We start from the raw sequence: 115,343 nt of genomic DNA, 5'->3' as shown, positions 1-115,343 counted from the left end.
TGGTTAAACCATGACTAACAAAATTTGTTTGCTATTGCTTATGAGCACAACCTTAGTTTCCTGTGCGCCCAAGTCTGGGCGTACCCCTTATAAATGGCCTTCAGTTGACGCGCCGACAGCGGCGGTGATGCCGCACATCAGAACCCTGCATGGTGACACGGTCATTGATAATTATTTCTGGCTGAATGACTATTTCAAAAAAGGACCCGATTCAGCTGCCGTGATTGCCTACCTGGAAGCGGAAAACCAATATACAGCTGCGATGATGAAGGATACTGAATCATTGCAGACCAAGCTTTTCGACGAGATGAAGAGCCGCATAAAAGAACAGGACGAGTCGGTGCCATATTTCAAAAATGGGTACTATTACTATACCCGTACGGAAGAAGGAAAGCAGTATTTTAAATATTGCCGAAAGAAGGGCAGTTTGGAAGCACCCGAAGAAATACTCCTTGATGTGGATGCGATGGCACAGGGTTTCTCTTACTACGCGGTTGGCGGTTTCAATGTGAGCACGGACAACAGGCTGCTCGCTTACGGTGTTGATACCGTGTCGCGACGGCAATACACTATTCACGTCAAGAATCTGGAGACCGGCGAAACATTGGCAGATGCCATACCGGGTACCTCAGGCGGTTCGGTCTGGGCTAATGACAACCGCACGCTTTTTTACACACAGAATAATCCCGTTACACTGCTCACCGAACGGATCATGCGCCACACCCTTGGTGCGGACAGCCGGAGCGATGCGGTAGTCTACCACGAAGAGGATAACACCAATTATATCGGAGTGGGCAAGGCTAAATCGGGTAAATTCATTTACATCTATTCGGGCGGTACGCTGTCTTCCGAAACCCGTTACTTGGAGGCGGATAACCCAATGGGTACATTTAAGGTGTTCCAGCCCCGGATGAAGGACGTGCTCTATGACGTCACGGCCTTGGAAGACCGCTTCTTGATCTTGACCAATCAAAATGCAAAGAACTTTAAGTTGATGGAGTGCCCCTTTGGGCAGACCGGCGTAGCTCACTGGGCGGAGGTGATCCCCCATCGTGAAGATGTGTTGCTGGAAGATGTGGACGAGTTCAAAAATTTTCTGGTGGTGTCTGAACGCAAGAATGGCCTTATCCAATTGGCGGTCCGTAACCTTTCTGACGGTGCGGCGCACTACCTTGATTTTGGTGAAGAGGCGTACACAGCCTACCCTTCCACCAATCCGGAGTACGGCACGTCAACCCTCCGTTACGCGTACACATCGCTTACGACGCCTTTCTCCACTTACGAATATGATATGAATACCCACGAAAAGACGCTGTTGAAGCAGCAGGAAGTGGTCGGCGGATACAACGTAGGCGATTATGTGACCGAACGATTATATGCGCAAGCCGAGGATGGCACCGAGGTGCCGATCTCATTGGTGTATAAGAAAGGATTTAAAAAAGATGGTAGCGCACCGTTATTGTTATATGGATATGGTTCTTATGGCGCTACGATGGACCCATCATTTAGCGCTGCGCGGCTAAGCCTGTTGGACCGCGGATTCGTCTATGCTATCGCGCACATCCGGGGTGGACAGGAGATGGGCAGGCAGTGGTATGAAGACGGCAAAATGATGAAAAAGAAAAACACATTCACGGATTTTATCGATTGCGGACGGTTTTTGGTGCGACAGGGGTATACTTCACCCGCGCACCTGTATGCGCAAGGCGGCAGTGCCGGCGGGCTGCTGGTGGGTGCTGTGGCCAATATGGCTCCCGAACTCTGGCATGGTCTCGTTGCCCAAGTGCCGTTCGTAGATGTGGTCAATACCATGCTTGACGAGACCATCCCGCTTACGACCAACGAATATGATGAATGGGGAAATCCGAACAACGAGGATGCCTATCGGTATATGAAAAGCTATTCGCCCTATGAGAACATCGAAGCAAAGGATTATCCAAATATCCTGGTGACCACCGGCCTGCATGACAGTCAGGTACAGTATTTTGAGCCGGCAAAATGGGTAGCCAAGCTCCGCTCAACTAAGACAGACAACAATGTACTGCTGATGAAAACAGAAATGGACTACGGACATGGCGGGGCGTCCGGCCGTTTTGATTATCTCAAGGATGTTGCGCTGGTATACGCTTTCCTTTGTGCCTTAGAAGGAATCACGGAGTAAGGGAAGAGGTGCTTTTTTCCTGTGCCTCTTCTTTACGTAACTCAAAATTCTCGATGGCGTTCCGGCTGGCCCGGGAGGAAGCGAATATGGCTCCGATGACCAGTATAATGACGATAATAATTCCCCATATACCTTTACGCCGATCCTGTTTCATCAACCAGATGAGGAAGGCTACAAGCGGAATTGCGAAAATGAAAATAAAAAACCAACTGGTTCCTGTCATGCTGCAAAGATCGAAAAAAATGTGCTGTTTGGGTGTGGTTCATTTGCAAATAAACTTTTTGCAAACAAAAATAATTTCACTATATTTGGCACCTTAATTGCAGCAAAGCTGTAATAGTTTTAGGATGAACACAAAAAATATCATAGCAGTATTTACCACATCGGGCTTTCAGCAGCGCGCGATGTGCTTTTTGTGTGAAAATTCGATTGCCGAAAGACCGGTTCTCCGGCTCCGACGACCCATATTGCCCCGGGCTTAATAAGGGGCATCCCATTAGAAACGGTACAGTATGGAGTCCTAGCTGTACTTCATCAGTAGTTTTTTTAAGGTTTTAATCGGTTAAACATACAACTTCGGTTGCTTGTTTTCAATTTTGGGGTTGTCAATTCCAATGGTACTTTCAGATTTTTCGGTAACACCAGCTAACGAGGAGCATATAGGCTATGCACAGGAGATCTGTGACGAAATGGCCGAATCAGCCAAAGCGCGCGGTACGGGTATTGCCCGCCGTAGCCCGGATTACGTAGCCAAAAAAATACGCGAAGGGAAGGCTGTTATCGCCTTGCGCAAGTCAGACAGGGCATGGGCTGGCTTTTGTTATATTGAGACATGGAGCCACGGTGATTTTGTGGCCAACTCGGGCTTGGTGGTCAGCCCATGTTTTCGGAACGTCGGGTTGGCCAAAGCCATAAAAAAGCGTATCTTCGAACTTTCCCGGGAAAAATACCCCAAGGCTAAGATTTTTGGCCTTACTACGGGTCTGGCTGTTATGAAAATTAACTCGGACTTGGGGTATGAACCAGTTACCTATTCGGAGCTGACACAGGACGAAGAGTTCTGGAAAGGATGCCAAAGCTGTGTAAACTATGACATCCTGACGATGAAGCAGCGGAAAAACTGCATGTGCACTGCGATGCTTTGGGATCCGGTAGAAAAGGAAAGAGAATTGAGGGAGCGGCTAGAGATGAAAGCTAAAGCCAAGGAGCGCTTGAAGCAGATGGCCAAGAAGTCGTCGCTATTGAAACGTATAGAGGCCAGGCTTTGGAAGTCAACCAAAAAAATGATAACGGCATTTATCGCACGCCATCCAAAGACGGTATAGTTATAACATTCATAAGTCATCAAATGAAGAAAGTCGTATTAGCGTTTAGCGGAGGGTTGGATACCTCGTTTTGCTGTATTTATTTATCCAAGGATCTCGGACTGGAAGTGCATTCTGTCATTGTTAATACCGGTGGGTTTTCGGAGGAAGAGCTGACCCAGATCGGGGAACGGGCCTATTCGCTTGGGGTGAAATCGCATGCGGTGGTAGATGAAACGCAAAACTATTACGACAGCAGTATTAAATACCTCATTTATGGTAATGTGTTGAAAAACGCCACCTATCCGCTTTCAGTGAGCGCTGAGCGGGTGAGTCAAGCAACGGCCATTGCAAACTACGCCAAGCAAATCGGTGCGGAGTATGTAGCGCATGGTAGTACCGGGGCCGGTAACGATCAAGTGCGGTTCGACATGATATTTAATACGCTTATTCCGGAAGTGGGAATCATCACGCCAATCCGGGACCTCAAGTTGAGCCGGGAAGAGGAGATTGAATACCTGCATAAGCATGGTGTGGAGTTTAACGCCGGAAAGGCAGCGTATTCTATCAACAAGGGCATATGGGGCACTTCAGTTGGCGGTAAGGAGACACTGACATCGCACGGTACACTCCCCGAGGAGGCATGGCCTACTCCGGCGACATCCACTGAATCGCGACGCATTACGCTCAAATTCGAAAATGGTGAACCGGTGGCGTTGGATGGCAACCGCGTCGGGCCTGTGCGGGTGATCCAGGAGTTGCAGGCTATCGCCCAACCTTACGGTATCGGGCGCGACATCCATGTAGGCGACACCATTATCGGCATCAAAGGCCGGGTGGGTTTCGAAGCTGCGGCGCCGCTGATCATCATTAAGGCACATCATACCTTAGAAAAGCATGTGCTGACCAAGTGGCAGCTGAGCTGGAAAGATCAGTTGGCGGCCTTTTACGGCAACTGGATGCACGAAGGGCAGATGCATGATCCGGTGATGCGCGATATCGAGGCATTCCTGCAGAATTCCCAGCAAACCGTGAGCGGGGAAGTTTTTGTAGAACTGAATCCTTTCCGTTTCCAGGTCATCGGCATCGACTCTCCGCACGACCTGATGTCCAACGCTTTTGGCAGCTATGGTGAGATGAACAATACGTGGACCGGCGATGATGTGAAAGGTTTCTCCAAGATTTTTGGCAACCAGACCATGATCTGGCATAAGGTTAATGCACTGTAATGGCGGCTATAGCGTCCGAAAACAATAGAAACATGACGAAAGTTAAGGTAGGCATCGTCGGTTCAGCGGGTTATACAGGAGGTGAATTACTACGGATACTGATCCATCATCCACAGGTTGAAATCGTATTTGCCAACAGCGCGAGCAATGCAGGTAATAAAGTGTCTGACGTGCATACAGATTTGCTAGGCGATACGGATCTGATATTCACCAATGGCGTATCCAATGAAATTGACGTACTATTCCTATGCGTGGGACATGGTGATGCACGTAAATTTCTGGATTCTGCAACCATCGCTTCACATGTTAAAATCATCGACTTATCGCAGGATTACCGGTTGAGCGCGAATACCGAGTATCAAGACGGGAAGTTCGTCTACGGTTTGCCAGAATTGCAGCGCGACGTGATTCAATCCGCACAGTACATTGCCAATCCGGGTTGTTTTGCCACGAGTATCCAGTTGGCACTGCTGCCATTGGCTGATAAGGGATTGCTTCAAGGTCAAATCCATATCAACGCGACCACGGGTTCTACCGGAGCCGGGCAGAAGCCTTCCGCGACTTCGCATTTCAGCTGGCGGAGCAGCAACTTGTCCGTTTATAAGGCATTTGAACATCAGCACCTCCAGGAAATCAGCGAATCATTGAATCAATTACAGCCTGGATTTCTTCCGGTAGGGGAAGAACCTTTGTTACAGCGTGCCATGGAGCGTATCAACATCATCCCGCAGCGGGGAAACTTCGCGAGAGGTATTCTTTCGGCTATTTACTTAGACTGCATATTGCGCGAAGACGAGGCGTATGCACTGTACGAGTCGTTCTATGCGACGCATCCATTTACGCACGTCAGTAAGGCTAACGTCGATCTGAAACAGGTAGTTAATACAAATAAGTGTATCCTGCATCTGGAGAAGCACGGGAATAAACTGTTTGTCGTGAGTGTCATCGACAACTTGCTGAAAGGAGCCAGCGGACAAGCGGTGCAAAACATGAACCTGTTGTTCGGTCTGGAAGAAGCAAGCGGGTTGAAGCTGAAGAGTGTGGGGTTTTAAGCTTCAACATACGTCGCATTGTGCGTTTATTTATGTCTAAATACCTCATCCAAACTCTCAAAAACCGCGCGCTTGGCCTTTTCCAATTCGGTTTTGTTGTGTGCTGCTGACACGAAGCCGACTTCGTAACCTGAAGGGCCCAGATACACGCCGCGGTTGAGCAGTTCGCGATGGAACACTTTGTAGTATTCCATGCTGTTGTGGTCGATATCGCCTGCCGTCCGGATAGCTTCTTTGTCAGTAAATGCGAACCAAAAGATGGATCCGATGTTGAATATCCAAACTTTGTAGTTTTTCGCGGTAGCATACCGCTGGATGGCTTCCACGAATTGGAAGGTTTTTTGGTTTAAGTTCTTGTAAAACCCGCTTCCTTTAAGTTCGGTCAATTGGGCGATTCCTGCAGCCATGGCTACCGGATTGCCAGATAGTGTACCTGCCTGGTACACGCCCCCATCAGGAGAAATGTGGCTCATCAACTCGGCCGAAGCCCCATATGCGCCTACGGGCATGCCGCCACCGATGATCTTTCCATATGTAATTATATCCGGGTGTACATCATAGTATGCAGCAGCACCTTCAAAGCCTAAGCGGAAACCGGTGATGACCTCATCGAAAATCAGCAAGCTGCCGTTTTCTTTTGTGATACTCCGAAGGAAATGGATGTAGTCGTGATCTTGGATAAGCAAGCCGTTATTAGCCGGTACCCCTTCGATGATAATCGCTGCGATTTTGCCTTGAAACTGGGAAAAAGCTGCGTGGACCGCTTGCTTGTCATTGAGCGGAATGACAATGGTTTCATCCGCAAAGGCTTTTGGGACGCCCGCAGATGAGGTTTCGCCGAACGTTACAAGTCCTGAGCCGGCTTTGACGAGCAATGAATCGGAATGCCCGTGGTAGCAACCCTCGAACTTAATGATTTTGTCGCGGCCGGTATATCCCCTTGCCAGCCTGATAGCTGACATGACCGCCTCGGTTCCCGAACTGACGAAGCGCAGCTTGTCAATATATTTATTATGCTTGAGAATAAGTTCGGCAAGCTCATTTTCCAGTGCGGTCGGTGCCCCGAAGCTTAGTCCTTTTTCCAGCGCTTTGGTAACCTTCTCCCGTATTTTTGGATGATTATGGCCCAAGATAAGTGGCCCCCAGGAACAGCAGAAGTCGATAAACTGATTTCCGTCGGCGTCCCAAAGGAAGCACCCATCGCCCCGTTCAATAAACAGCGGTGTGCCATGCACCGATTTAAAGGCGCGTACCGGCGAATTTACGCCGCCGGGGAAATACTGCCGGGCTTTTTCATAAAGTTCTGCCGATTTCTCCCGAGAGATGTCTCCCTTTTTGCCGGATGGCGAATGGGTTTCATCACTTCCTCCGAAGGCCTTTTTTAGCGCATCTAACATGCTGTGTAAGTTGGTAAAATTGTTAAAAACTAAAAATCTAAAACGTCAACTTGAAAATAAAAAAAACGCATTTCATAGCCATTTTTGTTCCAGTACCGCCTTGGCGTGGTAAGAGAGGATAGCCGTAGCGCCTGCCCGTCGGATCCCCATCAACACCTCCATGGTGGCCCGTTGCTCGTTGAGCCAGCCGTTGCGTGCCGATGCTTTGATCATGGCATATTCGCCGCTCACGTTGTAAGCCGCAATGGGTAAATCAAAATTGTCTTTGAGCAGCTTAATGACGTCCAAATAAGCGAGCGCCGGCTTTACCATCAGGAAATCTGCGCCTTCTTGCGTGTCGAGCTCCGCTTCGATCAAAGCCTCCCGTTGGTTTGCCGGATTCATCTGATAGGTCTTCTTGTCGCCATGCTTGGGAGCCGAGTTGAGCGCATCCCGGAAAGGGCCATAGAACGCACTGGCATATTTGGCTGTGTATGACATCAATGAGACGTCGGTAAAGCCGTTTTCATCCAGTACCCTGCGGATGTACCCGACACGCCCGTCCATCATGTCCGAAGGGGCCACGATGTCAGCCCCGGCTTGTGCGTGGGCTAGGGCCATATTTCCTAAGATTTCCAGCGTCTCGTCGTTGAGTATTTCACCGTTTTCCACAATACCGTCGTGTCCATCGCTGCTGTATGGATCCATAGCCACATCGGTGATGACACATGCTTCGGGGAAGTGGCGTTTCACTTCTGCAATGGCTTGTAGATACAAGCTTCCCTCTCTTATGCTTTCCGAGGCGGTTTTGTCTTTAAGTGCTTCGTTGATGTTGGGAAACAGGTCAAATGCATGGAGGCCAAGATTCATACAGCTTTCCACCTCACGGAGCAGGTTATCTACCGAATAACGATAGATGCCCGGCATCGAGCTAACTTCAGATTTAATATTGTTTCCCTCAACAATAAACAGCGGGAATATCAGGTTAGAAGCTGTGATGTAAGTTTCTTCCACCATATTCCGGATCACCGCAGATTTACGGTTCCGTCTGGGTCTTTTTACTATGTCGTTGATCATTCTCTTCATCCTGTCCACATTCCGTTTAATAGTCCAAGCCGAACACCGCTTCTGCCAAGCCGATTTCATCGGGAGAGTAGGGAAGGATATATGGCAGCCCCAATTCCTCGATTTTTTTGCCGGTTGAACGGCCTATGCAGATAATTTTCTGGCCTGGATCTATCAGGTTATCCACAAAATATGCTTCCACATTGCTTGGGCTGGTAAAGATCAGTACGTCTGCATTAGACTTGTCGACATTGGTATCGATACGGGTTTGATAAACGGGTAGGTTGATAATTTTTGTGTCTGCGGTCAATGACTTCTGAATGGTCTCAAGCGATTCTTTGGCTCTGGGGATCAATACAGTTGTACCGGACGCTACCTTAGCGAACTCCGCTGCAATTTCATTCATGTTAATGCCCAGCCGTTCGCCGGAAAAATTGGGGGTATGGCCAAATTGCCTGAGCATTTCTTCCGACCCACGGCCGATAACAGCAAATTTGGTCCGCTTGCTGAGACGTGGTTCGAGCCTGAAAAAATTCTCGATACCGTTTTTGCTTCCGAAAAAAATCCAGTCTACGTATTTGAGGATATACGGGTCGAGCTTGTTGATGATGGGGAAAATCTTGATCAGCGAGCGACCGTCCACGGCGATACCGTGTTTTGCCATTGCGCGGTAAAAATAACTTGCCTCCGATAGGTCGCGTGTGATGAATACATGGTTTGGCAGCTTTCTGTTCTTGTCGAATTTTGCTGCGATTCGGTCGGCCAATCCGTCCGGATGATCAGCCGACAGATACAAGCGGTCAGGGAATTCGCCGTCTTGGTCTGCCTTGGACGTCCATACTTCATATTTGCCGTTTTGTTTGCGGCAATAGCACCCCAGCGGAGCGTGGCAGCCCGCATCGAAGAGGCGCAGCACGCTGCGCTCAACAGCGATGGTATCCGCCACGCCTGTATCATTAAGGGCCTGTAGTATTCTATGGAGCTGTTTGTCGTTTTCCCGTATCTGGACAGCCAGTACGCCCTGCGCAGGCGCCGGGATTATTTCAACGGGTGGTAATTCTTCCACATAGAAGTCAGTCAAATCTGCACCGATGCGGGTAATGCCTGCTTTGGCCAGCATGATGGCATCATAGTTTTCATCACGTAGCTTTTCGATGCGGGTGAGCACATTACCCCTCAGGTCGTCAAACTCGAGGTCCGGACGCACGGCCAGCAACTGGGCCTTTCTCCGGTTGGATGATGTGCCTACGATGGCATTGTGTTTCAGGGCCAGCCGTTTTTTATGATCTACGCAGTCTTTATGGATAATAAGCAATTCGGAGGGGTCTTCCCGTGTCGTGACAGCGGCTATGGTTAGCCCTTCGGGATGCTGGGTAGGTAGGTCTTTATGCGAATGTACGGCAAGATCAATGCTGCCGTTCAAAAGTTCTTCCTCCAATTCCTTTGTGAAAAACCCTTTCCCTTCAAGTTTATCCAGCCGCAGGTGCTGTACAATATCACCCTGAGTTTTTATAATTTTTAGCTCGGCCTCAATACCGATGTCCATCAACTTGCTTTTGACGTAATTTGCCTGCCATAAGGCCAATTCACTGCCCCGGGTGCCGATAATAAGCCTACGGTCGACCTTTTGGGTGGTCGTCGTAACGGCTTTAGTCAAGGGTTCTTCTATTAGCATAAGCAAACTTAGATAAATTCGCTTTTATATGCAATTTAACTTGATTTTGCATTTTAAAAGCAACTATTCGTTCGTGTCTTTTTACATCGGTAGTCATGAAAGCTCCACTGTTTGTCGATTTCCGCTGCCACTGAAAGCTTCTGATGATTAGCGGAATTTAATTTGACGAATAAGTCCATTATCCGAGCGGATATATCCGGGATGACACGCTCAGTTGAGGTCGGAATGGCTAGTCTTGACCAGGATATCTTTCGCCATTACCATGGGTACCTTGATGTATTTTTTCTCCATGTAATCGATCACTTTCTCAAGCACTTGCCGTGAATTGGCATCCAACGCACTCACTTCGGTCGCAAAGACTTCATTAAGGGCAAAAGACCGTATTTCTTTTACTTTTTCCGGCACTTCACGCATGGCCAGTTCCACACGCCGTTGCTTAAGCACAGGGAGGAACTCACGGATGTTGTTGGCAATGATCCGCTCGGCATGTTCCAATTCGCCGTAGCGTTCCTGCAAATTTTTTGATGCTATGGCCTGAAGGCCACTTACCTCAATATAATGTATCGGGAATTGGCCAAGTACATCGGCGTGTATGTCGTTTGGTATGGCAAGGTCTACAACGACCTTTTTGTCGGTCTCCCCGCTGAGCAGCGACTGATAAAGGGCTGCATCTACAATAGCATCCGGAGATCCTGTACAGGTGATCATAATGTCAAAACCACCTTTATAATAAGGAAGCTCACTCAACGGATAGGCCGTTGCCTTAAGTTCGGCGCTAAGTGCGTGCGCATTTTCCAATGTACGGTTAAATACCGCAAAATTTGAAAACCGGTGCTTTTGCAGGTACTTAGCGATATGCTGATTGGTTTCGCCTGCTCCGATAATCAGGATGCGCGGATTTTCGTGCAATTTGATTTCGCGCAATTTGCGATAGGCCAATGAAACGACAGAGACCGGATTGCGGGAAATGCGCGTATGAGTGTATACTTCTTTGGCTGTTTTTACTAGGCGGTCCATTACCAGCCTCAAGAAGTCTCCGGTGAATCCGCAGCGACGGCAGCGGTCATAAGCCCTGCGCACTTGGGCGAGGATTTCTTTTTCACCCACCACGAGGCTTTCCAATGAACAGGACATCCGTAGCAGGTGGTTAAGGGCATCAATGCCTTCGTAGGTGGTTACCTGCCCCAAAAAACATTCCAGCCGTTCAGACGGAACACAAAAATTAAGTTTATGCATAAATTCCTTGATAAACTCGGAATGCAGCTCGTGTGCTCCGTAAAAGACGAACTCTACGCGGTTACACGTGCCAATGTAAAACATCTCAGGAATGTCAAAGCTGTTTTTCAGATTGATGAGCCGGCTTTCCAGCTCCTCATTGCAAATCACAAGATTGCCCAGATCCTTCAGTTCCACATGCTTGTGGGTGAACGCTATGACTTTGAGATTTTTCAAGATTATACGATGCTCACTTAATTTCCGGTAACAAAAGTACAACATCTACTACCTCTCCTCTGTCAAAAACGTGTAAAAGGCAGATATTTAGAACGGTTTTAAATAGCATGACCAAGGTTTGTTATAAAATAAAAAAAAACCTACCTTTGGCGCCATCATTTAGGGGTGCCTTGTTTGCGGCAACAAACACAAATAAAGGCTGAGATTATACCCATTGGCGCTTTTGTGCCAAGCACCTGATCCGGATAATGCCGGCGTAGGGAAGGTAAGTTAACTCATTGTGCTGTCATGAACCCCTTATGGCAGTGGTGTTTAACTAAATTCAAAATTAGAAAATGATCGGAAAATCAATCGCAGCGATTGCAGTGATCCTACACATGGGCATTGCCATGGCACAACACAGTATGACAGTGGTGGTATTGAATGAAGACGGAAGGCCAATGATGGGAGCTTCGGTACATCTCAAGGGTACCGCCTACCGAGGCCAGACGGATGCAGGAGGGCGGGCGGTCATAAATAACCTGAAAGCAGGCACGTACGCCGTCTCGGTGAGCCACATCGGGTACGAGCCTCTTACCAAAGAGGTCCTGCTCGCTGGTGAGCAGCAGGTCAGTTTTTCACTAGCAAGAGCCATGTTACTTACCGACGAAGTGATTGTACAGGCAACGCGGGCCACAGAGAATACTGCTACCACCTACAAAAACCTAAGTAAGGCCGACATTGCGAAAAATAACCTTGGGCAGGATATCCCCTATCTGCTTGACCAGACGCCCGGTGTGGTGATCTCCTCTGATGCCGGCGCGGGGATCGGATATACCAGCATGCGCATCCGGGGGAGCGATGCTCAACGGACGAACGTGACCGTCAATGGCATACCGCTTAATGACGCAGAGAGTCTCGGCTCGTTTTTCATCAACTTGCCTGATTTTGCATCCTCTATTGACAACATCCAGATCCAACGGGGAGTGGGCACTTCCACCAATGGTGCCGGTGCGTTTGGTGCGAGCCTCAATATTCAGACCAATACGCTCAACGAAATGCCATACGCCGAAATGGACAACTCGTTTGGTTCGTACAATACGTGGAAAAACACCCTGCGTATCGGCACCGGCTTGATCGATGGCAACTTTAGTTTCGATGGGCGGCTTTCCCGGATTGAAAGTGACGGCTATATCGACCGGGCCACATCCGATCTGCAGTCGTTCTTCCTATCCGGTGCATGGCATGGTCGAAACAGCTTGTTGCGCGCCAACGTGTTCGGCGGAAAAGAGAAGACTTATCAGGCGTGGTACGGCACACCGGAATCAAGGCTTACGGGCGACAAGGAAGCGATGGAAGCGTATGCAGGCGATGATGGGTTAACGGGCTATGAACTTGAAAACCTGCTCCGGTCTGACCGGAGGTATAATAAATATCTATATGATAACGAGACGGATAACTACCAGCAAACCCATTACCAGTTGCTGTTTTCATCGGCCCTGACCGGCCAATTGACGCTAAACACCGCATTGCATTATACCCGGGGTAAGGGCTATTATGAACAATTCCGTGATAGCGACGCGTATGCCGAATATGGTCTATCTCCCATAACAGTAAATGGCTATGATATTAACACACTGGATTTGGTACGCCAGCGTTGGCTGGACAACCATTTTTATGGGGGCACTTACTCGCTTGTCTATAAAAATGGAAGCGGCATTGAATTCACATGGGGAGGTGGCTACCACGAATATAAAGGCGGGCATTATGGTGACATCGTCTGGGCGCAACATCCCCTGTTTACGGACGGCAGTTATTCCCAAAACCTAGACGGCAGCTTCGGGACGTCCTACCGCTATTATGACGGAAATGCGACCAAGAAAGATTTCAATACCTATTTAAAAGCCGCTTACCAATTAGATAAGTTGTTTTTGTTTGCGGATTTACAATACAGGCATATCGATTATGCGATTTTCGGCATAGATAATGACTTGCGCGACATTACACAAGATGCTACGTTTGACTTCTTCAATCCCAAGGTCGGCGTAACCTACCAGTTGTCGTCGGCAAGTAATGTGTACGCTTCTTATGCGCTGGCCAACAAGGAGCCGGTGCGCAGCGACTTCACTGATTGGCCGGTCGAGCAGACGCCGAAAGCCGAGCAATTGCATAATATCGAAGCCGGTTACCGCACCCGGTCGCAGCGTTTCGACATCGGCGTGAACGGCTACGCGATGCTATACAAAAATCAGTTGGTACTCACCGGCCAACTTAACGATGTGGGCAGCACGTTGCGGACGAATGTAGACGACAGTTACCGCATCGGGCTGGAATTTGATGGCCGATGGACACCCATTGGCTGGTTTACGTGGGGAGGGACATTGGCCTTCAGCCGGAACAAAATCAAAAACTTTACCGAAGTGGTCGGTGACGTCCAACACTTCTACGAAACCACTGATATTTCGTTTTCCCCGGATTGGGTGGCTTCAAACGAGCTTAGCGTCAGACCATGGAAACCCGTCGAACTGGCGTTGCTGAGTAAATATGTATCGCGGCAGTACTTAGACAATACCGGCAATGAAAGCCGGAGCATAAATGGCTTTTTCGTGAATAACGTTCGTATTGCATACCATACCTCCTTTTGGCAACTGAAAAACGTGGGGGTGACATTGCTCGTAAACAACGTGTTCAACGAGAAGTACTCGGCCAGCGGATACACATGGGGGTATTACCTGTCCGAGACAAATCGGGTGGACTACAACTTTTATTATCCGCAGGCCACTACTAATTTTCTTCTGGGGCTGAACGTCAAATTTTAAGGTGGCATTGATTTTGTCGGTAAAATGTATTTACCTTTAAGCAAATATTTCGCCATGCAATATACATTGAAATCAATAGGGGCGCTTGCCGGACTGTCATTGATGGTCTCCTCATGTGATTCGTCGGCACCTAAGGAAGCAGAAAATACCCGGACGGATTCCACCTACGCGCCGGTGGAAACGAGGGCACCGAATACGGATTACAAGCCTGCATTTGAAGGACAGACTCGCGCGCCGGGGGTAAAGACAACAACCTCGTATGATGTGAAGGTATTGACTGAAGGGCTCAACAGGCCCTGGGGTATTGCCGTCCTTCCGGATGGCAGGCTGCTGATTACAGAAAAAGGCGGTACCTTGCGCATCGCCTCGCAGGATGGGAATGTGAGTGCTGCGATAACCGGACTTCCCCCTGTCAATGATGCTGGCCAAGGGGGGCTGCTGGGAATCACCATTGACCCCGACTTTGGCACAAACCGGATGGTTTATTGGGCATTTTCTGAAGATACCTCGCAGGGTACCTTGACTGCAGTAGCCAAGGGCAAGTTGGCCGATGACGAAGAGACCGTTGAAAATGCCACGGTGATCTACCGCGCGACACCGGCTCATAAGGGTAACCTGCACTACGGCTCACGCCTGCTATTCGATACAACCGGTAACCTATTTGTCAGCACCGGAGAGCGTTCAGACATCGTTACGAGGCCGCAGTCCCAGGACCTGAACTCAGCCTTAGGAAAGATCCTCCGCATTACGCCGGACGGTAAGCCGGCCCCTGGCAATCCGTTTGAAGGAAGGGACGACGCTCGTCCGGAAATTTACTCTTACGGGCACCGAAATGTACAGGGACTTGCCTTCCATCCAGCCACCGGCGATCTATGGGAAAATGAATTCGGGCCCCGAGGGGGCGATGAATTAAACCTTATCCAGCCGGGGAAAAACTATGGATGGCCGATCATTACCTACGGATTGGAATATAACGGCAACAAAATCGGCGATGCTATCCAACAGCAGGAAGGCATGGAACAGCCCGTTTATTATTGGGATCCGGTGCTTTCAGCGAGCGGGATGACTTTTTTTTCGGGCAACTCCATTCCGGAATGGGAGAACAACCTGTTCCTTGCTGGGTTGAACAGCATACATATCGCCCGGTTGGTGATCGAAGATAATAGGGTGGTAGGAGAAGAACGACTGTTAGCCGATGAAGCGCAGCGTGTCAGGGATGTGCAGCAGGGCAAAGACGGCGCCTTATACGCTGTGACGGATGCGGGCCGCTTGTATCGAATAGGGAAATAACGATGCGGGCCGTCATCCAACGAGTATCAGAGGCTTCCTGCTTGGTGGACCAGCAAGTTGTCGGCGCCGTGGGACCAGGTTTTTTAGTGTTACTGGGTATTGAGGAGGCAGATGGGATCGACGACCTCCGGTGGCTGGCGCAGAAAATAGCCAGCTTGCGCGTGTTCAGCGATGAAAATGGACTGATGAACAAATCCATTCACGACGTCGGCGGCAATATTTTGCTAATTTCTCAATTTACCTTGTTCGCCCAGACCAAAAAGGGCAATCGCCCCTCTTTCATCCGTGCCGCTAAACCGGACAAAGCCATCCCGTTGTACCATGACATGACAGCTGAGCTATCGGCTCAGCTTGGCCGTAATGTGGCGACGGGAGTATTTGGCGCCGACATGAAGATCTCGCTGGTAAACGACGGCCCTGTAACCATCATCATGGACACTAAAGACAAGGACAATCACTAACTGCCACCACCACTTTTCGCCAAATGACTATTCCAAATGACTATTAAAGAAGCACAGAAGCAAGTAGACTCATGGATAAACACCACTGGTGTCCGTTATTTCAATGAACTGACCAATACCGCTATTTTAATGGAGGAAGTGGGGGAAGTAGCCCGCATCATGGCCCGGAAATATGGAGAACAGTCCTTTAAAAAGTCGGATGAACAGGTTGATCTTGCCGATGAGATGGCCGATGTACTGTTTGTATTAATTTGTCTGGCCAACCAAACCGGTATCGACCTGACAGAAGCGCTGGAAAAAAGCCTCGAAAAGAAGAACATTCGCGATGCCGATCGGCACCGCAACAACGAAAAGCTTCGCTAGTCAAAAACGTTATAAAAAAACGGTACATCTTTTGGATGTACCGTTTTGCGTATATGATGGTCCCGCATGGCGGGCAATTGTTACATCATTCCGCCCATGCCTCCGCCCATCGGTGGAGCACCAGCGCCGGCAGCCTTTTCTTCTTCAGGCTCGTCTGCAAGCACCACCTCAGTGGTAAGTAGCATAGCAGCAATCGAAGCGGCATTTTCCAGCGCGATACGGGTTACCTTAGTCGGATCAATTACGCCTGCACCGATCAGGTTTTCATAGGCACCTGTGCGGGCGTTGTAACCGAAGTCAGCAGTGCCCTCTCTCACTTTCTGTACCACAACGGCACCTTCTACGGCAGCGTTGTTACAGATTTGGCGCAACGGCTCTTCGATAGCGCGCTTGATGATTTCGATACCGATGTTTTCGTCTTCATTGGCGCCTTTGAGGTCTTTCAACGCCTCGCTTGCACGGATGAACGCTACACCACCGCCAGCTACGATGCCTTCTTCCACCGCAGCCCGTGTTGCATGCAACGCATCATCCACGCGGTCTTTCTTCTCCTTCATTTCAACTTCGGTCGCTGCACCTACGTACAACACTGCTACACCGCCGGCCAGCTTAGCCAAACGCTCTTGCAGTTTTTCGCGATCGTAATCAGAAGTAGTGGTTTCGATTTGCGCTTTGATTTGATTTACGCGGCCCTTGATATCTTCAGGGTTGCCAGAGCCGTTGATGATGGTGGTATTATCTTTGTCTACAACCACTTTCTCAGCTTGACCTAGGTAAGAAAGGTCGGCGTTTTCCAGTTTAAATCCTCTTTCTTCAGAGATAACCGTACCGCCGGTTAGGATAGCGATGTCTTCAAGCATTGCTTTGCGGCGATCGCCAAAGCCGGGAGCTTTAACAGCGGCAACTTTCAACGACCCACGGATTTTGTTGACAACTAGCGTAGCCAATGCCTCGCCGTCAAGGTCTTCAGCGATAATCAGCAACGGCTTGCCTGTCTGAACCTGTTTTTCAAGAATCGGAAGCAGTTCCTTCATATTGCTGATTTTCTTGTCGTAAATCAGGATGTAAGGGCTTTCCAGGTCGGCTTCCATCTTGTCAGTATTGGTGACGAAGTATGGTGACAGGTAACCGCGGTCGAACTGCATACCTTCTACGGTTTTCACCTCGGTTTCAGTGCCTTTGGCTTCTTCTACCGTGATGACACCATCTTTGCCAACTTTTTCCATGGCTTCTGCGATCAATGCACCGATTACTTCATCGTTATTGGCAGAGATGCTGGCCACTTGCATGATTTTGTTGTTGTCTTCGCCGACGGTTTTTGATTGCCCTTGGAGGCTTTCAACTACGGAAGCTACAGCTTTGTCTATACCGCGTTTCAAGTCCATGGGATTTGCGCCTGCGGCCACGCTTTTCAAACCTGGTGCAATGATAGCCTGAGCCAACACGGTAGCAGTGGTGGTTCCGTCACCGGCTTGATCAGCGGTTTTGGAAGCGACTTCCTTCACCATCTGTGCGCCCATATTCTCAAGCGCATCTTTTAATTCAATTTCTTTTGCAACGGTAACGCCGTCTTTTGTGATCGAAGGCGAGCCGAATTTTTTCTCGATGATCACATTACGTCCACGCGGACCCAGGGTTACCTTTACCGCATTCGCCAGCGTGTCTACGCCTCTCTTGAGGGCGTCACGGGCTTCCACATTATACTTTACTTGTTTCGACATTTTTAATTGATTTGAGATGTTAAACATGCGATCCGAGATTCTCTAAGAGTCAATCGCTGTATCCCGCATCGTAACTTTTTTAGTTAACCATTAAACTTTTAAACGCTCACGGAAATAAACCGATTTCGCATCCGCGGATACCTACACGATTGCGTAGATATCAGATTCCTTCATGATCAAGTACTCTTTTCCATCGTAAGTGATTTCCGTGCCGGCATACTTGCCGTACAGCACTTGGTCCCCTACCTTCACGGTCAACGGCTCGTCCGTTTTTCCTGCACCGACTGCCACTACTGTTCCGCGTTGTGGTTTTTCCTTGGCAGTATCCGGGATGTAGATGCCAGATGCGGTCTTTTCCTCTGCAGGGGCGGCTTCTACCACCACTCTGTCTCCGATAGGTTTAATACTTAACGCCATAACTGATTTTATTTTAATAAATTAAATTGTTTTAATTTTTCCTGTTCGCCTACTCCATCAACTATGCCAAGTCCTGTTTTACGTAAGATAGTTTGCCATTTTTTCATTTTTTTGAAGATGGGTAACGAATGTTCAGTTGTCCGCGTGTCAGGATGTCAGGGGATGTCAGTTTGATAAAAAAGCAAAAGGCCTCACGGTTTATTGAGAGGCCTTCTGCTTAGTTAATAGTTACCTTTACTGCGTGGTGTCTGCGTCCGTTGCCGTTCCAGGTGTTTCGGCCGGGGGCACCGGGGAAGTAGTGGCGGGTGCTGCCGGCTGGATCTGTTCGGTCAACCCGCTGCCGCCTGAACCGGTGGAGGGGCCCATGACATTAATTACCAGCGAAAAGACCATGATGGCAATCACCAGCCCCCAAGTTCCCTTTTCCAGAATATCACCTGTTCGTTTCACCCCCATGAGGTTGGTGCCACCGGCAAATCCCGCCGCCAACCCACCGCCCTTGGGGTTTTGGATCAATACAAGGAAAGCCAAGAGAATACAGGCCAAAATGATCAATATGATTAATAACGTTTGCATTTGATATACGTTAATGTAACTTGTTCTCTAATTCAGTTATTTGAGCGGCAAAGTAAGCACTTTTTTCGGGAAATTTCAAACTTAATTTTTTATAGACCGCTATTGCTTTGGGATATAGTCCCTGTTCCACATATATTTTTGCCAATGTCTCCGTGACCAGTGTCAGCTGGTCTTCTGCGCTCTTGCGTGCTTTGTTCTCCGAATCAATTTTATCTGCCGGAGGCGGCTTGATCTGCGGTTCTTCGCGGATAAAGCGCTCGATGCGGGGGTCTGTCTTTTTTGGTACCTGAAAGGTGATGGTTCTTCGCTGGTTCTCTGTGCTTAATTTTGCTTCCGGTGGTTGGAGGTGAAAGATGTTTTCCCTGATTTGTTGGTCAAGCATCTGCACATCATTGAGTGTGTCGGTCCCGTCTGCAGCATTGGGGCTTTTTTTGTTGAACGGTGCATAGGGCTGATAAGAATGCGCATATTCCATCCGTGTTTTATTGAGCCACCAAAGGAAACTATAGGGCATATGGTTGTCGTGGTAAAGGCTTACCTGCTCATCCGGTTCCTCCTCGGGGTCGGATATATCCGCAGCTGCCCCTTTATCATCAACTTTTTCGGTATACACAAAGTAGTCGATGCCCGCAGGATGTTCGGGCAACGCTGTTTCCGGTCCATTGTTCTGTTCATTTCCTGTTTCGACCGGTTTTTTGGGTAAAACTGCAGCCTCGTCAGAAGGCATCGGATCCGTTTCCGGCACTACAGCCTCCTTCGTCTGTACATCTGCACGCTGGTTTTCAGCCCCGATCGCGGGCTCCCCGGGCAATGGGCGTTCATGGAGCGGTTCGTCCGCGGCCACATATCCGTACAGCCAGTTGGGAAGAGCCGTATAGAGCAGCCCTGCTCCAGCGGCATCGCGGTCATTTTGCTGAACTTGCCATCGGGACCACAAAAGCCGTAAGGGCTGCGAATAGGGGTACCTGTCCATGAGCGTTGACAAGATTTCCGAGTCGACGGTTTGTGGGGCAGCTAGTGCTTTATTATATAATTCTTTATAGTTCATTAAACGTTACCAGTTCGCAAACGCTCGATTAAAAATGTCTTCGGTGAGCATCTCGTTAATATCCCGTATGAGTGCCTCTTCTTGCGCGGGTATGGAACCGCCCGCCGAGGAGAAGTCTTTGAAGCGGGTGAATGCCTGATCAAAGTTGTCTTCTGGTTTTTGATTGTTGGTGTATTTGACTTGAACGGTAATGGACAGGCGGTTGAGCGCAGCCCGGTCAGTGCCGGCCTCCACCGCTGCGGGCGCGATGCTATACCCGGTAATGCGCCCTTCAAAAATGGCATCGCCATTGGCGTCCACCTGGCTGAGTCCCGATTGGTTCCGTATGCGCTCTTTGAGTGCTTCGGTGAATGTCTGGCTGAGCGTGGGGTTGACAATGGGCGCCGTGTTTTCAAAAAATTCGACCACATATGTCTTTGTCCCTTCCGGGATTGACCCACCTGTGAAGCCATATTTTACGCCGCAGGCGTTGGCCAATAAAATCGCCATTAGCATCAGTGAGTAGCGACTCATTTTCGATGTTATCTTGCGGATTTGCATTAATTGAGGTTCAAATCTTTTATCTTTCTATACAACGTTCTTTCGGATATTCCCAGTTCCTGTGCCGCGGATTTGCGTTTCCCTTTATGTTTTTTCAGCGCTTTCCGGATTAAGTCGGATTCCTTTTCCACGAGGGAAAGCGACTCTTCTTCCACTTCCTCTGCTTCCTGGGGTTGGAAGCGGTAATCGTCTCCTTGTCCTGCCGATTGGGGGTGGTGTATGGTAAGCGTGGACGGTGCCCCTAATTGTTCCGCGGCGGGGTTGTCCACTTCACGGTATAATTTATTGATGTAAGGCGAATTGTTTTCCACAATCCTGGAGTTGATCCCGTTCTGGATGATTTCGACCACCAATTTTTTCAGCTCGACCATATCCTTTTTCATATCGAAAAGCACCTTGTATAGCAGGTCGCGCTCCGAAAAATCATCTTTGCTTCCAGATGTCACATGGACGGGAAGCGTGCTCCTGTGGTCCATTGGCAGGTATTGCTGAAGTATTTTAGCGTCGATCAGCCGCTCTTTTTCCAGCACGGCGATTTGCTCGGCGATATTCTTTAACTGCCTGACATTGCCGGGCCACGGATAATTGCTGAGCAGCTGCTGTGCGTCTTCCGTCAATTGAACATTAGGGCTGCGGTACTTATCGGTGAAATCGGCCACGAACTTGCGGAAAAGCAAGTGGATGTCTTCTTTGCGGTCGCGTAATGGCGGAATGCGCAAGGGTACGGTATTCAGCCGGTAATATAGATCCTCCCTGAATTTAGCTTTTTGCACCGCATCGTATATATCCACGTTCGTCGCGGCCACCACCCGCACATTGGTTTTTTGCACTTTTGAAGAGCCCACACGGATGTATTCGCCGGTCTCCAGTATGCGCAGCAGGCGTGCCTGCGTATTCAAGGGTAATTCGCCTACCTCATCCAAGAAGATAGTGCCGCCATTGACTTCTTCAAAATAACCTTTTCGCGCTTCGTGGGCGCCGGTAAAGGAGCCTTTTTCGTGCCCGAAAAGTTCGGAATCTATCGTCCCTTCGGGAATAGCACCACAGTTAACAGCAATGAACGGGCCATGCTTGCGTGCACTCATCTGGTGGATGATGTGTGAAAACACCTCCTTACCGCTTCCACTTTCCCCCGTAATCAGCACCGAAATATCTGTTGGCGCTACCTGCCGTGCCACATCGATGGCGCGGTTAAGGAGGGGTGAATTGCCGATAATTCCAAACCTATTTTTTATGTCTTGAATGTCCATTTTTCTAGGTATGCTAACCAACAATCTTTCCTATCAACGTTGCCGATGTACAATGTTCGGCAAAGACATGTACGTAGTCGCCAACCTTGTAGCGTTTATCCACGGGAAACACGACCATGGTGTTTTGGTCGTTGCGGCCGCAGTAGTCACGGTCCGATCGTTTGGAAAACCCTTCGATGAGTACTTTGTGGGTTTTCCCTACGTAGGTTTGCAGCCGTGCCAAGCTGTGGTTGCGCTGCCTGTCTACCACTTCAGTCAACCGCCTTTTTTTTACCGCTTCGGGCACATCGTCGGCATAGCGTTTGGCGGCCAACGTGCCGGGGCGCTCCGAATAGGCAAACATGTAAGCAAAATCGAATTTGACATAATCCATTATGGATAGTGTGTCTTGATGCTCCGCTTCGGTTTCGCTGCAGAATCCTGTGATGACATCCGTCGAAAGTCCGCAGTTTGGGATGATCCTGCGGATTGCATCCACCCGCTCCACATACCACTCGCGGTCATAGGTGCGATTCATCAGTTTGAGTACGCGCGAGTTGCCTGATTGTACGGGCAGGTGGATATATTTACAAATGTTTTCGTGCTGGGCCATCGTGTGCAGCACCTCATCGGTAATATCCTTGGGGTGTGAAGTAGAAAAGCGTACGCGCAGCAAGGGGTCTACCTGGGCAACCATTTCCAACAGACGGGCGAAAGTTATCGCCTCGTATTTGTACGAGTCGACATTTTGTCCCAACAGGGTTACCTCCCGGTATCCGGCATTGAAGAGGTCGCGGGCCTCCTTTACGATGGATTGCGGATCGCGGCTCCGTTCGCGTCCACGGGTGAACGGCACCACGCAAAACGAGCACATATTGTCGCACCCGCGCATGATAGAGATAAAGGCTGTTACCCCGTTTGTATTGAGGCGCACGGGGCTGATGTCTGCATAGGTTTCCTCCCGGGAAAGTAGTACGTTCACCGCCCGAGACCCATCATCTACCTTTTCGATAAGGTTTGGCAGGTCACGGTAAGCATCTGGCCCCACGACCACGTCCACCAATTTTTCTTCTTCAAGAAATTTTGATTTCAGCCGCTCGGCCATGCAACCTAATACGCCCACTACCATTCCGGGATTTTTTGCTTTGGCAGACTCGAATTCCTTCAACCGGTTTCGTACGCGTTGCTCCGCATTTTCCCGTATAGAACAGGTGTTGATAAATATTACATCGGCCTCTTTATAGTCACGTGTCGTTTCAAAACCTTTGTCGAGCAGAATGGATGCAACAATTTCACTGTCAGAGAAATTCATTTGGCAACCATAACTTTCAATATATAGCTTGCGGCCGTTGCTTCTTTGCGAATTGTTCTCCAGCAGCAATGCCTCTCCCTGCCGCGACTCGTCGTGCTGTTTCGTACTTGTCGGTATCTCAAACATCGTTATTGATTAAGCCTGCAAAGTTAGTAATATTTTTTGAATAGATGACAGTTTGGCAGAGTGTGGGATGGCTTCGAAAAAAAATAAGATTTTTGCATTATGGCGTTTTCCAACGAAATCATGGCGTGGTATAGCCGGCATAAGCGGGATCTCCCGTGGCGCCGTACCACAAATCCTTATATCATCTGGCTTTCTGAAGTTATCCTTCAGCAAACCCGGGTGGAGCAAGGGTTGCCTTATTTTCATCGTTTTGTATCGCAATATCCCGATGTTGTATCATTTGCGAGCGCTGACGAAGATGAAATATTGCTCCACTGGCAGGGACTGGGCTACTATTCTAGGGCACGCAACATGCATCGAGCGGCCAAGGCAGTGGTGCAGGAATATGGCGGCGCTTTTCCTACGAACTACGAAGAGCTCATTAAACTAAAGGGAATAGGAGAATATACAGCCGCCGCTATCGCCTCGTTTTCAGCTAATGAAGCGAGGGCGGTGGTGGATGGAAATGTATTCCGCGTGCTGTCCAGATATTTCGGTATTGATGACCCAATCAATTCAACCAAAGGGAAAAAACGCTTTCTAAGTTTGGCGCAAGACCTGCTCGACCATCAAAACCCCGGATGGTACAACCAGTCGGTGATGGAGTTCGGTGCGCTGCAATGCAGGCCTAAGAATCCGGCTTGCGCAACCTGTGTGCTCAGGCTGGACTGCCGGGCTGTCAATGAAGGGCGTGTGGGCAACCTGCCTGTCAAAATAAAAGGCAAGGCCAGCCGAAACCGCTATTTCAACTATTTTGTGGTGAAGGCAGACGACCGCCTGTTGATGAGCAAACGTGGGAAGGGGGATATCTGGGAAAACCTGTATGAACTGCCGTTAATTGAAACGTCAAGTCAAGCAGCACCGCACGAACTGGCCGCCATGGATGAGGTGAAGGCCTGTTTCGGCACCAACGCAGGTATGAAGCTGGTGTCCGGCCCGGTAAAACATGTGCTGAGCCATCAAAACCTGTTTGCCCAGTTTTTCGAGGTCACACCCAGCAGGGCCCCCGATATCAAAAAAATGCAGTGGAATTATGTTTTTATAAAAGATTTGGGTACATTAGCTAAACCGAAACTAATTTATTCTTTTTTAAAGAATTATATGGTTGGATATTATACCTAAATTATATGTCAGGTGTTAACAAAGTTATCTTAGTAGGCCATTTGGGCAAAGACCCGGAAGTCCGCCATTTGGACGGAAATGTTACTGTCGCAAGCTTTCCGCTAGCTACGTCGGAGATTTACCACAAGGACGGGCGTAAGGTTGAGCAAACCGAATGGCACAACATTGTCATGTGGCGCGGGCTGGCCGAAGTAGCTGCGAAGTACCTGTTCAAAGGCAAATTGGTGTATGTAGAAGGTAAGTTGCGTACGCGGACATACGAAGACAGGGAGGGAATCAGGCGCTACACCACCGAAGTGGTCGCAGAAACTTTCACCCTGTTGGGACGAAAAAGCGATTTTGATCCCCCAAGTGCCACGGGTAATGCTGCCGAACAACCTGCAAAAAAAACAGGCGATACGCAATCCAACGTCGATTTTAAGGAAAACGACGGCGAAGAAGATACGCATTTTTGAACTGATAGTCGGTAGTTGCCCGTGCTGCAGAGAAATTCCTATCTTTGGCGTCATGTTGCAAGAAAAGATACAACGTTGTACGGAAGAAATAGAACGGTTTTCGCCGCAATCCGGTGATGATGTGGAGGCATTCCGGCTAAAGTTCCTGGTTGCCAAGGGCGTGGTGCGTAGCCTGTTTGAGGAATTTAAGTCTGTGCCAGCTGAGCAGAAGCGCATGCTTGGCCAAACATTAAATGAGTTAAAGCAGGCAGCCGAACAAAAATATAAGATATTGCAGACGCAGTTCGCTTCTGCTGCACAGTCTTCAACGGGTGAGCAGGAAGACCTTACCCTTCCCGGTGCAGGGTTTGTATTCGGCTCACGGCACCCGTTATCTCTGGTGAGAAAGGAAATCGTGGAGATATTCAAGAAATTGGGATTCACAGTGGCCGAGGGGCCGGAAATTGAGGATGACTGGCACAATTTCTCGGCACTTAATTTTCCACCTGAACATCCTGCGCGGGATATGCAAGACACATTTTTCGTCAGAAAGCAGGAAGGAAATGATATTGCCTTGCGCACACACACCTCGTCTGTACAGGTGCGTATGATGGAAAGCGGTACTCCTCCGTTCCGCGCCATCATGCCGGGAAGGGTATATCGCAACGAAGCCATTTCCGCACGCGCACACTGCTTTTTCCATCAGGTGGAAGGCTTATATGTGGATGAGGGGGTATCATTTGCCGACCTGAAACAGACCTTGTATCACTTCGTGCAGGAACTGTTTGGTGAAGATACCAAAGTGCGTTTCCGCCCTTCATATTTCCCGTTTACCGAGCCTTCCGCAGAGATGGATATCAGCTGCACGATATGCAAGGGTGCGGGATGTACCATGTGCAAGGGTTCGGGATGGGTGGAAATCCTCGGTTGCGGTATGGTTGACCCCAACGTGTTAAAAAATTGCGGAATTGATAGCGAGCGGTATAGCGGCTTTGCATTTGGTATGGGGGTTGAACGGATCACCAACCTCAAGTATGAGATTAAGGACCTGCGGTTATTTTCAGAGAACGATCTACGCTTTCTTAGCCAGTTTGAAACGGAACTCATTTAGATGGTCAGGGCTGTCTGTTATATTGTACTCATTATCACTGTGTCGATTCCCATAGGCTGCAAGAAGGGGGGGTGCAACGTGGTGCAAAACGTACCGGTAATAGAACAGATTTCCATGGTTCAGCATTCTCAACTCTACACCCCGGGGGGGTATGCAATAACGGGACGTGGCGGTGTAGCTGGCCTGATTGTGGTCAATACTGGCAGCGGATACATTGCATATGACCGCTGTAGCACGGTAAACCCCGAAAAGCGGTGCGCAGTTGAAGTTGAAGAAGGTGGTATCGTAGCCAAAGATCCATGTTCTGGCGCTCGCTACTTGTTGGTCAACGGTTCTCCGGCGGAAATCGCCGAGTGTCCCCTTAAACCGTACCATGCACGTCGGGACGGCGAGACCATAATCGTGTCAAATTAATGGAAGCCGACAAAGTAAAAGAATCGATCAAGAAAGCGGCGCGCGAACTTTTCAGGCGATATGGTTATAAAAAGACCAGTGTCAATGAAATCGCCAGAAAGGCTAAAATCGCCAAAGCGACGATTTACAAGTATTTTGATAGTAAGGAGTTGGTGCTGCACGCCATTCTAATGGACTATATCCGCGAGAGTGTAGATGACCTGCTTGGCAAATACAATAAACAGGAAGACCTCGAGACCTATCTAAGCAATACCATCCTGCGTGTTAGCAGACTTACCTATACGATATGCAACGAGTTTCTCGGCTGGGATTTTATCCGGGAATCCACCAACACCCAGGAGTACCTCCGTACCCTATCCGATGACCTGGAGTTTCTGCTTATCAGTTCTTTTATCAATAATACCGCAATTGGCGAAGCTGTTGAGCCAGAAAAGCTGACCTTCCTCATAAAGGCGAGTAAAAACATCGTATTTTCTTTTGCCTTTACCTCAGTCAGCGAGGCTGATGTCCGCAAAAATTTCGTTTCCTTCCAGAAAGAAATCCTGCCTTATCTGGTCAAAGCCACGGTTTCGCTATAAAAGAGCGGTAAAAAACCCGTACCTTTACACCCTTATGAGCAGAAGAAGGATTCCACCGGAACAGCGCATATTGTCCAACATTCCGATCGTTGACATCGCCGAAGAAGGTAAGGGTGTAGGAAAGGCGGACGAACTTGTCCTTTTTGTGGATAAAGCCATCCCGGGCGATGTGGTGGATGTAGAATTGATACGTAAAAAGAAGAACTTTGTTGAAGCAAAAATATCCCGGTTGACCACGGCATCTCCGCACCGTGTGTCTCCTCTTTGCCAGCACTTCGGTATATGCGGTGGTTGCAAGTGGCAGCACATGGAGTATGCAGCGCAGTTGACCTATAAACAACAAGGTGTGGCCAATGCCCTTCTCCGTTTAGGAAAGATAGACACATCGCAGATGGAGGAAATATTGCCGGCTCCCCAGACGCAGTACTATCGCAACAAACTGGAATATACTTTTTCCAATAAACGGTGGCTCACCGATTTCGACGATGCGCAGGAAAGCATGCAGATGGATGCGTTGGGTTTTCACGTGCCGTCACGGTTCGATAAGATTTTAAACATTGAACACTGCTATTTGCAGCAGGCACCGTCAAATGATATCCGTAACAAATTGCGAGATTTTGCCCTACAACAGCAGATATCGTTTTACGACCTCCGCCAACACGAAGGAGCACTGCGTAACCTCATCATCCGTATAGCATCCACCGGTGAGCTGATGGTTATCGTCGTATTCGCCTACGCCGATGCGGAAACCGTCGAAAAGACCATGGCTTTCCTCGAAAGCGAGTTTCCCGAAATCACATCGTTGCTGTACGTGGTTAATCAGAAGAAAAATGATACCATATTTGACCAGGACGTCCATCGGTATGCAGGGCGCGACTATATCGTTGAAGAAATGGATGGACTGCGGTTTAAGATTGGTCCCAAGTCGTTTTACCAGACCAATTCTGCACAGGCTCATGAACTTTACAAAATAGCGCGTGATTTTGCGGCGTTCGAGGGCCACGAGCGGGTATATGACCTATACACCGGTGCGGGCACGATTGCTAATTTTGTTGCCCGGCAGGTGCGTCAGGTAATTGGTGTGGAATACGTGCCTTCGGCCATCGAGGACGCCCGCATCAATTCGGCGGTAAATGGCATCGGTAATACTCAATTTTTTGCAGGAGATATGAAAGATGTGCTTACCGCGCAATTTATCTCCGAACATGGGAGACCTGACGTGGTTATTACCGATCCGCCCCGCGCTGGTATGCATGCGGATGTGGTGGCACGTTTATTGGAAATAGAAGCACCGAAAATCGTATATGTAAGCTGCAATGCAGCTACCCAAGCGAGGGATGTTGCGTTGCTTACCGGAAAATATGATGTCAGCAGAATACGGCCGGTAGACATGTTCCCACATACGCAACATGTCGAAAATGTAGTATTGCTGACATTAAAAAAGTAGAAGTTATGGAGCTACAGGATTTGCTTTCTGCGCAAGCAGGCGATGATGGGCAGCCAAAGAAAGACAGCCCATTGAAAAGCTTGAAGGTCGACTTGGATTTTTACAGCGAATCCATCAAGGAAATCGCTGTGGAAATCATGGCTGAAGGGTTGTCCGCTTATCCGATATTTATAGCCCACCAACATGAAGTCAGCGTCGGCGAACTGATATTGGATAGGAACGAATTGGGCACGGAATGGTCTGTCCATGCCTCCACATTGGAGGAATTTGTGGAGCGGGGGATTATCAACGAAGACCGAAAAGCGCAATTCATCAAGCAATACAAGAAGCCCGAAGATTTCATTTGTATATTCGTGGTCGTTCCACAGGGTGCCAATTTTGTGTTTTATCCATATGCTAAGCGTTAGCGACCGGGTATAAGAAAAGAACTATTTAAACGTTAGTATAAAAAACAGTCAAATGGAAATAGATATGCGTCGTCTTTTTGAAATAGCGCTTTTCGTTTTCATTTGCGTGTCTCCCTTGTGCATTTATCCTCAGGAGTCGGGCAATATCCGCGGCATTGTCGTAGAGGCCGGTACAAGCAAGCGGCTGGGCAGTGTTACAGTCATCAACCAAAGCACCGGCCAAACAGTGGCATCCTCGGGATTGGGTACGTTCGAAATCTATGCTTCCGTGGGAGATACCCTTACGGCGATGTTGATGGGGTATGAAACCGCAGTTACAGAAGTTAAGACATTGAGTGACATCCTCATTGACATGAGCCCCGGGAGTGTGATGCTGGATCAAGTTGACGTAAACCGGATGAGCAAGGAGGCCGAGCTCCGCGATGCCATGCGCGGCTACCGCAAGCAAGGCGTCTACTATGACGGTAAACCTCCCGTTTTGGCGTATATATTCAATCCCATCACCTCACTCTACGAGTTATTCGGCCGTACACCGCGAAATGCCAGGCGCTTTGCAAACTACATGGAGCGGGAGCTTGCGGAAACGGACGTAGACAGGAAATTCAGCAGAGCAAAAATCCAGGAACTGACCGATCTGGAAGGCGATGACTTAACCAATTTCATGATCTGGTACCGTCCATCTTTTGAAAAGGCGCAGTACTGGGCTGAGTACGATCTGACCGCATACATCGTACAATCATTCGAGCAATTCAACCGAGATGGCCGACCGGCTGCCCCCAAGCTTCCCAAGCTTGAAGTCGATTCGGTTCGATAGTTTGTTGTATCGCCCGTGATCTCGTATTTTGGCATCTCGTTTGCATAGGTTGCGTTACAAAAAAACATACACTATGATAACGAACAGAAAAATAGCCTTATTTGGGCTCTCAGTAGCTACGTCAGCTATGCTGCTGGGTAGTTGCAGCACCATTCAGTCTATGAGCGGCACCCAGAAAGGTGCGGCTACGGGCGCTGTGGCAGGAGGCGCATTAGGGGCTATCATCGGCAATAAAGCTGGAAATACAGCGGTAGGGGTGCTCGCCGGTGCAGCAATAGGCGGTGTAGCCGGCGGGCTCATCGGAAAAAAGATGGATAAGCAGGCTGCGGAGATTGAACGTACCGTTGCTGGGGCAGAAGTCATCAAGGCCGATGAAGGGATTATCGTCAAGTTTGATTCGGGGATCCTGTTCGACTTTGACAAGACAGATGTCAAACCCGATGCGCGTGCGAACATCAAAAACCTTGTCGCCTCACTTAACGAAAATCCCGATACCGACATTCTTGTTATCGGGCATACCGATAATACAGGCACCGATAAGTATAATCAAGGGCTTTCTGAGCGGAGGGCGAAAACGGTAAGGGATTACGCCGTGTCTCAAGGACTGGCATCGCGGCGCATAAAAACGGAAGGCCGCAGTTTTCATGAACCCATTGCTGACAATAGCACTGAAAGCGGCCGAGCACAAAACCGCCGTGTGGAGATCGTCATTGTCGCCAACGACAAAATGAAACAGGAAGCAATGCGGGAAGCTGGGGAGTCCTAAAGAACACGCAATCAATCGAAAGCCGTTGGCGGGTCATCCGTCAACGGCTTTTTTTGTTATTTGCCCAGTGCGGTAATGATCAGCTGTCTGCTTCCGCCCCTGTTGCGGTGTTCGCATAGGTATACCCCCTGCCAAGTGCCAAGTGCCAATTTTCCGTTTTGGATGGGGATGGTAATCGAGGCACCCATCATTGATGCTTTGATGTGTGCAGGCATATCATCCGACCCTTCATAGTCATGGCGGTAGTCCGGGTCGTCTTCGGGTACCGCTTTGTTGAAAAAAGTTTCGAAATCCATCCGTACCGTCGGGTCTGCATTTTCATTGATCGTAAGGGAAGCGGAAGTGTGCCGGATGAAGATATGGCAGAGTCCTGCTTTCCACCGCGAAACCGCCGAAAGCCGGCTGTTTATTTCGTCTGTGATGAGGTGAAATCCCCTGGGGCGGGGCGGCAATGTCAATTGTTGCTGATAGATTTCCATGGTGTGCAAGTTAGGGCATCTTTTTAGTTATCTGTTTAAATCAGCCTGTCTTTGATGACCAACGTGCCGGCGATCTTATCATGGAGACACTGTTGCCGCCGGTCGAAGAATCCCGAAAAGAAGCCAAATCCCAACGTAAGAACACCCGTTAATTTTGCGATGTTGCGCAACAGTGCCTTGCCGTAACGAATCGGTCTACCCTGCTCGTCGGTCACCTTCACGCCGATAAGCATCTTGCCGATGGAAGCTTGTTTTTTTGAGCCTTCCATTACGACAGATAATATAAATTTGAATATGGGGATGAGCATGAGTCCGGCGACCAGCGAGGGAACGGTATTCTGCGCGTCTTCAACACCGCCAAGGATTACGGCGGCTAAAGCCGCATATATACAAAAGGCAATAAAGTAATCGATTGCTGTGGAGAGCAAACGCATGTCTAGCGAAGCAAAATATTGGGGGGCAGTTGTCTCATATGCGATGTTAAGCAACTTACTCAGCTCGGCTATTTCCCTCAATTCCTTGAACTCAGGGTGGCCGGCCGGCTTCACAAAATCTGTTGGGCGAAGCCCCATCGTCCGCAGCTCGTCCAAGGTAAAAGGCCCTTGGGGCTTCCCTTGGATGACTACCTCATACTGGCCGACAGTAAGATCCACGAGCTAGTAACGTTTTACGGTGAAGGAACTCAATCCGCCTTGTAGATTGATGGTAAATCTGCTGCTGGCGCTATCGAAGTTGTCGGTCGCATAGGACCCGTCGGCCTGTTTGGAAAAACCGGGAAAGTCCCGTGACGAGAGCCCGGATTTGACTACAATTCTGCAGGCAGCTGCCTTCGGTATCTCGATTTCCACACTGGCAACCCCGGATTCGGCGTTAATGGTCGTCTCTTCCATCGGCATCCCCAGCCTGGCTTCAAACGATGCTGCGCCGCCTTTGAAGTTCAAGCTGCCAACTTTATATTCGGTAAGGTCAAATTCGGCCGAACCAGCACCCATTTCCAAGTTGATATGCCACACCGGATTGCCGTTCAGGCTGATTTTTGCCCAGTTTTCGTCTCCGCTCAAATTCCAGTTACCTTTCTTTGTGTCGCTCATCCGGAAGGTAAGGTCAGCATTCGCACCCGTGGTAGTGGTTTCCAGGTGATGGGTGCCGATGGTGCTGGTAGCCTGTGCATTGAACAAGTCATCAGTGAGACCTTCGATTTCATATTCCACGGCACCGCCTTTTATGTGGAGGTGTGCGGTGGTAATGGCGCTGTTGTATTCCTGGGTGAATGTTCCACTCGATTTTTCAGTACGCCTCTCCCTGTTTTCGCTTGATGATGACCTTTCCTCGGTATGCCAGCTCCTGTCGTCAAATATCCACCAGTCGCTTCGTGGAGGAAAAGTGCCGCGATATGCAAGAAAAGCTAACGCGGCTATCGTGACGATAATGGATATGGCGCTGCCTATGCCACGTCTGGGCACCAACAGATTGACGCCGATGACAATCAGGATAACCGGCCACATGCTGAATACCGACCGCCAATAGAAATTGATCATATCCAGGTTGTCCAGCAGCAGCACACCGCCTACGAATAGCAGAATAAGTCCCCAGCTCAATTTTTCTTTGTTCATGACCTTGTTTTATTTGGTTTACGTGTTTTCCGTTCCGTGATCCTCGCCAGCGGATCGGTCGGGTTGCTGCTCGGTTTTCTTTCCGTGTTCATTGGGTGCGGTCGGTTTCCGTGTGCCGCGGAAGGCGGTGAAGATGGTTGCCAACCCGATGAATATAATCAAAACTGGCCAATACCGTGCAATGTCGCGCCAAATGAATAAGCCGAGTTGGTGTAGGAGAAAGAATATGCCTACCGCCAAAAGGATAATGCCGGCAACATACCTATCTTTAGACGGTCTCCGCCGTGCATAGGCCCTTCCTTCCGAACTCCATCCGGAGCGGTAATTATAGCCGGAATCCGAAGCTTGTTGGTCGGCTTGCATCCGATAATCTACATCGAACGGATCCGAGGACATGGAAAATGTTTTGATGGGTAACACGATCCATAGCACGATGTAAACAATAGGCCCCAATAGGCCAATGCCCATATACCCTGAAAAAAAGACGCTGATTACGAAGGCTAGCCTAATCCAGGTCTTGTCTATGCCGAAGTACTCGCCTAACCCGGCGCAGACACCAGCCACTGCTCCTTCATGGGGTATGCGCTGAAGTTTCTTTTCCATGTTATTCCCATTTTAAATGTTGCCATACTTGGGCTTTACTCTGATCTCATCCACATTAGCTCCTTCGCTGAGCGAGAGGCAAGCAATGATCGCCTCGGCTATGTCGGCCGGCAGTATAAACTTGTCGGCCGGTATTGTGGTGCCTTCCCATGAGGAGGTCAACGTAGAGCCGGGGATGATTTCAGTCACTTTTACACCATATGATTTAAGTTCATCCCGCAGTACATGGGTTAGACCCATTACTGCATATTTTGTTACAGTGTATGTGCCTGCCGCAGAAACGGGTTCCCGGCTGGCAATGGAGCTGATATTGAAGATATGGCCGTTGCGGTTTTTACGCATAACGCGGCCCACGGCGCGCGACAATAGGTGCGGCGTATGGTAATTGATGCGCATCTGCATATCAAAATCTTCTTCAGATTCGTCCAGTATGGAAACCGGCCGGAAGATACCGACATTATTTATGAGGATATCTAAATTCGGGGCGGTATGCGTTATCCATTCGATAAGTGCTGCGAGCTGCGTCCCATCGGAAACATCACACGCCCGATAATGAACAGATACACCCGGATTTGCCGTCTCGAGCCGATTTTTAAGTGCGCCAAGGGCTTGGCTATCGCGCGAGGAAAGTAGTAGCTGGTATCCGGACTGAGCAAGTCTTTCCGCAATGGCAAGTCCCATTCCCTTGGTGGCTCCAGTAATGAAAGCTGTTTGATTGGTTAGTCGTGGCATAGTTTTATTCCTTCGAGTGTCAAAGTTATGAAGTTATTTACTGAGATGATAAAACAAAGGGTAGCTTCTTTCGTTCTAATCCTTAAAATGTGTATCTTTAACCGGTATCGCGCGCGATATATAAAAGATACGCATCAAACAGCTTTATGTTTTTTACCTACTTCGGACAGTATCTGTTGCTGCTTAAATCGGTCTTCAGGCGGCCGGAAAAATGGAAAATCTATTGGAGGGAAATCATCCATGAGATGAATGAGATCGGTGTCGGATCACTTGGACTGATTGCCATCATTTCCACATTCGTCGGTGCGGTAATGACCATGCAGATCGCTTTCCAATTGGTTTCCGATTTTATTCCGACTTCCATCATCGGGCAGATCAACCGCGATTCGAGTATCCTTGAACTAAGTCCCACCATCACTGCCTTGGTATTGGCCGGTAAAGTGGGATCGTCTATTTCTTCTCAGATCGGATCCATGCGGGTTACGGAACAAATCGACGCACTTGAAATCATGGGCATCAACGCTCCAGGTTACCTTATCCTTCCTAAAATCTTGGCCGGCATTACCATGATTCCCATACTGGTGGTTATGTCCATTTGCCTTGCTTTGTTCGGCGGGCTTCTCGGCGGAGCACTGTCCGGTGCGGTAACCCCGGCCGATTACATCAACGGCATTACCGATGGTTTCAACGGATATACCGTCGCAGTAGCGTTGGTTAAGGCGTTTGTATTCGGATTTGTCATTACCTCTGTAGCGGCGTTTAAGGGCTTTTATGTGCGCGGAGGTGCGCTGGAAGTAGGGCAGGCAAGTACCCGAGGGGTAGTTATCAGTTGCATAGCAATATTAGCGATGGATTATATTGTTACCTCACTGATGCTCTGATTTTTTACGTACGTTCCATATGATTGAAGTCCAAAATATACATAAGTCTTTCGGTGACAACCATGTGTTGCGCGGTATCGATGCGTCATTTGAGGCAGGTAAGATCAGCTTGATAATCGGGGGGTCTGGCTCTGGTAAAAGTACGTTGCTGAAATGCATGGTTGGGTTACATAAGCCAGAGCAGGGAAAAATACTTTACGACGGGGAAGACTTCACGCGGATGAGCTTCGAAGACCGCATTCCCGTCCGGAAAGGGATCGGCATGCTATTCCAAAACTCAGCGCTGTTCGATTCTATGACGGTGGAACAGAACATCATTTTTCCCTTAGCGATGTTTACCGATATGAGCCGGAGTGAGAAACTCGACCGGGCTAATTTCTGCCTGGAAAGGGTGAACCTTGCTGGACGAAACAACCTTTACCCCGCAGAGCTTTCGGGAGGCATGAAAAAGCGTGTTGGTATTGCACGCGCCATCAGTATGAGTCCTAAATATCTTTTCGTTGACGAACCTAACTCAGGCCTTGATCCGGAGACAGCCATTCTTATCGACGAATTGATCGCCGACCTTACCGAAGAATACCAATGTACCACGGTGGTGGTGACCCATGACATGAATTCGGTAATGGGTATTGGAAATTATATCCTCTTCTTGCATAAAGGCCAGAAATGGTGGGAAGGATCGAACAAGGAAATCACCCGTTCGGATGTGCCGGAGTTAAATAGCTTTGTGTTTGCCAGTCCGTTCATGAAAGCTGCTAAGGAGCGGTTTTGATCAGATTTGCCTGCTTTGCGGCAAGTGTTTAAATTTAATTCCTACCTTTGCCGCAAAGCATTTTATCTTGGCAACAAACGGTATCCAACTTCTCACTCCACGGCATTGGAAAGACTATGAGCTAATCGATTGCGGTGATTTTGAAAAACTGGAGCGCTTTGGTGATGTGGTGCTGATCCGCCCGGAGCCGCAGGCCGTATGGCCTAAGGCGTTGCCCGAAGCGGAGTGGGTAAAACGGCACGACATCCGCTTCAAGGGGAGGTCGGCGACCAGCGGCGACTGGATTAAAAAGAATCCGCGCCTGCCGGACCGCTGGTATATTGGCTACAACAATGGCGATGTCGACATCAAACTGCGCCTTGCGCTTACGTCATTCAAACATGTTGGGGTTTTTCCCGAGCAGGCGGTCAACTGGGATTACATCTCAGAAACAGTCAATTCATTTCAAATCAAGCAGCCGAAGGTGCTGAACCTGTTTGCGTATACGGGTGGAGCCTCATTGGTGTCCCGCGCTGCGGGAGCCGATACCACACACGTCGATTCCATCAAACAGGTAATCACGTGGGCAAACGAAAACCGTGAGTTATCAGGGCTTTCCGATATCCGATGGATGGTTGAAGATGCGTTGAAATTTGTAAAGCGTGAACTGAAGCGGGGCAACAGGTATAACGGTATTATTCTCGACCCACCTGCATACGGGCATGGACCTAAAGGGGAAAAGTGGAAGCTGGAAGATCATATCGCCGACATGATGCGTGATGTGGTTCAGCTGCTGGACCCCGAGGAACACTTCTTAATTCTGAATACCTATTCATTGGGTTTTTCCGCTGTGATAGTGGAAAATCTCGTAAAGATGGCGAAGCCGGAGGTACAGAATCTGGAAACCGGCGAACTGTATCTGGAGGCCGCAATGGGCAACAAGTTGCCTTTAGGTGTTTTTGGGAAGTTCAGGAAATTAGCGGCTACTCAAACACCACCGTCTTATTCCCCGTGATGATTACTCGGTCTTCGATCACCAAGGAAAGCGCCTTGCTAAGTACAGATTTTTCTACTTCTTTTCCTGTACGGACCATGTCTTTAACCGTATGGCTATGGTTTACCGGTTTGATGTCCTGTGCGATAATGGGCCCCTCATCAAGGTCGTTAGTTACGAAGTGGGCGGTAGCGCCGATCAGCTTTACACCGCGGGCATGGGCTTGTTTATAGGGATTGGCGCCGATGAAAGCCGGAAGGAACGAATGATGGATATTGATGATTCGGTGCGGATAATGTGCTACGAATTCGGGTGAGAGGATACGCATAAACTTAGCCAAGACGAGGTAGTCGGGGTGATACGCCGCTAAAGTTTGTGCAATTTCTTTTTCAAAATCTGCTTTTGACTTTTCTTCGTGGGTTACGTGGTGAAATGGGATATCGAAGCGTTCGGTGAAGGCCCTCAGGTGGTCATAGTTGCCAACCACGCAGCAAACTTCTGCGTCTAACGTCTTGAAAAAGTGGCGGACGATGATGTCTCCAAGGCAGTGATGCTCTTTCGTGACCAGAATCGCCAGCCGCTTTTGCTGGGGCGGACTTACATGTACAGTTGCAAATTCAGGCAATGCATTGGTGAGATCTTTCTTAAGCTGATGATTGTTTTCTACCTTGCCTGCACATACGATGCGCACATAGAACCGGTTGGCCGCTTCATCCACATATTCGCGCATGGTCACGATGTTGAGGCGATGCGCCGAAATGGTATTCGCTATCCGCGCGACCAAGCCAACGGCATCGTCGCACTGAATCAGGATGAGGGTTTGGTTCGTCATGTTGTATGATCAGGCTACGAGTTCTTCTTTCGTTGCTTTTTGTTCTTCGGCAATATCGACTTCGACCCGCAGGTTGTTGACGATGTGTTTCTGCCTATCCGGTGTGTTCTTGCCCATGTAATATTCCAGCAGCTGGATTATTTTTTGCTCTTTTGAGAGGATAACCGGATCTAGACGCATATCTTTTCCGATAAACAGGCCGAATTCATCAGGCGAAATTTCACCCAATCCCTTGAAGCGGGTGATTTCAGGCTTACCGCCTAATTTGTGTATTGCACGTTGGCGTTCTTCGTCGCTGTAGCAATAGATCGTTTCTTTCTTGTTGCGCACACGGAACAATGGGGTTTGCAAAATGGACACATGGCCCGCCTTGACCAGATCAGGAAAGAACTGCAAAAAGAACGTCATCAGCAGCAGCCGGATATGCATACCATCCACATCGGCATCCGTTGCAATGACAATGTTATTGTAGCGTAGGCCATCAAGTCCGTCTTCAATGTTGAGGGCATGCTGTAACAGGTTGAACTCCTCGTTTTCATACACCACCTTTTTGGTGAGGCCGAATGCGTTGAGCGGCTTGCCCTTTAAGCTGAACACCGCTTGTGTCTGCACATCGCGCGACTTGGTAATGGAACCGCTGGCTGAATCGCCCTCGGTGATGAAGAGCGTGGTTTCTTGTACCCGCTCATGCTTATCGCCGTAGTGGATTTTGCAGTCGCGCAGTTTCCGGTTGTGCAGGGAAGCTTTCTTTGCCCGTTCGTTGGCCAATTTTTTTATGCCCGCGATGTCTTTGCGTTCGCGTTCCGATTGCAGGATGCGCTTCAGCAGGGCGTCGGCCGTATCCGTATTTTTGTGCAGGTAATCGTCGAGTGCCTTTTTGACAAAATCATTGATGAAAGTCCGCACGGAGGGGCCTTCCGGGCCAATATTCTGCGAGCCGAGCTTCGTCTTGGTCTGCGATTCGAACACCGGTTCTTGCACTTTGATAGCAATGGCGGCGATGATGGATGCCCGGATGTCAGACGCCTCAAAGTCTTTTTTATAGAATTCGCGAACGGTTTTTACCACAGCTTCGCGGAATGCTGCTTGATGCGTACCGCCCTGGGTGGTGTGCTGTCCGTTTACAAACGAATAGTACTCTTCACCATATTGCTGCCCATGGGTAAGGGCAATCTCGATGTCGTCTCCCTTTAGGTGGATGATGGGATAGCGCATGGACTCTGCATCGATGTTACGTTCGAGCAGGTCTTTCAATCCGTTTTCAGAGACGAATCTCTTGCCGTTGAAGTTAATGGTAAGGCCGGAATTGAGGAAAACGTAATTCCATATCATGTTTTCGACAAACTCCATGCGGTAGTGATAGTGCCGAAAGATGCTATCGTCCGGGTAGAAAGTCACTGCTGTACCGTTGCGCTGGGTAGTGGTCTTCTCTTCATCTTTCAACAATTCACCCATACTGAATTCAGCGATGCGCGTTTTGCCTTCACGGTAGGACTGGACTGTGAATGAAGAGGAAAGCGCGTTCACCGCTTTGGTACCTACACCGTTCAAACCTACCGACTTTTGGAACGCTTTGCTGTCGTACTTTCCGCCGGTATTGATTTTCGATACGACATCGACTACTGAGCCAATGGGAATTCCGCGCCCATAGTCACGGACAGACACTTTTTGCTCAGTAACGGTAATCTCTATGGTTCTTCCGGCACCCATGACAAACTCATCGATCGAGTTGTCTATTACCTCTTTGAGCAGCACATAGATTCCATCGTCATAAGCAGAACCGTCACCCAGTTTACCGATGTACATCCCCGGCCGCAGCCGGATGTGTTCTTTCCAATCAAGCGAGCGTATGCTGTCTTCGTTGTATGTGGTCATTTTCTTAGACGCTAGATATCAGACATTAGACTTTATTATCCGCCAAATACCAAAGCCATGCAATAATACGGAATTTTGATGATTCTACATCGCACTCACCTTCACTCTTATTCCGTCACTATGGCTGCTGAACTCCGGCGCATACATGCACTGGATTGTGCTGATGCCATTAGAAAAGTCTCCTGCTTGAGATACAAACACAGGGTATTCAAAGACGTAAGTACCCTTTCGTAAACGATCGAAGAAAAAGTTGGTGGCCACGTCACGGGTACTCTCATAATAGCCCAGTCCGCCTTGATAACGGAATCCGCTCAACACGTTAATCGGTTCGAAGCAGGCAGCACGCATATCTTTGAGGTGCACATGCTCCATATCACGGTCCACGCGGAGCTCGATACGTACTGTCACCTTGTCGCCTACTTTCAACGGCTTGCGCTCCGTGATCTCCTCGAGCACGGGGCCGCGGTCGGTATTCCGTTCGACATAAAGTTGTTTCCGTAGGCTGAGCGGAGTTTCGGCAGCAGTAATTTTATCGAGATCTTCGAAATACTGCCAATAGACCGCACCCCATGCGACGCCGTCGTTAGCCGTTTTGTCAACCTTCACGGCGATGTTGCCCATATCCGATGTGACGGCGTCGGCGTCGAAGCGTTTTTTGAAATATCCCGTACCTGCTTCGGTAGTTTCATTAGCCGAGCGAATCGTTTCCGTTCCCAAGGAGACAGTCACTGAGGGTTCATTCACCAGCCAGTCACTGCCTTGTAGCAAAAGTGCATAGACCGCGTCGGCAGTTGACTTGGTCGTGCCCCAATGCTGGGTCTGTTTTTGCTTGAGCAGCCAAACCTTGAGGTCATCAACCTCCCCGGTGTCTTCGGCGACTTCGGCAAAGGCCTCGATGAGCAGTGCCTGAGCTTCAATCGGCGCTTCATACCACCAATATCCACGGGGCATGGATTTCCAGTACATACCCAGTTCAGGGCTATGGCTGGCGGTTTCGCGCAAAGAGGCCATGATTTCTGCGGTAGTCTTTGTATTGCCGCCGCGATGGAAAGCCAATGCCAATTGCCCTTTCAGGTATGGATTAAATACCGCCCAGAACTTGGCGGCTTGCGCCATGTAAAATTCATACGCGGCACGGCTTTCACTGTGGGGCTGGTTTTGAAGTAGGCTACGCATATAGAGGTATTGCACATGCGGATATTCGATATGCTGTTTGCTGAAATCAGCCTGATCGGCGACCAAGCGGTCGTGGTCAGCTTTGATTTGCCGATCGACATAGTCTACCGCTTTCGCCAGAATTGCCGCCGCCGTTTCCGATGCAGCAGTTTCCACGCCCAGCCGTTGCAGGCGGGCGATGCCTGTAGCGATGTATTGCGTGATGTATCGGTCGGCCATCATGCCCCTGAACCAAGGGAAACTTCCGTCAGAACGTTGTATCTCGGCTAGTTTGGACAGGTTGTGTTGAAGCCCTTGCGCAAGTTTGTGGCTGTCGAAGAGCAGCGCGATGCGACGCTTCTGTTGGCTCTCGTCTGCTGCCTCCATGACCCAGGGCGTTTCTTCCAGTAGCGCCGATTTCAATTCTTGGTTTTTTTCCAGGTTGGACAATAGGGCGGCAGTATCTTTGGTCGCCCATTTATCAAAAATCGCCTTTACCTTTGGCGATTGCCCGACGATGTGGGCCGCCAACGCCGTCGAATAAAAGCGGTTGAATACCTGTTCGGCGCATTCGTACGGATACTCCATCAGGTACGGCAGCGCTTGCACGGCATACCAGGCCGGATTGCCTGTAAATTCCACGGTAAGGGCATGGTTGGTCAGCGTGTTGCTTTCCGGATTGAGTAATGTATGAAGAGAGAATGCCTTGCTTTCGTTACCGCGGACAGGCAGCGGCAGCGTTTCGGTGACCATCATACGATTGGTCATCACCGGCAGTGTGTTTTCTTCGCCGTCGGTGAAGTTGCCGGCCTTGGCGGTGATGCGCACGACAATCGGTTCAAACCGATCGTCGGGGACACGAAGCGTCCAGTTCACCGTTGTGCTCTGATTTTCCGCTACGTTGAAATCCTGCCCGGTAATTGTTCCACCGAACCCATCGATATGTTCAAGCGAAACCGCATCCAGGATTTCCAGTTGCGCCACACCTCGCAGCGCTTGGCCACTGATGTTGCTGATCTTGCTGCTGATCTGGATGTCGTCTCCCTGGCGCAGAAAGCGAGGCAAGTTTGGCATAACCATTAGGTCTTTCTGCGTTTTGACGCTGCCCTGGAGGTATCCTGTTTTCCAATCGGTTGTGTGGGCAAATGCCATCAGCTTCCACTCGGTAAGCGCTTCGGGCATGGTGAACCTTAGTGACACGTTGCCTGCTGTGTCTGTACTTAATTGCGGGAAGAAGAAGGCTGTTTCCTGGAGGTTGGTTCGCGCGGGTATCGGGGTTGTCTCACGTGCACTAGGAATATCAGTGGATAGTGTGTCTTCTGCTTCAGCGGTTGCGGCTTTTTGCTGTTGGTCATATCCTGCCACTGCCAATTCCTCCACCACGGCAGCGTTAGCATCCGTGCGGCGGGCAGGGGCCTGGGCTGTCGCTATGCCACGCACGAGGAACCGGTTGCCGTGCAGCCTGCTTTGGACAGGATAATTCAGCAGCTCATCGTATCGCTTTATGTATTCTGCCGGCCGTGCACCATTAATCGTATTGTGCCAGGTATACCCCGAAAGTGCGCCGAATCCTTGGTTGGTTTGCCAATATGTGCCTACATCCCGGATGGGCGAGAGTTTGTCCCAGTACCAAGCATGGGATTTCAATGCATCGAGCGATGCATCGTAGAGGCCGGCCAGCAATTCCGCCGCAACGGCTTCCTTTTGATGACCTTTAATGGTGAGTCGCCATTCCTCGGTCTCACCTGGTAGCAGTTTATCACGGTGTGTGGCCCATTCGAGCTGAAGGTCGCGGTTGGACCAGGGGACAGCGATTTGTCGCGTAGCTGTGTACACCCGGCTGTTGTATACATAAAGCCAGGAAAACCCAAGTCCGCCCCGGTCGTTCTCATCGATCGTGCGTTCGACCGTGCGAACATCGGAGAATGCTGAAAATTCCGGATTGATGTCGCTGTTCGTTTCCAGCACATAGGTACTATCGAATCCCGTTTTTACCGTCATCGCCAGTGTGTCACCGGGGCTGAGCACGGATTTCGGTGTCAAGATCAACAACGGCACTTGTGTCAGTGCCCCATCTGAAAGGCCGGCTACATAGGTGTATTTCTTTTCGGTAACCTTATTGCCCTGTGGATCAGTGGTTTTTAGTGTGATTACGTGCCAGCCTTCCTGTTTCCATACCGAAGTGGGCAGCGTTGCTGTTTGCCTCATCCCGGTGTTTAGCTTGGTGGTCCATGTAGTGGATCCCACTGGCCAGTTGAGGTGATCGGCTTCGTCTGTGTATTCGTCATCAGGAAAATAGCGGCGAAACTCGGCTTCGGTCATCACATGGCGGTCCGGGTTTTCCCAAAGGCGCTTGCGGTATATTTTGCCCGGAAATCGGAGCGGCGCGACGGACACTTCCACGTCTGCCGGAGTTGCGACACCGTTGAGGTTTTGCGTCGTAATGGCGAGTGTTTGGGGTTGCCGCGCATCCAGCTGTTCAGCAAGTTGAGCAGCCAGCTGCAGTGAGCGATAGCCAGCGCGAATCACGTGGTTGTTGCTTTGTGTCTCCCCGTTGATATCCGTCACGTCAGCGTAAACCGTATAGGAGAATACAGGCAGTGTTTCCGGAGCGAGCTGTTTGTCGGGGATGGTGGTAAAGGTGACTTCGAACGAGCCGTCAGGCTGTGTTTGTATGGTGCCGTTGGCGATCTCCATTTCTGGCGATTGCGGTTGGCCCCAGCGATAGAACCTCCAGTAATACGGAAAGCGTGCACGGCGCACAACGCGGTATTTCACTTCAGCGCCGTCGACTGGATTGCCGGCATACGCCGCCGCCTTTCCCCTCACGGTTATCTGTTCGTTCAATCCGGCGTTCGCTTTCAGTGTGTCGAAGGTGACCTGAAATCTGGGGCGTTTGTATTCCTCGACGGCGAAATACGCTTGGCCATTGCTGGTTTCAATGCGCATGGTGCCGGTGAGTCCGCCTTCGGGTGCGGTGAATTTGCCGGCAAAGGAACCAAAACCGTTGGTGGTTAGCTTCAGCGATGTCACCCGTTGATTGTTTGTGTCATATAGCGTTATCTCAGCCTCGTGGTTTGGAAGCACGCTGTTATTATTCTCTTTTTTGTTGTTTTCTATTACAATTCCTTTGAAGTGGATGGTCTGGCCAGGCCGGTAGAGCGCACGGTCTGTAAACAAGAAGGTACGTGTCGTAGTTTCCTGTTGGTCGTCCTGCCATTGGCCATAAGGGCCGAAGTAACCATCGGTCTGCAGGGTGTCGCCATGCGCTGCAATCTGTATGCGATTGATGCTGCTCTTATGATTTGAAATGGCGATAGCGGCCCTGCCGTCTTCGTCTGTCCGTGTTTGGCCGATTGTCCGATAGCTATACTTTCGATTGTGCGTATCCCAGTGGTTTTCCTGGAAGACCACCTGTGCTCCGCGGATAGGCATTCCCGATTTCCGGTGCAGTGCAACCAGCGAGTGGTTTCCCTGTTGGTTGTTTACCACCATGCTCAAGGCAGAAACTTGTATGCTTGCCGCTTGCAGCGTATTCTGTTCAAAGCCGAAATCCGGACGTGCCGAGGCCACGATGAGGTAGTTGCCCGCAGGCAGGGGGTCAAGTTTGATTTCTGTACGGTGCTCGTGTAGGTCCTCGGTACCCGGCAGATTTACTTCCCAGGCCTTTAGCGGTTTGCTGCGCAACAGTTGGTTGCGTTTTTTCTCGTCAAGGCGGCGGTTGCGGTCCGGCAGCTCTTCAGGCCAGCGGTACAAGCGCAGAAAGATTTTGCCCAGGTTTCGATACGTGACAAGCAGCCTGTTGTTTTCATTTGGCAGCAGTACTTGCTCGGTCTGTAAGCCAAGTGATTTGCCCATGATAGCATGACGCAACTGCTCGGCATTAGACGCGCCCTCCGATCCGGGGAAGCGAGCAATCAGTGCGTTGAGCTGTTCCAGTAGCCTGCGGAGACCCAATGAATCCTGCTGCGCGCTATGGGTGCTGTTGAACTCGAATTGGAGCAGCCGGTAAACCACTTGCGCTGTAGCCTCTGCATCCGGATAGCGGCGTGCTAATGCTTGCAGCGCATTTCGATATAAGCTGTCCTTAGCAGCGTGTACCGAGTACTGATGCACAAAGGCCAGCCGGTGCAAATCAGCGTCGATGAGTGCATCTGGCCGGGCATCCTCCATATGAAAGGCAAGTAGTTGCTGGTAGGTATGCAGCGCTCGGAAGTGCAGCGCTCCGGGGTCCGCTGGGTTCACTTTTACGTCGCTGAAGCGTTCCGCTGTTTCGAACCAGCGCGTGCCGTCCATTTGAAATTGGTAAGCCGGCCTGATTACGTCTTTCTCATCGTGCTGGAAAAATTCGATGGCGCGGAACGCTAAGAAGTCGTAGAGTGTAGGCCGGAGGTGCCGGGTGTTTTTGCCTTCGATAACCAACGGGGTATAGCGCTCAACGGGTATAGCTTTCAGCAGCTCACTGTTTAGAATGGACGCTTGGTATAATTCACTTGCTTTGGTGATGAAGGTTGCTGCATCCCACGTGGCGATATCGGCTGGCGGTTCAGCCGCCAGCGGCGTACGGTCGAAGATCGTCCATCGGTTTTGCTGGAAATATTGCCAGTACAGCTCGGCAGTAATGCTCTGCCACAGCGCTTTTTCAGCACCGGTAGAAACTTGTATCATCGAATCTGCCTGCTGGATGGAATGTGTGGCGGTATTTCCGTCGTTGGCTTCTTCGACGCTCATCAACAGAAGCCGCGCCCTGATTGTATTGGGTGCATCTTTCCGCCTGGTAGCCTCTTCTAAAATTTTCCTGCCGATCTTCGCAGCTGATTGCGGTAGCCCCTTACTGATGAGGGAATCGATCTGGTGCCATTCCTGCCGAAACGGATCATCTTTTTCAGATTTTTGTGCCAACGTCATCGTGACGGATACGACTGATAATAAGAAGAGGATACTGCGGACCATGTGTTAGAATTAATGTTTCTCAATGTGTTGGTGCAAACTTAGCTAAAATTGCACCATATTATATACCGTAATGACGCGTTACAGTACACCGATGCTACAATATTAATAGACGAACGCACGTTGTCAGGTCAACGTAAGGTGATTTGGGTTTACCCAATATTGTATTTACCTTAGCCTCGCGTAGCTGAATTCTTATGCCTGAATTAACCCAATACAAGCTGCTTGCTTTGAGAGCAAGCAAAAAGACCGATTTGGGCGAGAGGTATTAAATAGTCAGGGCCACGAAGCGATCTGTTTAAAGCCATGGCTTTGCTGGAGCGCGGAGGGTTTCTGAATTAGGGAGATAATAACAGTAAAAAAATGAAATATTTAGTTAGTTGGGCGGCCATCAGCGTATCGTTGGCCGTGGCATATGGGCAGCCTGATCCGGTAAAAAGTCTTTCACTTCAACGGGCGGAAATGGTGTTGGATTCCATTTATTCGCTGTATTCGACAGGGGATGCTTCACTACTCCGAGAAAACTATCCCCACGATAGTCAATATCGGGCAGATTACCTGGCCGATGGGCAAACGGCATTGTCCAACCGCTATGCTTACTTGTGGCCATTTTCGGGCACGCTGTCGGCAGCGGTTGCATTGCTTGCGCATACGAACGACAAGCAATATATTACCTTGATTGACGAACGTATTTTGCCGGCCCTCCAAGAATATTATGACGACAGTAGGAAACCTGCCGCCTACGCATCTTATATCCGATCTGCAGGTCTTTCCGATCGGTTTTATGACGACAATATTTGGTTGGGAATCGATTTTGCGGAGTTGTTCTTGCATACAGGACGGAAGCAGTACCTGGAGAAAGCCAAGGAAATATGGTCATTTGTGATAAGCGGGCAAGACAGCTTGCTGGAGGGTGGAATCTATTGGTGTGAACAGAAGAAGACGTCCAAGAACACCTGTTCCAATGCTCCTGCAGCGGTGTTGGCGTTTCGGATGTTTGAGGCGACGAACGATAGCGCCTATTTTTATCGGGGGAAGGAGCTCTACGAGTGGACAAAGCGCCATTTGCAAGACCCTGAAGACGGACTCTATTGGGATAATATCAACCTTCAGAGGAAGATTGACAAGCGGAAGTATCCTTACAATAGCGGTCAGATGCTTCAAAGCGCCACCATGCTGTTCAGACTGACGGGAGATAGCTTATACCTGTCAGAAGCGAGGCGGATCGCTGAAGCGGGGCTCGGTTACTTCTTCGCCGACCTGACCACCGAGGATGGGCAATCAATGAGGCTGCTTAAAAGAAGCGACAACTGGTTCATCGCGGTGATGATGCGAGGCTATGCTGCCTTGTACGATATCGATGGTGACCGACGGTATCTTGATGCATTTCAGCGAAGCTTGGACTACGCTTGGATGCAGGGCCGTGATGCGCATGGCTTGTTCGGAAAAGACTGGAAAACCAGGCCACGCGAGAATACCCGAAAATGGTTGCTTGACCAGGCGGCGATGGTTGAAATGTATGCGCGGTTAATTGATTATTAAGTTTTTTTGTTATTTTAGCTCATCTTTTGATGAGTTGAAATGATCGAAAAAACAATAAACAGAAGAATTGCACTTCGCAACCTTCTTTTTATCGCTGGAGGCACTCTTGTGCTTCCGGCCTGCTTCCGGGGGTCTGGGAAAGCCAGCATTGATCTAAAAAATCTGACAGTTAGCGCGGACGAAGAAAATCTGCTCGCCGAGGTAACCGAAACGCTTATCCCGGCTACGGATACGCCGGGAGGAAAGGGACTGTTCCTGCATCTTTTTGTGTTGAAGATGGTCGACGATTGCCACGGCCCCGAGGATCAACAGGCGTTTACCAAGGGTTTGTCGGCGTTCTCCGGATGGTCCCGAAGAAAGCTTGGAACAGGATTTGCCAGTGCGGACATGGCCGCACGTAAGCGGTTACTCGGGGGAATAGCCGAAAGTAGCGACGAGGACATCGCGCAATTTTTCTCAATTACGAAGCACCGAACTACCCAAGGGTACCTGAATTCTCGGTATGTGATGACCAACCTGGTGAAATACGAGCTGGTGCCGGGCCGTTATAATGGTTATGCGGAGGTATGATATGGCAAATCTTGCAATAGACAGCGTAAAAGAACGTACGTTTGACGCCATCGTTATTGGCTCAGGCGCCAGTGGGGGCTGGGCAGCGAAGGAGTTTACCGAAAAGGGCCTGAAAACACTAGTGCTTGAACGGGGGCGTGACGTGGTGCATGTGAAAGATTACCCGACCACCAACCTATACCCATACGAATTGGAACACCGGGGTGAAACAACTTATCAGGATAGGCAGGCAAATCCTATTGCTAACCGTTGTTATGCATACAAGGAAGACAGCCGTCATTTCTTCGTGAAGGACGATGAACACCCCTATGTCCAGGATCAGGAGTTTGACTGGATCAGAGGTTATCAGGTGGGCGGAAAATCCCTCTTGTGGGCACGTCAGACGCAGCGGTGGGCTGAATATGACTTCGAAGGCCCGGCACGTGACGGGTTTGCCGTGGATTGGCCAATTCGGTACAAGGATATCGCACCCTGGTACAGCTATGTGGAGCAGTTTGTCGGGATCGCTGGAGACAGGGACGGCTTGTCCTCACTTCCCGACGGCGAGTTCCTTCCCGGCTATCCGCTCAATGCTGCCGAAAACCACTTTAAAAAATCGGTGGCCGCGCATTTCAACGGACGCCATGTTATCAGTGCACGATGTGCACATCTATCCCAGCCGCAGCCCATACATATACAGCAGGGCCGGGTACAATGTCAGAACCGCGTCTTATGCCAGCGGGGGTGCCCTTTCGGCGGTTATTTCAGCAGCAATTCTTCCACTATTCCGTGGGCGCAGAAGACTGGTAATCTTACGATGAGGCCTTTCTCGGTCGTACATTCCATTTTGTATGATAAAGAAAGCGGCAAAGCTACCGGCGTGAAAGTGATCGATACGAACACCAAGGAGGAATTGGACTTCTTTGCCAAGGTTATCTTTGTCAATGCATCCGCATTGAATACCAATTTGATTTTACTCAACTCCACGTCGGAGCGTTTCCCGAACGGCCTTGGCAATGACAACGGTTTGCTGGGTAAATACATCGCGTTCCATAACTACACCGCCCGAATCAGTGCCGAGTACGATGGATTGCTTGAATTCAAGACGGATGGGCGTAACCCGGCAGGTGGTGGATATATACCTAACTTCCGGAATGTGCAGCGGCAGGAAACGGATTTTCTGCGTGGCTGGGCCGCTGCGTTCGGCGCAAGCCGCCAGCAACTGCGTGACACGGAGGGGATAGGGGAGCAATTAAAAAGCAACCTGCTGAATGCTAAGCTGAGCAACTGGAAGATTCATTCGCACATGATGGCGGAGACTATTCCAAAGGAGCACAACAGCGTTTGGCTGGACAGCGACAAAAAAGACGCTTGGGGCGTACCATTGCTGCATATTTCGGTGTCCTATGCAGATGACGACTGGAAGCGCCGGCAGGACTATTATGACCGGATGACGGAAATGTTCGAAACAGCTGGCTTTACCAACATCAAAACAACCGACGACAACCGCCGCCCGGGTAATGACATCCATGAAATGGGTGGTGCTCGTATGGGACATGACCCTAAGACCTCGCTGCTGAACAAGTGGAACCAGTTACATAAATGCAAAAATGTGTATGTAACCGATGGTGCCTGCATGACCTCTACGGCCACGCAAAATCCCACGCTCACGTATATGGCACTTACAGCACGGGCGGTTGACCATGCGGTAAGCGAACTAAAACGTGGTAATTTATAGTTATCTGCCGAAGTCGTCTTGAACGCGCACGATGTCGTCCTCGTCAGACGGGTTGCCTGCGTCAGTATGCTGCCAGATTTCAGCTAGCACGCCCCATTCGTCCAACCCCACCAGACGGTGGCGCTCGCCCTGGTTCAGGCGGATGACGTCACCAGGATTGAGGATCTGCAGCTCGTTCTCTTCATCGGTGTCGCTGGTGACTACGCCTACGATGCCGCGTACCACCTGCCAAATCTCCGCACGGCGGTGATGATACTGCCAAGAGAGGCGCTTTCCCGGAGCAACGACAAGGATTTTGGGGCTGAGCTTGCCCGCTATTTTGAGCTCCTGTACATCCAGCCCGTTGAAATATGTATTTGCAAACTGCTGTGCCTGCGACTCCTCGATTACAAAAAAGCCACCCCATGGACGGGTTTGGTCCTGCTTGACAACTTGGAAACCTTGTTCCTCAAGTGTGCCTTCAATCTCCTTGAAAAGTTCTTCCTTCGCTTGGTAAGTCATTGGTTCATCTTTTTTCAAGCGGCTAATATATAATAAACCTCAATGGTTTTCAAAAACCCGCGCTGTTTTCCCTGTTTTTTCCTTCCCGCTAAGCTCGCATCCACAGCCCTTTGTACAACCGGAGCTTCCCTTTAACGACCGCCGGGTTCGCCGCACCAGAAATATTACAGCCGATAAAAAGAGCGTGCCGATAACCAGGTATTGAATCGTAATCGCATCCATAATCATTTCAAAAGTTGGTATGCTACCAATGCGGCAATATACGCAAATCCGGTCATAAACGCCAACTGTATAAAGGTCCATTTCCAAGAATTTGTTTCTTTTCTGACAATGGCGATCGTACTCATACATTGCATGGCAAATGCATAAAAGAGAAGTAGCGAAATGCCGGAAGCGAAGTTGTACGCGGGTTTCCCGGTGTTCGGGTTAATCTCACTAGCCATACGTTCCCTGATCGTAAGGTCATCGTCGGTACTTCCTAAGCTGTACACCGTAGCCATGGTGCTTACAAATACCTCCCGAGCGGCAAACGATGAAATCAGGCCAATACCCATCTTCCAGTCGTAACCGAGCGGGGCGACGACTGGCTCGATAAAACGGCCGATGGACCCAAGGAAAGAGTGCTCTAGTTGCTGGGATTGGACTTCGTTTTCGAAGTCTTCTTCAGTGATTCCCGGATTTTCCATCCGAACGATTTCCTCAGCATTGGTAAAACGATCGTCCAAGCCAAAAGACCCCAAAACCCAAAGGATGACGCTGATGGCAAGGATGATTTTCCCCGCCCCTACCACGAAGCCCATGGTCTTATCCCAGACGTTTGTCAGCACATTCCGGACGACCGGGTACTTGTACGTTGGCATTTCCAGGATGAGGAAACTTTTGTAGTTGGTTTTCATCAGGTGCTTCAGTATCCACGCACTTCCCAGCGCAGCAAATATTCCCAACAGGTACATACCAAACAGGACGAGCCCCTGAAGGTCAAGGCCGAGTACACGTTCTTCTGGGATGACAAGCCCAATAAGGATGATGTAAATAGGTAGTCGTGCCGAGCATGTCATGAATGGCGTTACCAAAATCGTAATTAGTCGCTCCTTGTCGTTTTCTATAGTGCGGGCAGACATCACGGCAGGGATAGCGCACGCTGCACCCGACATTAACGGCACAGCGCTTTTTCCACTCAGTCCGAAGGGCTTAAGCCATCGATCCATCAGGTAAACCACCCGGCTCATGTAGCCCGACTCCTCCATCAGCGAGATAAAAATAAACAGGATAGCGATCTGTGGAATAAAAATGACGATGCCGCCGATTCCGGCGATAATTCCATCGGTGATCAATCCATTGATCGGCCCCGCCGGTAGCCATTCACCTGCTCTGGAGGCCAACCAGGCGAAGCCATTGTCAATCCCATCCATAAACGGGCCGGACCAAGTATAAATTGCCTGAAAGATCAGTAATAACAAAGCAAAGAAAATGGCGTATCCCCACAAAGGATGCACCAGGAGCCTGTCCAGGCGTTCGGTGAAGTGCTCACTTTTTTTTGTCGGATCGTTGACAATACCTGAGAAGCGGCTATCCAGTGCGGTGTGTCGTGCCAGGGTTTCCTGTATCTGCAACCGGTGGTAATTGATGTCATGCGCCTTACGGATAGCTGCTATCTCTGCGGTCGTTGCTGCATCGAGGTGCTTATTCTGCTTTTGCGAAAGGTACAGCCAAGCGATATAATCACTTTCCTGTCTGACGCGCTCCTTAACCTGGCGTACGGCGTCGGTGTACTCCTCGGGAATGCGGAAAGCCGGAGAATAACCATTGGGTTTGTATTGCAGGGCTTCCTTCAGCGTATGGATGCCTTTTCCTGTACGGGCATCGGTCAGTACCACTTTAGTGGATAGGGTGCGCTCCAACTGGTCTACGTTAATGGATAAGCCCGCACGCTCCGCTTCGTCGATCATGTTGATAGTGAAAATCGCTGGCAGCCCCAACTCCCGGATTTGCTGGTAGAGCAGTATCGACCGCTTCAGGTTAAATGGGTCTCCGACGACGACCACCAATTCGGGGTGGTTGGAATTGGATTTGTCTGCCAGCACATCATATACCGCTTCTTCGTCCAATGAAGAAGGGTGGATGCCGTAGGCACCCGGAAGATCGATGAGGTGATACTTTATGTGCCCATGCGTAAAACTTCCCGTTTTCTTTTCCACCGTCACGCCGGGGTAGTTGCCCGCTTTTTGCCGCAATCCGGTCAATTTGTTGAATATTGTCGACTTACCTACATTGGGGTTTCCAACTAAGGCAATTTTGCTTTCTGTCATTTTTTATGATAGGGTTTCGATTAAAATAAGGTCTGCCTCGGCCAGCCGTAGCGCAATGGCATTTGGATTATTTCTGATGTAGATGCAAACGGGCCCGTTAAAAGGTAATCGGTGTTTCATCGTTAGTACTGCCCCTGGCAATAAGCCCATTTCGTAGATTTTAATGGGCACCTCGCTTGATCGGTATCCGATGATTGTTGCTGTTTCTCCCTTTTTTAACAACCTAATGGATCGATAAGTTTCTGTATTCATATCCGATTATAATCTCCAAAGGTAGTAATTTATAATGAATCTAAACGAAATGTTAGCCTGCTATTCGTGTTTGCGTGCAACGGGTACGAAAAAATATGCTATTTTTGTTGTGTTTACCTACAGTTTGTCGTTAGCATTTAAACCTTCAACAGCATTATGGCCGAAGTAGATCTACAGAATACGGCATTCATGCAAGCGGTATCTTTTGTCAATCATACCAACCGCAATGTATTCCTTACGGGGAAAGCCGGAACCGGAAAAACCACCTTTTTGAAATATATTGTGCAGCACAGTTATAAGAAAATGGCTATAGCTGCGCCTACTGGTGTGGCAGCAATGAATGCCGGCGGCACGACGTTGCATTCACTATTCTGGTTGCCCTTTGGTATGTATATTGAAGATTACGAATTGGCATGGAACGACGACGATAACCATATTTACAACCGCCGCAGGCTGTTTGGCAAGGTGAAACTAACAAAACAGCGGCGCGCTCTGCTACGGGAAATCGACCTGCTGGTCATCGATGAGGTCTCCATGCTGAGGGCAGACACATTAGATGCCATCGATGCTATTTTGAAGTCGGTGCGCCGCGATGCGCGTGCTTTCGGCGGACTACAGGTCTTGTTCATCGGCGACATGTATCAGTTGCCGCCAGTGGTAAAAGACAAGGAGTGGGAAATCATGAGTCGATATTATCCGAGCCCGTTTTTCTTTGATGCGAAGGTGCTACGCGAGCAGCCGCCGATTCTGCTGGAACTCAAAAAAATTTACCGGCAGAGTGAGCAGACGTTTATAGATCTCCTCAACGACATCCGCAACAATTGCTGCAGCCCCCAACAGCTGGCGCTACTCAACAGCTATCATCGACCGGATTTCGCGCCCCCTGAAGGTGAACCGTATATCACACTTACCACGCACAATCATCGCGCAGATACGATCAACAAAAAAGAGTTGGAAGCACTGCCAGGAAAGCCGATGGTTTTGAAAGCCAAGGTCTCCAATGATTTTCCGGAAAATTTGTTTCCAGCCGATATGGAGCTGACCTTGAAAATCGGCTCGCAGGTGATGTTCATCCGCAACGACAGCGGAGATGAGCGGCGTTATTACAACGGAAAAATCGGTTATGTGAAGCACATCGATACTGCGGAGAGCGCGCTGATTGTCGAGTTTAAGGATGGCAGTGATGCTGTGGAGGTTAAACGTGAAGAATGGGAAAATATCCGTTACCGTTATGACAGGGCGCAGGATAAGATCGAGGAGGAAGTGCTCGGCACCTTTGCGCAGTTTCCATTGCGGTTGGCCTGGGCCATCACCATCCATAAGAGCCAAGGGCTTACGTTCGATAAGGCGATTATCGATGCAGGTTCTGCCTTCGCTGCTGGGCAAGTGTATGTCGCACTGAGCCGTCTTCGCACATTGGACGGGTTAGTTTTACACTCACCGATTCCATTGCATAGCATCCGTACAGACCAGCAGGTAGCACACTTTTCCAGTAATGTGGTTGCTGAGCACGAAGTGGCGGCACTGCTGGAGGCATCCCAGCGCAATTACGCCGGTCATGTCCTGCTTCAGGCGTTCAGCTGGGAGCGTGTTGCAGACGCCATGGCGACCTTGGAGGGAGACTTGGCCGCCCGCAACATCGCAGATCAGGAGGAGGCAGTGCAGTTTATCCGGGCATTGCTGCTTGACGGGCAGAGTTTGCAGCAAGTTGCAAATAAATTCAGGAACCAATTGGACGGGTTGCTCAACAGGCAAGAGCCCACGGACTATCACCGGATAAACGAGCGGGTGTCGAGCGCGCTGGAGTGGTTTCTGCCTAAGGTAGACGCCGAATTGGTAAGCCCGTTAGAAGGTCATATCACTGCGTGGGCAGTAAAGAAACGGACAAAAAAGTATGTGGAAGAGTTGAAAGCGCTATTGATGGACTTGAAGCGGAAAAGAGAGCAATTGCGGCAATGTGCCGTCATCACCGAAGCGCTCGAAAAAGGTACTGATTTGCAAGAAGTCGTGGCGACGAGCAAACTGGCAGCCGCCGAGGTCGGACCAAGTGATAATGAAAGTGCGCTAGTCGTCGCAAGACCGAAGGGTGACACTAAGCAGATCAGCTTTGAGTTGTATAAAACGGGAAAGTCTGTAGAAGCAATTGCGGAAGTACGCGGGCTGACCAAAAATACAGTTATTGGTCACCTTATTAAATTTATAGGAAAAGATCTGGAAGCCAGTGAATTGGTGGAGCCTGATAAGTTAAAAACCATTGTTCGGATAATACGGGAGAATCCAGGTAAAACTGCCGGAGCAATTAAGGCAATAGTTGGTAAAGAGGTGGAATATCATGAAATTCGTGTGGCACAGGCGTCCATTAGCCACTAATTTCCGTATCTTTAGCGCCTTTGTTTGTGATACCACAGTTGTTAGATGCAGCAGATCGATACCACACAGCCTTACGAATTGGTCTATTCCCTTTGCGAACACCCCTATTTGGGGTACCTTATAGAGCCGCATATTGTGCAGCTTACTCCGAATGGCGGGCATTCATTGACCCATCGGCGCATATTTAGTCATACCGCTACAGAATACGATGCTGTGCTGGATGACACAGACCGTAAGCTGATCAAGCTGCTGGATGAAATAGAGCAAACTCATATCATTAAGCGGTATCATAAGAAGCCGGTGAGGCCTGTTGATTTCTTTTCCAAAACCTTTGATAAGAAATTCTTCGAATACATCCGTCCCAAAATTGAGCACCGGCTGCTGCAAGCATTGGAATTGCTTCAGGACAAACCCTTGTATTTGATGAGCAAAGATGGCTATGCCGCAGAGCAGCGGCTTGAAATTGCTCCGAAACCAGCGTCCGTGCTATTCCATTTCAGGCGTGACGAAGAAGAGACACGTTATTTTCCAACCATCAAGTATGACGGGCAACGTATCGAGTTCATGTACAAGGGTGCGCAGGTGATCGTCAACCAGCAGGCTTGGCTGTTGCTCGATAATGTGCTCTACCATTTCGACCAGCCATTGGAAGGGAAAAAGTTGTCGCCGTTTCTGCAAAAACGCTACATTGCGGTTGCCCGTGCTACCGAGCGTAAATATTTCGAGACGTTTGTGCGCGGGCTGATCGAAAAGCACCACGTTTATGCCGAAGGATTTACCATAAAGACCCACCAGCACAACGCCACTCCGGTCATCAAATTGCTCTATGTGGAGAATGGTATGTCACAGCTACAACTGCACTTCCGCTATGGTCTCTACCTTTTCGCAGCTGGCGGCGAAAACAAAGTCACGGTACGTATGCAGTACGACGAGGCAACCGACCACTACACCTTTCATCGCATCAAGCGCTCACTGCAATGGGAGGAAAACCGTATGCAGGAGTTGCTAAATATGGGGCTGCGGAAAACAAGCGCACTCTTCAGCACCCTGGAACCGGTGTTCAACGGCTTGGAAGCAGCTTCAGTCATGGACTGGCTGCGCCACAAAAACAGCGAACTTAGCCAATTGGGCTATGAAATTGTACAGGAAGATCCGAACAAGCGGTTTTTCTTCGGGCGTACGGAAATTGACCTGACCGTCAAGGCTGACAACGACTGGTTCGACGTACAGGCCGTGGCCCGTTTCGGAAACTATGAGATACCTTTTACGCAGCTTCGCAACCATATATTGGGGGATATCAGGGAGCTTGTGTTGCCCAACGGAGAGGTGGCGATGATTCCCGAGGAATGGTTTGCGCAGTACCATCACCTTTTTCAGTTTTCTGAAGACAAAAAGAGCATTCGGTTGAGTAAATACCACGTAGGGCTACTCAACGATATTTCAGAGCATACGGAATTGATGATGGATCGCAGGCTTAAGCAACTGGCTGAATTCGACGCCATAGAAGATGTTGACGAGCCGCAACGCTTTGAAGGTTCTTTGCGCCCATACCAGAAAGCCGGGTACAATTGGTTCCATTTTTTACAGCGATATCGGTTTGGCGGATGCCTAGCCGACGACATGGGCCTGGGAAAGACCATTCAAACGCTGGCGTTTCTTCAAAAACAAAAGGAAGCTGCATTGCCGGGGGAGGGGGCTATTACCTCGTTGATTATCATGCCTACGTCGCTGGTGTACAACTGGCAAAATGAGGCGGATAGGTTCGTGCCCGATTTGCGTATTTTGGTACATACCGGAATCGGCAGAACTCGGCAGCCGGCAGTATTTGAAGACTACGACCTTGTTATAACGACATACGGCATTGTTCGCAGCGATGAAGAGCTATTGGGAGCGTACTATTTCAATTATATTATTTTGGATGAGAGCCAGACGATCAAGAATCCGGCTTCCAAATCTTTCAAGGCAGTGCAGCGCCTCAAGAGTAAACATCGCCTGGTGCTGAGCGGCACGCCGGTAGAAAACTCGGTGGCTGACCTATGGTCGCAAATGGCCTTCCTCAATCCCGGGTTGCTGGGCAGTTTCCATTATTTCCAGCAAGAATTCGTACAGCCTATCGAAAAGAAGAAAGACGAGGATAAAGCCAGACGGCTGCAGGCCATCATCAAGCCGTTTGTGTTGCGGCGTACCAAAAGTCAGGTGGCCACTGAACTGCCACCTAAGTCCGAGCAGATTTTTTACTGTTCGATGAGCGATGAGCAAGCCGAGCGCTACGAACGGGTGAAGTCTGAATACCGCAATGCGATACTGGATGGTCTTGGCGATGAAAAGGCAAGGACACCGCAAATAGCCTTGTTGCAGGGGCTAACCAAGCTGCGTCAACTGGCCAACCACCCGCGAATGGTAGACGCTACGTTTAAGGCGGAGTCTGGTAAATTTGAAAGCGTCATCCACACGTTGGAAAATGTGTTGCAGCGCGGCAACAAGGTGCTGGTATTTTCGCAGTTTGTCAAACAGCTGGTGATTTTTAAGCAGTATTTTGATAAGCACAACGTCGGATACGCCTATTTGGACGGAGCAACCAAAAACCGCGAGGAAGTGGTGAAACAGTTTAGGGAAAACGAAGATACCCGGTTGTTTCTGATTTCCATTAAAGCCGGTGGTGTAGGGCTAAATTTGGTCGAGGCTGATTATGTTTTTATCCTCGACCCGTGGTGGAATCCGGCCGTGGAACAGCAAGCCATTGATCGTACTCACCGCATCGGGCAAACACGCAATGTGTTTATCTACAAGTTTATCACCAAGGGTACCGTAGAGGAAAAGATACTGGCGCTGCAAAACAGGAAGAAAACGATTGCAGATACACTGATTACGACCGAAGAAAGCTTTATCAAATCGCTTACACCGGATGATATCAAAGAGCTGCTTGGGTAAACGTTTCCAGGCCGTGCTTCATGCGGGCCACGGTCTCTTCGCGGCCGAGCAGTGCTGCAATGTCAAATACATGGGGTCCGAATTTGCCGCCCACCAGCATGATGCGCAAGGGAAGCATCAATTCTCCTACTTTCATGCCGGAAGCCTGAATAGCCAATTTGTAGAAGCTCTCGAGCTCGGCACTATGCCAAGGATCGAAGTTTTCCAGCTTGACAATCATGTCTGCGAAAAACGCCGTCTTTTCCGCATTCCACTTGGTCAAAATAGCGGCTGAATCATAATGCGTAGGACGCTTGAAGAAATAAGAGGCTTGCTCCCAGAAATCGGGTAAGAAAGTGAGACGCTCTTTAACAAGCGCCAGCACTGCAGAAAGATGCTTGTCATCGGTGCCATGGATGCCGTGGGCAGCCAATACCGCTTGCAATTCAGGCAGCAGCACACGGTCATCTGTTTGCTTTATCCATTCGTGATTGAACCATTTGGCTTTCTCGAAATCAAATTTTGCTCCGGCCTTGCTGACTCGATCTATCGAGAATTTATCCACCAATTCGCTGAGGGAAAACAACTCTTGATCCGTGCCATCGTTCCAACCCAAGAGGGCGAGCATATTTACGAAAGCTTCGGGCAGGAAGCCCATTTCACGGAAGCCTTTGGTAAAGTCGCCGGTTTTAGGGTCATGCCAGTTCATAGCATAAACGGGAAAGCCCAATCGGTCGCCATCCCTTTTGCTGAGCTTGCCGTTGCCGTCAGGCTTGAGGATCAATGGCAGGTGTGCCCATTGCGGCATGGCATCCCGCCAGCCGAGATACTCCCACAGTAGTATGTGCACGGGCGCTGAAGACAGCCACTCCTCTCCGCGGAAGGCATGGGTGATGGCCATCAGGTAATCATCCACCACTACAGCGAGGTGATAAGTGGGCATGCCGTCGGCCTTTAACAGCACCTTATCATCCACCAGCGCTGAATCGAAGCTTACTACCCCGCGGATCATGTCGTCAAAACTAACGGTTTCGCCTACAGGGATCTTGATGCGGACAACGTAAGGGTGACCGTCGGCAAGCAGGCGTTCAGTTTCGGACGTGGGCAAGCTGAGTGAGTTTCGCAGTTGCAGCCGGTTTTCGTGGCTGTATTTAAAATTGGGCTGCAGCGCCCGCTGGGCCTCCAGCTGCTCCGGGGTATCAAATGCGTAATAGGCATATCCGTCTGCTATAAGCTGCTCAGCGTATTTCCTGTAATGGCGCTGTCGTTCACTTTGTCGGTATGGGCCATATTCGCCGCCATGAAGCGGACTTTCGTCGGGTTCAAGGCCGCACCAACGAAGGCAATCCTGGATGTACGCTTCGGCTCCTGCCACAAAGCGGGTCTGGTCGGTATCTTCGATACGTAGCACGAATGTGCCGCCTTGTTGTTTGGCAAATAGATAGTTGAACAATGCTGTGCGAACACCGCCCAAGTGCAGTCCGCCCGTAGGGCTCGGTGCAAAGCGCACCCTTACCTTCTTGTCTTGATCCATGGAACAAAGATAAAAAATGCTGTGCCGAAACTACCATTTAAGGCAGAATTATGTATTTTGGGCGGTGGTTACATGTAGAACGGCAGAAGGATGAGTCTTACTCCCTACCAATACAATCAGCAGCGGTGGAAATTTGCCTTGCTTATATTCGCGGCGCTTATTGCGGGCGCATCACTGCTGTACACCAATTACCTGGTGAGGAACTTATCGAAGTCTGAGCGGACCAAGGCCGAAGTGTGGGCCATGAGCACACGCGCCATTCTCACCATGCCCGACGTGGATGACGAGATGATCACTTTTATCTATTCCGTTCGCGACAGCCTATCCCTTCCTGCTATTATTGCTGATGCCCAGGACAGTATCATCTATTGGCGTGACCTTGATTCTACCAAAACCAATATATTGGAGGATACCACCGAAAGCACGATGTATGACCCGGGTTATTTCCATCGCCAACTGGCGATCATGAAGCGGAGCCATATGCCGATTATCATCAATCTGCCACATGGTGGCCAATGGTATGTTTATTACAAGGATTCATTGCTCCTGACCCAGCTGCGCATTTTCCCTTATGTGCAACTTACCCTTATCGCCATTTTTTTGGGCATCGCCTATACGGTATTCAACGCTATCCGTAAGTCTGAGCAAAACCTGGTATGGGTTGGTATGGCCAAGGAAGCGGCCCACCAGTTAGGTACGCCGATATCCTCCCTTATGGCTTGGCTGGAGCTTGTACGGGCTAAATTCGATGCGGAGAATGACTCATTGCTTTATGAGATGGAAAACGACGTGAAACGGTTGGAAGTGGTGGCCGACCGGTTCTCAAAAATCGGTTCAGCTCCGGTGCTGAAGAGTCAGGCCGTCTACAAGGTAGTGGTTGATTTTGTCAATTACTTCAAAGTGCGGACAAGTGACCGCATTGTGATCAATGTTTCGGGAGACACCAAGGCAGAAGCCATGCTGAATGTTCCGCTTTTTGACTGGGTGCTTGAAAATCTGCTTAAGAATGCAGCTAATGCCATCGAATCTGCAGGCCGTATTGATATCGTTATTTCAGAAAATATTGCGAAAGAGCAAATTTTTATAGACATTAGCGATACCGGAAAAGGAATACCGAAGACGAAATTTGACGCTGTATTTCAGCCAGGCTTTACCACGCGGAAGCGGGGTTGGGGATTGGGGTTGAGCCTGACCAAACGGATGATTGAATACCACCGAGGGCATATTTTTGTCAAGGAATCGGAAATAGACAGAGGAACCACATTTAGGATAGTATTACCAAGCAGCCAAACGTATGAACCCGCTCAGATCTGATGAATATCCGGCGATTTATTCCGGTTATATTGAAACCATCACCGGTGATGTGATGGAGTTGCTCAATGAGCAAATCACGGCATTCCCAAAATTTATAGCCGATATTCCAGCAGGAAAGTCCGAGTTTGCTTATGCCGAAGGCAAATGGACCATTAAGGAAGTGATTGGACATGTCATCGATACTGAACGCATCATGGCTTACCGTGCGCTGCGCTTTGCACGCAATGATACCAAGGAATTGATCGGTTATGAACCGGACGATTTTGTAGCGAATGCCCGTTTCAATGAGCGGTCGTTGGATAGTTTTTCAGAGGAATTTGTGCTGGTTCGCAAATCAAACGTGATGCTTTTCCGGAGCTTCAACGATCACGAGCTGGCACGTAAAGGCATCGCCTCTGAACGATTGATCAGTGTGCGGGCTTTTATGTACATCATTGTCGGACACCTCAATCATCACCGCAACATCATCCGGGAACGGTATCTTCGGGAGTAACACTCGGTCATCGGATGTCCTTGATCCCCGGATATGCAGGGTTTGCGATAACAAAATGAAAAAAGTACAAACCATTTGCAGCGTCTTTTGTAGTTATAATATCTACGAAACCATTTCCATGGTTTTATGATACGGTTTAGGTGTAGGAAATGCCCTGAGATATTCAGGGCGTTTCCTATTTATAGGACGTGATACCGCCCATCCCCCTGGCTCCGTCCGCTCGCAAAAAGAACAACCGTTTGCATAATCTTTTTTGTTTCAAATGTTAATTTAATTTTATAGTCTTGTAACCTATAAATTTAGCGGCCCTACATTATGAATACAGACGCAACTGCTCCTAAATCGACCATGGGGCCTATGATTATCATCGGCTCCCTTTTTTTTATTTTTGGCTTTGTAACTTGGCTAAATTCGGTGCTTATACCGTACTTGAAAATAGCCTGCGAGCTAAACCATTTCCAGTCTTATCTTGTTACTTTCGCTTTCTACATCGCCTACTTACTGATGGCGCCGGTGTCTACCGCCACCTTGCGTATTTTCGGATTTAAGAATGGGATGGCTGTAGGGTTGATCATAATGGCAGTTGGTGCACTCCTTTTCATTCCCGCTGCCATGAGCAGAACTTATCTGCTGTTCTTGATTGGACTGTTCGTACAGGGGGGAGGCCTGGCTATCCTGCAGACCGCTTCTAATCCATACATTACGATCATCGGTCCCCGTGAGAGTGCAGCTCAACGGATCAGTATTATGGGCATCTGTAATAAATTTGCGGGGGGCTTGGCTCCTATTATCCTGGGATTCTTTTTGCTAAGCGATGCAGACGGGCTAACGGTAAGGCTTGACAGCCTCACCGAAGTGCAAAAGGCGGCCGAATTGGATGCGCTGGCTTCCAAAGTAATTGCACCTTATATCTGCATCGTCGCCATACTTTGTGTGCTGGCTTTTGTGATTTTCAGGTCCCGTCTGCCTGAAGTTGATACCGATGCAGAAGACGAAGCGGTCGCAGCTTCGAACACGAACAAAAAAAGTGTTTTTGATTTCCCTCATGTATTGTTGGGTGTTTTTACGTTGTTCCTATATGTAGGCGTCGAAGTCATTGCCGGGGACACGGTGGTCAGCTATGCATCAACACAAGGTGTGTCGCTTTCTACGGCTAAATTTTTTACGACGGCGACGATGGTATTTATGGTACTGGGCTATATCATAGGTATTATAGCGATTCCTAAATTCATCAAGCAGGAACGTGCGTTTGTCATATGTGCCGTCTTGGGATTGGTTTTTTCATTTGGAATACTGGTTACATCCGGGGTCACGTCAGTGGCGTTCGTTTCGCTGTTAGGTCTTGCCAACTCGCTGATGTGGCCAGCGATTTGGCCGTTGGCACTGGACGGCGTGGGCCGGTTTACGAAAGCTGCATCTTCCCTGCTTATCATGGGAATTGCCGGGGGAGCCGTCATTCCCTTAGCGTATGGAGCGTTGGCTGATTATTTTACACCACACCAAGCTTACTGGATCACCGTTCCATGCTATTTGTTTATCCTTTACTACGCATTGAGCGGACATAAAGTGGGCAAACGGCAACGGCCGGTAACAACTTAGAGAGACCGGTAATAACTTAGGGTGAGGTTGTGCCTGATTTTCCTGCACCATAGAACAGCGGTGCAGGAAAACAGGACTTTGTGAAATAACACTTCTAAAACGCCGGATGGGGCACGGTATTATTCTTGAATTGTAATATTTCCGTAATGTTGGGTTTTAACAGCAGCCTCCATGCACAGCCCGGCGGATTTTTCTTAAATTCGTACCATTGTAAACTAACGACAGAGACGATATGAAGAAGCGTTTATTAACATTGGCAACCGTGGCCATCGTGGTGGCTGGTGGTTGGGGTCCGCTTGCAGCACAGGTCAAGCTTCCTCCTGCGAGCAGCGCGCAGACGATTACCCAGGGCCTGGGAATCAATACGGTAACATTGAGTTATTTCCGCCCGAATGCCAACGGCCGGAAGGTTTTTGGCGAATTGGTGCCTTATAACGAAGTGTGGCGCACAGGTGCAAATAACATTCCTACACTGACTTTCGATGGCAAGGTTTCCATTGCAGGAACAGAGGTGGAACCTGGCACTTATGGGTTGCTGACGATCCCGACAGCCAACGAGTGGACTGTTATCCTTACCAAAAACAGCAAACAGTGGGGCGCATACGCGTACAATCAGGACGAAGATCTGGTACGATTCGCGGTGAAGCCGAAAAAAATTGGCGAGCCCGTCGAAACGTTCACGATGTGGTTTTCGGACGTGAAGCCACAAAGCGCTAAGCTGAATTTAGCTTGGGAAAAGACGCAGGTGAGCTTTGATCTGACGGTTGATCAGGACGCGGAAATTATAGCTTCTATCGAAGAGGCAATGAAAGGCGAAAAGAAACCATACCTGCAAGCCGCCCAATATTACTATAACAACAACAAAGACATACAGAAAGCATTAGCATGGATCAATGAGGCCGACAAAATGCCCAACACGCCGCCATACGTCAAGTATTGGAAGGCACGAATCCAATTGAAAGCCGGCGACAAGAAAGGTGCTGTGGCTACCGCGCAGCAAGGCATCGACATCGCGAAGCAACAGAACAACGAGGAGTATGTAAGGCTGAACGGAAAGGTATTGGCCGAAGCTCAGCGGTAACACCGAGGTATTTTCTATGAACCGACACAGCCCTGGACGCATTGCCCGGGGCTGTGTTCGTTACAGCGTTGCGTTTAACAGTTCTTCCAGCTCTTCATGGCTGATGTTCATGTTTACGTTGCCATCCTTAGCAAAGGAGATTTCGCCCGTCTCTTCAGAAACCACCACAGCTACGGCATCGCTTACTTCTGAGACACCGATGGCGGCGCGATGGCGTAAGCCGAAATGCAGCGGCAGGTCCTCGCTGTCTGAAAGAGGCAGCACGCAGCTAGCGGTCTTTATTTTGAAGTCTACGATGACCACTGCACCATCGTGCAGCGGGCTGTTTTTCTGAAAAATGCTCTCAAGCAGGCGTTTCGAAAGCTCGGCGTCAATGTACTCGCCGCTGCTCTGGTAATACTCTTCGTCAAAATACTTTGCAAAAACCAGCAGCGCACCTGTATGCGACTTGGACATGTTCCTGCAGGCATCGATTATGGGCTTCAAATGCATGCGGTTGTCTCGCCCGGCCGCACGTTTGTTGACGAAGATGGACCACAGGTAGTTCTTTCGTTTTACAGAGATGTTTTTCCCGATATGGATGAGGAAACGCCTGATCTCTTGCTGAAATACCACGACAAGCGCCAATGACCCCACACTGATAAACCCACCGAAAATGCTGGTGAGCAGGTGCATGTTGAATTGTTGGACAAGTAGAAAGATGACATAAATAAGTCCAAGGCCAATGAGAATATTAACCGCGATGGTACCCCGGATTAGACTGTATATGTAGTACAGTATGACGGCTACCAGAAGAATATCGATAACATCAAGTAATCTAAAACTGAAGTCGAAGCTTTCCATAACTTCTGCAATTTAAAAAATTTCCGCTATAAAGAGCGCTCAATGGCGTAGGAGAGCACGATAAGTTTATACTTTTGTAAACGTAAATAGACGATTCATGACAAAGCTTTCGGTCAATATCAACAAGATAGCCACCCTTCGCAATTCGCGGGGCGGCAACAACCCAGATGTCCTCCAGGCAGCCCTGGCGTGTGAACGGTTTGGCGCCCAGGGCATCACGGTACATCCACGTCCCGATGAACGGCATATCCGGTACAGCGATGTTTACGACCTGAAAGCTAACATTAAAACGGAATTGAATATCGAGGGCAACAGCCGCGAAGAGAAGTTTGTGCGTCTGGTGTTGGATACCCTCCCTGCACAAGTGACCTTGGTGCCCGATGATCCTGGCCAAATTACGTCAAACCATGGGTGGGACACCATTCGACACCAAAGCTATCTACGTGACATGTGCGCCTTGTTTAAAGGCGAAGGAATACGGGTTTCTATTTTCGTGGATCCAGATCCCGAGATGGTTGCAGCTGCGGCGGATACCGGAACGGATCGGGTTGAGCTATATACGGAAGCTTATGCGAAGGAATACGTTAGCCAACCCGAACACGCCATTGCGCTGTATACCGAATCCGCGAAGGTGGCACAGCAGGTGGGGTTGGGTCTCAACGCCGGGCACGATCTCGATCTGCACAACCTGCGGTATTTTAAGCAACACGTGCCCGGGTTATTGGAGGTGAGCATTGGCCACGCACTAATCTCCGACGCGCTTTACCTCGGGCTTGAAGAAACTATCAAGCGGTACCGGGCACAGCTTGATTAAAAACACGACAAGTGTAGCTGACGCTGCAATAAAGCTGTGGTAATAGTGTGCCGGCTGCTATTTGATACCCATGAAAATCCGGTTCCAACGGATTTTGTCGAAGAAGGTACCATGTTTGTCCCAACTGAGCCACACAAACAGCGCCTTACCCACAATATGGTCTTCCGGCACAAAGCCCCATGTACGCGCATCCTCCGAGTTGTGGCGGTTGTCGCCCATCATCCAATAATAATCCATTTTGAAGGTATAGCTATCGGCTTTGCTGCCGTTGAGGTAGATGCCGTCTTCGCGGCTCTCTAACTCGTTGCCTTCGTACACGCGGATCGCACGTTCATAGAGCGGCATAGTCAGGCTGTCCAAGGTTACCGTCCAGCCTTTCTTTGGGATGATGACCGGTCCGAAATTGTCGATGTTCCACTGGTAAATCGGGCTGTTTGGAAACACTCCGGGCTCTTTGGTGTCTTGATGCCTGATATTAGGTACAATTTTGGTCACGTTTGCCCAGTTTTTGACCTCCTCATACTTTTCATCGGTAAGGAAGAGCAGGTAAGGTTCACGTGCATATGGGTTGTGCTCGATCCGCATATCAAGCAGCCGTTGCGGATTTAACCCCGTTCCATCGGTATAGACATAATAATCCAACTGACTCTCGGGAGGTACATATCCTTCCTTACCATTTACATAGAGTTTTGCGTTGCGGAGCGATAAGGTATCGCCCGGAACACCGACTGCGCGTTTGATGTAATTTTCGCGTTTGTCTATGGGCCTGTTGAAAGGTGGGTCGGCTTCCATTGGATAGTTGAACACCACCACGTCATTACGTTCGATCTCCTGAAATCCCGGCAATCGTTTGTATCCGGTTTTGATGCCTTCCCAGTATGCCTTGCCGCCCACCAACGGCATGGTGTGGTGCGCAAAGGGGAACGCAACGGGTGTCATAGGTACCCGCGGGCCATAGTTCAGTTTGCTGACGAACAGGAAGTCGCCGACAAGGAGACTCTTTTCCATCGAACCCGTTGGGATCATATATGCTTCGATCAAAAATCCCCTGATAAGTGTAGCAGCGACCACGGCAAACACAATGGCGTCAGCCCATTCGCGCGCCACGGATTTTTTATATGGGTATTTTTCTTTAAACTCCGGGGAGAATGATTTACCGAGATAAACCACCTTGTGGTCGTTGCCCCATATGGGTAATACCAAAAATGGAAACAAAACTGTGGCTGCATACTCCCAGAAACGGCGTTTTCCGAAACTTTTGACCAAGTCGAGATACAGGCCGAAGAAGACAAAAACATTTACAATTGGAATGAGCAACAGGGCGATCCACCACCCGGGGTGCCCGGTGATGTGCTTGGCAATGATAAATTCTTTATAGATTGGTATCAGCGATTCCCAGCCTTTGCGGCCGGCTTTGATGAAAAGTTTCCACAGTCCGAAATGGATAAGGACAAGGATGATTGCAAAAACGATATATCCCATAAGTATTAAGTATGCCGACTAAATACGGCCGTCAAAGTTAAACATTTCGGTTACTTGGTAAAATCCGGTTTTACCATTGAGCCACTCGGCGGCGACCACCGCACCCAATGCAAAGCCTGCGCGGCTGTGTGCAGTGTGCTTAAACTCGATCTGGTCAACCTCCGAGCTGTAAAGCACAGTATGGGTACCTGGAACATCATCGATTCGGTGACTTTCAACGAGCAGTTGATGGGCTTTGGGGATCGCTTCTTCTCGTTCACCGATGAGATTATTTATCCATTCGGTCTTCGAATCGGTATTTTCGATGATTCCTTCTGCGATCGTAATAGCCGTGCCGCTCGGCGCATCCAGCTTTTGTGTATGGTGGATTTCCTCCACCTGTACGTCGTATTGTTTGTAAGGATTCATCACAGCCGCTAGCAATTTGTTGATATGGAAGAAAACATTGACTCCGATACTGAAGTTAGAACCATAAAGCAGGGTTTTGTTACCGTCCAGGCATCGTTTTTTCAACTCATCAAGCTGGTCGTACCAGCCCGTGGTACCTACCACGATGGGCAGGCTTGCTTCAAAGCAAAGATCGATATTGGCTACGGCGGCTTCCGGTCTGCTGAAATCTATAGCAACATCAGAGCCCGCCAAGTCCGGCACCCCGATGGTTTCCCGGTTTTGCTCGTCTACGACAAGGTGAATCTGATGGCCTCGCTGGAGCGCAAATTTTTCAATAAGCTGCCCCATCTTCCCATATCCAAGTAATGTGATGTTCATGTAAGTTAACTAGCTTATCCGCAAACTTAACATAAAATGGCAGGATATCTATAAAAAAATCGCCGATCTAAAATCTAAAATCCAATTTGATTCCCACAGCGATAGGTTGGTAAGCCAACCTCGAGGGAGGTTGGGATAGCAGGGTAGGGGAGACCTTGAAGCTCAGGTCGTCTCCGATCTCCCAACGGTGTTTGAGCATCGACGTGACGTAGGCTTCCATCGCCTGCAGTCCCCACCAGCCGACAGTTGCCAGTATCGTAAGATCGCGGTTGCGACGGTAAAAATCTTTATAGTTGATCATATAATCGGTGATTTGGCTGCCAGCCCCTAAGTTTGGAAATTTGGTGTCAGGAGGGATAGCATGGTTATTATTGATCCGGTACTGGACCTCCACCAGGATGTCACGGTATAAGCGGTTGTTAAACTCGAAGACCAACCCGGCCGTGACAAACCCACCGTAAACAACGGGGACTTTGAGCCACCACCAACCGCCATTAGTAATCTGGCCCCATCCGGGAACCATCAGCGACCTTTTCCATGGGCGTTCGGACATGGCTTCCAGTGCGAGCCTTGCAGAGTCTTTGAAGACAACCGGTTCTTGCTCTTTGGCCTCTCGTTCACGTTTTTCCCGCTGCCGCCGTTCCCGGCGGGTCTCGGTATCTGTCGTATCGGCGGTAGCCGCTGCAAGGCTGTCTATCGTTACCTTTAGGTCAGGGGTGCCCGGGATCGTGTCGCGGCGTAAGCTATCGGCTTCCTGAGCCCAACTGGTGCTTGAGCTGATTGCCAATAGAACGATAAACAACCAGCGTGTCATCACCAATCTAATAGTTCCAAGATCCGGTTCAAGTCGTCCTCCGAATGGAAAGGAATCTCAATGGCACCCTTGCCGTTTTTGTCGTCGACTTTCAGCTTTACCCGTGTAGCAAATCTGGACGCCAGGTCATCTTCCACCTTTTGGTACTGGAAGGAAAGTGCAGCTGGTTTGTCACGCTTTCCAGACTGTTTGTTGGTATGCTGTTGGATATCGCGCACCAACTCTTCGGTTTTGCGGACCGATAATCCCCGCTTGAGGATTTCGCGGAAGATGTAAAGCTGCTTATCGATTTCAGGAACATTGATCAACGCCCGTGCATGCCCCATGCTGAGCTGGCCGTCACGGATGGCGGCCTGTATGGCAGGAGGAAGTTTCAGCAAACGGAGGTAGTTGGTAACTGTCGATCGGTTTTTGCTTACCCGCTCCCCAAGTTCTTCCTGCTTGAGGTTACATTCTTCAATCATTCGCTGAAAGCTAAGCGCCACCTCGATGGCGTTGAGATTTTCGCGTTGTATATTTTCGATAAGCGCCATTTCCAGCATTTGCTGGTCGTTGGCCGTACGGATATACGCAGGAATTTCAGTCAAGCCTGCAAGTTTCGCCGCACGTAGCCGGCGTTCACCGCTTATTAACTGATATGCGCCCCCTTCGGCCTGCCTTACGGTAATGGGCTGGATAAGCCCCTGCAATTTAATGGATTCCGCCAATTCACGCAGCGCCTCCTCATCAAAATCCGTCCGTGGCTGGAACGGATTGATGGCGACTTTCGAAATACTTACCGCGCTGATTGTGCCCGGTGCTTTCTGCGAGGAGGGCACTTCCGTGACGCTATTTTCAGATGGCCGCTTGATGACCTCTTCCGAATCATCGAGCAATGCACTCAGTCCCTTGCCCAAGCCTATTTTCCGTTGTTGTGCTGCCATGTTATTATTTTATACGCTTACTTGTTCTTGTTGCTCTTTGTTGAGGTTGTTTTTTTGAAGTATCTCGCGGGCCAGGTTGAGGTAGTTTATGGCACCCTTGCTATTGGCATCGTGCATGATAACGGCGATACCAAAACTGGGAGCTTCACTCAGCCTCGTGTTGCGCTGTATGATGGTGTCGAAGACCAGTTCGTTGAAATGTGTTTTCACTTCTTCAACGACTTGGTTAGATAGGCGCAGACGCACATCATACATGGTCAGGAGGATCCCTTCTATTTCCAGCGCGGTGTTCAGCCGGTTTTGTACGATTTTAATGGTATTGAGCAATTTGCCCAGCCCTTCCAGTGCAAAGTATTCGCATTGCACGGGAATGATGACGGAGTCAGAGGCTGACAGCGCATTGATCGTGATTAACCCCAATGAGGGCGAACAATCGATCACAATGAAATCATACTCGTCTTTTACCTGCTCCAGTATCCTCCGCATTTTAAATTCCCGCTCATGCAGGTTGATCATTTCGATTTCAGCACCTACCAGGTCAATATGAGCCGGCAGCAGATCAAGGTAGGGTGTATCGGTTTGCTGAATAGCTTCATGCGGATTGAGGTCGTTTATCAAGCACTCATAAACGCTTGATTTAATGGTTCGTGGGTCGAATCCGATGCCAGACGTGGAGTTTGCTTGCGGATCCGCATCCACCAGCAATGTTTTATATTCCAGCACGGCCAAGCTGGCTGCTAGGTTGATGGAAGTGGTCGTTTTGCCTACTCCCCCCTTTTGATTAGCTATTGCAATGATTTTGCCCATGAGTCTTAAAATTTACGCTATCGCTCCGTACCCCCAAAAGTATCCAATAATTTGTACTTTTGGGCATTCCAGCAGTACGATTGCGAGCGGCTAAGATACGCTTTTTAATTTAATCCATCATGACTACGATCATATCCGGAACAAACCGTCCTCATAGTAATACGTTAAGGTTGGCGAGTTATTATCAACGCCAACTCATGCAAAAAGGAGTAACGGCACATATCCTGTCGCTCGCTGATATTTCGACTGATTTTATTACGGCAAGTATGTATAAAATCAGGAGCGAAGCGTTTGTGCCTTTCCAAGAACGGATCAATGCGACGGAGAAATTTATATTCATCATCCCCGAGTACAACGGAAGTTTTCCAGGTATCCTCAAAACTTTTGTGGATGCCTGTAAGTTTCCCGATAGTTTTTTCAATAAAAAAGCGGCATTGGTGGGGCTATCCAGCGGGAAGTACGGAAATATCAGGGGAGTGGATCACTTCTCGGGTGTCTGCCACTATGTGCGCCTGCACGTACTGCCACTCCGCATACATATTCCTCATATTTTCAGCGAATTCGATGTTGATGGCAACCTTTTTAAAGAAGATACGGTGCGGTTTACCGACGAACAGATCGAGGAGTTTATACGGTTTTGACAAAAAAGCTCCATAGGAGGTCAAATCCTATGGAGCTTTTTTCCGGCAGAAGCGGCTTGTATTATTTCAGTTCTTCGTCACTGATTTCACCGTTGATGACCACTTCCTTGGTAACCGCTTTCAGCGGCATGGGTACCATTTGGTTCACAATCGTAATGGTCTCAGGCAATTGGATGCCTTCATATGTGGCATAATTGTCTACTGTGATTTCGCCGGACAATGGGCTTTCTGTTTTCAATTTGAGGCCCGAAGCCACGCTGAAGTACTCGGTAGACGTATTGGTGCCCTGGGTTACTTTTACCTTGTAGGCATCCTCTTCATTGACCTTACTTATCCCTTCCAGTTCAAGCGTTACGCCTTTCGCTTCGTAGGTCAGTTCAGGAAAGATTTCCAGCAGTGCTTGGTATACCGCCGCGGCCTCGGCCGGAAGCTCTTGCGTTTGTCCCTGCGCCGAAAGGGATACGCCGTCTTTGGTGACCCGCACCTTGGATAGTGTCTGCGCACCCAGCTTAGTATTCTGCACGGCAACGCCCTTGTTCTTATCCACCAGTTGCTCGATGGTGATGGCCCTCCCTTGTATCTCAGCCTCGCTGATTAGTCTGATGCTGTTCATGGCCGTCAGTTTTTCACGGCCGCCGATGGCGTCGATGTATTTCTTCACGATGCCTTCGGGGGTGACACTGGCATCAGTAACTTCCATTTTCACTTCAGGGTCGCCGGTTACCGTGTAAAACTGTACCTCACCAAACCGTTTCATCTTGTCGGCGAAGTCGTCCGTTTTTCCTACGACCGTGATCTGCAGGTCATTTCCACGCACATATTTTGCAGCAATGTTGTTGACCTGTTCGAGGGTAAGCGCATCGAGATTTTTCAGGTAATTTTTATAATAATCTTTGGGCAGTTTTTGCAACTCCGTGTTGATGGCAAAGTTGGCGATGGTTGCAGGCTGTTCGAGAGATCTTCCGAAGCTGCCTGCCAAAGCCGCCTTGGCTAAATCGAGCTCCTCCTGTGTGATGGTTTTTTCATTTAACCTTTTCAGTTCATGGATAAATTCCTGCGTGGCGCTGTCGGTCACCGCGGTGCCCACGCTGGCGCTGGCATTGATGGTAGCCACTAACCTTTCCGGATTGATACCGCCATAGGCCCCGTAGGTGTATCCCTTTTCTTCACGCAGGTTGAGGAAAAGGCGCCCGGAGGAGCCGCCACCCAGCACACGCCCTACCACGCTGGCTGCGATTACATCGGGATTGTTAGGCTTCAGGTCAAGCGGATAGCCGACATTGATGACCGACTGGGCGCTCACCGGGCGGTTTACCAATACAACTTTATTTCCAGCAGGAGCTTTAGGCGCCGGCCATTCGTGCCTGGGAACCTCACCCTTTTGCCATTCAGCGAAGTACTTGTTTACAAGGTTTTTGGCTTCAGATACCGTGATGTCACCCACGATGGCCAAATACGCGATGTTGGGTCTGAAATACGTTTGGTAATACTGCCTGAAGTCTTCCACGCGAAGGTTTTCCACGGTTTTTTCAGTTTCCGTTTCCCCATAGGGATGGTCTTTGCCGTACATTGCGGCGTTCCGCACCACGTTGATGATGCTGTTTGGATCGTCCTTAGCAGCCGCCAGTGCCGAAATAGTCTGTTTTTTGAGCTTATCGAGTTCGATTTGGGGAAATGCTGGATTGAAGAGCACGTCTGCAAACAGTTCGAGCAGCTGGTCGTTGTATTTCTTCAGTGACGAGGCGCTGGCTGAAGTCGATGAGGCGCTGATGCGCGCACCGATCCGATCGATAGCTTCGTCGAGTTCGTCTTTATTGCGGGCGCCGGTGCCGCCCATTAGCATATCACCCATGAGGGAAGTGAGGCCGGCTTTATCTCCTTCAAGTATCGGATCGCGATCCAGCACAAGCGAGTAAGTGACGCGGGGGAGCTTATGGTTTTCCACAACGAACACCTTCAAGCCATTGGCTAAGGTGAATGAGGCCGGTTCACCGATGTTAATCTGCGGGGCAGGGCCCGGATCCGGGTATTTGCTTCGATCTACCTGAGCGATGGCTACGGTGCAGGAGCCAATAAATGTCAGTAAATATATGCTGATTTTCTTCATGTCATTGATTCTTTAGCGTGCAATTAGGGGTTATTGTTTCGGTTCTTCTGATTTCGGGAGGTAGTGCAGCACGACGCGCCCTTCTTTTCCAAGGTACCGCTGAGCAACCCGCTGAATGTCTTGGCGTGTCACCTTGTTGTACTTGTCCATCTCCCTGTTTACCTCGTCGGCATCACCGAAGAACGTTTTTGCCTCCGCTAGGCTTTGTGCGATACCAGCCACTGAAGCACGGCTGTTCACCACGGAATTTTCGGTCTGAGCTTTTAATTTCTGAAAATCATCTTCCGAAATGCCGTTGGTAATTAGTTTATTGATTTGTTCGTCAATGGCGTGCTCCAGGCTGTCCGCGGCGACTCCCATGTTGGCTACACCAAATGCCAGAAACAGTCCGCCGTCTTCCAGATCGAGTGGAAATGCCTGTATGACTATTGCCTTTTGCTGGTTGTCTACGATTTCTTTGTTAAGCAGGGAGCTTTTGCCGCCCGCGAGGTAGGTGGAGAGCATATCAAGTGCAGGGCTATCCGCATGTTTCTTGGGCGGTAAGTTGTATGCCTGGATGACCGCAGGCAGTTGGATATTGTCGTACACCACGTCACGGATTTCCTGCGTACGCTTGGGCTCGGTTACATTCGGGCGGCTGATGGTGCCGGTGCCTTTGGGTATTTCGGAAAAATACGTTCTGATCCACGCTTCGGTCTGCCCATAGTCGATATCACCCGCGATTGTCAGCACGGCGTTATTGGGTACATAATACGTGCGGTAAAATTGCATGAACTCGTCCAATGTTGCCGCGTCCAAGTGCTCTGTAGAGCCGATGACCGTCCAGTTATAAGGATGCACTTGATGCGTGCGTTTGAAGGTTTCCAGCAATATAGTACCATAAGGCCTGTTGTCGTAAGACTGCTTCTTTTCTTCCTTGATGACGCTGCGCTGGGTGGCGATACCGGTGGAGTCGATTTTGGCATGTAGCATGCGTTCGCTTTCCATATAGAGCGCTGTTTCCAGGTGATTGGATGGCACCACTTCATAGTAATACGTGACGTCATTGGACGTAAATGCGTTGAGTGTGCCGCCGATGGATTCGATTTTCTTCATATACTCGCCCCGGCCAATGTTTTCCGTGCCTTCGAAGAGCAGGTGTTCAAAGAAATGGGCAAATCCGGTGCGATCCGGCTTTTCATTTTTTGAGCCGACGTGATACATTACTGATACCGCCACGATTGGTGTGGTATTATCTTGGTGCATCAGTACGGTGAGCCCGTTGTCCAACTTGAATTCCTTGAATTCAATGTGGTTCTGTGCCCTTGAGACCACTGTGGTACAAACCAACAGGCCGGCAAAAGCGGTAATTGACAAAAGTTTTTTCATTATGTGTACTGTATGGTTAACGAATTGTGCGTTGATTAAACCTATGCAAGTTTACCATTATTGGATGAAAAACCCATCTTGTTGTTACAACTTTCCTACAAACCACCGGTTGTAGGAGCTGGCCTTTAGTTTGTAATCTCGATTTTGCCACGTATTGTCCACCTATTCGCCACGTATTATCCACGTATTATCCGCCTTCCTTAGGTCTTGAATGGGTGAGGTTAGGGTTAACAATCCCTCAGGCATCGAGGCGCTGAGCCGCTGTCTTATCATGAGGGTATAAGGGCTTAAGCGGTTTATTCCAGTAATATATAAACAATAGGGCGCCAACGGCATAGCACACCATATCCCAAACATCCGCCGTGAATCGTGCGCTCCAGCGGGGTAAAAGGTGTTCAGCAAAAACACTGGCCAAGGCAAGGATGATCAGGATATGCAGCGGATGCAGCACATGCGCGCCGCCCTGCGCGAAAATCGCCCGCCGCTCCCAAAGTACCAGATGCAAGAGGATAGGCATGAACAGCAGCGCATCCAAATAGTTATCCGCCAACGGCAGTGATATAGCCAGTATCTTTTGGGTCAACTGGTGCGCGAAAGCCAACACGAGCAGCGTGACAAACCAGGGCTTGGTCAGCATACGCATGGTCAGTTGTAATGTGGTTTGCTTCATAACGCAATCAGAAATATCAGCAGAAAAGCCACCAGCAATACGGGTGAGCACGCCACGAGCAGGAGCACTATAGGGATCTTGCCGATAGTCTTTAGCGTTTGCATGCTCCAATGATCGTCGGGCGATGGCTTCAACCATTCGACGAAATCAGTAAAATGCCGCTTTATAAACACCCTGATTTCTTGGCGATAAGTTTGTTTTGGCGCTGAGTTATTGTTATTTTCCAAATGCTTTGCTTGTCTGTTGCTTCTATCCAAACGTAGTAAAGTTGGCGAACAAAAGCAAATCGAGGAAATATATGTGCTTGAATTTGCAACATTTTTGTGGAGTAGCGCAATTGTATAGTAAGCTTTGCTTAGTTTAGGAGCAATAAGTATATAGTAACCTTAAATCAACAAAAATTATGAAGAGAATTGCTACCCGTTTTATATTGAGCGGCATTATGCTGTCGGCTCTGACGGTGCTTTTCCAGCATTGCAGTGATCCTGAGACAAAAATCAGGGCAGAAGCTGATGCTATCCATGCTGCTGCATTGACTTTGGATACCCATTGCGACCTACCTATGCTCATGCATTCGCGCCCCGATTTCGACCTAGCTGAAGCACACGACCCTCATACTTCAGGATCCAAAGTGGATTTTCCACGCATAAAGAAAGGTGGGATGGATGCCATGTTTTTTGCAGTGTATCTTGGCCAAGGGCCGCGCACACCCGAAGGATACGCGGACGCAAAGCGCCGGGCACTGGAACTCTTTGATATCGTGCATGGCATCGCGAATGATCACCCCGATATCGCCGGATTGGCAACTACGCCCGAAGATGCCGTGGCGCTGAAGCGGGCCGGTAAGTTTTCGGTGTTTACGGCCGTGGAAAACGGCTGGGCCATCGGTAAGGATCTTTCCCTGCTGGAAACCTACTATGAGCTCGGTGCACGGTATATGACGCTGTGCCACACGAGCAACAACGATATCTGTGATTCTTCGACGGACAGCGTGGAACATGGTGGTCTCAGCCCGTTCGGCATTGATGTGGTCCGCGAGATGAACCGGCTCGGCATGATCGTCGACGTGTCGCATATCTCAGATGACGCTTTCTGGGATTGTATCGAGTATTCGGCCGCACCGATCGTAGCGACGCATAGCTCGGCAAGGGCACTGTATGACCATCCGCGGAACCTGTCTGACGAAATGATCAGCGCGTTGGCTCAAAAAGGCGGCGTGGTGCAGATGAACATGCTGAGCGGCTACCTGAAAGACCGCAATCCCGAACGGGCCGAGGCGCTGCAGGCGCTGCGTGCCAAGTATCCGCGTGGCGTGGAGCTGACGGAAGAGCAGCGGGCGGAGCGCGCCGCAGCGCTGAAGGAGATCGACGAGCGCTACCCTGAAGAGCTGGCTACCCTGCAGCAGGTGGTTGATCACATTGACCACATCGTGAAACTGGTAGGAGTGGATCACGTAGGCATAGGTCCCGATCTGGATGGTGGCGGTGGTGTTGAAGGAATGTTTGACGTGAGCGAAATGGGCAATATCACCTATGAACTCGTGAAGCGGGGGTACAGCGAGGACGATATCAAGAAAATCTGGAGCGGCAACTTCTTCCGGGTGATGAAAGAAGCACAGCGCGTGGCAGCCGAGTGGTCATCTTAGCGCTGTCTTCATCTATTGGCTTTTTTTTTGTACGGTTGCATAACCGAAGCATAGATTTCCACAAGTAAGGCTTTGTTTTTATCCGCGGTATAGTGAAGCTCATAGGCTTGCCGGGCCCGGCTTGCCATATCGGCCCGTGTGGCAGGGGCTGATTGCAGCCAATGTTGCACCTTTTCGCGCAGCGCCTGCGCGTCACCCGGAGGGAAGCGGTATCCCGTCTGTCCATCTGCCACCATGCCCTGCATGGCACCCAGATCGCTGGCGATTACCGGCGTGCCTGCAGCAAAAGCCTCCAGCAGGGTCATGGGCATGCCCTCGTACCAGATGGACGGAAATATCAGGGCCGAGCAAGCAGACAGCTCACGGCGGATTTCCGTAGGGTTGAGGGAACCGAGGTAAGTGATGTTGCTTTGGGTGCCGGCGGCATCGATCACCCGTTGGCGCAGCGGACCATCCCCGGCGATGCGCAATAGGCAATCCGTGCCGCTGAAGGCCGCCAGAAGCACTTCGATGCCCTTTTCCGGAGCGAGGCGGCCGATAAACAAGAAGTACCCGCCGCGCGCTGAAGCGGTTGCTTGCCCGGCTGTCACGAAGTTTGGCTTAACGATGAACTGATCCTCGGGCAACCCCAGTGTCGATTCGGCAAACAGCTGTCTGGCAAAGGCCGTCAGTGCAATGTAGCGGTCTACCATGCGCCAGGTGCCGGCTTTTTTATGCAGCCAGACCGTGAACGCCAGCCAGAACGTCTTGAAGACGGAATGGCTGTGCACGCCCAGGCGCACTGCGTTCCAGGGAAAAACAGCGCGCAGGCTGTCGGTAAACAGCCGGCCGTTGTGGAACAGTGTCGCCGAAGGACAGAGCAGCCGGTAGTTATGCAGGGTCATGACCACCGGTATGCCATGCCGCTTGGCAATGCGTATGGCTATCGGGCCGATGGCATAATGCAAGTTGTGGATATGGATGACATCCGGCCGGTGCCGCCTGATCGCCCGTTTCAGCCGATGCCCCGCCCATACATTCCAGGGTGACCACAGCGTCTGCCAGGCGCCGCGCCATCCCGTTCGGTTCCTGGACGTGAGCGTCTCAACCGCCGCGACGGATGAAAGCAGCGTCCTTTCCTGTTCGAAAACGACATCTTCACCGCCGGGGCGCTGATAGTGATTATGGATGATGAGTATGCGCATGGATCAACAGGAGCGAATGTAGGCAAAGCTCTGGTTTATTCAAAAGATTGATGACCGATGTTGGTGGTTTAACCTTAAATCTGTAATTTTATCGCATCATCTTAACATGGCCGTCAAACGAAACCACTACCTATGGAGAGACGATGCTTGGATTGCGGAAAACTACTCATCGGCCGGGCCGATAAGAAATTCTGCGATGATGCATGCCGCAGCAATCACAACAACCGGCGGAACAGCGAAGAGAACAGCTACCTACGGAGAGTAAACCACATCCTCAAGCGCAACAGGAAAATACTCGAGACACTCAATCCGGCGGGTAAGACGAAGGTGAAATGGCTTTCGCTCGTACAACAGGGGTTCAATTTTGACTACATTACCGATATGTACGAGACGGGCAAAGGCACCCAGTATCGATTCTGCTATGAATATGGATACCTATTACTTGAAAATGATGATGTGCTGTTGGTGAAGCGCAACGGTTAGGCCCGCGCCAGTATAATGCCGTTATTTAGCCACGATCACCTTCGGTCCCCGCTCTTCCAGCTCCTTCACCATGCTTTCCGGCGCACCGCCGTCCGTTACGATATACTGTACCTGTTCCAGTTCGCATATTTTTGCGATGCCCCGTTTCCCGAATTTGGAGCTGTCGGCCAACACGACAACAATCTGCGAGGTGTTGATCATTTTCTGGTTGATGTTGGCTTCGGTGAGGTTGCTGATGGAGAACCCGAAGTCAAGATCGACGCCATCCACCCCGATGAACAACACCCCGCATGACACACGGTCAAGCATGTATTCGACATATGATCCGGCTACTGACGACGAGCTCGGCCGGATCAATCCTCCCAATTGCAGCACTTCAACATTAGGCCGGTTGCACAGTTCCATGGTAACCTTTACCGCCGGGGTGATGACGGTGAGCGGGTTGGCCGGATGCAGGTGGTGCGCAAATTCAAACGCAGTGGTGCCGGAGCCGATGATGATGGCATCGTTCTCGCCGATCAGCTTGACAGCAGCCTGCGCGATTTTCTTTTTTTGCTCGGCATTGATGGTCGCTTTTTCATAGATGGGCCTGTCGATCGTATAGGGATTGGTGAGCGAAGCCCCGCCACGGGTGATGAAAATAAGCCCTTTGTCCTCCAGAAACTTAAGGTCTTTGCGGATTGTAACACCCGACACCTGCGTGAGATCGATCAGTTCGGGGATGGTGATCTGCCCTTTATTCTTGAGCCGCTCAAGTATAAACTGGTGCCGTTTGGTGATGTTCTTCATGTTTAACTAACGTTAATTTACCTTTAATGGAGCGCATTCGGATCGCTTACTGCAATGTTAGGTGATTTTGCTGATATATGGAAGAAAATGATGCATGTTGCTGCAAACCGGAAGCCAATCAGCAGTTTATTTGTGTTAATAAAACTTTATTTCAATATTATTTTTTGTTTTATTTTGTTTTTAAATATTTTATTCACTTAAATTTGTGGTGTTATAAACCTTAAAATTTAATCCATGAGTTGAAAAATCCGCTCATTATTTGAACGGAGTCCGTAATGGGCGTTATACAGCAAGTCAAGGAGTCAAAGAACGAATATTCAACATGTATTCACTTATAAAACAATGGCAAAACAAATTTACTATTTATTGATGTCGTGCCTGTTGCCGGCCGGGATGGCGCTTGCACAGCAAAACCAGCTGAGGGGGACTGTTTCTGATACGGAAGGGCATCCGATTCCTGGTGTTTCCATTTCTATCAAAGATAGCCCTAATCGAGGGGCTGCCTCCGCGGATGATGGCAGTTATTCGCTGATGATCAATAATAGAGAAGTTGTGGTATTCAGGATAGTTGGCTATGACACCAGAGAAATCCGTTACACCGGCGGGTCAAAAATGGATGTTACACTCCAGCTTCAGCAACAGGACATCGACGAAGTGGTTGTGACAGCGTTAGGTATTCAGCGTGAAGAAAGGTCGCTCGGTTATTCCGTGACGAAGGTAAGTGGCGAATCCATCAGCAATGTGGCGCCAAATAACTGGCTCAACGGACTAGCGGGTAAAGTGCCGGGATTGCAGATGTCCTCATCAGGTGGCGGGCCGGGTGGGTCTGTCCGTCTGGTGCTCAGGGGGCAAAACTCGATCGACCTCAGCAAGGGCGAAGCGTTGCTGGTGGTTGACGGCGTCCCCGTAAATAGCGGGATGTCCGGCAATGGCAGCAATGCGTATAATCCTTCCGGTGAGCCATCGATCGACTATGGCAATGCGGCTAGTGAGATCAATCCGGATGACATCGAGAGCGTAACGGTATTGCGGGGGCCGGCTGCTGCTGCGTTGTATGGATCGCGTGCGGGTTCAGGTGCGATTGTTATCACCACTAAAACCGGTTCTAAACAAGCCAAGATAAATATTTCTGTAAATTCAAATGCGGTTTTCGATCGTGTGCTCAACTGGCCTGACTACCAGTATGAGTATGGTGAAGGGCAGCGGTCATATGCTGCGCACACGTATTACTCGTATGGTGCATCCGCTGATGGGCCCAATACGCGGAGTACCCATACATGGGGCCCCAAATTCGAAGGCCAGTTGTTTTATCAGTATGACCCAGTCACCCAAGGCCAGGGAACGGAAAGGACGCCCTGGGTAGCCGACCGTAACTACGTAAAAGGATTCTACCGAACTGGAGCAACGTATACCAATACCATTACACTTGATGGGGGGAATGCAACTAACAGTTTCAGGGCTTCATTTACGAACCTGGAGAATGAATACATCATTCCGAATACCGGGTTTTCGAGAAACACCTTTTCCCTGGCCTCTACGCATAATCTGAACAAACTAAATTTCCGTACAAACCTGAACTACATGAAACGGAAAAGCGACAATCTTCCGTCCGCAGGATACAGTGCGAGGTCAATTTCGTATTCCCTGATGTGGTCGGCGCCCAACATTCCCATTGACTGGTACCGGGATTATTGGAAACACGGGAGGGAAGACGTTGAGCAGAATAGCTTTTACAATGCCGGTGATGATAATCCGTTCATGAAAATATACGAACAGCTGAATACCATGGACCGGGACCGCATTTACGGCAACGTTTCGGCTACCTACAGCTTCACGGACAAGCTGAGCTTGATGGTGCGTTCGGGGATTGATATGGGGAATAACTTTCGGACAACAAGACGGCCCTATAGCTCGGTGAGCGCTGTAACCGGAAGCTACCGGGAGCAGGAGACGTATGAGTTGGAGATGAATAACGACTTTCTACTAAGGTATGATGATGACTTGGCAGATGACTGGACGTTGTCGCTGTCAGCTGGTGGAAACGCGATGAACCGCCTATGGAAAAACAATAGTGCACTGGCCGAACGGCTCAACTATCCGGGCTTATACACGCTGGCCAATTCAATGGACCGTGTTTTTACGAATAATCTCAACTACCGTAAGGTAGTCAACAGTTTTTACGGGCTTGGCCAGGTAGGGTATAAAAACTTGTTTTTTATCGATGTAACGGCGCGGAATGACTGGTCAAGTACATTGCCGCCCGGCAACAATTCCTATTTCTATCCTTCCGTCAGCGCGAGTCTGATCGTCACGGATCTATTTGATCTCTCTGCCATCAGGCCGCTGTCTTACCTGAAAGTGCGGGCATCTCTCGCTCAGGTGGGCAACGATACGGATCCTTACCTGACGGCTAAATACTATTCCGCAAATGCCATCGGGGGAAGCTACTCCAATCCGACGGTGCTCCCGAACATTGAGCTCAAGCCGGAGATGATCACCACCCGGGAAGTGGGCCTGGATATGCGTTTCTTCGGCAACAGGTTGGGCCTGGATGTGACTTACTACAACTCCGATGCGCGCGATCAGATCATTCAGATACCGACCGATCCGTCGACCGGATTTTCGCAGCGGGCTTTCAACGCCGGTTTGGTGAATAATTATGGGTTGGAGATCGGGGTTACGGCCTCGCCGTTCAAACGTAGCGATGGGCTGAATTGGACGGTCAATGCGATCTGGTCTGCCAACCGGAATCGGGTGCTTGAATTGTCTGACGGTGTGGAATCCATCATCCTGTCTCGTGGGCCGCGGGGCTTTGTGCAGGCTTCCGTAGGCGGGACACTCGGCGATATTTATGGTGGTGGACTGCTCAGAAATGAAGAGGGTCAGGTTATTTTTGACGCGCAGGGCTACCCGATGCTGGATCCGGAGCTGCGCTACCAGGGTACAGCCGTTCCTAAGTGGCAGGCAAGTCTAAATAATAGTTTTTCATATAAAAATATCAGTGTCAGTTTCCTGCTGGATGGCAGGCTCGGTGGTAAAATGTACTCGCTCACCCACTCGATGCTGGCGTATAGCGGCAAACTGACCAAAACGCTGCCGGGCCGTTACAACGGTTTGATCGGCGAAGGGGTGCAGCTGAATCCTGATGGCACTTACCGGCCGAACGACGTGGTTACCGAAGAGATTTCACTTTACTACGATCGGCTTTACCAACGGGATAACGTGGAGATGAATACATTCGACACCTCCTTTCTTAAGCTGAGGGAGGCACAGCTGCGGTTCAGCCTGCCGGCTAAATGGACGCAACAGTGGGGTTGGCTGCAGAATGCATCGATTGGCGTTTTTGGTCGCGACCTGTTTATGATCACCAAATTCCCGGCATTCGATCCGGAGGTCGCTACGCTGAATAACGGGATCATAGAGCCCGGGTTCGAAACCGGCCAATTGCCGTCTACGCGTTCCTTCGGCGCTAATCTTAAGGTTTCATTTTAATATTGAATCGGTATGAAAAGCAAAATATTCACATTGGTAACCAGTCTTTGCCTCTGCATGTTTTCATCATGCGACAAAAATTTTGAAGCGATCAATACGGATCCTAACCGGTTGGAAAGCGTGCGTCCTGAAACCCTGTTGGCGCCCATTCTGCTCAACTCAACAAACGCGCTGTTAAGCAGGAGCCATCGAATCAACCATGAATTGATGCAATATAGTGTCCAGATCAACGTGATGCAGGAGTTCCATCGTTATGTTTTTAGGGCAACGGAGTTTGATTATATGTGGAACCATTTATACCGCTGGGCAGGCAATGCAAGTGACATGTACAACTTAGCGAATGACATCGGTGACCGGAACAATATGGCAATCGCGTTGATTGTGAAGGCTTGGCTGATGGCGGCTTTGACAGATATCTACGGCGATATTCCGTATAAAGATGCTTTCAAGGGAGCTGAAAAGGTCTATTTCCCATCGTTTGACGAGCAGCGCGATATTTACGCCAGTTTGTTGGATGAGCTGGAAGAGGCCAATGGATTGATCGACGTAAATGCGACGTATAATGCCGCTAATGATCCGCTGTTCGGTGGCAACCTGCTCAAATGGAAGAAGTTTTCCAATTCGTTGCGGCTGAGGTTTCTCGTCAGGGTTTCGAACCGCAGCGAGATGGACGCGCCTGCCCGCATCAATGAGCTGTTCGCGGATCCCGCTACCTTTCCGATCATGGCTTCCAGTGATGATGGGGCGGTGTTTAAATACACGGGGGTAAATCCCTACGTCAACATTCTGTTTCAGCTTCGGGATTTCGACTTCAGGGGAGACCGGCGCATGGGCAGTACGTTTGTGAATTTGCTGAATAAAACTTCCGATCCGCGCCGAGACCTTATCATGTCGCGCAACCGGGTGGGTGAATTCGTGGGTGTTGAAAGCGGTCAGCCCGTTGGGATAACGGCGAGTTTGGCGGACAATGCAGGCGAAGGCACATCCACCTACCTGACCGCATTGCAGGCTGCCAATCAGCCCGCTTACCTGCTTACTTATCCCGAAGTGCTGTTCAATCTGGCGGAGGCTGCGCAAAAAGGATGGATCGAAGCCGATGCAGAATCGCTGTACACCGAGGCCGTGGAGGAGGCGGTCAGGCAATGGGGAATTCAGCCCGCTCCAGAATTTATGGGGGGCACGTATGTTGCTTACAACGGAACGTTTGAACAGCTCATGGAACAGAAATACCTGGCGCTGTTTTTCGTGGGGTTCGAATCATGGTCTGAATATCGGCGGACAGGACTGCCTACACTCTTCAAAGGGACCGGTACAGATAACGGTGGGCGTATGCCAAACCGCTTTGAATATCCGGTCATTGTGAAAGCGACAAACCGAGAAAATGTGGAAGTAGCTGCTCAGCGGATGGGAGGGGATAACCTGAACTCGCCTATGTGGTGGCAATAATCTGATTAATTTAAACAAAAAAGTAATGAAACGAACTTTAATAGCATTATGTGGTGTGTTGGTGATCGCACTGGGATGTGACAAATATAATCCGCAGCCGCCTAACGCCATTCCGAATCCTTACGTAACGATACAGGATATCAGGGAGCTGTACGATGGACAAGATCTGCGAATAACACCGGATATGATTATGAAGGCCAATACCATCATGGGCATTGTTGTTACCGATGCTGCGTCGGGCAACGTAACGCCCGGCGAGGTGGCTGTGCAATATACGTTCCGTGGGTTTACTAGGGGGATTGCGTTGAGGCTGGATGGGCAGGCTGATCAATTTGCGTTGGGAGACTCCATTTCGATCGACGTGAACGGCGCGCTGCTGACTAGACGCAATGGGCCGTTGGCGCTTGAGGAGCTTGATGCGTCGGCCATTGTGAAATTGGGAGTGGCCTCACAGGTTATGTTCAATCAGGTGTCAATAAGCGAGCTATTGGACAACTTTGGCGAATACGAAAGTACGCTGGTGAAGATCGTGGGGGCCAATGTCATCAATGCCTCGGATACCTATCAGGGGAATGTGGTTTTGGATGATGGATCCGGACAACAAGTCGAGCTGTATACCGATCCCGACGCGACCTTTTCCGCGCATACAACGCCGTTTAACGCCGAGTTTTCAGGAATCGCCACGTTGATGGACAAATCCGGGCAGGCCGTACCCGTACTGCGGTTGAGGAACGAGCAGGATGTCCAGAATGCAAGCGGACCGTTGTATCCGATTTGGCCTGAGGCTTTTGAAACAGACTTGGTGAAAAATGCATATGCTGCTGCGGAGCTTGAATTGAGTACAGGAAAGTGGTTGTTTGATGGCGTTACCTTGGTGACCCCAACCGATCTTCGCCGCATTACCGGGATGAAGGGTGTGCAATTCAATCAAAATAACGCCGTGCCGCTTTACTTGCAGATGAATTTCGATCTGCCGGATGGTGCTTCTAAGGTTACGATATATTACGGTTCATACGGTACCGATCCTGGATGCGAATGGCAGCTTGAATACTCCGTAGATCAGGGACAGAATTGGACGGTGGTTGGTGAGCCGGTTGTAACGTCAAATAAAGTCGGGGAGACGGCGACATTTTTAATGGAGATTGATGGGCCTGTACGTTTCAGAGTGCATAAGCTGGCGTTGGGGTCGGGGAATAATGGGCGGATGAATATGGATGACTTTGCGGTTTATAGTAGCTATTAATCACCTAAAAAGTTGTTAAATATTAAATTTTATTATTTTTTATTTAATTGTATTAAATTTTGTTGTTAGGTTTGCTTCATGATTACCAAATAAACCACAAGTTGAGTTATGAATAAGTCGTCCAGTTTAGTAGATAGGTTGGGTCTGCCCAAACCCCTGGCCTGGGGTTACCTCGGCATGATCATCTTTATGATGGGCGATGGTGTGGAGCAGGGGTGGCTGAGCCCTTACCTGATTGAACATGGGCTTTCCATGCAACAATCTGCGTTGATGTTTACGGTTTATGGGATTACGATTGCCATCTCATCATGGTTCTCCGGTGTGCTGGCGGAGGGCTTCGGTCCGCGTAAGGCGATGACGCTGGGTTTGTTGCTGTATATCATCGGCACGCTGGGGTTTGTCGGAATGGGTATGCAGAACCTTGATTATACCGTGATGCTTATTACGTATGCCATCAGGGGTTTTGCTTACCCGTTATTTGCCTATTCGTTTTTGGTCTGGATTACCTATCGTACACCCCAGAACAGGCTCGGGAGGGCCGTCGGTTGGTTCTGGTTTGTATTTACCGGCGGACTGAATGTCTTCGGGGCGTATTATTCCAGTTGGGCCATTGACGCCTTGGGTTACCACAACACGCTCTGGAGTTCGATCTTCTGGGTATTGGTTGGGGCATTCTTTGCGCTGGTGCTGAACCGCGACCGTTTTGTGCCTTCTAGCGATAGGGGGTCAAAGACACGCGAGCTGATCAAGGGGTTGACCATCGCAAGGGAAGAACCCAAGGTACTGTTGGGCGGCATTGTGCGGGTCATCAACACCACGGCGCAGTTTGCGTTTCCGGTGTTTCTGCCTATTTATATGGCTACGCACGGGTTCAGCACAAAGGAATGGTTGCAGATCTGGGGGACGATTTTTACCAGTAACATCGCGTTTAATTTGATTTTCGGCTTTGTGGGCGACCGCTTGGGCTGGCGGAATACCATCATGTGGTTCGGCGGGGTAGGGTGCGGTCTCACCACGTTGCTGTTTTTCTATTCCCCGGTCTGGTTCGGCGGAGACTTCTGGGCGGTCCTGTTCAGCGGGGTGCTTTGGGGAGCCTTGCTGGCAGGGTATGTGCCGCTTTCCGCATTGGTTCCGTCGTTGGTCAGGAAAGACAAAGGCGCGGCCATGGCCATACTTAATCTGGGTGCCGGTTTGCCGGTGTTTGTCGGCCCGGCAATCGTCGGTGCGTTGATTGCGTCGATCGGCGATGAGGGGGTTATTTGGGTGCTGGCTGGGCTATATTTTCTGAGTGCTGTACTCACCCTGTTTATCAAATTGCCCAAGCAGGTGAACGATGAGCCGGTACCGCAGGTAGCGGCCGTAGACTGATTGAAAACGTACCCTGATTACAATATATTTATTACCAAACACTGACATTTTATGAGGATATTGGTCACGGCGCCTTACCATGAAAAAGGAAGAGAGAAATTGGCGCAGCTATTCGGAGAGGTGATCTATCGGCCCTGGAAGCCGCACGGAAGGGGGTATCAGCCTGATGAGCTGATCGGACTGCTCAGCGAGACGCAGGCCGATGCACTGATCACCGAGCATGATGAAGTTACCGAAGGGGTGATAGCCGCTTATCCGGAATTGAAATTTATCGGGGTTTGCCGCGGTACACCATCGAATGTTGCCGTAGAAGAGGCCACCAAACGGGGGATACCGGTGTTCAACACCCCTGCTCGGAACGCACAGGCGGTCGCTGAGCTGTTTATCGCGAACGTGATCACTTTTATGCGAAACACGCTTCATGGCATACAATGGCTGGAGAGCGGCCAGTGGGGAGGAGGTGCGCACACGGCGTACTTGCAGCTCAAGGGGAATGAACTGGCGGGTAAAAAGGTCGGTATGGTGGGGTTCGGCGCCGTCGGACAGACGATCGCCCGGATCCTGCGGTGCTTTCCCTGCGAGATTGCTTATTATGACCCGTATTTCACGTCCGATGATCCCGCTTACGCTAAATCGTCGCTGGAGGCGCTGTTTGAGACGAGCGATATCGTGGCTATCCATCTTCCGGTGACGCCGCAGACGAAGGGAATGATAGACCGTCGGTTGTTATCACGGATGAAGGCCGATGCCATTTTTGTGAATACTGCCCGTGCAGTGGTGGTCAACAGGGATGACCTATTGGACGCTATTGAACATCAACGGATAAGGGGGGCGATTCTGGATGTATTTGACCATGAGCCGCCGGATGAGCAGGACTATCGATTGATACGCCACCCGAATGTGCTGGCCACCCCCCATATTGCCGGGGCAACGCATGAGGTGGAAGACCATCATACCGACATCATGAATAGCTTGTTGGAGGAATTTTTTGTGCAGCATAAAAAAGATATCGGACAATTGGTGAATCGCGATATCTTAGTAGCGAATACATAACACCATACCGTGAAGTCAGCCATCAGTCTATTTCGGAGTCTAGCCCTTGCAGCGGTGTGTTGCATGGGATGTGATCCGGCGGTTACCCTGCCGCACATTGAGGTCTATGCACATCGCGGTTTCCGCGGATTGCATCCGGAAAACACCATTCAGGCGATGAAAAAGGTCTTGCCTTATGGGGCTATCCTGGAGCTTGATCTGGCCATAAGCGCAGACAAGAAAGTGGTCGTCAGCCATGACCCTGTCCTGAATCCGAAAATTACGAAAAAGCCCAATGGCGATCCGTTGACGAAAGATGAACAGTATGTGCTTTATCAAATGGATTATTCGGCGATCCGTCAGTTCGATGTGGGAACAACGCCGAATCCGGATTTTCCGGAACAGGAACGGTATCCGGCATACATTCCATTGTTGAGCGAAGTGATCGATTCGGTCGAGGCGCTCGCGGCCGCTGAAGGTTTTGATCCGCCGCGGTATTTCATGGAAACCAAACTCAACGCGAAAACCGACGGAATACGGCATCCCGGTCCTGAGGAATTTGTTGAACTGTTGATGGAGGTAGTGGATGAAAAAAACATCCGCGATCGCGTTATTGTGCAGTCGTTTGACCCCCGTACGCTTCAGGTCTTGAGGCGGGACTATCCGGAGGTCAAGCTGGCGTTCCTGGCAAGGGCCGGTACGTCCCTAGCCGATAACATGGAATGGCTGGGTTTTACGCCCGATTACTATTCCATCAACGCCGCCTATATCGACTCGGCGCTGGTGAGCGCGTGCGGCACCTTGGATATGGAGCTTATCATAGGTAACTGCAATGATTACGGGGAGATCAAACGCATCTCGGCGCTCGGTGTACAGCGGGTCATTTCGGATTTCCCGATCACAGCGCTGGCAAAACAGCAAACCGATAAGATAGATTGACTACTACATGACAGATAAAAGAAACGCTTTCTTCATTGTGGATGTCGGTACCGGCAATGTCCGTACCGCCGTCGTATCGGCCGAAGGTGACCTGCTGGCCCTGCACCGCGAGAATGTGCGATATGAAAAGGATGACGGCTATCCTGACTCGATTTATTTCGAACCGGACCGGTTATGGGCGCAGATCAAGCAACTCGCCACGCGTACACTCGCTGAGGCTGCTCCGGTGCAGATTATCGCCATTACGGCCACCAGTCAGCGGGAAGGCATCGTTGTGCTGGATGATGCGGGCAAGCCACTGATCGGCATGTCCAACCACGACAACCGCGGGCGCGAATGGGAGTCGCTGATCACTGATAAAGACCGCATTTATGCGCTGACGGGGCGGTATCCCACCGCACTTTTTTCAGCGTTGAAGCTGGTGGGGCTGCGTGAGCGAAAAGCCGACGTATGGACCCGCGCGGCTACGTTTACCAGCATCAGCGATTGGGTGCAGTTCCAGTTTTCCGGCATACTTTGCTACGAGCATTCGCAAGCGTCGGAGACCCTGCTGTATGACGTGAAACGAAAGGACTGGTCTGCCGAGCTTTGCAGGGCCTTTGCGCTGCCGGCCTCCCTGCTGCCGCCGTTGAAATCGTCGGGCGATGTGCTCGGTCAGATCCGGCCGGGCTTGGCGAAAGAACTGGACATTGCCGCTGACGCGGTAGTGGTGGTGGGCGGAGCCGACACCCAACTGGCTGTCCACAGCATCAAACCGGACACGGGTGACGTGGTGATTGTATCCGGCACGACGACACCGATCATCAAGATGGTCGATTCGTATGTCACGGACACTCGCCAACGTACATGGACCGGCCGTCACATCGATGCGGATAGCTTTATGCTGGAGGCCAATGCCGGCGTCACAGGACTCAACTATCAGCGGCTTAAAGAAATATTCTATCCGAATGAAAGCTATGAAGTCATCGAGCGTGAACTGGATGAAACATCGTATTCGCAGTGCGTGGCATCCCTGGGGTCGCTGATAGCCGATGAAGACACCCCGCTCATCAAGGGTGGATTTATCTTCAATGCGCCGGTATCGCACCAGCTGACCCGGGGCGGGTTCGTGTTCGCCATCCTGTGGGACATTGCGTGCAGTATCTATGAGAACTACAAGGTGCTGGACGGTGTTTCGGGACATGGGCGCGACTACATCTGGGCCTGCGGCGGCGGTGTGCAAAGCCGGAAGCTCCGGCAGTTTATCGCCAACCTGACTAACAAAAAAATACGGATCTGTAATACGTACCGGCAGTCATCGGTGCTTGGCGGGGCGTTTATCTGCGCCGAAGCGGCTGGCCTGCAAGGTGCTATGCCGCAAGTGCAGGAAGAGGTGTCCCCCGAAAACCGCGGGCGTTTTGTGGCGCTGTATGAAGAGTGGAAGCGTGCGCGGCAGGCATTCAGGCAAATCAAGTGAAGATGCAGCGGAGTTTCATCGGCATTGATGTGGGTACCCAAGGTGTACGCGCGGCGTTGGTTACCGCGACCGGGCGGGTACTGGGAGAGGTTTCACGGAAGTTCGCACTGACGTCTGACTCGCGTATGGAGCAGTCGCCCGGGCGCTGGTGGGCCTGTGTCGTGGGCGTGATGGATGAACTGTTCAGCGGGCTGCCGGACCGGGCTTACCTGGACGCGGTATCGGCCATCGGCGTGGACTCGACGTCCGGAACCGTCATCCCCCTCGACGGAGCCAACCGGCCGCTGCATCCGGCGCTGATGTACAGCGACCTGCGGTCTGCGGATGCGGGGCGTCAGTGCCGCGCTTTGGCCGAACGGTTTTTGAGCGAAGGCTACATAGGATTCAACGCGTCCAGCGGGCTTTCCAAGATGGTGTGGTTCGTTCAATCGTATCCCGAAAAGGTGCCTGCCATCCGGAAATGGGTACATGCCGCCGACTACATCACGGGAATGCTGAGTGGCCGATTCAATGTGACGGATTATACCAACGCGCTCAAATCCGGATACGACCTTAACAACGGCGCCTGGCCGGATTACCTGACGGAACACCTGCCGTTGAAGCGGGATTGGTTTCAGGAGGTGGTGCCTTCCGGTACGCCGGTTGGTCCACTTCGGCAGGAATTGGCTGAACGATGGGGACTGCCGCATGTGGAGGTGACCGTAGGGATGACCGATGGCTGTGCATCGCAGATCGCATCGGGTGCGGTAACGCCCGGGACATGGAATTCGACCATCGGCACGACTTTGGTTATCAAGGGGGTGACCGAGCGCGCGGTGATCGACCCTCAGGGCCGTCTATACAGCCATCGCCATCCCGATGGGTACTGGATGCCGGGCGGCGCCAGCAACACGGGCGCGGACTGGGTAGCAACCGATTTTGGGACAGCGCTACAGCAGTTGAACGAGGCAGCTGCTAAGCTTCTTCCTACGGGCTTGCTCGCCTGGCCGTTGAAACAACAGGGCGAACGGTTTCCCTTTGTCGCATCAGCAGCCATGGGCTTTGTGCCGGAGGGGCTGGCGCCCGCCGAACGGTTTGCCGCGTGCATGGAAGGTGTTGCCTATATCGAGCGGCTGGCCTACGAATTGATTGAGCAACTTTCCGGCGAGCGGGTCACCGCGGTGTATACCGCCGGAGGCGGCAGCAACAGTGACACCTGGCTCACCATCCGTGCCAGCGTACTGAACCGTCCGATTTATAAGTGTAAGGAAGCCAGCGGGGCGGTAGGGTCGGCCATCGGTGCCGCATCAAGAACGTACTACGGTTCCCTCGTTGAAGCTGCCGCACAGATGACAGCCATCGAACGGGAAGCCCTTCCACAGGCTGCATTGACCGAAACGTATAACATACACTATCACCGCTTTATAGGCGAGTTGAAAAAACGACAATACATCTGACGATGCTAAACGTATATTTGCTCCGACACGGAGAGACCACGTACAATGCCGACGGTAACCGCTACTGCGGAAGAACCGATGCCGAATTGACAGCGAAAGGGATAGCACAGGCTGAACGGGTGGCCGAAGCACTTCACGGCAAAACCATCGATGCGGTGTACGCCTCCCCACTCCAGCGCGCGTACCATACAGCCGAAATCGCTTGTGCCCGCCGTCTGCCGGTGATCCGGGATAATCGCTTGATCGAACTGGATTTCGGCTTGTGGGAGGGCAAGACACGGGAAGAGTTCGTCACGGAAAACCCGGTGCTCTGGGAGGCTTGGCAGGAATCGCCCGACCATAATCGTGCCGGTGGCACGGGGGATACCGCGTCGGAGGTGGTGCAGCGCGTAGACGCGTTCTTTACAGATATGATAGCAAGGTATGACGGACAGACCCTCTTGGTTGTTGCACACAATGGTGTAAACCGGTTGTATCTTGCATGGAAATTGGGAATGCCCCTGAAAAACTACCGACGGATCGTACAGGAGAATTCAGCGGTCACCCTGATCCGCTTCGGCGGTGATGAAGCCTTTTCCTTGATGAAATTGAACGATTAAAAAAATAAAAGTAACACGAAAATATGAGAAGCAATATTGTTGGTCTGGTCTTTCTGGCCGTTATGGTGAGTTCCGTTTCCCTCATTCATGCCCAGGACGCCCAGTTACACCGCTTGGATTTTAAATCGGCCAAACAACTGCATCGATTTTTTAAGTATAAAAGCGGGAAAGCGGTCATCAGCGGTCATCGGGGTACTGTGGAGCTGGGACTTCCTGAAAATTCGATCGCCGGTATGGAGGCAGTGCTGATGCACACGCCGGCCTTTTTTGAGATCGATCCCCGGCTTACCAAGGACAGTATTGTCATCCTGATGCATGACGCCACCTTAGACCGCACAACCAACGGCACCGGCAAAGTAGCAGACTATACGTGGGCCGAGCTGCAGCAACTCCGGTTGAAAGACAAAGACGGCAACCTGACCGAACACCGCATACCGACGTTGTCTGAAGTAATCGAATGGGCAAGGGGCAAAACGGTACTCAATCTTGATCAGAAAGATGTACCGGTGGAGGTCTCCGCTGATCTGATCCGTAAGCACAACGCCTATGCCTTTGTGATGGTGACGGTGCACAGCCCGGAACAGGCGCGGTTTTATCTGGATAAGCATAAACATCAGATGTTATCCGCGCATATCCAAACGCGGGAGAAGTTTGATGCTTACAAAAACGCCCGGATCCCCTTCAATCGGATGATTGCTTATATCGGTCCGCATATCAAGCCCGAAAACCGGGCAATGTACCAGCTGCTGAATCGCGAAGGCGTGATGTGCATGATCTCTTCGGCACCTACCTATGATAAACTGCCCACCAGAACCGAACGGGCAGCGGCATACCGGGCCATTTTTGCTGATGGGGCTTCCATCTTGGAATCAGACCTGCCCATAGAGGCAGGAGAGGCGTTAATTCAGGCAGTTGCAGACGCAACCTAGGAATAGGAAGCGCAGCGAACCGATTCCAGTTGAGGCCCCCGCGCCTTCCCTTCCCATAATTCAGGCAGTTGCAGACGCAACCTAGGAATTGGGAGCGCAGCGAACCGATTCCAGTTGAGGAGCAACTGCCTGAATTATACCTTCCTTTTCTTATCTTTGTCCAATGCAGCGGAACACCTTTGCGGATTTCAACTTCAACAAACAAATCCTAAACGCCATTGAGGACGCGGGGTATACAACGCCGACCCCTATTCAGCAAAAGGCGATACCGCCCATATTAGCAGGACAGGACGTGATGGGCATTGCACAGACAGGAACAGGAAAAACAGCGGCCTTTGTACTTCCCATCCTCATGAAGCTGAAATATGCCCAGGGAAATGACGCCCGTACGCTGATTCTCTCGCCCACGCGTGAACTGGCTATGCAGATTGAGGAAAATATCCGGCTGTTTGCAAAATACACTGATCTGCGCACGGTGGTCCTATACGGCGGGTTGGGACCGAAAACGCAAATCGCCGAATTGGAAAAGGGCGTAGACATCATCGTCGCAACACCCGGGCGGTTCCTAGACCTCTATCTGGCAGGCCATATCGTGACCAAGTCCCTGAATTCATTGGTGATGGACGAGGCCGACAAGATGATGGATATGGGGTTTATCGGGAAGCTGCATCGCATACTGGAAGTGGTGCCTCGCAAACGACAGAACCTTTTGTTCTCCGCTACGATGAGTGAACTCGTGCACAAGATTGCTGGCGATTTCCTGGCTTTCCCAACCATTGTGGAGGTATCGGAGCAAGCCACGCCGGCACAGACTGTCACGCAGAAACTGTATTACGTCCCCAACTTAAAAACCAAAATAAATTTACTGCAGCATCTCCTTAAGGACGATGAAACACTACATCGGCTCATTGTCTTCTGCAAAACCAAAGCGGTGGCAGACAACGTATATCATTTTCTCGAACGTAAATATGGCACGGATAATGTTCGGGTCATCCATGCCAACAAGGGGCAGAATACGCGGATCAATTCCATCAATGCATTCAAAGAAGGAGCCATCCGGATTTTAGTGGCCACGGACGTCGCTGCGCGGGGCCTGGATGTAAGCAATGTGAGCCATGTGATCAACTTTGACGTACCAATCGTCATCGAAGATTACGTACATCGTATAGGCCGGACCGGCAGGGCGTTTCAAACGGGTGATGCCATCACCTTCTGCAACGCCGCAGAGGAGTATTACATCCGAAAGATCGAAAAGCTAATCCGTCAGCAGATTCCCGTGGCAGCAATTCCCGATGGCGTGTTTATTGAAAAGACAGAATTCGAGGAACGGCAGGCCATCGCACGCGAAATCGACGCACAAAAGCGTAAAGACAGTCCGGAGTTTAAGGGAGCTTTCCACGAGAAAAAAGCCAGCAATCAAAAATCGGGGAAACCCCCGCGCAGCAAAAGCAGGCCGACCGGTAACAGCAAACGGGGTCGTGGCAAAAAGAAAACATGAAACTGCCCCGCATCACCCCATTGAATATCGCATCTGCGTTGCTGATGACGAGGCTGTTGTGGCAGATTTTATCAGGCACGATCGGGATTGGAACCATTAGTTGGTTTTTATTACTTTTGTTGATCTTAGTGGTAGCCGACCAGTTTTTCAGGCTCCTACTTCGGAACCTGAAGCGTGTGTGGATCGCGGAAGGTATTTTCGTGGTGCTTGTTACATTGGCGATGTGGATATTGAACGTATGGTAGGAACACAACCTGGATAATGCGGATTGACCAGATGCCCGCAGATGAAAAGCTGTGGAAAACCGCCGCATAAGCGTCATCCGCGCAAAAATTGATAAAAAATGAAAAAAGCAGAAATAAAGCTGACGATCGAACTGGACGATAACAACGTGCCAGACAAAATCACTTGGGAATCAACAGATGGAGAAAACAAAGAGGCCTTGCCTTCCAAGGCCCTATTTTTGGCACTATGGGACCATCATTACAAAAACTCTATGCGTATAGATTTGTGGACCAAGGATATGCCGCTGGATGAAATGAAACGGTTCTTTTACGAAACCCTGCAGACACTGGGCGACACGTTTATCCGCGCATCAGGCGATGATGAGCTAGCTAAAGCGGTGATCGGTGACCTGCGTGACTATTGCGATCACTTTGCCGAAAAAATGGAAGTCACGCAAAAGCAGAATTAGTTAGCGTCAGCTATAAGCAATTCACAGTATAGATAACCATGAACTATTTTTTAGTCAAATCAGAACCTTTCAAGTACAGCTGGACACAATTCCTGAAGGATAAGCAGACCTTCTGGGATGGTGTGCGCAATTACCAGGCCCGCAATACCCTCCAATCCATGAAAAAGGGCGATTTGGTATTGTTTTATCATAGCAACGAAGGCAAGGAGGTTGTCGGCATCGCCAAGGTGGTTAACGAATATTATCAAGATCCAACGACCACGGATGAGCGGTGGGTGGTTGTGGACCTGGCACCGGTAGAGACTTTGAAAAAGCCGGTGACGCTCGAAACCATCAAAGCGGATCCATTGCTGCAAAATATGGCATTGGTACGTCAGGGGCGGCTATCGGTGATGCCGCTGACCCGTGAGGAGTTTGATCGTATTGTCGCATTAGGTGCCAAAAATTCTGTAGATTAGCACCTTTGGAAATTTTATGCAATTACATATGTTGAAAAAATATACCCTATACCGTCCACTGATATGTTTGTTGACAGCAGTCGCAGTATCGTGTAACAACGGATCGACAACGAAAGAGCAAGAAGAAGAGATACACAATGCGGCAACACAGGTTGTTCCTGAAGAGGCTGAAGGCCTGCTCGGGCGTTGGGATCTTACTGTAGATAAAGACGGCAAGAAAGTACCCTCATGGTTGGAAGTCAAATTATCAGGCTTTGATGTACTGGTGGGAGCCTTTGTATCCGATGCGGGAAGTAGCCGCCCAATTTCGAATATCACCCTCCAAGACGGAGTGTTTTCATTCCAGATCCCCCCACAGTGGGAAGGCGGCGGTGGACTGTTTACGATCGAAGGGGAGCTGGCAGGTGAGGGTATAAAAGGGACGATTACGACCAACAAAGGAAATACCTTCCATTTTACAGGTGTGAAAGCCCCTTATCTGGTCAGGACGGGTGAAGTGCAATGGGGCCAACCCATCGATCTCTTCAATGGTAAAGATTTAACAGGGTGGAAACCTTCGGATGATAATAACCAATGGGTGGTGGAAGACGGGATATTAATCAATAAAGCAGTGGGTGCCAATTTGATTAGCGAGCAGCAGTTTGAAGACTTCAAGCTGCTTGCCGAATTCCGCTATGCAGCGGGGGCCAACTCCGGCATTTATTTGCGGGGGCGGTATGAGGTACAGATCGAGGATTCACCAAAAGACAGGCATCCAGGGTCTTTGTATTTCGGTGGTATATATGGCTTTTTGTCACCCAGTGAAATGGCAACTTTGGGGCCGAATGAGTGGAATAAATTTGAGATTACTTTGCGGGGGCGAATGGTCACCATCGTCGCCAATGGAAAAACCATCATCAGCAACCAAGAGATCCCGGGAATCACAGGCGGTGCATTGGACAGCAACGAAGGTGAGCCCGGTCCGATCTACATCCAAGGAGACCATGGACCAGTAGAGTTCCGTAAAATTACCATCATCCCGGCAAAGTAGCATCGCCAAACATTTTTCAGTTGTCTTTGTTGGTTATTTCAAATCACAGACGCTATGACAAGGACAATCGGATTAATTTTGGTAATCATTGGTATCGCGATGCTGGTGTGGACGGGCTTTACGTACACACGTGAAGAGAAAGTAGTTGACATAGGTGCGTTAGAAATCTCTGCCGATAAAAAGGAACGTGTTAACTGGCCGCCGTATGTTGGCGGTGTAATTTTGATCGGAGGCGTGGTGTTGTTGCTGGTGCCGCGTCGGCGGCAGGCATAACCGAGTATCGCTGGCGTAATTTCTCGTACGCTAGCCTTAACATCTTCCAATGGGTGAGCGCTGCGGTCATACGCAGCGTTTGTATGGTAAGGTAACTACTCGGTTTACCTTATTCTTTCACCACTTCCCTAAATAGGTTTTGCAGCTCTTTGGCGTCTTTCGGTTTGAGCTTGCCTGCAAGCACCAGCCTAAGTTCTCTCCGTTGCAGCGCTTCGTTGTAGAGTTTTTTCTCCTCATCAGTCTCCGGTATCAACTTGGGGACAGCGATATTACGCCCATCCTGATCAATGGCTACAAACGTGTAAAATGCCTCATTGGATCTTACTTTGGTGCCGGAAGGGATGTTTTGCGCCGAAACAATCAAATGTACCTCCACAGAAGTGTTGAAGGCCCGGGTTACTTGTGCCTCGATGCTGATCACATCTCCCAATTTTACCGGATGTCTGAACGATACATTATCGACCGAAGCCGTTACCACGATGCGGTTGCTATGCTTTTGGGCTGAGATCGCTGCAGCGATGTCCATCCAGTGGAGCAGGCGGCCACCCATGAGGTTGTTGAGTGTATTGGTGTCGTTGGGCAGCACCAGTTCATTCATGATGGTATATGATTCGCGCGCAAACTTCTGGGTCATGGTGCAAAGATGTTATTATTTTTTGTCTTTTCTTCCTATTTCGCCGTTCGGAGTTGCCGGTCTACCAGTGCCAATCCCTCGGCAAATGAATGAGGTTCATAACCCAATACGGTACGTGCCTTGTCAAGGATAAAACCCGTACGTGGCGGCCGTGGTGCTGCCTGACTCAATGTTGAAGAACTCACCTCGCGGATAAGTGACTTGTCTAACCCCCAAAAATCAGCTACCGCAGCTACCAGTTCGTGGATAGCAAACATATCCTTGCCCGAAATATGATACACGCCCTCAGCGCCTGTGGTTACGGCGAGCAGGCACGCCTGGGCCAGGTCTTCCGCCAGTGTGGGCATGCGCCATTGATCGTTCACCACGTTGAGCGGCTGGCCTTTCTCCAGTGCGCCTTTGGCCCATAGCACGATGTTACTGCGGCTCATGTCAGCTACGACACCGTATACCAATATCGTCCGGAGGATCGCCCATTTGCTTGATGAGCGCTCAAAAAGCTGCTCAGCATCCAGCTTGCTCTGGCCATACAGACTCAGTGGGTTGGGTAGCGCATCTTCGGCATAAGGGCCGTCTTCGCCATCGAAAATGAAATCGGTAGAAAGGTGGATTAAGTGAATACCGAACTCGTCGCATAGTGACACCAGAGTTGCCACGGCTCCGACGTTCAGCTTCCGGCAACCGTCTGGGTCATGCTCGCAGGCGTCTACATTGGTCATTGCGGCGGTGTTGATGATGGCGTCCGGACGGTGCTGTGTGATGGCTTTCCGCAGGTGTTGCTCGTTGAGGATATCAAGGTCGATATAGCGATAGCCATCTTTGATTGGATGGCGGTTCGCGCCTCGCGAGGTCGCGGTCAGTTCGATGCTTTTGTCCGTGAGCGCCAAGTCCGTAATTTTTTGGCCGAGCAGGCCATTGCTTCCGGTGACCAGTATTTTTGTTGTTTTCGATTTCAGATTATCAGACATGGTATGTTGAGCTTATTTTTGTTAATCTGTGGCGCTAAACTGCAGCTTGTCCTGCTTCATCGCATTTTTGATGAGTTGTATCTCGAGGTCAATAATGTCGGCCAGGGCGCTATAGTTGATCTTGGCAGGATCATCGCCGGGTGCATGGTAATCGGGATGTCCGCCGGTATGGAAGAATAGCACCGGTATGCCCTTCATGTAAAATACATGGTGGTCAGATCCGCCTTTGCCCGCAGCGTCGGTGAAAAACTTGATGGAGGTGTCCACTGTGCGGAATATCTCCGGCCAGGATGAGCTGGTGCCATAGCCGCCGATGCCTATTCCCCTATCCGGATCATAACGTCCGATCATATCCATATTGAGCATGAAATGTAGCTGATCAAGCGGAATGGTGGGGTTTTCTATAAAATAACGGGATCCCTGAAGACCGAGCTCCTCCGCGGAAAACGCAATGAACAGGAAATTATAGGGCTCGATGTGATGATTCTGGCTGAAGTGGCGTGCAAGTTCCAGCAGCCCGGCCACACCGGAGGCGTTGTCATCGGCACCGTTATGGATCTTGCCTTCGGGCGAAGGGTCTAACGACCCACCTTGCCGGCCCATCCCAAGGTGATCGTAATGTGCCCCGATAACGATGGTATGCGGAGCACCGTTATCCAGGAAACCGATGACATTGCTGGCCCTGCGCATACTGTCGGCTACCACAACGCGCCGCACTGTAGCGGTAAACGGTTGCCGGTATCGCTCAGTGCCTGAGGGTCGCAGGTTGTATTTCCTGAATTGCTTTTCGATGTACCGGGCGGCTTTCTCCAGTTCCCTGCTGCCCGTGCCCCTGCCTTTCATCTTGTCGGATGCCAAGCGGTGGATGTGCTTGCTGATGCGTGTCTCATCGGCATATTGGGCGTCGGCGCGATAAGGCGCAAATACGATCAACAGAAACGCGACGAAGGGCTTGATGTGCATAACAATTTGGAATATTGCTGGGCCAAAGATACTGATATTCTCCATTATTGGATCAGCTGGAAATGATCGCGATTATGAACACCGATTTGCTGAAACGATACCGTGTCGATTCAACCGGCTATGGTTGGACCGGCACGATGTGGACGATGACTTGATTTCCTATTTCTGTGCCAATGGGTAGCGTACGCCGCCGTGCGTCATTTTTACCGGCAAGATATGGCCGTCGTCATCGAAATGCATTTCGTCAATGCAGGTGACCCGCTCGTTTGCTCCGGTTTTGCCCAGCGGACGGCGATGGTAGACGATATACCATCGGTCTTTGCCGGGTATCTGTATGACGGAATGATGGCCCGCACCGGTGGCAATTTCGGGGTCCTGCTCCAAGATCGTTGCTACCCGTTCAAATGGCCCGAGAGGCGAATCCGCGATGGCATAAGCCACTTTGTAATGCGGGCCGCCCCAGCCGCCTTCTGACCACATGAAATAGTATTTTCCGTTCCGTATGAACATGAAGGGGCCTTCCACATATCCTTCCGGCGTCACTTCCTTATAGCGTTCGCCGTCATCGAACGGCACCAGCCCGGTAAAATCATCGTTGAGTTTGACGATATTGCAGTGCCGCCAGCCGCCATAGTACATATAGTAGGTGCCGTCTTTGTCTTTAAAGACGAATTGGTCGATGGGCTGCGCACCGTTTACGATTTCGTTGATCAGCGGCTTGCCCAGCAGGTCCTTGTATTGGCCCTCAGGCCGGTCAGCCACAGCTACGCCAATGCCGCCGATCTCCCCTTCGTGGACATCATTTGCGGCAAAGAAAAAGTAATACCTGCCGTCTTTTTCCAATACGCCGGGCGCCCACATCGCCTTCTTTGCCCATTTTACTTCTGCCGTATCGATGATACGTGGATGCTTGGTCCAGTTGACCAAATCGGGAGAAGAAAAGGCATCAAAAAATACCTGTTGTTCATAAGGCGCTGAATAGGTGGGGTATATCCAGAATCGGTCGCCGTAGACGATGCCTTCCGGATCGGCGTACCATCCGGGAAACACGGGGTTTTGTTGCGCACGAATCACTAGTGGCGAAAGGAAAACGATGAGGTAAGTGCAAACGTGCGGTGTGAATTTCAATGAAAGCATGTTCAACATATTTGGTTTGTTGCCGCTAATGTACGGGTTACCGCACAAATTTCCTCAATTTTCTGTTTGTTCTTTCTACGTAAAGTATAACTTTGGGAATTAAATGGAGATACATATGCAAGAACAATCTGATATTGGCGTCATCGGAATCGCCGTGATGGGCGAAAACCTCATCCTGAATATGGAGAGCAAAGGTTTCCATGTAACGGCCTATAACCGAACGGTAGATAAAGTAGAACGCTTTGTCAATGGCAGGGCGAAGGGAAAGAACATTTACGGCGCCACTTCCATAGAAGACTTGATCCGGTCTCTCAAGCGGCCGCGGAAAGTGATGTTGATGGTCAAGGCAGGAAAGCCCGTGGATGATTTTATTGAACTGCTTATCCCGCACCTGGAGCCAGGGGATATCATTATTGATGGGGGCAACTCACATTTCCCGGACACAGAACGGCGGGTAGCGTACGTGGAGAGCAAGGGGTTGCTATATGTAGGTACCGGTGTATCCGGAGGCGAGGAAGGAGCACTGCTGGGGCCGTCTATCATGCCCGGCGGTTCCAGGGCGGCATGGCCGGCCGTGAAGCCGATTTTCCAGGCGATCGCTGCCAAGGTTGCGGACGGAACACCTTGTTGCGATTGGGTGGGCGATGGCGGAGCCGGTCATTTCGTAAAGATGGTACATAACGGGATCGAATACGGCGATATGCAGTTGATCAATGAAACGTATCATATCATGAAAGCCGTGTTGGGCATGACGGCAGACGAAATGCATGAAGTGTTTAAAGAATGGAATGAGGGCGAACTCGATAGTTATCTTATCGAAATCACGCGGGATATACTGGCGTTCAAGGACGAAGATGGTCTTCCGTTGGTGGATAAGATCCTTGATACGGCGGGGCAGAAAGGGACAGGAAAGTGGACGGGAACTGTGGCGCTTGAATTGGGAGTCCCCCTGACATTGATTGCTGAATCGGTATTTTCCCGCTGTCTTTCAGCGTTGAAAGACGAGCGCGTTGCCGCGTCAAAAATGCTGGATGGTCCCGTCCCGTCGTTTGATGGCGAACGACGCACATTCATCGACAACCTGCGCGACGCACTGTACGCGGCTAAGGTAATCTCTTATGCACAGGGTTATCAGATGATGGCGGCTGCAGCCCATGAGTACGGGTGGGAGTTGAATTACGGCAGCATTGCCCTGATGTGGCGCGAGGGCTGCATCATCCGGTCGGCCTTCTTGGGGAAGATAAAGGAAGCGTTTGACAAGAATCCGGATCTGCGTAACCTGATCTTGGATGATTTCTTCCGCGAAAAGATACAAGCTGCGCAAAGCGGGTGGCGCAAGGTGATCGCGGTGGCGGTGACCAACGGCATACCGGTACCATGCCTAAGCGCGGGGTTGATCTATTACGACGGATACCGCTGCGATCGGCTACCAGCCAACTTACTCCAAGCCCAGCGGGATTACTTCGGTGCGCATACGTATGAGCGCCTGGATAAGCCCCGAGGCGAGTTCTTCCACACTAACTGGACAGGCAGGGGCGGTGAAACGTCGTCTACCACGTACGACGTATAACGAATAACCAAGCGGATTCAACGAAAGAAGCGCGCGCCAACCGATGGCGCGCGCTTCCTTTATCAACCTTAGTCTTAAACCTTGTTACATTTATCTGCACACTCAGTCTTCCACCACTTCACTGTTATAGCTCGCTGGTTCTACAACTTCTTCTTTAAAATAATGTTTTTGATAGAGGAGGATGAGTGCCACGGCCACGGTAATAGCCGAGTCAGCAACATTGAATACCGGTCTGAAAAAGAGAAAATCTTCCCCGCCCCAAATCGGAAACCATGTAGGGAAATTCCCTTTGATAATGGGGAAGTATAGCATATCGACCACTTTTCCATGAAGTAGGCTTGAATAGCCGCCTTCGGCGGGGAAAAGCCGTGCTTTTTCAAACCAGGTGCTTTCGCTGAATATGACGCCATAAAACGTCGAGTCGATGATATTGCCCATCGCTCCGGCAAAGATAAGCGCAACATTGAGAATGAATCCGCGGTGATATTTCCGCTTAATCATATAATGCAAACCATAACCGATTCCGATCACTGCTATGATGCGGAACAATGACAGTGCCAGTTTGCCGGTTTCGCCACCAAATTCCAGACCGAACGCCATGCCGTTATTTTCAGTGAAATGGATGATAAACCAGTCGCCGAAGATTTTGTATTCCTGCCCGAGTGTCATATTGAGCTTGATCCAAAACTTCGAAAGTTGATCGACTGCCAGCACGGATAAAATAAGTATAAGGGGTTTGCTATAGCCTTTCATGTTTTAAGCTGTCGACTATCAGTAATCAGCTGTCGGTTTCTGCAGTTGTCATGGCTGGCTTCCGAAAACTGAATGCTGATCGCTGTTAATATTGTTTCAACTTGGCTTCCATGCTCAGTGTGGTATGCGGCACCGCGCGGAGACGTTCCTTTTGAATGAGTTTGCCGGTTTCGCGGCAAATACCGTATGTTTTGTTTTCGATACGGACCAATGCAGCTTCCAGATTGTCAATGAATTTCTTCTGACGGGCTGCCAATTGATTGGTTTGCTCTTTCTCCAGCGTAGCAGAGCCATCTTCCAAGGTCTTGAAAGTTCCTGCCGTGTCGTCAGTGCCGTTGGCGTTACTGCTGTTCAAAGACTTGGTAAGGGCTGACAGTTCTTCTCTGGCAATGCGAAGTTTTTCCAAAATGATTTCCTTGAACTCCTGCAATTCGGCGTCGCTATACCGCGTTTTTTCACTGTTGTTTGCCATAATTTTAAACTTTTTCGATTTTTACATTTAATTCCTTTTCAGCGATTTCTATTTTATCACCGTCAACAAGAGTATCCTCAAACAGCAAAGAGTCTGCCAATATCTCGGTACGAATATAAGATAAATTACCTTTCGCAGCTTCAGCAATGTCAGGGACGTTACTGATGCTTACCTTTATCCGGTCGGTCACCTCAAGTCCGCGCTCCTTGCGGAGGTTCTGAATGCGGTTCACTAATTCGCGTGAAATGCCTTCATTTCTGAGCACTGGTGTGATGTTTATATCGAGCGCGACCGTGAGACCTCCCAAATTAGCTACTTGCCATCCGGCCACATCTTCCGCTATGATTTCGACATCGCTTAGTTGTATGGTGTATTGTGTATTGGTTATTTCGATTTGTCCATCACGTTCCAATCGAGCGATATCACCGGGTGAGAACGCTTGGATGGCAGCCGCCACGACTTTCATATCCTTGCCCACTTTCGGGCCAAGGGTCTTGAAATTGGGTTTGATCTTCTTTTTGATGATGCCCGAAGTGTCGTTTATAAACGCTATTTTCTTAATATTGGTCTCTGACAAGATGAGGTCTTTCACGCTTTCAACTTGCTGTTGAAAGTCTCCGTGGAGCACGGGCAACAGGATTTTGTTAAGCGGTTGCCGTACATTGATACCTGTTTTCTTGCGCAGCGACAGGGTGAGCGAAGAGATATTCTGTGCCAGGGCCATCCGCTCTTCCAGAGCCTTGTCCACCAAGTTCTCTTGATAAGCCGGAAAATCCGCCAAATGGACCGATTCGGCACGTTCCTTGGCTGTCGTGTTGTTCAAGTCGAGGTAGAGCCGGTCACTGAAAAATGGCGCAATGGGCGACATCAGCTTGGCGACGGTCTTGAGGCACGTATATAGCGTCTGGTAGGCCGATATTTTGTCTTCGGTGTATTCACCTTTCCAGAAACGCCTACGGCAAAGCCTTACGTACCAATTGCTGAGATGTTCGTCTACGAATGTCTGAATGGCGCGTGCGGCCTTGGTCGGCTCGAAATCCTCGTAATAGCCGTCCACCTCTTTAGTGAGGCTGTTGAGCAGGGAGATGATCCAGCGATCTATTTCGGGGCGCGTATCAATGGGCAGATCGGACTCCGCGTAGGCAAACTTATCGATATTGGCATACAGCGCAAAGAACGCATAAATGTTGTACAACGTGCCGAAAAACTTTCGACGCACTTCATCCAGTCCCTCCTCGTTGAATTTGAGGTTGTCCCAAGGCGCAGCATTGCTGATCATATACCAGCGTGTTGCATCTGCACTGTATTTTTCGATAGTGGAAAACGGGTCTACAGCGTTGCCCAGCCGCTTCGACATCTTGTTGCCGTTTTTATCCAGTACCAGTCCGTTTGAAACCACGTTTTTGAAAGCTACGGAGTGCTGTAGCATCGTAGAAATGGCATGCAGGGTGAAAAACCATCCCCTGGTTTGATCTACGCCTTCGGCGATAAAATCCGCAGGATAGGCACCTTCGAAACCATCTTTGAACGGGACATCACTACCCACAGCAATTTTCCCGTAATCCAATCCCCACTGCGCAAATGGCATGGCACCGCTATCGAACCACACATCGATGAGGTCCGGTTCGCGGTAAAGTTTTTGGCCGGCATCGGACACTAGAATGACATTGTCAACATATGGGCGATGGAGGTCCAATTTGTCAGTACCAAACTTGTTCAGGTATTCCCGCAGCTTATCTTTCTCATCATCGTCGAGTACATCGGAGCTCAAGCTTTGTTCGATGCGCGTTTTCAGTTCTCCGATGGAACCGATGCAAATTTCTTCGTTTTCGTCTTCGCTTCGCCAAATGGGCAGTGGGGTGCCCCAGTAACGCGAACGGGAGAGATTCCAGTCTACCAGATTTTCCAACCAGTTGCCGAACCGGCCAGTGCCCGTAGCCTCTGGTTTCCAATTGATGGTCTTGTTGAGCGCTACCAATTCATCCTTCACAGCGGTGGTGCGGATGAACCAGCTGTCTAGTGGGTAATAAAGCACCGGCTTATCCGTGCGCCAGCAATGGGGATAGCTGTGCTCGTATTTCTTAACTTCAAAGGCCTTGTTTTCTTCCTTCAGCTTGATCGCAATCAGTACGTCCGTGGGTTTGAACCCTTCGGCAGCACGCTCCTCGTCGCTATAATATTCCTCTTTGACAAATCGTCCGCCGAATTCTCCGATTTCTTTGACGAAGCGGCCCTGTTTATCCACGATGGGCACGTCCTTGCCATTTTCGTCAGTGACGAAGACACCGGGTATGTCATTTTCTTTGCTTACACGGAAGTCATCTGCACCGAAAGTAGCTGATGAATGCACAATGCCTGTGCCGTCTTCAGTGGTCACGAAATCCCCCGCGATCACACGGAAGCCTTTCTGCTCCAACACATCGTTAGTAACATAAGGAAGTAACTGATGGTAGCGGAGATTGATCAGTTCGGCACCGGAATATTTTGCTCTGATCTCCCATGGGATAACTTTGTCGCCCTGCTGGTAATTTTTCAGTGGGATGTTCTGTCCTTCGGATTTGAAGTATCTGCCGATCAGTTCTTCGGCCAGTATGACGTTTACCGGCTGATGGGTGTATTGGTTGAATGTCCGTATTTTGACATAACGAATATCCTTTCCGACGACCAGTGCACTGTTTGCGGGTAATGTCCAGGGGGTGGTGGTCCAAGCAAGGAATGCCGTGTCCTCGTTTTCGTCTTCAAAAAGCGTTGCCATGGCAGGGTGCACCTGGTCTTTTTTGATGCGGAACTCCGCCACGATAGTCGTGTCCTTAATCATCTTGTATGTGCCGGGTTGGTTCAGCTCGTGGGAGCTGAGGCCCGAGCCGGCCTTGGGAGAGTAAGGTTGGATCGTATACCCTTTGTATAGCAGTCCTTTTTTATACAGTTCTTTCAGTATCCACCACAGTGTCTCAATGTATTCGTTTTCGTAAGTTATGTATGGGTTTTCGAGGTCTACCCAATAGCCCATTTTGTTGGTCAGGTCGTTCCATACATCGGTATATTTCATTACTTCCCTTCGACAGGCGGCGTTGTAGTCAGCCACGGATATGGTTTTGCCGATGTCTTCTTTAGTAATGCCAAGCGTTTTTTCGACAGCAAGCTCGATGGGCAGACCGTGCGTATCCCACCCGCCCTTGCGTTTTACCTGGTAGCCTTTCAAGGTTTTGTAACGGCAGAAGATATCCTTAATGGCACGCGCCATCACATGGTGGATGCCAGGCATGCCGTTGGCTGAGGGTGGGCCTTCATAAAACGTGTACGGCTTATCTGCAGGACGCTGGGTGATGCTTTTTTCGAAAATGTTTTCGGCTTGCCAACGTTCTAATACTTCCTTTCCAATGGCGGATAGATCGAGCTGCTTATATTCCTTGTACATCAATTATTTGTGTTCAAAAATGAGGATGCAAAGATAGGGAATTATTGTTAAATGAAGAAGGGGAGGGTTGATTCAGACGGCTTGCTTTTCAACTTGAAATTGGGAACAAGCTAGCCGATTCCAGAGGTTCGGCCTGCAACCGGCTGAGTCATGACTTTGCAGAACATAGAATTTACCGCTTGGATACTGCTTATTTCCGTCGCTGGTGGGCAACTGGAAAAGTGACCGGCCAAACTGCTGAAATGAGATTACCAATGAAGCCGCTCAGCTGCATTTTGTTTTGCGTCGATCGCCTTGGGACAAATTATGCCGAAAACGACGATCCACAGCCACAGGTGCTTGTTGCATTGGGGTTGTTGAAGGTAAAGCCACGGGCATCCAAACCACTTTTGAAATCGATTTCCATGCCGGCAAGATACAGTCCGTGAGCTTTGTTCATAAAAATCCGTATCCCTTCGATCTCATATTCGGAGTCACCTTCTTTCTTTTGGTCGAATCCCAAAATGTAGTTCATCCCTGCACACCCACCGCCCTCGACTCCTATGCGTAATCCGAAGTCCGCTGATATTTCCTGCTGCTCTTTCAATTTCTTTAGCTCCACGATGGCTCCCGGTGTCAAGGTCAATGGTGCCGAAGCGGAAAGCGTCGCTGTACTCATCTCATATTTATTTTAATCCAGTGCTTACAAAAATACATAAAATTCGCCACTTTTGCACAGAAATATAGATTTTTACGTTGCATAAACAAACCTATAACATAATGGACATCACCTCGTTTTCACTAGACCTTATTAAATACACCTTAGCTGGATGTATTGTTGTAGGCGTGGCTAATTGGATGTTTTGGCCTAAATATAACAACCATGTCTTTCGTGTCAAATCCTTTGACTTAAAGCGCATCACTAATAAGGAATTGCTGTCGTTGCGGTTGCAAGCATACGAGCGCATCGTGTTGTTGATTGAGCGTATCAATCCAGCAAACCTTCTGCTGCGTCTACATGAGCCGGGTTTAGCGGCTTCCGATTTCCAACAATTGCTAATCAATGAGATACGGGCTGAGTACCAGCATAATATTACGCAACAGCTTTACGTGAGCGACATTGCATGGGGTATTACCAGACAACTGAAAGATCAAACGGTTGCACTTATCCGCAATGCGGGTGGAGGATTGCCTGCGACGGCCAGTGCGAAGGACTTCAGCAATTTGCTGCTTTCGCATATTGCCGAGTTGGATGAGAATCCTTACGATCTTGCACTTAAAACCATCAAAAGTGAGTTAGGAGGTTGATTATTGTACCTAAGTTTATATCTTTGCGCAACTTTTTAACATTCAATTATTTGTGTCATAATGAGAAGAGACGAGACTATATTTAACCTAATCAATGAAGAGCTCAGGCGTCAGGAGGAAGGTATTGAACTTATTGCGTCGGAAAACTTTGTCAGTAAGCAGGTGATGGAAGCTGCCGGGTCGGTGCTTACCAATAAATATGCCGAGGGTTTGCCCGGAAAGCGGTACTACGGCGGCTGCGAAGTGGTTGATGAGGTGGAAACCATTGCCATTGAACGCGCTAAGGAGCTTTTCAACGCTGAATGGGTGAATGTGCAGCCACATTCAGGAGCCCAGGCCAATGCCGCTGTATTTTTGGCGCTGCTGCAGCCGGGTGACAAAATCTTAGGTTTCGATCTCTCCCATGGAGGACACCTTACCCACGGTGCTACCGTCAATTTCTCAGGTAAATTGTATCAGCCGTTGTTTTACGGTGTAGACAAAGAGACCGGATTGATAGACTATAAGCAGTTGGAAGAAATTGCCTTACAGGAAAAGCCCAAGGTGATTATCTGCGGTGCATCTGCCTATTCCCGTGATTGGGACTACGCTTTCATCCGCCGAGTGGCCGACGAAATCGGAGCGCTGGTAATGGCTGATATATCGCATCCTGCTGGACTGATTGCCCGCGGGCTGCTAAGTGATCCGCTGCCGCATTGCCATGTGGTCACTACAACTACGCATAAAACATTGCGTGGACCCCGTGGTGGGCTCATTATGGTAGGAAAGGATTTTGAGAATCCATGGGGAATCAAAACACCCAAGGGTGAAATTCGTAGCATTACTTCCCTGCTTGATTTGGCCGTGTTTCCCGGCACGCAGGGCGGCCCGCTGGAACATATTATCGCGGCCAAAGCCATCGCTTTTGGCGAAGCGCTGAGCGATGATTATATGGAATATATCGTCCAGGTGAAAAAAAATGCTGCTGCGTTAGCACAGATTTTTGTGGACAAGGGATACCATATCATTTCCGGGGGTACAGATAATCACTTGATGCTGATTGATCTTCGGAATAAGGGGATCAGCGGCAAGGCCGCCGAAGCCGCATTGGGTAAGGCAGGAATCACGATCAATAAAAACATGGTGCCATTTGACGATAAGTCGCCATTTGTGACCTCCGGCATTCGCTTGGGCACGGCGGCGATTACCTCACGGAAACTTAAGGAGCAGGAAATGCAGGAAATCGCTGAGATGATCGATGTGGCACTTATTAAACACGACGACGACAGTACGCTGGAGAAAATCCAAAACAAAGTAAAGGCGTTGATGGCAGAATATCCGTTGTATAAATAAATCAACTTTCTCGAATGACTGACTAAGGCTTTGCTAGCGTATGGGCAAGGCCTTTTTCGTTATAAGGCACCTGTCTATCCGCTGCCTGTTGTAAAGGAAAAACAATAAAAGCTTTGATTTTCTGAAAATTTTGTTTTTTTTTGACGTTAGTTAACGAGATCATTGATAGGAGAGCTGCTATAGGAATACGACTACAAGAAGGAATTACTAATTTATTGAAAATAGTAAAAAGCTAGCGTAGCGTATTATGAAGCTTGAACAACGAACCGACCAAGAGCTTATCCGGCTCTATGTATCAGGTAACGAGACCGGTCTGGAAATTTTGATAGACCGCTATAAATCTAAGATATATACTTCCATTTATTTGTTGGTGAAAGACGAATATTTAGCGGAAGATATTTTTCAGGATACATTTATCAAAGTCATCAACACCCTTAGGGGCGGCCGATATAACGAGGAAGGTAAATTCCTTCCTTGGGTGATGCGTATTGCACATAACCTGGTGATAGACCACTACCGCAAGGAACGTCGCACGCCGGTAGTGGTAAACAGTGATGGGTTTGATATTTTTGATGTACTCCACTTTGCCGACGAGAGCGCGGAAACGAGAATGATCCGCGAGCAAACTCACCGCGATTTAAGAAGGATGATACAACTCCTTCCCGATGACCAGAAAGAAGTGCTTATTATGCGTCATTATGGCGACATGAGCTTTAAGGAAATCGCTGATGTCACCGAAGTAAGCATCAACACCGCACTCGGCAGGATGCGGTATGCGCTCAATAACCTCCGTAAAATGATGTATGGCAAGGAGTTGGCGTTGAAAATTGGATAATAACGGGTCAGGCGAATAAACTTCCTTGCGTACCAAAGCGGGGCAGGCCAAGGAAGTTAAACTTTTTAACAGTCGAGTAACGGAGTGTTCCGGCCATGCGCCGCAATAATATCATGTTTTTAGCGCGGAACTTGTCGTGGTAATGCGTTCTTTTCCAGATCGGCCATATGGCGTCGTTCTGGGGTGGAGTGAGCTTCCGTGCGATGGTTACATGTGGCTTTGTCACGAAATATGGGGTCAACGCCTTTGATCCGTTTAACAACGGACGGAGCGCCTGCCGTTGCATCGCTACGAGCTGGCGTATCGGATCAGCTGACTTGACGTCTATATACAACGTATGACCGAAACTGCCGAAACCTTGCAACTCTACATCAAATGGTCGTATGGTGTCCGCAATTTGCTGCAGCCGTTGGATAATCCGCTGTTCGTAGCTTTCATATTGCAGAAAACGCATAAGGGTGATGTGGCCTTTCGAGACGATAGCGTTGTGATATCGGTGACTATTTACAAGATATCGTTTGAAAGCCTCTATGGCTTTTTGCGCGTGATCGGCCGGCTTGATAATTAACAGGTACTCATACAGCTGGTATGTGATAGCTTGTTGCGATACGGTAACCATATAACTAATATTTTTATCAAAGTTAAATAATGGATATTTAGCGTCCAAATCACCCCTGAATTTTTTACTAAAAATATTAACATTCCGGTTTGTGATACATGGGTGCGTATATGGACTGCAGTGCGTATCATATCGTCTATAAGGTTTTAAGTTAGTGGGAGTTTTGTGGGAGGAACATGCCCATAAATGCCAAAGCCCCCTCTAAGTGACTTAGAGAGGGCTTTCTGGCGGTCCGGACGGGACTCGAACCCGCGACCCCATGCGTGACAGGCATGTATTCTAACCAGCTGAACTACCGAACCTGCTTCCCGTTTGGGACTGCAAATATAGTGTGTTTTCTGTATTTGCAAACATTTTTTTAAAAATAATTATAGCGTTGCTCCTTCTTTCATTTTCTCGGCGTTTTCGGCAAATTGAAGCGCATCGATAACGTCTTGTATATCACCATCCATTACGGCAGGGAGGTTATACAGCGTTAGGCCGATACGGTGTTCGGTTACCCTGCCCTGCGGGTAGTTATATGTGCGGATCTTGGCTGAACGGTCGCCAGTGGAAACCATGGTCTTTCGTTTGGCAGCGATATCCCCGTGCTTTTTGGCTACTTCAAGTTCGTAAAGCTTCGACCGCAGCATTTCCATGGCAAGCTCCCGGTTAGCCAACTGCGAGCGCTCTACCTGACAGACCACCACGATGCCCGTAGGCTTATGGGTCAGCTGTACCTTGGTTTCCACCTTGTTTACATTTTGACCGCCTGCACCTCCTGACCTCGAAGTTTGCAGCTCGATGTCCGCAGGGTTGATTTCCACGTCGACTTCTTCCGCCTCAGGGAGCACGGCTACCGATGCAGCAGAGGTGTGTACTCGCCCCTGCGTTTCCGTATCGGGCACCCGCTGCACACGGTGAACGCCAGACTCGTATTTTAATTGACCGTATACATCTTCCCCGGTTACTTTCAAAATAACTTCTTTATAGCCGCCTGCGGTGCCCTCGGTCACGTCCAGCACTTCCGCACGCCACCCTTTCTGCTCAAAGTAACGCGTATACATGCGGTACAGATCGCCGGCAAACAGCGCCGCTTCATCGCCGCCTGTGCCACCACGGATTTCCAGGATGGCGTTTTTAGCATCTTCGGGATCTTTCGGGATGAGCATCAGGCGAATTTCCTCTTCTTTCGCCTCCTTCTGTTCCAGCAGAATGTCCAGTTCATCCTTTGCCATCTCACGCAATTCTTGGTCTTTCTCGTTGGCAAGGATGCCTTTGTTGGTTTCAATGTTGCTGACAATATTTTTGTAGATATGGTATTGCTCCACGATCTTACCAAGGTCTTTGTATTCTTTATTGAGCTGGGCGAACCGCTTCATATCACTGACGGCTTCAGGGCTACTCAGTTCACGCTCTACTTCATCCCAACGGTCTTTTATGGCTTTCAACTTTTCTAACATAATACGTTACATGTGAATTCGCGCTTTTTGTCTCCGTTTTCTGTGCTTTCCCAAGGGCGGAAGCAAAAACATAGAATGACAAACAGCGAACAACTGTTTGCAAAAATACGTTTTTTTACGGCTTTTATTGTGTTGAAAAATAAGGCGCCACCTTGCCTCTAGTAGGGCGAAACAACTTTCAGTCCAATAATGGAGCCGATAAGTGTTGTGATGAAGACCAGCCGCCAAAAAGTAGCAGGTTCCTTGAAGAATATAATTCCCACCAGCACCGTGCCTACAGCGCCTATACCTGTCCATACAGCATATGCAGTGCCGAGAGGGAGTGTCTGCGTGGCCCTCACCAGCAATACCATACTTATCGTCAGGCAGACTGCAAAACTCCCGTACCACCACATGGCTGCCACGCCCATGGTTGTCTTCGCTTTACCAAGGCTCGCCGTGAAGCCCACCTCAAACAATCCGGCGATGATTAGAATAATCCAATTCATGATATGCTTATGTTATTTATGTTAACCATTCTTTCAATCTCAACCTCTCGCCATCAAAGACCGCATAGGTGTTGTAATTTATCCACTCCCCAAGGTTGATATACTTACTGCCATGGGGAAGGTCCACTTCCAAAGGAAGATGGCGGTGTCCGAAAATAAAGTAGTCGTAATGTTGCTTTTCGAGAATGGACTTGGCATACACAACCAGCCATTCCTGATCTTCGCCCAGAAAAATTTCTTGTCCGCCAGAAGCAAGGCGGCTGTGGGCAGACCACCGCTGGGCAATGCTGATGCCGAGATTTGGATGCAGACGGGCAAACAGCCACTGGCATAGTCGACTCCGAAAAATTTTCTTCAACAGTTTATATTTCCTGTCACCTGGGCCTAAGCCGTCGCCATGATGAAGGTAGAACGTTTTTCCACCCCGTTCGATCGTCAGCTCATTGTCAACAATCACCGCGCTTAACTCGTCCTTTAAATAACTAAACATCCACATATCGTGATTGCCTTTGAAAAACGTGATCTTCACACCCAGATCGGCCAACTCGGCCAGCTTGCCGAGAAAGCGGATGTAGCCTTTGGGCACAACGGTGGCGTATTCGAACCAGAAATCGAATACATCGCCCATAAGGTAGAGCTCGTCAGCGTCGGCTTTGATACTGTCCAACCATTGGACTATTCGCGATTCCCGGCCGCGCGTCGTGGCAAGGGGATGCGCTCCTAAGTGGAAGTCAGAGGTGAAATAAATCTTATCGCGCATAGCTCTTTCGGCCAAACTTAGTTAAAATTGTAATCTTGTGCAATGGTACACAGGCTCGGCATCGGCTTAGGCCGTCGGTGTTATCTGTCTGCAAGCTGGAGCTTATATAAATGGTGATACAGCCCTTCACCTTTATCCATGAGCTCTTCATGGGTACCTGAAGCGACCACCTGCCCACATTCGACGACGACAATTCTGTTAGCTTCGCGGATGGTAGAAAGGCGATGGGCAATAATGACCGACGTCCGGTTTTTCATTAGTTCTTCCAGGGCTTGCTGTACTTGGCGCTCGGATTCGGAGTCCAAGGAGGAGGTTGCCTCATCTAAAATTAGAATGGCCGGGTCTTTAAGCAGCGCCCTCGCGATGGCAATACGTTGACGTTGTCCGCCGGACAATTTCACGCCGCGCTCACCCACCAGGGTGTCGTAGCCCTCGGGAAAGTCCATGATAAAATCATGTGCATTGGCGCGCTTGGCTGCCGTAATGATCTCTTCGGCCTCTGCGGTAAGCCGCCCATACGCAATGTTTTCACGGATAGTACCTCCAAAAAGCAGGACGTCTTGGGGCACGATGGCCACTTGGTTGCGAATGTCAGTAAGCGGGTAGCTGCTAGCTTCGCGACCATCAAACAGGACACGACCACTGTCGGGCTTGTAAAATCGCAACACAAGTGAAGCGATGGTTGACTTGCCAGTACCGCTCGGACCTACAATAGCAATCTTCTCACCCGCCAACGCCTCGAAAGACACATTTTTCAATACGGTAATCTCGCGCCGGGACGGATATGCGAAGCTGACATTTTCAAAGGCAATATGACCTTCAATGGGATTCTTGATGACCTTGTCTTCCTCAAGCAACCCTACATCTTCCTGTTGCTCATCAAGAATTTCGATGACGCGCTCACTGGCTCCTATTGCCTTCTGGATATTAGCGTACAGTTCGGGAAAACTTCCCATGGAACCAGCTACAAATATGGAGTATAAAATGTAAGTGGTCAGATCTCCTACGGAAATATCGCCCAAAGCCACAAGCGCTGACCCGTACCAGATTACGGCCACCACAGCACCAAATAGGCAAAAAATGATAAACGAGGCGAAGACGCCACGGTAAGTAGCCCCCTTGACGGCAATTTTGACGACCGATTGAAGCGCACGGGAATAACGGGCGGCTTCATACGCTTCGTTGACAAATGCTTTGACATTGCTGATGCCCTGTAGCGTCTCCTGAACCACCGTGTTAGATTCGGCGAGTTTGTCTTGGGCCTTGCGCGATAGCTTACGGATAAACCTGCCGAAAACCACTGCGATGATCACTAATACGGGTAATATGCTTAGGTTAAGCAAAGTTAGCTTGCCGGAAACGACAAAAAGCAAGCATACGCCGCCCGTAAGCAAGACCACTTGCCGAATGGTTTCGGCCAGCGTAGTCGTCATCGTGTCCTGTATCTGTGAAAGGTCGGCAGACAGGCGACTGTTAAGTTCCCCGACACGCCGGTTTGCAAAAAAATCCAGTGGTAAGGTTATCAGGTTGTAATAGGAATCGCGGCGGATATCTGCAAGGGATTTTTCTGCCACTTCCACGAACAGCCGTATCCGGAAAAAAGACACCAGCGACTGTACAAACAGGATGATAAATGAAATGATGCCAATGCTGCGGATATCTGCCGGAAGCCAGCTGTAACTCTGTTTGCCTTGGGCGGCGTCAATCATGGCTCCGAGCAAAGCCGGAAAGGTAAGCGCGGTTAGACTCGACAAGAATAGGAATACCATACCCACGATGAACTTCGTACGATAAGGACGTAAGTATACCAAAAGTTTAATTGCTTTTCTGAGTGTTGCCTTGGTGAGTTTCGGTTTGGGTAGATCCTTCGATGGCGTATCCCCACTGTTTAGCCGTTGTCTTGCCATGTCCTATATTAATGCTATAGGGGCAAAAGTATTGATAATAACCTTATTGCATATCACGCTTTCGTCAATTTTTGACGGCTTACTAAAATGTAAACCGTTGCCCCTCCAAAAGCTAGTCCAAATAGCACAGCGAGCCCTTTATT

102 protein-coding genes and 1 tRNA gene (1 of these 103 only partly in view) are annotated in these 115,343 nt (G+C 49.8%); 53 read left to right on the top strand and 50 right to left on the bottom strand.

Annotated elements, in window-relative coordinates; genetic code table 11:
* Window positions 1–40: 40 nt before the first annotated feature.
* Window positions 41–2,161, top strand: coding sequence for a S9 family peptidase (locus tag ACFOET_RS12465; protein WP_379023100.1), 2,121 nt, complete (start codon window positions 41–43; stop codon window positions 2,159–2,161).
* On the opposite strand, the gene ACFOET_RS12460 is transcribed toward ACFOET_RS12465, so the two are convergent.
* Complete coding sequence (locus tag ACFOET_RS12460; RefSeq protein WP_379023098.1) at window positions 2,151–2,384, bottom strand: hypothetical protein; 234 nt, start codon at window positions 2,382–2,384, stop codon at window positions 2,151–2,153. The two genes, ACFOET_RS12465 and ACFOET_RS12460, sit on opposite strands and share 11 nt — an antisense overlap.
* Before the next feature lie 391 nt (window positions 2,385–2,775).
* Here ACFOET_RS12460 and ACFOET_RS12455 point away from each other — a divergent pair, with 391 nt between their 5' ends.
* Genes ACFOET_RS12455 through argC form a run of 3 tightly spaced genes read left to right on the top strand, consistent with a single transcriptional unit; the run spans window position 2,776 to window position 5,746 of the window.
* Window positions 2,776–3,486 (top strand): GNAT family N-acetyltransferase, encoded by a 711-nt coding sequence (locus ACFOET_RS12455; protein WP_379023096.1) that lies wholly within the window; start codon window positions 2,776–2,778, stop codon window positions 3,484–3,486.
* Window positions 3,487–3,509: 23 nt separating this feature from the next.
* Window positions 3,510–4,694: an argininosuccinate synthase gene (gene argG, locus ACFOET_RS12450; RefSeq protein ID WP_379023094.1), complete on the top strand. Its 1,185-nt coding sequence runs from the start codon at window positions 3,510–3,512 to the stop codon at window positions 4,692–4,694.
* A gap of 32 nt (window positions 4,695–4,726) precedes the next feature.
* Complete coding sequence (argC, locus tag ACFOET_RS12445; protein ID WP_379023092.1) at window positions 4,727–5,746, top strand: N-acetyl-gamma-glutamyl-phosphate reductase; 1,020 nt, start codon at window positions 4,727–4,729, stop codon at window positions 5,744–5,746.
* A 26-nt stretch (window positions 5,747–5,772) separates the two neighbouring features.
* Here argC and hemL read toward each other — a convergent pair whose 3' ends face one another.
* From hemL to hemA, 4 genes are all read right to left on the bottom strand, one after another.
* On the bottom strand, window positions 5,773–7,143 hold the full coding sequence (gene hemL / locus ACFOET_RS12440; RefSeq protein ID WP_379023090.1) for a glutamate-1-semialdehyde 2,1-aminomutase: 1,371 nt from the start codon (window positions 7,141–7,143) through the stop codon (window positions 5,773–5,775).
* A gap of 72 nt (window positions 7,144–7,215) precedes the next feature.
* A complete protein-coding gene (hemB, locus tag ACFOET_RS12435) occupies window positions 7,216–8,187 on the bottom strand; it encodes a porphobilinogen synthase (RefSeq protein WP_379023206.1) in 972 nt (323 codons plus the stop codon).
* A gap of 37 nt (window positions 8,188–8,224) precedes the next feature.
* Window positions 8,225–9,862 carry a hydroxymethylbilane synthase gene (gene hemC, locus ACFOET_RS12430; RefSeq protein ID WP_379023088.1) on the bottom strand — a complete coding sequence of 546 codons (1,638 nt, stop codon included), beginning with the start codon at window positions 9,860–9,862 and terminating at the stop codon, window positions 8,225–8,227.
* Window positions 9,863–10,072: 210 nt separating this feature from the next.
* The gene (hemA, locus tag ACFOET_RS12425; protein ID WP_379023086.1) at window positions 10,073–11,314 is read right to left on the bottom strand and encodes a glutamyl-tRNA reductase; all 1,242 of its coding nucleotides are present in this window, start codon (window positions 11,312–11,314) and stop codon (window positions 10,073–10,075) included.
* Window positions 11,315–11,649: 335 nt separating this feature from the next.
* On the opposite strand from hemA, the gene ACFOET_RS12420 reads away from it, so the two are divergent.
* From ACFOET_RS12420 to ACFOET_RS12405, 4 genes are read left to right on the top strand one after another with little or no spacing between them, the layout of a single operon-like run.
* Window positions 11,650–14,112, top strand: coding sequence for a TonB-dependent receptor (locus tag ACFOET_RS12420; protein WP_379023084.1), 2,463 nt, complete (start codon window positions 11,650–11,652; stop codon window positions 14,110–14,112).
* Between the two features lie 54 nt (window positions 14,113–14,166).
* Window positions 14,167–15,402 (top strand): PQQ-dependent sugar dehydrogenase, encoded by a 1,236-nt coding sequence (locus tag ACFOET_RS12415; protein ID WP_379023082.1) that lies wholly within the window; start codon window positions 14,167–14,169, stop codon window positions 15,400–15,402.
* Between the two features lie 2 nt (window positions 15,403–15,404).
* Complete coding sequence (dtd, locus tag ACFOET_RS12410; protein ID WP_379023080.1) at window positions 15,405–15,863, top strand: D-aminoacyl-tRNA deacylase; 459 nt, start codon at window positions 15,405–15,407, stop codon at window positions 15,861–15,863.
* A gap of 36 nt (window positions 15,864–15,899) precedes the next feature.
* On the top strand, window positions 15,900–16,226 hold the full coding sequence (locus ACFOET_RS12405; protein ID WP_379023078.1) for a nucleotide pyrophosphohydrolase: 327 nt from the start codon (window positions 15,900–15,902) through the stop codon (window positions 16,224–16,226).
* Between the two features lie 80 nt (window positions 16,227–16,306).
* On the opposite strand, the gene groL is transcribed toward ACFOET_RS12405, so the two are convergent.
* The 7 genes from groL to miaB all read right to left on the bottom strand — a co-directional run bounded on the left by groL (window position 16,307) and on the right by miaB (window position 23,195).
* Window positions 16,307–17,947, bottom strand: coding sequence for a chaperonin GroEL (gene groL / locus ACFOET_RS12400; protein ID WP_379023076.1), 1,641 nt, complete (start codon window positions 17,945–17,947; stop codon window positions 16,307–16,309).
* A 141-nt stretch (window positions 17,948–18,088) separates the two neighbouring features.
* Entirely contained in the window at window positions 18,089–18,364 is a 276-nt protein-coding gene (groES, locus tag ACFOET_RS12395; RefSeq protein WP_379023074.1) for a co-chaperone GroES, read from the bottom strand.
* A gap of 234 nt (window positions 18,365–18,598) precedes the next feature.
* On the bottom strand, window positions 18,599–18,940 hold the full coding sequence (secG, locus tag ACFOET_RS12390) for a preprotein translocase subunit SecG (RefSeq protein ID WP_379023072.1): 342 nt from the start codon (window positions 18,938–18,940) through the stop codon (window positions 18,599–18,601).
* Window positions 18,941–18,950: 10 nt separating this feature from the next.
* Complete coding sequence (locus ACFOET_RS12385; protein WP_379023070.1) at window positions 18,951–19,988, bottom strand: hypothetical protein; 1,038 nt, start codon at window positions 19,986–19,988, stop codon at window positions 18,951–18,953.
* Between the two features lie 6 nt (window positions 19,989–19,994).
* A complete protein-coding gene (locus tag ACFOET_RS12380) occupies window positions 19,995–20,501 on the bottom strand; it encodes an LptE family protein (protein ID WP_379023068.1) in 507 nt (168 codons plus the stop codon).
* Between the two features lie 26 nt (window positions 20,502–20,527).
* Window positions 20,528–21,778: a sigma-54 interaction domain-containing protein gene (locus tag ACFOET_RS12375; RefSeq protein WP_379023065.1), complete on the bottom strand. Its 1,251-nt coding sequence runs from the start codon at window positions 21,776–21,778 to the stop codon at window positions 20,528–20,530.
* A gap of 13 nt (window positions 21,779–21,791) precedes the next feature.
* Entirely contained in the window at window positions 21,792–23,195 is a 1,404-nt protein-coding gene (gene miaB, locus ACFOET_RS12370) for a tRNA (N6-isopentenyl adenosine(37)-C2)-methylthiotransferase MiaB (RefSeq protein WP_379023063.1), read from the bottom strand.
* Window positions 23,196–23,294: 99 nt separating this feature from the next.
* On the opposite strand from miaB, the gene mutY reads away from it, so the two are divergent.
* The 9 genes from mutY (at window position 23,295) to ACFOET_RS12325 (ending at window position 30,327) form a co-directional block, all read left to right on the top strand.
* Window positions 23,295–24,356, top strand: a complete 1,062-nt coding sequence (gene mutY, locus ACFOET_RS12365; protein ID WP_379023061.1) for an A/G-specific adenine glycosylase — start codon at window positions 23,295–23,297, stop codon at window positions 24,354–24,356.
* Window positions 24,357–24,361: 5 nt separating this feature from the next.
* Window positions 24,362–24,811, top strand: coding sequence for a single-stranded DNA-binding protein (locus ACFOET_RS12360; protein ID WP_379023059.1), 450 nt, complete (start codon window positions 24,362–24,364; stop codon window positions 24,809–24,811).
* 52 nt (window positions 24,812–24,863) lie between these two features.
* Window positions 24,864–25,901 carry a phenylalanine--tRNA ligase subunit alpha gene (gene pheS, locus ACFOET_RS12355; RefSeq protein ID WP_379023057.1) on the top strand — a complete coding sequence of 346 codons (1,038 nt, stop codon included), beginning with the start codon at window positions 24,864–24,866 and terminating at the stop codon, window positions 25,899–25,901.
* A gap of 114 nt (window positions 25,902–26,015) precedes the next feature.
* The gene (locus ACFOET_RS12350) at window positions 26,016–26,315 is read left to right on the top strand and encodes a hypothetical protein (protein WP_379023055.1); all 300 of its coding nucleotides are present in this window, start codon (window positions 26,016–26,018) and stop codon (window positions 26,313–26,315) included.
* A complete protein-coding gene (locus ACFOET_RS12345) occupies window positions 26,315–26,893 on the top strand; it encodes a TetR/AcrR family transcriptional regulator (RefSeq protein ID WP_379023053.1) in 579 nt (192 codons plus the stop codon). The genes ACFOET_RS12350 and ACFOET_RS12345 overlap by 1 nt, the downstream gene beginning before the upstream one ends.
* A gap of 34 nt (window positions 26,894–26,927) precedes the next feature.
* Window positions 26,928–28,340: a 23S rRNA (uracil(1939)-C(5))-methyltransferase RlmD gene (gene rlmD, locus ACFOET_RS12340; RefSeq protein ID WP_379023051.1), complete on the top strand. Its 1,413-nt coding sequence runs from the start codon at window positions 26,928–26,930 to the stop codon at window positions 28,338–28,340.
* A gap of 5 nt (window positions 28,341–28,345) precedes the next feature.
* Window positions 28,346–28,747: a hypothetical protein gene (locus ACFOET_RS12335; RefSeq protein WP_379023049.1), complete on the top strand. Its 402-nt coding sequence runs from the start codon at window positions 28,346–28,348 to the stop codon at window positions 28,745–28,747.
* Between the two features lie 52 nt (window positions 28,748–28,799).
* A complete protein-coding gene (locus tag ACFOET_RS12330; protein ID WP_379023047.1) occupies window positions 28,800–29,561 on the top strand; it encodes a peptidase associated/transthyretin-like domain-containing protein in 762 nt (253 codons plus the stop codon).
* A gap of 73 nt (window positions 29,562–29,634) precedes the next feature.
* The gene (locus ACFOET_RS12325; RefSeq protein WP_379023046.1) at window positions 29,635–30,327 is read left to right on the top strand and encodes an OmpA family protein; all 693 of its coding nucleotides are present in this window, start codon (window positions 29,635–29,637) and stop codon (window positions 30,325–30,327) included.
* Between the two features lie 56 nt (window positions 30,328–30,383).
* Here the strand turns inward: ACFOET_RS12325 and ACFOET_RS12320 are convergent, their stop codons facing one another.
* From ACFOET_RS12320 to ACFOET_RS12300, 5 genes are read right to left on the bottom strand one after another with little or no spacing between them, the layout of a single operon-like run.
* On the bottom strand, window positions 30,384–30,806 hold the full coding sequence (locus ACFOET_RS12320) for a secondary thiamine-phosphate synthase enzyme YjbQ (protein WP_456320332.1): 423 nt from the start codon (window positions 30,804–30,806) through the stop codon (window positions 30,384–30,386).
* 35 nt (window positions 30,807–30,841) lie between these two features.
* Window positions 30,842–31,459 (bottom strand): RDD family protein, encoded by a 618-nt coding sequence (locus ACFOET_RS12315; RefSeq protein WP_379023044.1) that lies wholly within the window; start codon window positions 31,457–31,459, stop codon window positions 30,842–30,844.
* A gap of 3 nt (window positions 31,460–31,462) precedes the next feature.
* Window positions 31,463–32,419: a LiaI-LiaF-like domain-containing protein gene (locus tag ACFOET_RS12310; RefSeq protein ID WP_379023042.1), complete on the bottom strand. Its 957-nt coding sequence runs from the start codon at window positions 32,417–32,419 to the stop codon at window positions 31,463–31,465.
* Window positions 32,420–32,437: 18 nt separating this feature from the next.
* On the bottom strand, window positions 32,438–33,022 hold the full coding sequence (locus ACFOET_RS12305; protein ID WP_379023041.1) for a PspC domain-containing protein: 585 nt from the start codon (window positions 33,020–33,022) through the stop codon (window positions 32,438–32,440).
* Window positions 33,023–33,034: 12 nt separating this feature from the next.
* A complete protein-coding gene (locus ACFOET_RS12300; protein ID WP_379023039.1) occupies window positions 33,035–33,754 on the bottom strand; it encodes an SDR family oxidoreductase in 720 nt (239 codons plus the stop codon).
* A gap of 146 nt (window positions 33,755–33,900) precedes the next feature.
* Here ACFOET_RS12300 and ACFOET_RS12295 point away from each other — a divergent pair, with 146 nt between their 5' ends.
* From ACFOET_RS12295 to ACFOET_RS12285, 3 genes are all read left to right on the top strand, one after another.
* Complete coding sequence (locus tag ACFOET_RS12295) at window positions 33,901–34,635, top strand: MlaE family ABC transporter permease (RefSeq protein WP_379023036.1); 735 nt, start codon at window positions 33,901–33,903, stop codon at window positions 34,633–34,635.
* 19 nt (window positions 34,636–34,654) lie between these two features.
* The gene (locus tag ACFOET_RS12290; RefSeq protein ID WP_379023034.1) at window positions 34,655–35,407 is read left to right on the top strand and encodes an ABC transporter ATP-binding protein; all 753 of its coding nucleotides are present in this window, start codon (window positions 34,655–34,657) and stop codon (window positions 35,405–35,407) included.
* 64 nt (window positions 35,408–35,471) lie between these two features.
* Window positions 35,472–36,401 (top strand): class I SAM-dependent methyltransferase, encoded by a 930-nt coding sequence (locus ACFOET_RS12285; protein WP_379023202.1) that lies wholly within the window; start codon window positions 35,472–35,474, stop codon window positions 36,399–36,401.
* Here the strand turns inward: ACFOET_RS12285 and purU are convergent.
* The 3 genes from purU to ACFOET_RS12270 all read right to left on the bottom strand — a co-directional run bounded on the left by purU (window position 36,370) and on the right by ACFOET_RS12270 (window position 45,195).
* Entirely contained in the window at window positions 36,370–37,212 is an 843-nt protein-coding gene (gene purU / locus ACFOET_RS12280) for a formyltetrahydrofolate deformylase (RefSeq protein WP_379023032.1), read from the bottom strand. The two genes, ACFOET_RS12285 and purU, sit on opposite strands and share 32 nt — an antisense overlap.
* Window positions 37,213–37,221: 9 nt before the next feature.
* Window positions 37,222–39,087, bottom strand: a complete 1,866-nt coding sequence (locus ACFOET_RS12275; RefSeq protein WP_379023030.1) for a DNA topoisomerase IV subunit B — start codon at window positions 39,085–39,087, stop codon at window positions 37,222–37,224.
* 84 nt (window positions 39,088–39,171) lie between these two features.
* Window positions 39,172–45,195 carry an alpha-2-macroglobulin family protein gene (locus ACFOET_RS12270; protein ID WP_379023028.1) on the bottom strand — a complete coding sequence of 2,008 codons (6,024 nt, stop codon included), beginning with the start codon at window positions 45,193–45,195 and terminating at the stop codon, window positions 39,172–39,174.
* Between the two features lie 360 nt (window positions 45,196–45,555).
* On the opposite strand from ACFOET_RS12270, the gene ACFOET_RS12265 reads away from it, so the two are divergent.
* From ACFOET_RS12265 to ACFOET_RS12255, 3 genes are read left to right on the top strand one after another with little or no spacing between them, the layout of a single operon-like run.
* Window positions 45,556–46,734, top strand: coding sequence for a glycoside hydrolase family 76 protein (locus tag ACFOET_RS12265; protein ID WP_379023026.1), 1,179 nt, complete (start codon window positions 45,556–45,558; stop codon window positions 46,732–46,734).
* A gap of 39 nt (window positions 46,735–46,773) precedes the next feature.
* Window positions 46,774–47,304 (top strand): gluconate 2-dehydrogenase subunit 3 family protein, encoded by a 531-nt coding sequence (locus ACFOET_RS12260; protein WP_379023024.1) that lies wholly within the window; start codon window positions 46,774–46,776, stop codon window positions 47,302–47,304.
* Window position 47,305: 1 nt separating this feature from the next.
* Window positions 47,306–49,021 carry a GMC oxidoreductase gene (locus ACFOET_RS12255; protein WP_379023022.1) on the top strand — a complete coding sequence of 572 codons (1,716 nt, stop codon included), beginning with the start codon at window positions 47,306–47,308 and terminating at the stop codon, window positions 49,019–49,021.
* Here the strand turns inward: ACFOET_RS12255 and ACFOET_RS12250 are convergent, their stop codons facing one another.
* From ACFOET_RS12250 to ACFOET_RS12240, 3 genes are all read right to left on the bottom strand, one after another.
* The gene (locus tag ACFOET_RS12250) at window positions 49,022–49,522 is read right to left on the bottom strand and encodes a cupin domain-containing protein (RefSeq protein WP_379023020.1); all 501 of its coding nucleotides are present in this window, start codon (window positions 49,520–49,522) and stop codon (window positions 49,022–49,024) included. It abuts the gene before it with no gap.
* A gap of 224 nt (window positions 49,523–49,746) precedes the next feature.
* On the bottom strand, window positions 49,747–51,831 hold the full coding sequence (gene feoB / locus ACFOET_RS12245; RefSeq protein WP_379023018.1) for a ferrous iron transport protein B: 2,085 nt from the start codon (window positions 51,829–51,831) through the stop codon (window positions 49,747–49,749).
* 3 nt (window positions 51,832–51,834) lie between these two features.
* Entirely contained in the window at window positions 51,835–52,083 is a 249-nt protein-coding gene (locus ACFOET_RS12240; RefSeq protein ID WP_379023016.1) for a FeoA family protein, read from the bottom strand.
* A 156-nt stretch (window positions 52,084–52,239) separates the two neighbouring features.
* Here ACFOET_RS12240 and ACFOET_RS12235 point away from each other — a divergent pair, with 156 nt between their 5' ends.
* Window positions 52,240–54,453, top strand: coding sequence for a helix-turn-helix domain-containing protein (locus tag ACFOET_RS12235; protein ID WP_379023014.1), 2,214 nt, complete (start codon window positions 52,240–52,242; stop codon window positions 54,451–54,453).
* A 45-nt stretch (window positions 54,454–54,498) separates the two neighbouring features.
* Entirely contained in the window at window positions 54,499–57,384 is a 2,886-nt protein-coding gene (locus ACFOET_RS12230; protein ID WP_379023012.1) for a DEAD/DEAH box helicase, read from the top strand.
* Here the strand turns inward: ACFOET_RS12230 and gltX are convergent.
* Window positions 57,365–58,897, bottom strand: a complete 1,533-nt coding sequence (gene gltX, locus ACFOET_RS12225; RefSeq protein ID WP_379023010.1) for a glutamate--tRNA ligase — start codon at window positions 58,895–58,897, stop codon at window positions 57,365–57,367. The genes ACFOET_RS12230 and gltX overlap by 20 nt on opposite strands.
* 90 nt (window positions 58,898–58,987) lie before the next feature.
* Between gltX and ACFOET_RS12220 the strand changes: the two genes are divergently transcribed.
* The 4 genes from ACFOET_RS12220 (at window position 58,988) to ACFOET_RS12205 (ending at window position 63,384) form a co-directional block, all read left to right on the top strand.
* Entirely contained in the window at window positions 58,988–60,211 is a 1,224-nt protein-coding gene (locus ACFOET_RS12220; RefSeq protein WP_379023008.1) for a sensor histidine kinase, read from the top strand.
* Entirely contained in the window at window positions 60,192–60,704 is a 513-nt protein-coding gene (locus ACFOET_RS12215; protein ID WP_379023006.1) for a DinB family protein, read from the top strand. The genes ACFOET_RS12220 and ACFOET_RS12215 overlap by 20 nt, the downstream gene beginning before the upstream one ends.
* A 315-nt stretch (window positions 60,705–61,019) precedes the next feature.
* Entirely contained in the window at window positions 61,020–62,303 is a 1,284-nt protein-coding gene (locus ACFOET_RS12210; RefSeq protein WP_379023004.1) for a sugar MFS transporter, read from the top strand.
* A 232-nt stretch (window positions 62,304–62,535) separates the two neighbouring features.
* Window positions 62,536–63,384 (top strand): DUF2911 domain-containing protein, encoded by an 849-nt coding sequence (locus ACFOET_RS12205; protein WP_379023002.1) that lies wholly within the window; start codon window positions 62,536–62,538, stop codon window positions 63,382–63,384.
* Between the two features lie 60 nt (window positions 63,385–63,444).
* Here ACFOET_RS12205 and cdaA read toward each other — a convergent pair whose 3' ends face one another.
* Window positions 63,445–64,227, bottom strand: a complete 783-nt coding sequence (cdaA, locus tag ACFOET_RS12200; RefSeq protein ID WP_379023000.1) for a diadenylate cyclase CdaA — start codon at window positions 64,225–64,227, stop codon at window positions 63,445–63,447.
* 97 nt (window positions 64,228–64,324) lie between these two features.
* Here cdaA and ACFOET_RS12195 point away from each other — a divergent pair, with 97 nt between their 5' ends.
* Window positions 64,325–65,041 carry a pyridoxine 5'-phosphate synthase gene (locus ACFOET_RS12195; protein WP_379022998.1) on the top strand — a complete coding sequence of 239 codons (717 nt, stop codon included), beginning with the start codon at window positions 64,325–64,327 and terminating at the stop codon, window positions 65,039–65,041.
* A gap of 57 nt (window positions 65,042–65,098) precedes the next feature.
* On the opposite strand, the gene lepB is transcribed toward ACFOET_RS12195, so the two are convergent.
* From lepB to ACFOET_RS12170, 5 genes are all read right to left on the bottom strand, one after another.
* Window positions 65,099–66,523, bottom strand: coding sequence for a signal peptidase I (gene lepB / locus ACFOET_RS12190; RefSeq protein WP_379022996.1), 1,425 nt, complete (start codon window positions 66,521–66,523; stop codon window positions 65,099–65,101).
* A gap of 18 nt (window positions 66,524–66,541) precedes the next feature.
* Window positions 66,542–67,291: a 4-hydroxy-tetrahydrodipicolinate reductase gene (gene dapB, locus ACFOET_RS12185; protein WP_379022994.1), complete on the bottom strand. Its 750-nt coding sequence runs from the start codon at window positions 67,289–67,291 to the stop codon at window positions 66,542–66,544.
* Window positions 67,292–67,358: 67 nt separating this feature from the next.
* Window positions 67,359–68,105, bottom strand: a complete 747-nt coding sequence (locus ACFOET_RS12180) for a DUF5683 domain-containing protein (RefSeq protein ID WP_379022992.1) — start codon at window positions 68,103–68,105, stop codon at window positions 67,359–67,361.
* Complete coding sequence (locus ACFOET_RS12175) at window positions 68,105–69,028, bottom strand: ParB/RepB/Spo0J family partition protein (RefSeq protein ID WP_379022990.1); 924 nt, start codon at window positions 69,026–69,028, stop codon at window positions 68,105–68,107. Before ACFOET_RS12175 ends, ACFOET_RS12180 begins: the two co-directional genes overlap by 1 nt.
* Window positions 69,029–69,037: 9 nt before the next feature.
* Window positions 69,038–69,835 carry a ParA family protein gene (locus tag ACFOET_RS12170; protein WP_379022988.1) on the bottom strand — a complete coding sequence of 266 codons (798 nt, stop codon included), beginning with the start codon at window positions 69,833–69,835 and terminating at the stop codon, window positions 69,038–69,040.
* Between the two features lie 119 nt (window positions 69,836–69,954).
* Between ACFOET_RS12170 and ACFOET_RS12165 the strand changes: the two genes are divergently transcribed.
* Window positions 69,955–70,476 carry an NADPH-dependent FMN reductase gene (locus tag ACFOET_RS12165; protein WP_379022986.1) on the top strand — a complete coding sequence of 174 codons (522 nt, stop codon included), beginning with the start codon at window positions 69,955–69,957 and terminating at the stop codon, window positions 70,474–70,476.
* A gap of 61 nt (window positions 70,477–70,537) precedes the next feature.
* Here ACFOET_RS12165 and ACFOET_RS12160 read toward each other — a convergent pair whose 3' ends face one another.
* From ACFOET_RS12160 to ACFOET_RS12150, 3 genes are all read right to left on the bottom strand, one after another.
* On the bottom strand, window positions 70,538–72,583 hold the full coding sequence (locus tag ACFOET_RS12160) for a M16 family metallopeptidase (RefSeq protein ID WP_379022984.1): 2,046 nt from the start codon (window positions 72,581–72,583) through the stop codon (window positions 70,538–70,540).
* Between the two features lie 30 nt (window positions 72,584–72,613).
* Entirely contained in the window at window positions 72,614–73,951 is a 1,338-nt protein-coding gene (locus tag ACFOET_RS12155; RefSeq protein ID WP_379022982.1) for a M16 family metallopeptidase, read from the bottom strand.
* 238 nt (window positions 73,952–74,189) lie between these two features.
* Window positions 74,190–74,759: a hypothetical protein gene (locus ACFOET_RS12150; protein ID WP_379022980.1), complete on the bottom strand. Its 570-nt coding sequence runs from the start codon at window positions 74,757–74,759 to the stop codon at window positions 74,190–74,192.
* A gap of 265 nt (window positions 74,760–75,024) precedes the next feature.
* On the opposite strand from ACFOET_RS12150, the gene ACFOET_RS12145 reads away from it, so the two are divergent.
* Window positions 75,025–76,266, top strand: a complete 1,242-nt coding sequence (locus ACFOET_RS12145) for a dipeptidase (RefSeq protein WP_379022978.1) — start codon at window positions 75,025–75,027, stop codon at window positions 76,264–76,266.
* Between the two features lie 8 nt (window positions 76,267–76,274).
* On the opposite strand, the gene ACFOET_RS12140 is transcribed toward ACFOET_RS12145, so the two are convergent.
* Window positions 76,275–77,450, bottom strand: a complete 1,176-nt coding sequence (locus tag ACFOET_RS12140) for a glycosyltransferase family 4 protein (RefSeq protein WP_379022976.1) — start codon at window positions 77,448–77,450, stop codon at window positions 76,275–76,277.
* Between the two features lie 132 nt (window positions 77,451–77,582).
* Between ACFOET_RS12140 and ACFOET_RS12135 the strand changes: the two genes are divergently transcribed.
* Window positions 77,583–77,933 (top strand): hypothetical protein, encoded by a 351-nt coding sequence (locus ACFOET_RS12135; RefSeq protein ID WP_379022974.1) that lies wholly within the window; start codon window positions 77,583–77,585, stop codon window positions 77,931–77,933.
* A 21-nt stretch (window positions 77,934–77,954) separates the two neighbouring features.
* Here ACFOET_RS12135 and ACFOET_RS12130 read toward each other — a convergent pair whose 3' ends face one another.
* Window positions 77,955–78,722, bottom strand: coding sequence for a DeoR/GlpR family DNA-binding transcription regulator (locus tag ACFOET_RS12130; protein WP_379022972.1), 768 nt, complete (start codon window positions 78,720–78,722; stop codon window positions 77,955–77,957).
* 342 nt (window positions 78,723–79,064) lie between these two features.
* Here ACFOET_RS12130 and ACFOET_RS12125 point away from each other — a divergent pair, with 342 nt between their 5' ends.
* The 16 genes from ACFOET_RS12125 to ACFOET_RS12050 all read left to right on the top strand — a co-directional run bounded on the left by ACFOET_RS12125 (window position 79,065) and on the right by ACFOET_RS12050 (window position 96,615).
* Window positions 79,065–82,214 (top strand): SusC/RagA family TonB-linked outer membrane protein, encoded by a 3,150-nt coding sequence (locus ACFOET_RS12125; RefSeq protein ID WP_379022970.1) that lies wholly within the window; start codon window positions 79,065–79,067, stop codon window positions 82,212–82,214.
* Window positions 82,215–82,226: 12 nt separating this feature from the next.
* Window positions 82,227–83,660, top strand: coding sequence for a SusD/RagB family nutrient-binding outer membrane lipoprotein (locus tag ACFOET_RS12120; RefSeq protein WP_379022968.1), 1,434 nt, complete (start codon window positions 82,227–82,229; stop codon window positions 83,658–83,660).
* 25 nt (window positions 83,661–83,685) lie between these two features.
* Entirely contained in the window at window positions 83,686–84,903 is a 1,218-nt protein-coding gene (locus ACFOET_RS12115; protein WP_379022966.1) for a DUF5689 domain-containing protein, read from the top strand.
* Between the two features lie 108 nt (window positions 84,904–85,011).
* Window positions 85,012–86,271, top strand: a complete 1,260-nt coding sequence (locus ACFOET_RS12110) for an MFS transporter (RefSeq protein WP_379022964.1) — start codon at window positions 85,012–85,014, stop codon at window positions 86,269–86,271.
* Window positions 86,272–86,322: 51 nt separating this feature from the next.
* Window positions 86,323–87,324: a 2-hydroxyacid dehydrogenase gene (locus tag ACFOET_RS12105; RefSeq protein ID WP_379022962.1), complete on the top strand. Its 1,002-nt coding sequence runs from the start codon at window positions 86,323–86,325 to the stop codon at window positions 87,322–87,324.
* A gap of 9 nt (window positions 87,325–87,333) precedes the next feature.
* Window positions 87,334–88,242: a glycerophosphodiester phosphodiesterase family protein gene (locus ACFOET_RS12100; RefSeq protein ID WP_379022960.1), complete on the top strand. Its 909-nt coding sequence runs from the start codon at window positions 87,334–87,336 to the stop codon at window positions 88,240–88,242.
* 7 nt (window positions 88,243–88,249) lie between these two features.
* Window positions 88,250–89,698, top strand: a complete 1,449-nt coding sequence (locus ACFOET_RS12095; RefSeq protein WP_379022958.1) for an FGGY-family carbohydrate kinase — start codon at window positions 88,250–88,252, stop codon at window positions 89,696–89,698.
* 2 nt (window positions 89,699–89,700) lie between these two features.
* Window positions 89,701–91,134 (top strand): FGGY-family carbohydrate kinase, encoded by a 1,434-nt coding sequence (locus tag ACFOET_RS12090; protein WP_379022956.1) that lies wholly within the window; start codon window positions 89,701–89,703, stop codon window positions 91,132–91,134.
* Window positions 91,135–91,136: 2 nt separating this feature from the next.
* Entirely contained in the window at window positions 91,137–91,733 is a 597-nt protein-coding gene (locus ACFOET_RS12085; RefSeq protein ID WP_379022954.1) for a histidine phosphatase family protein, read from the top strand.
* Window positions 91,734–91,756: 23 nt separating this feature from the next.
* A complete protein-coding gene (locus tag ACFOET_RS12080; protein ID WP_379022952.1) occupies window positions 91,757–92,662 on the top strand; it encodes a glycerophosphodiester phosphodiesterase family protein in 906 nt (301 codons plus the stop codon).
* 163 nt (window positions 92,663–92,825) lie between these two features.
* The gene (locus tag ACFOET_RS12075) at window positions 92,826–94,160 is read left to right on the top strand and encodes a DEAD/DEAH box helicase (protein ID WP_379022950.1); all 1,335 of its coding nucleotides are present in this window, start codon (window positions 92,826–92,828) and stop codon (window positions 94,158–94,160) included.
* Window positions 94,157–94,405 carry a hypothetical protein gene (locus ACFOET_RS12070; protein WP_379022948.1) on the top strand — a complete coding sequence of 83 codons (249 nt, stop codon included), beginning with the start codon at window positions 94,157–94,159 and terminating at the stop codon, window positions 94,403–94,405. The genes ACFOET_RS12075 and ACFOET_RS12070 overlap by 4 nt, the downstream gene beginning before the upstream one ends.
* Window positions 94,406–94,503: 98 nt before the next feature.
* Window positions 94,504–94,854, top strand: coding sequence for a gliding motility protein GldC (gene gldC, locus ACFOET_RS12065; RefSeq protein ID WP_379022946.1), 351 nt, complete (start codon window positions 94,504–94,506; stop codon window positions 94,852–94,854).
* 38 nt (window positions 94,855–94,892) lie between these two features.
* Window positions 94,893–95,312, top strand: a complete 420-nt coding sequence (locus ACFOET_RS12060) for an EVE domain-containing protein (protein ID WP_379022944.1) — start codon at window positions 94,893–94,895, stop codon at window positions 95,310–95,312.
* A 28-nt stretch (window positions 95,313–95,340) separates the two neighbouring features.
* Window positions 95,341–96,342, top strand: a complete 1,002-nt coding sequence (locus ACFOET_RS12055; protein ID WP_379022942.1) for a 3-keto-disaccharide hydrolase — start codon at window positions 95,341–95,343, stop codon at window positions 96,340–96,342.
* Window positions 96,343–96,396: 54 nt separating this feature from the next.
* Complete coding sequence (locus tag ACFOET_RS12050) at window positions 96,397–96,615, top strand: hypothetical protein (protein ID WP_379022940.1); 219 nt, start codon at window positions 96,397–96,399, stop codon at window positions 96,613–96,615.
* 109 nt (window positions 96,616–96,724) lie between these two features.
* Here the strand turns inward: ACFOET_RS12050 and ACFOET_RS12045 are convergent, their stop codons facing one another.
* The 4 genes from ACFOET_RS12045 to ACFOET_RS12030 form a co-directional block, all read right to left on the bottom strand.
* Window positions 96,725–97,249 (bottom strand): acyl-CoA thioesterase, encoded by a 525-nt coding sequence (locus tag ACFOET_RS12045; protein ID WP_379022938.1) that lies wholly within the window; start codon window positions 97,247–97,249, stop codon window positions 96,725–96,727.
* A gap of 35 nt (window positions 97,250–97,284) precedes the next feature.
* Window positions 97,285–98,217 (bottom strand): SDR family oxidoreductase, encoded by a 933-nt coding sequence (locus ACFOET_RS12040; protein WP_379022936.1) that lies wholly within the window; start codon window positions 98,215–98,217, stop codon window positions 97,285–97,287.
* A gap of 21 nt (window positions 98,218–98,238) precedes the next feature.
* A complete protein-coding gene (locus ACFOET_RS12035; protein ID WP_379022934.1) occupies window positions 98,239–99,180 on the bottom strand; it encodes a M20/M25/M40 family metallo-hydrolase in 942 nt (313 codons plus the stop codon).
* A 159-nt stretch (window positions 99,181–99,339) separates the two neighbouring features.
* On the bottom strand, window positions 99,340–100,317 hold the full coding sequence (locus ACFOET_RS12030) for a glycoside hydrolase family 43 protein (protein WP_379022932.1): 978 nt from the start codon (window positions 100,315–100,317) through the stop codon (window positions 99,340–99,342).
* A 103-nt stretch (window positions 100,318–100,420) separates the two neighbouring features.
* Between ACFOET_RS12030 and gnd the strand changes: the two genes are divergently transcribed.
* Window positions 100,421–101,887 carry a decarboxylating NADP(+)-dependent phosphogluconate dehydrogenase gene (gene gnd / locus ACFOET_RS12025; protein ID WP_456320331.1) on the top strand — a complete coding sequence of 489 codons (1,467 nt, stop codon included), beginning with the start codon at window positions 100,421–100,423 and terminating at the stop codon, window positions 101,885–101,887.
* A 102-nt stretch (window positions 101,888–101,989) separates the two neighbouring features.
* Here gnd and ACFOET_RS12020 read toward each other — a convergent pair whose 3' ends face one another.
* From ACFOET_RS12020 to ACFOET_RS12005, 4 genes are all read right to left on the bottom strand, one after another.
* Window positions 101,990–102,640 carry a lipoprotein signal peptidase gene (locus ACFOET_RS12020; RefSeq protein ID WP_379022930.1) on the bottom strand — a complete coding sequence of 217 codons (651 nt, stop codon included), beginning with the start codon at window positions 102,638–102,640 and terminating at the stop codon, window positions 101,990–101,992.
* A gap of 85 nt (window positions 102,641–102,725) precedes the next feature.
* Window positions 102,726–103,112 carry a TraR/DksA family transcriptional regulator gene (locus tag ACFOET_RS12015; protein ID WP_379022928.1) on the bottom strand — a complete coding sequence of 129 codons (387 nt, stop codon included), beginning with the start codon at window positions 103,110–103,112 and terminating at the stop codon, window positions 102,726–102,728.
* Between the two features lie 4 nt (window positions 103,113–103,116).
* Window positions 103,117–106,530, bottom strand: coding sequence for an isoleucine--tRNA ligase (gene ileS, locus ACFOET_RS12010; protein ID WP_379022926.1), 3,414 nt, complete (start codon window positions 106,528–106,530; stop codon window positions 103,117–103,119).
* A gap of 304 nt (window positions 106,531–106,834) precedes the next feature.
* Complete coding sequence (locus ACFOET_RS12005) at window positions 106,835–107,188, bottom strand: HesB/IscA family protein (RefSeq protein WP_379022924.1); 354 nt, start codon at window positions 107,186–107,188, stop codon at window positions 106,835–106,837.
* A gap of 101 nt (window positions 107,189–107,289) precedes the next feature.
* Here ACFOET_RS12005 and ACFOET_RS12000 point away from each other — a divergent pair, with 101 nt between their 5' ends.
* From ACFOET_RS12000 to ACFOET_RS11990, 3 genes are all read left to right on the top strand, one after another.
* Window positions 107,290–107,817, top strand: coding sequence for a DUF7935 family protein (locus ACFOET_RS12000; protein ID WP_379022922.1), 528 nt, complete (start codon window positions 107,290–107,292; stop codon window positions 107,815–107,817).
* Window positions 107,818–107,877: 60 nt separating this feature from the next.
* Window positions 107,878–109,149, top strand: a complete 1,272-nt coding sequence (gene glyA / locus ACFOET_RS11995; RefSeq protein ID WP_379022920.1) for a serine hydroxymethyltransferase — start codon at window positions 107,878–107,880, stop codon at window positions 109,147–109,149.
* Window positions 109,150–109,396: 247 nt separating this feature from the next.
* On the top strand, window positions 109,397–109,984 hold the full coding sequence (locus tag ACFOET_RS11990) for an RNA polymerase sigma factor (protein WP_379022918.1): 588 nt from the start codon (window positions 109,397–109,399) through the stop codon (window positions 109,982–109,984).
* Window positions 109,985–109,991: 7 nt separating this feature from the next.
* Here the strand turns inward: ACFOET_RS11990 and ACFOET_RS11985 are convergent, their stop codons facing one another.
* From ACFOET_RS11985 to ACFOET_RS11955, 7 genes are all read right to left on the bottom strand, one after another.
* On the bottom strand, window positions 109,992–110,603 hold the full coding sequence (locus tag ACFOET_RS11985; RefSeq protein ID WP_379022916.1) for a 2'-5' RNA ligase family protein: 612 nt from the start codon (window positions 110,601–110,603) through the stop codon (window positions 109,992–109,994).
* A 225-nt stretch (window positions 110,604–110,828) separates the two neighbouring features.
* Window positions 110,829–110,905: transfer RNA gene (locus ACFOET_RS11980), tRNA-Asp, on the bottom strand.
* A gap of 66 nt (window positions 110,906–110,971) precedes the next feature.
* On the bottom strand, window positions 110,972–112,045 hold the full coding sequence (prfA, locus tag ACFOET_RS11975; RefSeq protein WP_379022914.1) for a peptide chain release factor 1: 1,074 nt from the start codon (window positions 112,043–112,045) through the stop codon (window positions 110,972–110,974).
* Window positions 112,046–112,203: 158 nt separating this feature from the next.
* A complete protein-coding gene (locus tag ACFOET_RS11970) occupies window positions 112,204–112,533 on the bottom strand; it encodes a DMT family transporter (RefSeq protein ID WP_379022912.1) in 330 nt (109 codons plus the stop codon).
* Window positions 112,534–112,549: 16 nt separating this feature from the next.
* The gene (locus ACFOET_RS11965) at window positions 112,550–113,293 is read right to left on the bottom strand and encodes a UDP-2,3-diacylglucosamine diphosphatase (protein WP_379022910.1); all 744 of its coding nucleotides are present in this window, start codon (window positions 113,291–113,293) and stop codon (window positions 112,550–112,552) included.
* Window positions 113,294–113,373: 80 nt separating this feature from the next.
* Complete coding sequence (locus ACFOET_RS11960; RefSeq protein WP_379022908.1) at window positions 113,374–115,200, bottom strand: ABC transporter ATP-binding protein; 1,827 nt, start codon at window positions 115,198–115,200, stop codon at window positions 113,374–113,376.
* A 53-nt stretch (window positions 115,201–115,253) separates the two neighbouring features.
* Window positions 115,254–115,343 carry the final stretch of a hypothetical protein gene (locus tag ACFOET_RS11955; protein WP_379022906.1) on the bottom strand. 381 nt of this gene lie beyond the right edge of the window, so 90 of the gene's 471 nt are visible here — the last part of the coding sequence; its start codon lies beyond the right edge, outside the window — the gene reads right to left on this strand; the stop codon is at window positions 115,254–115,256.

It is taken from the genome of Parapedobacter deserti (assembly GCF_042646065.1).
GTDB lineage: Bacteria > Bacteroidota > Bacteroidia > Sphingobacteriales > Sphingobacteriaceae > Parapedobacter > Parapedobacter deserti.
The sequence above is the reverse complement of the archived record's forward strand: the minus strand, read 5'-3'. Positions and strand labels throughout refer to the sequence as shown.

What these genes read in the sequence shown, in the direction of transcription:
- ACFOET_RS12465 (WP_379023100.1), top strand. Translation starts at nt 41, where the DNA reads ATGAGCACAACCTTAGTTTCCTGTGCGCCCAAGTCTGGGCGTACCCCT.
- ACFOET_RS12460 (WP_379023098.1), bottom strand. Translation starts at nt 2,384, where the DNA reads ATGACAGGAACCAGTTGGTTTTTTATTTTCATTTTCGCAATTCCGCTT.
- ACFOET_RS12455 (WP_379023096.1), top strand. Translation starts at nt 2,776, where the DNA reads ATGGTACTTTCAGATTTTTCGGTAACACCAGCTAACGAGGAGCATATA.
- argG (WP_379023094.1), top strand. Translation starts at nt 3,510, where the DNA reads ATGAAGAAAGTCGTATTAGCGTTTAGCGGAGGGTTGGATACCTCGTTT.
- argC (WP_379023092.1), top strand. Translation starts at nt 4,727, where the DNA reads ATGACGAAAGTTAAGGTAGGCATCGTCGGTTCAGCGGGTTATACAGGA.
- hemL (WP_379023090.1), bottom strand. Translation starts at nt 7,143, where the DNA reads ATGTTAGATGCGCTAAAAAAGGCCTTCGGAGGAAGTGATGAAACCCAT.
- hemC (WP_379023088.1), bottom strand. Translation starts at nt 9,862, where the DNA reads ATGCTAATAGAAGAACCCTTGACTAAAGCCGTTACGACGACCACCCAA.
- ACFOET_RS12420 (WP_379023084.1), top strand. Translation starts at nt 11,650, where the DNA reads ATGATCGGAAAATCAATCGCAGCGATTGCAGTGATCCTACACATGGGC.
- ACFOET_RS12415 (WP_379023082.1), top strand. Translation starts at nt 14,167, where the DNA reads ATGCAATATACATTGAAATCAATAGGGGCGCTTGCCGGACTGTCATTG.
- dtd (WP_379023080.1), top strand. Translation starts at nt 15,405, where the DNA reads ATGCGGGCCGTCATCCAACGAGTATCAGAGGCTTCCTGCTTGGTGGAC.
- ACFOET_RS12405 (WP_379023078.1), top strand. Translation starts at nt 15,900, where the DNA reads ATGACTATTAAAGAAGCACAGAAGCAAGTAGACTCATGGATAAACACC.
- groL (WP_379023076.1), bottom strand. Translation starts at nt 17,947, where the DNA reads ATGTCGAAACAAGTAAAGTATAATGTGGAAGCCCGTGACGCCCTCAAG.
- groES (WP_379023074.1), bottom strand. Translation starts at nt 18,364, where the DNA reads ATGGCGTTAAGTATTAAACCTATCGGAGACAGAGTGGTGGTAGAAGCC.
- secG (WP_379023072.1), bottom strand. Translation starts at nt 18,940, where the DNA reads ATGCAAACGTTATTAATCATATTGATCATTTTGGCCTGTATTCTCTTG.
- ACFOET_RS12385 (WP_379023070.1), bottom strand. Translation starts at nt 19,988, where the DNA reads ATGAACTATAAAGAATTATATAATAAAGCACTAGCTGCCCCACAAACC.
- ACFOET_RS12380 (WP_379023068.1), bottom strand. Translation starts at nt 20,501, where the DNA reads ATGAGTCGCTACTCACTGATGCTAATGGCGATTTTATTGGCCAACGCC.
- ACFOET_RS12375 (WP_379023065.1), bottom strand. Translation starts at nt 21,778, where the DNA reads ATGGACATTCAAGACATAAAAAATAGGTTTGGAATTATCGGCAATTCA.
- miaB (WP_379023063.1), bottom strand. Translation starts at nt 23,195, where the DNA reads ATGTTTGAGATACCGACAAGTACGAAACAGCACGACGAGTCGCGGCAG.
- mutY (WP_379023061.1), top strand. Translation starts at nt 23,295, where the DNA reads ATGGCGTTTTCCAACGAAATCATGGCGTGGTATAGCCGGCATAAGCGG.
- ACFOET_RS12360 (WP_379023059.1), top strand. Translation starts at nt 24,362, where the DNA reads ATGTCAGGTGTTAACAAAGTTATCTTAGTAGGCCATTTGGGCAAAGAC.
- pheS (WP_379023057.1), top strand. Translation starts at nt 24,864, where the DNA reads ATGTTGCAAGAAAAGATACAACGTTGTACGGAAGAAATAGAACGGTTT.
- ACFOET_RS12350 (WP_379023055.1), top strand. Translation starts at nt 26,016, where the DNA reads ATGGTTCAGCATTCTCAACTCTACACCCCGGGGGGGTATGCAATAACG.
- ACFOET_RS12345 (WP_379023053.1), top strand. Translation starts at nt 26,315, where the DNA reads ATGGAAGCCGACAAAGTAAAAGAATCGATCAAGAAAGCGGCGCGCGAA.
- rlmD (WP_379023051.1), top strand. Translation starts at nt 26,928, where the DNA reads ATGAGCAGAAGAAGGATTCCACCGGAACAGCGCATATTGTCCAACATT.
- ACFOET_RS12335 (WP_379023049.1), top strand. Translation starts at nt 28,346, where the DNA reads ATGGAGCTACAGGATTTGCTTTCTGCGCAAGCAGGCGATGATGGGCAG.
- ACFOET_RS12330 (WP_379023047.1), top strand. Translation starts at nt 28,800, where the DNA reads ATGGAAATAGATATGCGTCGTCTTTTTGAAATAGCGCTTTTCGTTTTC.
- ACFOET_RS12325 (WP_379023046.1), top strand. Translation starts at nt 29,635, where the DNA reads ATGATAACGAACAGAAAAATAGCCTTATTTGGGCTCTCAGTAGCTACG.
- ACFOET_RS12320 (WP_456320332.1), bottom strand. Translation starts at nt 30,806, where the DNA reads ATGGAAATCTATCAGCAACAATTGACATTGCCGCCCCGCCCCAGGGGA.
- ACFOET_RS12310 (WP_379023042.1), bottom strand. Translation starts at nt 32,419, where the DNA reads ATGAACAAAGAAAAATTGAGCTGGGGACTTATTCTGCTATTCGTAGGC.
- ACFOET_RS12305 (WP_379023041.1), bottom strand. Translation starts at nt 33,022, where the DNA reads ATGGAAAAGAAACTTCAGCGCATACCCCATGAAGGAGCAGTGGCTGGT.
- ACFOET_RS12300 (WP_379023039.1), bottom strand. Translation starts at nt 33,754, where the DNA reads ATGCCACGACTAACCAATCAAACAGCTTTCATTACTGGAGCCACCAAG.
- ACFOET_RS12295 (WP_379023036.1), top strand. Translation starts at nt 33,901, where the DNA reads ATGTTTTTTACCTACTTCGGACAGTATCTGTTGCTGCTTAAATCGGTC.
- ACFOET_RS12290 (WP_379023034.1), top strand. Translation starts at nt 34,655, where the DNA reads ATGATTGAAGTCCAAAATATACATAAGTCTTTCGGTGACAACCATGTG.
- purU (WP_379023032.1), bottom strand. Translation starts at nt 37,212, where the DNA reads ATGACGAACCAAACCCTCATCCTGATTCAGTGCGACGATGCCGTTGGC.
- ACFOET_RS12275 (WP_379023030.1), bottom strand. Translation starts at nt 39,087, where the DNA reads ATGACCACATACAACGAAGACAGCATACGCTCGCTTGATTGGAAAGAA.
- ACFOET_RS12270 (WP_379023028.1), bottom strand. Translation starts at nt 45,195, where the DNA reads ATGGTCCGCAGTATCCTCTTCTTATTATCAGTCGTATCCGTCACGATG.
- ACFOET_RS12265 (WP_379023026.1), top strand. Translation starts at nt 45,556, where the DNA reads ATGAAATATTTAGTTAGTTGGGCGGCCATCAGCGTATCGTTGGCCGTG.
- ACFOET_RS12260 (WP_379023024.1), top strand. Translation starts at nt 46,774, where the DNA reads ATGATCGAAAAAACAATAAACAGAAGAATTGCACTTCGCAACCTTCTT.
- ACFOET_RS12255 (WP_379023022.1), top strand. Translation starts at nt 47,306, where the DNA reads ATGGCAAATCTTGCAATAGACAGCGTAAAAGAACGTACGTTTGACGCC.
- ACFOET_RS12250 (WP_379023020.1), bottom strand. Translation starts at nt 49,522, where the DNA reads ATGACTTACCAAGCGAAGGAAGAACTTTTCAAGGAGATTGAAGGCACA.
- feoB (WP_379023018.1), bottom strand. Translation starts at nt 51,831, where the DNA reads ATGACAGAAAGCAAAATTGCCTTAGTTGGAAACCCCAATGTAGGTAAG.
- ACFOET_RS12240 (WP_379023016.1), bottom strand. Translation starts at nt 52,083, where the DNA reads ATGAATACAGAAACTTATCGATCCATTAGGTTGTTAAAAAAGGGAGAA.
- ACFOET_RS12235 (WP_379023014.1), top strand. Translation starts at nt 52,240, where the DNA reads ATGGCCGAAGTAGATCTACAGAATACGGCATTCATGCAAGCGGTATCT.
- ACFOET_RS12230 (WP_379023012.1), top strand. Translation starts at nt 54,499, where the DNA reads ATGCAGCAGATCGATACCACACAGCCTTACGAATTGGTCTATTCCCTT.
- gltX (WP_379023010.1), bottom strand. Translation starts at nt 58,897, where the DNA reads ATGGATCAAGACAAGAAGGTAAGGGTGCGCTTTGCACCGAGCCCTACG.
- ACFOET_RS12220 (WP_379023008.1), top strand. Translation starts at nt 58,988, where the DNA reads ATGAGTCTTACTCCCTACCAATACAATCAGCAGCGGTGGAAATTTGCC.
- ACFOET_RS12215 (WP_379023006.1), top strand. Translation starts at nt 60,192, where the DNA reads ATGAACCCGCTCAGATCTGATGAATATCCGGCGATTTATTCCGGTTAT.
- ACFOET_RS12210 (WP_379023004.1), top strand. Translation starts at nt 61,020, where the DNA reads ATGAATACAGACGCAACTGCTCCTAAATCGACCATGGGGCCTATGATT.
- ACFOET_RS12205 (WP_379023002.1), top strand. Translation starts at nt 62,536, where the DNA reads ATGAAGAAGCGTTTATTAACATTGGCAACCGTGGCCATCGTGGTGGCT.
- cdaA (WP_379023000.1), bottom strand. Translation starts at nt 64,227, where the DNA reads ATGGAAAGCTTCGACTTCAGTTTTAGATTACTTGATGTTATCGATATT.
- ACFOET_RS12195 (WP_379022998.1), top strand. Translation starts at nt 64,325, where the DNA reads ATGACAAAGCTTTCGGTCAATATCAACAAGATAGCCACCCTTCGCAAT.
- lepB (WP_379022996.1), bottom strand. Translation starts at nt 66,523, where the DNA reads ATGGGATATATCGTTTTTGCAATCATCCTTGTCCTTATCCATTTCGGA.
- dapB (WP_379022994.1), bottom strand. Translation starts at nt 67,291, where the DNA reads ATGAACATCACATTACTTGGATATGGGAAGATGGGGCAGCTTATTGAA.
- ACFOET_RS12180 (WP_379022992.1), bottom strand. Translation starts at nt 68,105, where the DNA reads ATGACACGCTGGTTGTTTATCGTTCTATTGGCAATCAGCTCAAGCACC.
- ACFOET_RS12175 (WP_379022990.1), bottom strand. Translation starts at nt 69,028, where the DNA reads ATGGCAGCACAACAACGGAAAATAGGCTTGGGCAAGGGACTGAGTGCA.
- ACFOET_RS12170 (WP_379022988.1), bottom strand. Translation starts at nt 69,835, where the DNA reads ATGGGCAAAATCATTGCAATAGCTAATCAAAAGGGGGGAGTAGGCAAA.
- ACFOET_RS12165 (WP_379022986.1), top strand. Translation starts at nt 69,955, where the DNA reads ATGACTACGATCATATCCGGAACAAACCGTCCTCATAGTAATACGTTA.
- ACFOET_RS12160 (WP_379022984.1), bottom strand. Translation starts at nt 72,583, where the DNA reads ATGAAGAAAATCAGCATATATTTACTGACATTTATTGGCTCCTGCACC.
- ACFOET_RS12155 (WP_379022982.1), bottom strand. Translation starts at nt 73,951, where the DNA reads ATGAAAAAACTTTTGTCAATTACCGCTTTTGCCGGCCTGTTGGTTTGT.
- ACFOET_RS12150 (WP_379022980.1), bottom strand. Translation starts at nt 74,759, where the DNA reads ATGGTTGAAGCCATCGCCCGACGATCATTGGAGCATGCAAACGCTAAA.
- ACFOET_RS12145 (WP_379022978.1), top strand. Translation starts at nt 75,025, where the DNA reads ATGAAGAGAATTGCTACCCGTTTTATATTGAGCGGCATTATGCTGTCG.
- ACFOET_RS12140 (WP_379022976.1), bottom strand. Translation starts at nt 77,450, where the DNA reads ATGCGCATACTCATCATCCATAATCACTATCAGCGCCCCGGCGGTGAA.
- ACFOET_RS12135 (WP_379022974.1), top strand. Translation starts at nt 77,583, where the DNA reads ATGGAGAGACGATGCTTGGATTGCGGAAAACTACTCATCGGCCGGGCC.
- ACFOET_RS12130 (WP_379022972.1), bottom strand. Translation starts at nt 78,722, where the DNA reads ATGAAGAACATCACCAAACGGCACCAGTTTATACTTGAGCGGCTCAAG.
- ACFOET_RS12125 (WP_379022970.1), top strand. Translation starts at nt 79,065, where the DNA reads ATGGCAAAACAAATTTACTATTTATTGATGTCGTGCCTGTTGCCGGCC.
- ACFOET_RS12120 (WP_379022968.1), top strand. Translation starts at nt 82,227, where the DNA reads ATGAAAAGCAAAATATTCACATTGGTAACCAGTCTTTGCCTCTGCATG.
- ACFOET_RS12115 (WP_379022966.1), top strand. Translation starts at nt 83,686, where the DNA reads ATGAAACGAACTTTAATAGCATTATGTGGTGTGTTGGTGATCGCACTG.
- ACFOET_RS12110 (WP_379022964.1), top strand. Translation starts at nt 85,012, where the DNA reads ATGAATAAGTCGTCCAGTTTAGTAGATAGGTTGGGTCTGCCCAAACCC.
- ACFOET_RS12105 (WP_379022962.1), top strand. Translation starts at nt 86,323, where the DNA reads ATGAGGATATTGGTCACGGCGCCTTACCATGAAAAAGGAAGAGAGAAA.
- ACFOET_RS12095 (WP_379022958.1), top strand. Translation starts at nt 88,250, where the DNA reads ATGACAGATAAAAGAAACGCTTTCTTCATTGTGGATGTCGGTACCGGC.
- ACFOET_RS12090 (WP_379022956.1), top strand. Translation starts at nt 89,701, where the DNA reads ATGCAGCGGAGTTTCATCGGCATTGATGTGGGTACCCAAGGTGTACGC.
- ACFOET_RS12085 (WP_379022954.1), top strand. Translation starts at nt 91,137, where the DNA reads ATGCTAAACGTATATTTGCTCCGACACGGAGAGACCACGTACAATGCC.
- ACFOET_RS12080 (WP_379022952.1), top strand. Translation starts at nt 91,757, where the DNA reads ATGAGAAGCAATATTGTTGGTCTGGTCTTTCTGGCCGTTATGGTGAGT.
- ACFOET_RS12075 (WP_379022950.1), top strand. Translation starts at nt 92,826, where the DNA reads ATGCAGCGGAACACCTTTGCGGATTTCAACTTCAACAAACAAATCCTA.
- ACFOET_RS12070 (WP_379022948.1), top strand. Translation starts at nt 94,157, where the DNA reads ATGAAACTGCCCCGCATCACCCCATTGAATATCGCATCTGCGTTGCTG.
- gldC (WP_379022946.1), top strand. Translation starts at nt 94,504, where the DNA reads ATGAAAAAAGCAGAAATAAAGCTGACGATCGAACTGGACGATAACAAC.
- ACFOET_RS12060 (WP_379022944.1), top strand. Translation starts at nt 94,893, where the DNA reads ATGAACTATTTTTTAGTCAAATCAGAACCTTTCAAGTACAGCTGGACA.
- ACFOET_RS12055 (WP_379022942.1), top strand. Translation starts at nt 95,341, where the DNA reads ATGTTGAAAAAATATACCCTATACCGTCCACTGATATGTTTGTTGACA.
- ACFOET_RS12050 (WP_379022940.1), top strand. Translation starts at nt 96,397, where the DNA reads ATGACAAGGACAATCGGATTAATTTTGGTAATCATTGGTATCGCGATG.
- ACFOET_RS12045 (WP_379022938.1), bottom strand. Translation starts at nt 97,249, where the DNA reads ATGACCCAGAAGTTTGCGCGCGAATCATATACCATCATGAATGAACTG.
- ACFOET_RS12040 (WP_379022936.1), bottom strand. Translation starts at nt 98,217, where the DNA reads ATGTCTGATAATCTGAAATCGAAAACAACAAAAATACTGGTCACCGGA.
- ACFOET_RS12035 (WP_379022934.1), bottom strand. Translation starts at nt 99,180, where the DNA reads ATGCACATCAAGCCCTTCGTCGCGTTTCTGTTGATCGTATTTGCGCCT.
- ACFOET_RS12030 (WP_379022932.1), bottom strand. Translation starts at nt 100,317, where the DNA reads ATGCTTTCATTGAAATTCACACCGCACGTTTGCACTTACCTCATCGTT.
- gnd (WP_456320331.1), top strand. Translation starts at nt 100,421, where the DNA reads ATGGAGATACATATGCAAGAACAATCTGATATTGGCGTCATCGGAATC.
- ACFOET_RS12020 (WP_379022930.1), bottom strand. Translation starts at nt 102,640, where the DNA reads ATGAAAGGCTATAGCAAACCCCTTATACTTATTTTATCCGTGCTGGCA.
- ACFOET_RS12015 (WP_379022928.1), bottom strand. Translation starts at nt 103,112, where the DNA reads ATGGCAAACAACAGTGAAAAAACGCGGTATAGCGACGCCGAATTGCAG.
- ileS (WP_379022926.1), bottom strand. Translation starts at nt 106,530, where the DNA reads ATGTACAAGGAATATAAGCAGCTCGATCTATCCGCCATTGGAAAGGAA.
- ACFOET_RS12005 (WP_379022924.1), bottom strand. Translation starts at nt 107,188, where the DNA reads ATGAGTACAGCGACGCTTTCCGCTTCGGCACCATTGACCTTGACACCG.
- ACFOET_RS12000 (WP_379022922.1), top strand. Translation starts at nt 107,290, where the DNA reads ATGGACATCACCTCGTTTTCACTAGACCTTATTAAATACACCTTAGCT.
- glyA (WP_379022920.1), top strand. Translation starts at nt 107,878, where the DNA reads ATGAGAAGAGACGAGACTATATTTAACCTAATCAATGAAGAGCTCAGG.
- ACFOET_RS11990 (WP_379022918.1), top strand. Translation starts at nt 109,397, where the DNA reads ATGAAGCTTGAACAACGAACCGACCAAGAGCTTATCCGGCTCTATGTA.
- ACFOET_RS11985 (WP_379022916.1), bottom strand. Translation starts at nt 110,603, where the DNA reads ATGGTTACCGTATCGCAACAAGCTATCACATACCAGCTGTATGAGTAC.
- prfA (WP_379022914.1), bottom strand. Translation starts at nt 112,045, where the DNA reads ATGTTAGAAAAGTTGAAAGCCATAAAAGACCGTTGGGATGAAGTAGAG.
- ACFOET_RS11970 (WP_379022912.1), bottom strand. Translation starts at nt 112,533, where the DNA reads ATGAATTGGATTATTCTAATCATCGCCGGATTGTTTGAGGTGGGCTTC.
- ACFOET_RS11965 (WP_379022910.1), bottom strand. Translation starts at nt 113,293, where the DNA reads ATGCGCGATAAGATTTATTTCACCTCTGACTTCCACTTAGGAGCGCAT.
- ACFOET_RS11960 (WP_379022908.1), bottom strand. Translation starts at nt 115,200, where the DNA reads ATGGCAAGACAACGGCTAAACAGTGGGGATACGCCATCGAAGGATCTA.